We start from the raw sequence: 115,343 nt of genomic DNA, 5'->3' as shown, positions 1-115,343 counted from the left end.
TTAATGTCATTTTCAGGTAAAGTTGCGGATAATATTGCCGAAAATGAATTTAGAAAAAGGGTGATAACCAAATGGATATTCAAAATATGCCGCGTGAACAGTTGGGTGTGTGTGCCGAGGGGAACTTACACAGTGTCTATTTGATGTTTAATGCCAATGACAATGTCGAGTCGCAATTACGTCCCTGTCTTGCCAACGTTGCGCAGTATATTTATGAGCTGACAGATCAATACTCTGACAGTGCATTCAATGGTTTTGTGGGGATTGGCGCTAATTATTGGGATAGCCTCTACCCCAATGCTCGCCCTGAAATGCTCAAGCCTTTTCCTGCTATGCAAGTCGGCAGCCGCGAAGCGCCGGCAATTGAATATGATTTGTTCGTGCATATCCGCTGCGACCGTTACGATATTCTGCATTTAGTCGCTAATGAAATCAGCCAAATGTTTGAAGACTTAGTGGAATTAGTCGATGAAGAACGTGGGTTTCGATTTATGGATAGCCGCGATTTAACCGGCTTTGTCGATGGCACCGAAAACCCTAAGGGGCGTCACCGTCAGGAAGTCGCTCTGGTTGGCGATGAAGATCCAGAGTTTAAGGGCGGCAGTTATATTCACGTGCAAAAGTATGCCCACAATTTGAGTAAATGGCATCGATTACCGGTTAAAAAACAAGAAGATATTATCGGTCGCACTAAGCAAGATAATATCGAGTATGAATCAGAAGACAAGCCACTGACCAGCCATATCAAGCGGGTGAATCTTAAAGATGCGAATGGTCAGTCGATGGAAATCCTGCGCCAGAGCATGCCCTATGGTTCACTAAAAGAGCAGGGATTGATGTTTATTTCTAACTGCCGCACGCCTGAGCATTTTGAAAAGATGCTGCATAGCATGATGTTTGGTGATGGCGAAGGTAACCATGATCACTTGATGCATTTTACCAAGGCGATGACAGGCTCATCCTTCTTTGCCCCCGCATTGGATTTTATGCTGCAATTCGACGAATAAGCTTTCAATATTTGAGCAGATTCAGCATCAATGAAACGCACTTACGCTAACGCCTGAGTGCGTTTTTTTATGCTAATGCGCGGGAATCCATTTTTTGATATCGAGTTGCCATTGCTGGGCGGTGTAATCGATAAAGGCGCGCACCAGATTTTGCTGATAACTGCGGGACAAGTACACAGCCCACAGGGTTTGGCCTGGCGTCGTAAAGTCGGGCAACACTTCTTTAAGCTGGCCGCTGGCAAGGTATTGATTTGCTAAGTCGCAGGGCAAACGCACTATGCCATGTCCCCGCAGCGCCGCACTGACCAACACTCCCATATCGTTAGCCCTAAGATTCCCTGTAACTTTTACGTGCTCGGCTTGCAGCTCTTTCAGGAAAGGCCAATTTTGTTGCGCCGAGTGTATCAGGCAGTTGTGAGCCAGCAGATCTATCGGCTCGACAAGTGGTGTGTTGCTATCAAGGTAGCTTGGCGCAGCACAGATCACGGCATCTATAGTCATTAAACGCCGCGCAATCAAATTATCATCCGGCTGCTCGGTATAGCGCAATGCCACGTCGACTCGCTCATCTACCAATTGCGCAAAACTGTCCGACATCACCAGTTGAATGTTGACCTTAGGATGAATTTTAATAAAGCGATCGACAACATCGAACAGGCTGTGCTGTCCAAGGCCAATCGGTGTGGCGATACGAATACTGCCCACCAGTTCACTGTTATGGCTGTGGGCGCGGCTTTCCATGGCGGCAACTTCACTTAAGATCCGCTGGCAAAATTGCAGCGCTTCTTCGCCTTGTAAGGTCAGGCTGACGCTACGAGTGGTACGGTGGAGTAAGCGTAAACTAAGCCATTGCTCAATTTCTTGAATATGGCGGGATACCTGCAGGCGGCTGAGGTCTAAATGTTCGGCAGCTTTGGTAAAGCTGCCGCAGTTTGCGACTTCGACGAAACTGCGTATTGCGGCAATTTTATCCATATTAGTACCTCAAACTGAAACAATCATGCTCATTTATTGATGTTTATCACGTGAAACACTGCAAGTAAACTGGCTTCAATGTAAATCATCAGAGAGAGTTAACGAAATGAAAATCGCAATTTTAGGTGCAACAGGTTGGATTGGTGGTGCAATTTTAAAAGAAGCATTGAGCCGTGGGCACCAAGTAACAGCGTTAGTGCGTGATCCGAGCAAGTTATCTGTTACTGACGTGGCTGTGCATGCTGTGGATTTAGAGCAGCCATTAGTGGCAGAACCCTTCACTGGAGTAGATGTTGTCATTGCCTCTGTTGGTGGCCGCGCACAACAAAATCATGGCCTAGTGGCGAGTACGGTTCAGTATTTACTGGATGTGCTGCCCAACGCTAAGGTGCCACGTTTATTGTGGGTTGGTGGTGCAGGCAGCTTAGAAGTGGCACCGGGTGTGACTTTGGTTTCTAGCCCAGATTTTCCCGCTGCATATAAAGATGAGGCGTTAGCTCAGGGTGAAGCTTTGCAGGTATTCCGTGCGGCGCAAACTGCAATTAATTGGACCTTTGTGAGCCCAGCCGCTGAGATTTATCCTGGCGAGAGTGAAGGTCCATATCGCCTTGGTGGCGATAGCTTCTTTACCGATGCCAATGGTCGCAGCCGCATTTCTGTTACCGATTACGCTAAAGCCATGTTAGACGAAGCCGAACAGGGCACTCACGCAAATCAGCGCATCAGTGTGGCTTACTGATATCGCTACAGTTGAGTTAGATATAGTGAGTTAGATATTGTGCTGTAATCTGTAACGTAATCGGGACAACGACCAAATAATCAGCGCAAAATTGGACTGAAATGGGTACAGATGAAATAGAACAGGTCAGCAAGCTGACCTGTTTTTTTATTCTGCGTAATTGAATAAAGATTTGATGGTTTCTAAGGTATCGGCGATATCTTGGATGCTCGATGGACAAATAAAGATAGTGTCATCACCGGCAATTGTGCCCAAAATGCCTTCTGGTTTACCGATAGAATCCAATAAACGGGCAATCAGCTGCGCTGCACCTGGACTAGTTCGCACGACGATCATCGCTTGGTTATGATCGACGTCGAGTACCAAATTCTTCAGTGGGCTACCCGCAGTGGGTACGCCTAATTCGGCTGGTAAGCAATACACCATCTCTTGCTTAGCGTTGCGAGTCCGCACTGCGCCGAACTTGCTGAGCATGCGTGACACTTTTGATTGGTTAATATTACCAAAGCCTTCAGCTTGCAAGGCGGTGACGATTTCACTCTGAGAGCCAAAGCGCTCTTCTTTTAAAATCGACTTAAAAATTCTAACAAGGTCATCCTGATTCTTGGTCGTTTGCATAATATTATTATTCGTTATTCAAAAAAACAGGCCCATTTTGAATATTTTTAGAAAAATTGTCAACAAATAACCAGATTGGTTGAATAAAAATTCACTAACCCTCTGTGGTTAAGCATTTGCTGGGGGCGTAAAAATATCAATTTGAGTAATTGTTCTACATTGCTTCTATGTTATTCCGGAATTCTTTTGCCCCACGACTAAGGGATAATTGAAATTGTTGTGACATTCCAGTAATGTGACGCCAACGCAAATTAGATCCATGTCACACATATCCGAGAAATAACGGAGATAACTATGAAAGTTGCTGTACTTGGTGCTGCTGGTGGTATCGGCCAGGCTCTTGCCCTACTGTTAAAAACTCAATTGCCTGCGGGTTCTAAACTGTCTCTATATGATATCGCACCGGTGACTCCGGGTGTTGCGGTTGACTTGAGCCACATCCCAACTGCTGTTGAAATCAAAGGTTTTGCTGGTGAAGATCCAACGCCTGCCCTTGTGGGTGCTGACGTTGTGCTAATTTCTGCTGGTGTTGCGCGTAAGCCTGGTATGGACCGTTCAGATCTGTTCAATATCAATGCGGGTATCGTTCGCAACCTGATCGAAAAAGTAGCGGCAACTTGCCCTACGGCTTTGGTTGGCATTATCACTAACCCTGTCAACACCACTGTTGCTATCGCTGCAGAAGTGATGAAAAAAGCGGGTGTTTACGATAAGAACCGTCTGTTCGGTATCACGACATTAGACGTGATCCGCTCTGAAACTTTCATCGCCGAATTAAAAGGCCTGAACGTTGCTGACGTTAAAGTGAATGTGATCGGCGGCCACAGCGGCGTGACCATTCTGCCATTACTGTCTCAAGTTGAAGGCGTGACTTTCACTGACGAAGAAGTGGCAAGTCTGACAACTCGCATCCAAAACGCGGGTACAGAAGTGGTTGAAGCTAAAGCCGGTGGCGGAAGTGCGACTCTGTCTATGGGTCAAGCGGCTTGCCGTTTCGGTATGTCTCTGGTTCGTGGTCTGCAAGGCGAAGCTAACATCGTTGAATGCGCCTATGTTGACGGCGGCAGTGAGCACGCTGAATTCTTCGCACAACCTGTGCTGTTAGGCAAAAACGGTATTGAAAAAGTACTGCCTTACGGTGAAGTGAGTGCATTCGAAGCTAACGCTCGTGATTCTATGTTAGATACGCTGAAAGGCGATATCAAACTAGGCGTTGATTTCGTTAAATAATCTTTCGGATAATCTATTTAGATTATGACGAATTAAAAAACGGAGCCATTGAGCTCCGTTTTTTTATGCCTCAGTTTTACACTTGCTCAATTTAACTTAATCGATCAGCGACGCCTGGTGGGAATTTGGCAGTTATCGTCGCAGCGGGCTTTGCCCGTTAGTAGATAGGAGATGCGATATCTGTGTTTTGCGAATCTGAGATAGCACCAATCGGCCACAGTTTTAATCACGGGCAGGCGTAACAGTTGGATCCAAGTACGGGTACCTGTCAGTGCCCACGCTTTACAAGTGACATCTAACCCGAGTAACACTTCGCCTGTTGCGGTTTCGCCATGGAGAATCGTATTGGCGTAGTCTCTATCGATATGGCGGAAATGCTCGCTAAAATCGGGTGCATTTAAATCTTCAAGCCCAATCAAGTTTTTCGGATCGCGCGCTTTCAGTTGACGCATCTCGGCGCTACATAATGGACAATTTCCATCGTAAAAAATCCGCAGTTCCATCGGGTTCACCTCTGATGACTTGACCATAATACTTGATCAAAGCTCTTGGCTTGCGCACTTAAGCTTGGTTTTCTTTTACCCTAATACGCAGAATAAAGGGTTTTAGATCGCAGCTGATTTAAATCTAATGTGTGTCTCATTTGGCTTTTTATTAGGTTAAATTCAAACGAGTACAGTAACATCTTGGTTATTCATAAGGTTAACTTGATTGCTGATTTTTAAGCAAACAAGTTAAAGCCTGAGCAATGACGACTCAAAAGGATAGGTATGACATCTCCCATCATAATCACTGGCGTGGGTAAACGCATAGGTTACGCCTTAGCCAAACATTTTCTCGCCCAAGGTCAGCAGGTGATTGGTACTTATCGCAGCCATTACGCTAGCATCGATGAGCTTAACGTCTTAGGTGCGACTCTGTATCCCTGCGATTTTTATGACGATGCCCAAGTGCAATCCTTAATTGATGCGTTAACTCAACTGCCTCAAGTTCGCGCCATTATTCACAATGCCTCGGACTGGCTGCCGGATAACTGTCAGCGTGCGCCGAGCGAAGTGCTGCAGCGGATGATGCAAGTGCATGTGAGCGTGCCCTATCAGTTGAACTTGGCCTTAGAGGCGCAGCTACGTGCCGCTGCTGGCGATAAAATCGGCGGCAGTGATGTGATTCATATTACCGATTATGTGGCAGAAAAGGGCAGTCAGAAGCATATCGCCTATGCCGCCAGTAAAGCCGCGCTGCACAATATGACGCTATCCTTTGCCGCCAAATTCGCCCCCGAGGTGAAAGTCAATTCGATTGCACCGGCGATGATCCTCTTTAATGCGGGTGATGACGCTGCCTATCAGCAAAAAACCTTAGCCAAAGCGCTGTTGCCGAAAGAGGCGGGAAATGAGGAAATTATTGACTTAGTGGAATATCTGCTGAATAGCCGCTACGTCACTGGTCGTTGCCATAATGTCGATGGCGGTCGGCATTTGAGGTAAAGAAGAATCTAGATTTTAGGTTCTAGGTCCTAGGCCCTAGAATCTAGTTACCTAGCACCTTCTTTTAAAACGTCAGTAGGCGACTTGGGGTGATGATAAAGGGCAAAGGCACATCCCAATGTTCGCAGGGTAAACTCACAACTTGCTGACAGTCGTGGGCGTAACCCATAGGCAAAGGTTTCCCCTTAAGTTGCCAGTTCGCCAGCGTCCTATCGTAATAACCTCCGCCCATGCCCATACGATTTCCCATTAAATCAAACGCCACTAAGGGCGTGATAACCACATCGAGATCTGTTACTGGGATAATGGCGCGCACATCTAACTTAGGTTCTAAGATGCCGAATTGATTCGCCTGCATAGGTGTGTCAGCGCTGTAATGCAGGAATAACAATTGCCCTGCATTGAAGGGATGCAACCTTGGCAGATAGGTGTGAATCCCCAATTGCCACAGTGCTTCGATCAGCGGCGGCGTGGCAAGTTCGCCATCGTGGGTGAGATACAGAGCTACATGTTGCGCATTTTGAGCCTGCAATGCATCGAGCATACGTTGGCTAGCGCTCAAGCTTGCTTGAGTTTGCTCGGTTTCTGAAAGGGATTTGCGCGCGGTGCGAATGTTTTTACGTATCTGATTGCGGCTTTCTTTTGTATGGAGCGCGATATTTGCCGCATAGTTTGTGACATCTTCGGCATCAGCGACTTCTACGGCAAGGTGCGCCATGTCGCTTTGAGTCTTCAAATGAGAAAGTTTGGAAGATGTAGGCATAAAATTAAGATGCTCCCCAGAATGCCGCTACCGGTGTAGCCCTTGAACCGTAGGTTCAAGGCGGGTAAATGATTACCTCCTAAGGCTTCTCGGTACAAGCCGAGCATGCTCAATGTCAGTAAAACATTCACCCTGAGATCAAAATTATCGGCACAGGGACATTACCAGTTGGCATGCATCCCAGGGAGCAAAAACGGTATTGAATCGCTAAAACATTGGCCTATGAGTATAAGCCAGCTTAGCCATTCACTGTGCGCTAATTGACCTAATTGACCTAATTGACCTAATTGCCAAGGCGCACAGTTTAAATCTATTTAGTTGAACGCTCAACTAAGGCATTCTCGAGGGTCGACTGCAGCAAGCTGATCCTGTCGTCCATCTGTTGCATATAATGCTTATTTTTTTGCTTTTCTTGGAACAACTCGTGTCCAATATTCAGCGCCGCCATAATGGCAATTTCTTCGCGGCTTAGGCTATTGGTGCGGGTTTTTAACGCTGTGAGTTGTTGTTCAACTCCCAATGCCACCGTACGTAAAGCATCCTCTTGACCTTTCGGGCAAGCGATAGAGTAGGTGCGCCCAAGTAGGGTAATTTCAACAGCACTGTTACTCATGTCGCGGGTGATCCTTTCGTTAGCCTCTTAGGGCGGACTATATAGGGCTGATATTAAAAGTGCAAGGTAAGCCGCAATTGGATTGGTCTTTGACGGCTTTGTTTGCTGTTTGTGTGAGCAATTGGATAATTTTTTATCAGGGTGTGGCCGATTTCGCCATTATTGGGATTCAGTATTGGTTCAAGTCTTTATCTCTGCTAGCATTGCTGCTGGAAAAATCTTATTGGGATCTGATATGGCAACCCCTCCTTCGTTACGTATCGACAGCTTAAAACTCGCCTTAGATGCGGCTGAAATCGGCCAACATCCGGTAGAAGTTCACGGTGCTTTAGTCGGTTTAATCTGCGGTGGTGTAGAACAAACTGGCGACACTTGGATCAAGCCTCTATTCGACCTGATGAACGATGGTCAACCTTTACCTGCGCAGTTGCACCAATTAGTATCTGATTTGTTTAATGATTCAGTCGCGCGTTTAGTGGATTTTGAATTTGGTTTCATGCCGCTATTGCCTGAAGAAGAAGAGCCGCTCAGCCAACGTGTTGAAGCCTTGTCCCTTTGGACCCAAAGCTTTTTGACTGGCATGGCGATTATTCAGCCGAAACTGAATCAAGCCTCGGCAGAAGTGCGTGAAGTGATCAAAGACTTGGCGGAAATTGCCCAAGTGGAATTTGATGTCGCCGACGATGAAGAATCTGAAGCTGCTTACACTGAACTACTCGAGTTTGTACGTATTGCTGCCATTATGTGTTACTCGGAGTTTGGCCCTGAAATCCCGCTTGGCGAGACCGACGATACCGCTGTGGTGCATTAATTTACCTCAGTTGTGTAATGTTCAATACATTAACGCAGTAGTGGCTTCATTTGATATTAAAGGCGGGTAAGCCTGCCTTTGAATCCATAGCACTGGTGCTTTTGAGTGCATAGCACTGATGTTCACATCTTTTATGTTTACATGCCTCAGTGCAATGCCAAAGCTTGAATGAGATCCCCATGACGGCCACAAATCACATGGATACTTCAGTTCAACACGTCGACATCGCGATTGTAGGCGGTGCGATGGCGGGGGCGACGCTCGCGTTGGCTCTCGCGCGTCTTTCTTTATCCGCAGCTAGACCACTTTCTATCGCCTTAATCGAGGCGCACCTTCCCGATAAACAACACCCCGGATTCGATGCTCGCTCCATCGCTATCGCCCACGGCTCTATTTTCGAATTATCCCGTTTAGGCCTCTGGCCAAAGCTAGCCCATTTGGGCACGGCGATTGAAAATATCCATGTATCGGATCGCGGCCACTTTGGCATGACAGAACTCAATGCCGCGCAGTTTCATTTAGATGCCTTAGGCCAAGTGGTCGAGCTTGAGCGTGTCGGCCAAGTGTTGTTTAACGAGCTTAACAAGAGCGAGGTAAAACTCTATTGCCCCGCCAAGCTTGCCCAAGTGGAACCCGCCGTAGAAGGCCACACCTTAGTGCTCGACACGGGCGAGCGCCTTCAAGCAAAACTCGTGGTCGCCGCCGATGGTCTGCAATCCAAAGTGCGCAGCAGTTTTGCTTTGCCCGTGACCCAAGTGGCCTTCGAGCAAACTGCGATTATTGCCAATATTCAAACCGACAAGCTCCACCAAAATTGGGCCTATGAGCGTTTTACCCAAACCGGTCCCTTAGCGTTGTTGCCTATGGCCGATAGCCAAGGTCAACCTCGATTATCTCTCGTTTGGGCGCTCGATGATGCGCGGGCTAAACAGATGCAAGACGCACCTAAGGCCGAGTTTTTAGCGGCGCTGCAACAGGCCTTTGGTTATCGTGCTGGCACGTTTATCGATGTCAGCGCGCGCCATGCGTATCCGCTTAATTTGTCGTATATGCCAAGGCCAATCCATCACAGATGTGTGTTTATCGGTAATGCGGCGCAGACACTGCATCCTATTGCGGGGCAAGGCTTTAATTTAGGGCTGCGGGATGTAGTAAGCTTGCTTGAGGTGCTCAAAACGGCGCTAGCGCAGGGGGATGATATCGGCTCCGCCGCAGTGACCCATGCGTACCTTAATGCCCGCGAACACGACAGAAACAGCACTATCCGCAATATCGAATTTTTAGTCCGTGGCTTTTCAAACCAATACTGGCCGATGACGCTGGGGCGTAATCTCGGATTACGTTTACTATCTTGGTTTCCGCCATTGAAAACCCCTGTCGCTCAAAAGGCGATGGGCTGGAAATAACTCAGCAATTTACTGGTATCGCAACGCGAAAAGGATGTACCCATGTTAAGTTCACAAGCCTATGACATCGCCATTGTGGGTGGCGGCATGGTGGGACTCGCCACCGCGATTGGATTGGCGCAGGCCGATCTGAATGTCGTCGTTATCGATGCGGGCCACACGGATGCCGTTGTCGGCGAGCCGCGCCTGCGGGTGAGCGCCATCAATAAGGCGAGTCAGCGCTTGTTAGAAAACTTAGGGGCATGTGCTTATTTAGATACTTCCCGCGCTACGCCTTATCAAAAAATGGCTGTGTGGAATAAAGACGGTTTCGGCAAAATTGCCTTTGATGCCAACAGCATCAGCGAAACCAGTCTCGGCGCGATTATCGAAAACGATGCCATTAGCTTTGCCCTCGCCAAACGCGCCAGTGAGTTTGACAACATTACCCATATCCAAAACCAACGCTTAGAACGCATTGCCTTTGGTGAGCGCGAAGCTTGGCTGACCCTCGCAAATGGCGCCGAGTCTGGTATCGAAAGTGTCAGTGCTGCACTCGTTATCGCCGCCGATGGCGCTAACTCTTGGGTGCGCGAGCAGTGCAAGATCCCGCTGACCTTTTGGGATTACGGCCACCACGCAATCGTCGCGACGATCCGCACCGAAATGCCGCACCTTGCCACCGCCCGCCAAGTGTTTTTACAGGACGGTCCGCTAGCATTTTTACCCCTGTATGAAGACAATCTCTGCTCTATCGTCTGGTCGGTGCCGCCCGAGCGCGCCACTGAGTTATTGGCAATGGATAAAGTGCAATTTGAGCGCAACTTAACCGCTGCTTTCGACGGTCGTTTAGGGATTTGCAAGCTGGAAAGCGAGCGCCAAGCCTTTCCATTACGGATGCGCTACGCCCGCCATTTTGCCCGCCACCGTTTAGTATTAGCAGGCGATGCTGCCCACACTATTCATCCGCTGGCTGGCCAAGGGGTGAACCTCGGTTTTTTAGATGCGGCCAGCATTATCGAAGTGATCAGCGAATTACAGCAAGCGGGTAAAGATATCGGCGATTATGCCCAGCTGCGTGCACTGGAACGTTGGCGTAAAGCCGATGCGATGGAGATGATCGCGGCGATGGAAGGCTTTAAACGCTTATTCGAAGGGACGAATCCGCTTAAAAAAGCGATCCGCGATCTGGGCTTAAATCTGGTTGATAATGTCGCTGGGCTGAAAACAGTGTTCATACAACAGGCCATGGGCAATAAGTCGGCACTGCCTAAGTTATGTCGTTAGCCTCGGTTGCGCTAATGTGATCAGAATTGCCGCTATTATCAGCATTTTGATTGCAAGCTGCGCAAATCTGGTCTTCGCATGTAAAAAAATTACAGGTTAAAGATGAGAAAATCTAATGGCACTGACTTCGGATTAGAAAAATCTCCTGTATACAAATTTGTGACGCAAGGTATAATTTCGCCGCATTTTAGACCCTAGTATCTACACCCTACACTAGGCAGAGACCTGAAAAAGGCCGCAAAAAAGGGATAACAATGGCTAATAAAACTATTCTGTTTAACAAGCACTTAGAATCAAACGCTAAGATGGTCGACTTCCACGGTTGGGATATGCCCCTCAACTATGGTTCACAAATCGAAGAACACAATGCCGTGCGTCAAGACGCGGGTATGTTCGACGTTTCCCACATGACTGTGGTTGATGTGATTGGTAACGACGCTTGTGCATTTCTGCGTAAGTTGCTGGCAAACGATGTGGCTAAGCTTAAAGTGCCAGGTAAAGCCTTATACGGCGGCATGTTAGACGAAAATGCTGGCGTCATCGACGACCTCATCACTTATTATCTCACTGACACTAACTACCGCGTGGTAGTGAACTCAGCGACCCGCGAAAAAGACTTAGCTTGGATCGCCAAGCAATCCCAAGGTTTTGATGTCACTGTGACTGAGCGTCCTGAGCTGGCGATGATTGCCGTTCAAGGTCCAAACGCAAAAGCGAAAGCCGCTGCCGTGCTCAGTAGCGATCAAAACGCCGCCATCGAAGGCATGAAACCTTTCTTCGGTAAGCAAGCTGGTTCTCTGTTTATTGCGACTACAGGTTACACAGGCGAAGCGGGTTACGAAATTATCGTCCCAGAAAATGAAGCTCAAGCCTTGTGGCAAGCATTGTTAGATCAAGGTGTTAAACCTTGTGGCCTCGGTGCCCGTGACACTCTGCGTCTCGAAGCTGGTATGAATCTCTACGGCTTAGATATGGACGAAACCATCAACCCGCTGGCCGCCAACATGGGCTGGACCATAGCATGGGAACCGAGCGATCGTGACTTCATCGGTCGTAAAGCCCTAGAAGCCCTGCGCGATGCCGGAACCGACAAACTTGTTGGTCTAGTGATGGAAGAAAAGGGCGTGTTACGCCATGATATGCCAGTATTTTTCACCGATGCAGCGGGTGTTGAGCACCAAGGCGTGATCACCAGCGGGACTTTTTCGCCAACATTGGGCTATTCTATTGCGATGGCGCGTGTTCCTAACTCAATTGGGGATACGGCACAAGTCGAAATGCGTAAAAAACGTGTGGCTGTTAGAGTAGTGGCGCCAAACTTTGTGCGCAACGGTAAACAAGCATTTTAAAAAAACGGAACAAGGAACAAGAACAATGAGCAATATTCCGACAGAACTGAAATACGCCTCTTCACACGAATGGATCCGCAAGGAAGAAGACGGCAGCTACACAGTAGGTATCACTGAACACGCCCAAGAGCTGTTGGGTGACATGGTTTTCGTTGAACTCCCTGAAGTGGGCGACACTGTGACTGCGGGTGAAGACTGTGCTGTAGCTGAATCAGTAAAAGCGGCGTCTGACATTTATGCCCCTATTTCTGGCGAAGTGATTGCCGTGAACGAAGCGCTGGAAGATTCTCCAGAACTCGTTAACAGCGACGCTTACGGCGAAGGCTGGTTCTTCCGCGTGATGCCTTCTGACGAATCAGAAGTTGACGCTCTGCTCGATGCAGAAGGTTACCAAGCTGTTATCGACGAAGAATAATCGTCGACGCTAACGAAGCCCTCAGGGGCTTCGTTTGTTTTAGCGCAAGTTTGACATAACAATAGCCCGTTAATCAGTACCCTACAGTTCTGAGTTACGGCAAATCTGGAACAAGGTTTATCATGACCAAGCAAACCCTCACTCAGTTAGAACAGCACGATTTATTCTTACGTCGTCATATCGGCCCTGATAGCAGCCAACAGCAAGCGATGCTGAATTTTGTTGGTGCTGAGTCACTGGACGATCTGACCGCGCAAATTGTGCCTGAGTCGATCCGTTTAAGCCAAGATCTGAGCATTGGTGATTCCTGCGGCGAAGCCGAAGGCATTGCTTACATTCGTGGTTTAGCGAAACAAAACCAAGTATTTAAGAGCTATATCGGCATGGGTTACTACGGCACTCAAGTGCCAAACGTGATCCTGCGTAACGTATTTGAAAACCCAGGTTGGTACACGGCTTATACGCCATATCAGCCAGAAATCGCCCAAGGCCGTTTAGAAGCCATTCTAAACTTCCAACAAGTGTCGATGGACTTAACGGGTTTAGATTTGGCTTCTGCTTCTTTGTTAGATGAAGCGACCGCCGCAGCCGAAGCGATGGCGCTTGCCAAGCGCGTTTCTAAAGCGAAAAAAGCCAATATCTTCTTCGTTGCCGATGATGTGTTCCCACAAACCTTAGACGTAGTGAAAACCCGCGCTGAGTGTTTCGGTTTTGAAGTGGTAGTTGGCCCTGCATCTGAAGCCGTAAACCACGAACTGTTTGGTGCTTTGTTCCAATATACTAACCGTTTCGGTCAAATCACTGACTTCACTGAATTATTCGCCACTCTGCGTGCGAAGAATGTGGTTGTGACTGTCGCCGCCGACATTATGTCTTTGGTATTACTGAAATCACCGGGCGCTATGGGCGCCGATGTGGTATTCGGTAGTGCGCAGCGTTTTGGCGTGCCAATGGGCTTTGGTGGCCCACACGCGGCCTTCTTCGTTGCCCGTGACGAACACAAACGTTCTATGCCTGGCCGTATCATTGGTGTGTCAAAAGACGCCCGTGGTAACCGCGCACTGCGTATGGCGATGCAAACTCGCGAGCAACATATCCGCCGCGAAAAAGCCAACTCAAACATTTGTACTGCACAAATTTTATTAGCGAATATGGCGTCTTTCTACGCTGTATTCCACGGCCCAGATGGCCTGAAAACTATCGCATCACGCATTAATCGTTTTGCCGATATTTTAGCGGCTGGTTTACAAGCGAAGGGCGTGAGCTTAGTCAACAGCACTTGGTTTGATACCATCAGCATCAAAGGCTTAGATGTTGCTGCTGTTAATGCACGCGCACTGGCTGCTGAAATGAACCTACGTTTTGATGCCGACGGCATTGTGGGCGTAAGCTTAGACGAAACCACATTGCGCACAGATATCGAAGCCCTGTTTGATGTGATTTTAGGTGCTGGCCATGGTTTAGATGTTGCCGCATTAGATGCGCAAATCGTGAGCCAAGGTAGCCAATCGATTCCGGCTGCACTCGTGCGCCAAGATGCGATTTTAAGCCACCCAACCTTCAATCGCTATCAAAGCGAAACCGAGATGATGCGTTATATCAAGCGTCTCGAAAGCAAAGACTTAGCACTTAACTACTCAATGATTTCATTGGGTTCATGCACCATGAAGTTAAACGCAGCGGTTGAAATGCTTCCTGTGAGCTGGCCAGAATTTGCCAACATGCACCCATTCAGCCCACTAGATCAAGCCAAGGGTTACACTCAGTTGATTGAAGAGTTGTCGACTTGGTTAGTGAACATCACAGGCTACGACGCTGTGTGTATCCAACCAAACTCAGGCGCTCAAGGTGAATACGCTGGCCTGTTAGCCATCAAGAAATACCATGAGTCACGCGGCGATGCGCACAGAAACATCTGTTTGATCCCGCAATCTGCCCACGGTACTAACCCTGCATCGGCGCAATTAGCCGGTATGCAAGTGATAGTTACTGCCTGTGATAAGCAAGGTAACGTCGATTTAGATGATCTGAAGACAAAGGCCGCCGAAGTGGCTGAAAACTTGTCTTGCATCATGATCACTTACCCATCGACCCACGGTGTGTATGAAGAATCTATCCGCGAAATCTGCGACATAGTGCATCAGCACGGCGGTCAAGTGTACTTAGACGGCGCTAACATGAACGCGCAGGTTGGCTTAACGTCTCCTGGCTTTATCGGTGCCGACGTATCGCACCTTAACCTGCACAAAACCTTCGCAATTCCACACGGCGGTGGTGGTCCAGGTATGGGCCCAATCGGTGTGAAAGCCCACTTAGCGCCGTTCGTTGCCGGCCACGTTGTAGTGAAACCTGGCCGCGAAAGCGACAACAATGGCGCCGTATCAGCCGCACCTTACGGTAGCGCTGGCATTCTGCCAATCAGCTGGATGTACATTAAGCTGCTTGGTTCAAAAGGCCTGAAAAAGTCGACCCAAACTGCGCTGTTAAACGCAAACTACGTGATGAAGAAGCTGTCTGAACACTACCCAGTATTGTTCCGTGGCCGTAACGATCGCGTCGCGCACGAATGTATTATCGACCTACGCCCACTGAAAGAAGCCTCAGGCGTGACCGAAATGGATATCGCTAAGCGTTTGAATGACTACGGTTTCCACGCACCAACCATGAGCTTCCCGGTTGCGGGAACCCTGATGATTGAGCCGACGGAATCTGAGTCTAAGGTGGAACTCGATCGTTTCATCGACGCTATGGTGTCAATCCGCGCTGAAATCGCCAAAGTAGAATCAGGTGAATGGCCAGCGGACAACAACCCGCTGCACAACGCACCGCACACTATGGCAGATATTATGGACCCAGAGTTCGATACGCGTCCATACAGTCGCGAAGTGGCCGTGTTCCCAAGTGCCGCAGTACGCACCAACAAGTTCTGGCCAACTGTGAATCGTATCGATGACGTATACGGCGACCGCAACCTAATGTGTTCGTGTGCACCATTATCAGACTACGAGTAATAATTGCTGCTTAGGCTAGCTACTGCGGCGTTGAATGAGGCTTTCGCATAGCTCGAAATAGAGAGTTTGACACCAGTCAACTCCGCGCGAAAGCTTTCAATCCGCCTTGCATTAGCTTCGCCAGCAACGCAATTATGGACATAAAAAAGCGAACCCTTAGCGGTTCGCTTTTTTATTGGTTCGTTTTCATTCTGCTGAGATTGAGCTGCTAATTAGCTTTATAAGTCGCTGATAATAGAGTGCTGCTAATTGCCTGCCGCAGGCTTTAGCACTGTTACACCAGTGACTCGCTGTAAATACGTCCCTGTAAGCTCTACTAAAACATCCATGTTTTAGAAGGTCACTGGTGCAACAATGCCAGTTCTGGTGTAACCATTGAGTGGAGAGTTATGTCTATGCCATTAGAGTGGCGTTATTATAAAACTTATGAAATTACTTGATGTTTAAAAATGTTCTATATGCTGGGTGGATTGACCAAGTTATATTGCCATTCTTGTTTTGCAAAGACTTATATAAATCAGGATCATCTGTATAATGTGTAAATGTTTTTCCGTCTTCATGAATTCTTGATATGAGCCCTAACTTATATAGAAAATCACCAAGATCCTCGAGGCAGGCATACTTTTTCCCATCAATATATGGAATATCATTGGCACTTCTACCTCTGATAAAATTATCATCTAGAATTTGATGTAACTCTATGTAGTTAAACTCTTTTTTTGTTGCTCTAAGAGAGTCAATTAAATTTGATAATTCCTCAAATTGATGATTATGCTCTTTTATTAAATCATCTCTACGTAATGAACCAAAGTCAGATAAAATAAAATTTATATGTTCAAGATTTATTTTTCTTGTTTGTGGAGTCTCTGAGGCTTTTCTTCCAGCCATTTTACATAATTGCCCCATCCATCTTGGACGTCTATTTGAGAATGCGCTAATAGCATCAAATAGTTTTGCGCTTGAATCACCATGCCAATCAATTGGAGATTTGAAAATTATATCTAGAATTTTATTATAGTCGCTTTTTAGTTTGTATTTACTCTCGGGTGAATTTGGATGATTATTTTCAATATAAACTAAAATCTTTTGAGCAAGCATATCTCTCATATATTTCTTGCTCCAGAAAATTTTAATTATATATTGTTGTAATTTATCAAGATCTTCTAAATGGCGTAAGCAAGACCACACATCGCTTCTAACAGTTGCCCTAATATTTAAATTCTTAGTCTCAAAGGATAATGCTCTGATTGCACTGAAAAAAGAACCAACTCTAGCCTGGTTTTCTTTGGTGTTTTGAAATTTGGCATCAATATCATCTATTAATACCCAAATATTAGGAACTTCTGAAGAGTTCTGATATCTTTGCAATAAATTTTCTAAGCTTTTGGGCACATCACTTTTAACTTCTACATCTAAAATAGGAAGTTTACCTTTTATTCTTGCTATTAAACTTCCAATGAGATTTTTACTTTTGAAACCTTCTAACTCAGAGAGTTCTACTATAGATATATCATCACTGTTAAATGCGAAATCTATTTTATTTCCTATTTCTAATATTATTCTTTTGCAAATTATTTGTTTCCAATAATTTTCTAAATATGAGTGATCATCACCTTTGAAATCACCTAGTCCTAATAGTTCATTCCCTTTGACTCTAATAATTAGTGGGTTTTTATATAAATCTTCATTTATTAATTTAAACTCAAGTCTTGATAATAGTGCTGATTTACCCATTCCTTTTCTTGCTGAAACAATTGATAGTCTTTCTTCGATATCAAAAAAAGGGTCAAAATCACTGTGATCTATATAATATGAGTTTAAAACGGAGAGATTCTCGTCCTCGCCGGCTTCATTAGCGAATATTTTTTTATCCTTAAGATCAATTCTAAGCACTTTATTCTCTCTTATTATTAATTTTAGATGGAAGTTTATTGGTTTTGCATATGTTTTTATAGGTGGTATACCAATTTTTATAAAATTGATATACCAAAACTTTTGCAAATTGAAGTAAATTCCAGATTGAACTTTTCCGTTAGTATTTTACTGTTTTCATTACAGCTATAGTCCAAAGCTGTTATTGCTCCATATGTTTCATACTTATCACTGTTGTACTCTTCTTTCTTCAACGTCGCGCTAATAATTACCTGTTTATCAAGCGCCTCAAATATTTCAAGCATTTTAATTTCTTTTGAGGTAGATAATTCTCGGTCTCTGAATGAATCAATGATTATTGGAAATTTATGATTTAAAATGACATGAAGTGCATATGTTCTTGCAAAGTAAAACTCTTGTTCTTCACTGCCAGAGTAAGTTACAGACTTTTTTGTAAATAAATCTGAAAATATTTGAATACCTGTATTGTCTATAATCTTATAGATATCATTCATTGCCTTCACTATACTTTTAATTAATACCTCTTGACGATGTGAAAGCCCTTCTTGCTTAGTTGTGGCCTCTTTGAGCTTTTTACTTATTGATTCAATTTCTTTTTGTTTTAAAGCTAGCTCTCTATCGAGACTTCCAGCATTTTCTAATTCATCTTTGAATAAGATTATATCTTTTAGTTTAGGGTGTGACTGGGATATTTCCTTATCAAGTTCTGATTGTAATGAAGTAATGTCAAAATCAATACGTGAGATTAATTCTTGTTTTAAACTTATCTTTTCATTAATAGAACTTAGTATGGAGTCTCTGACCTCTTTATTACTTACATCAAAGTTTAAATCCTTAGATTTATATGTTATTTTATCACTACCGCAGTCATTACATGACACTGCTCCAATACTAATCGTGCGATTTAGAGAGTTAAGTTCAGACTTAAGATTTAAGTGGTTGTTTAATCTAGTTCTCTCTGCGTAACGTTTCTTGCGTAAATCGACTAATTTATCATTAATTTTATTAAGTTTGATTTCTTGTTCTTTATAATATTTATAGCTTGCTGATGACTTTACAGTTTCTAGTACAGCTCTATTTATGTTGAACTTGTCAATACTAGCAGAGAGCTTTTTCTCTAAATTTCTGAGTTGCTTTAAATCGTCTTTTAATTTTTGAATTTCTTCGCTAGATAGTTCTGTTCCAGATATATCACATAGAGCATAAAGCATTTCAATAAAATCAAACTTATTATAGTATCCGTTATTAAAAATGTTAGACGTATCCCGCTTATCTTGACCAACAAAAAATATTTGAAAAAATAGACTTAGATCAACTATCTTTGGTAGTCCGCGATGTATTATCTCTGGTAATTTAAATATTTTTCTGTCAAAAAAATATTTAAATTCAGAAACAGAATCTAATATATGTAGTTCATTATTTATTTTAACTGAAAAAGTATTGTTTTTCCTTAGAATAAAATATTTAATATCATTTAGGTCAAATTGAATGAAGAAATAATGATTTTGATAGTTAAATCCAGCAGGGAATATTGGCTCATTTCCCATTGCATACATGATTCCTTGTAAAACTAATGTTTTACCTTTATTGTTATTATTGCTAAATATGATATTTAGTTTTTCTTGGAAACGATCCTCGATGAACGCTGATTTTTTATCGCCAAAAGCAAATTTTCTAATTTTCATTGATTAAGCCATCCCTTATTGTGGCAACTAGAAATCTAGCAGAGTTAATATCTAAGTGTTCTGTTCTATCAATTAGTTTTTGATCTAAATCATCGATTATTTGGCTTACTTTTTTTCTTGGTTCTTTAGATAAAGATTTAAAGATAGCAGCAAAAAGGCGCCAAAAAGCTTTCTGGTTGCTTTTATCAAAGAACGCTTTGCTTAATGCCGAGTTTTGTTCGAATATATGATCTTCAATATCGTCTGTATTAATATTTCTTATGAAATCTACATAGCTACTAGGGAGTCTGTTTTTGTTAGAAAAAATATCCCCGCCGACTAGCCTATTTAAAACAAATAATTGTAAGTCTGTATTTTTTAAGTGTCTATTAAAGTTTAATACATCATTTGGTCTATATATTTTTGAGTTTTCAATTTCTGAATTTTTTAGAGAAGTTTGTCTATCCCGAATCTCCCTAAATATTGCACTGTAAAAATTATCGTCATTTAATTTTGATGACTTAAATTTCATGATTCCTTTGATGTAGAACTGTTCTGTTGTTCGATCTTCTACAAATATTACCTTGTTGAAGAAATCTTCTAGATTAATATCTTCATTTAATTTTGCAGATGTTTTTAGTCCTTCTAATATTTTTTCTTTTTCAATATCTTTAAAATTTTCAATGTTATAGCTTGTTAATGAAGCGTCATTAACATAACGTTCATTAAGTTGTGGCATAAAAAATATAAATTCCTGAAAAAATTACTAAATTCAGACGTGAAATTTTTATATAAAGTGAACAGGTATTGCCCAATTTTTCTTGGAGTTAAATTTTTTTCACCTTTTGCTTGAATGTCCCAAATATTTTCATTATCACACATGCCAGATACATCATTGAAACAGTCAATGCTTAAGAACGTTATATCTTTGTACCTATTTCCTTGTGCGGCTAAATATAAAAGTGACTTTGTTTCAAAGGTTGAGGCTTTAAGATTATTGCGCTCTGTATTTTTGAATATATATGCCATTATTAACCCATTAATAATATGTTACATGATAAATTGTTGTATATCATTTCCCCACCTCGTTTTTACTTAGGCATCTTTGGGCGACTTGGTAGATGATGGTGTCGACTTGTTGCTGGGTAAGATCTTGGGATTTCAGTTTTGGGATCGTTCCGACTAATTGTTTGTGGTTGAGGATCGGCAGCGGTGGTTTTGATTGGCTTGTGACATACCAGCCGGGGAATACTAGGGCTGGGGTGGCGGCGACGGGGGAGCCTGTGGCTTTGGTTAACCATTGGCTGACCCATTGGGCTTGGCGCTGCGCTTGTTCGATTGGTTTGGTTTCTGTCCACGAGGGGAAGTTTAAGCGCCCGTCTTTGTAAAATACTTCATAGCCTTTTTTGCCAGAGTTTGAGCCATTCCCATTGGTTTGGCGTAGGTCTTTGTTCCGTTTATGGCGGCCTTTGGTTTCAATCGCGAATACGCCATTTTTGCCTACGACAAGATGGTCGATGTTAAAGCCGTCGGCTTGCACATCGTGAAACACTTGATAACCCAAGGCTTGTAAGCCTATGAGTTCATTGGCTGTGGCGATTTCTGCTGTATGGCCCAAGCGTAACTTGGTGAGCTTTGAAAAGAGTTTCCAGGTTTTAATACCGAAGTAAATTACTCCTATTAAACCTGTTAAGGCGAACAACCAAGGGAATTTTCCGACTGTGATATGCGCTTGGATGCTGCTGGCGGCAAATGGAAGGCAAACAATCAATAGTCCCATCATCATGCAGCCGATTAAATCTAATTGCAGATCATGGATTTGCTCTTGTAAGCCATAGGCGGGGATACGGGTCAGTTGCTCACGATCAACGGGCAGCTTGACGGTTGCATCGCGATGTTTGAGCAACACATACATCACACCCACTGTGACAAGAAGGCCAGACAGAAGTATCCCGTAGGATAAAAGAATGCTGCTGAAATCGGTCATTTACGTCCCTGAAGTAATGCGAGTCAATAGTTAACCCGATGACATAACCCGCTACTAAAATGTACTTATTATTTTGGAAAGTGGTGACAGACATGTCTGCTTAGAGTTTGGGCGCACATTGCTGATTTGCTTCTTCTTCCCTAAATGGCGTGCTCGATGATTGAGTTCGAGTTTGCCCTGCATTTTCCTTAAGTGGTCACACTTTTTACTTAGTGGTCACACTTTAACCCGCTCTGTGCAGTTTAATCAATGATATTTATCACAATTACAGGCAGGTCCTATGTTTTATGCACTTTAGTTTTCGATTTTTTGAGTTATGCTAAATGCAACATATAAATTTGCGGGTATCTCTATGTATTTTAAAAGTATCCTTGTTTCGTTGCCTTCTGTTTACGCAATTTTGTGTGTGCTTGGTTGTGGTTTTTTCGCGGGCATCATTGTCGCCGCTGAGCTGCAATCTGCTACTTTTTCTAACGTGTTGCGTGCCGATTTTCGGCATCGTCCTCCTGAGATGGTGCTTGATGAGCGAACTAATACTATGACGAGTCCGTTAAAGGATATTCTTGAGGAAGCGGCGGCTAAGGTCGGTTATCGCGTCGAATGGAGCGCGCGTCCTTTTGCTCGCAGCATTCATGAGTTGCGGGTAGGCACGGTCGACATTGTGCCGCGCACGATACGAGACGAAGAGCGAGAGGCATTTGTACGGTTTCTTGGTCCTATCGGCACTCAGACTCGCGATATTTTGTTTCTCGTAAAAGCTGGCGAGGAAGGACGGATTAAGTCCTATGAGGATTTGTATCAACTTACTGTAGGGGTTAAACGGGGCACAGTTTATTTTGAGCGTTTTAATACGGATCCCGCGCTACGTAAAATTGAGTCTACCGATGATGAAAACATGGCTCGCATGTTTATCATGGGGCGTTTCGACACTATGGTGGTGCTCGATCGTGCCGCCATTGAGAATGCCTTCAAGCAGCTCGGTTACGATCGTTTTAGCTATGCCGATTACCGTCAGTCGAATCGGATCGAACATTATTTTGGTATGTCCCGTAACTCTCCCCATGCCGCCATTTTCGATGAACTTAATCGGGCGCTGCTTGATATGGCTGCATCGGGCCGTGTAAAACAGATTTACCAGGCCTATGGTTTAGCCGCAGAAGTAGAATAGGCAAACAAAAACGGCCAATATTAATTGGCCGTTGTTTTGATCCTGCTCTTTGCGCTAAAGCTTAACGATAAAAGGCTTCAACTGTGCCTTTTACTGTGAGCAAAAGAGGTTGGCCGCGACGGTCTAAGGATTTGCTTGGTACTTTTACCCAACCTTCACTGATGCAATATTCTTCGACATCAAAACGCTCTTTGCCGTTGAGCTTAATACCGATATCGTGCTCGAAAATTTCTGCCACATGGTGTGGGCTGCGTGGGTTAACGGAAAGGCGATCCGGTAAAGCAGGTAATGATGTTGTGTCGGTCATGGTCGTGATCTGTCATTGTCTATAGTGAAAAAGCGTGCGCTATTGTAGGCAATCCCAGCGCAACGCTCAAGACTTTAACTGTGACTGATTACGCGCCTTGCGTTACAAGGTTCGGTTGTCCTGTTAGGGCAAGACTGCGCCACAGCTGGAAAAGGCTTTCAGCACTCGGCCGTTTTCTCTACCCATGACTGAGCGCAAATAAACCTTGGCTAATGTGTCGGCATTGATTGCACTAAAACCGGGGAAATAGTCCTGATAGCTCGCTAACGACTCGCTTAATACCGTTGGGCTGACAATGTTTATTCGCTGCTGTGCAGGTAATTCTCCCGCGACGGCGGTAACAAAATGCTCAAGTGCGCCATTGATTGTGGCGGCACTGATGCCATCTTTTACTGGGACATCGGCAATAATGCCACTGGTCAGTGTAAAACTGCCCCCAGCGTTGAGGTATTGGCTACCTATTTGCACTAACTGTATTTGCCCCAATAACTTACTTTGGAGCCCTGTATACCAGTCTGCTTGAGTCATAGCGTTAAAGGGTTTAAACACGACATCACCCATGGCCGAAATCATTGCATCGACTTTACCGATTTTTTCTAGCCCTTGATGGAGTGAATGTTCATCCCGAATGTCTATAAGGACATCCCCCGTTGTTCGCCCTACCTGAATCACTTCATGCTGAGTTGAATGAAATAAGCGGACTATGGCTTGTCCGATTGTGCCTGATGCACCCACTACGACTATTTTCATGACATGCTCCTAAATTGAATACGAATTGAGGATAGTCTGGTTAATTAAATAGAAAAAGCACATATAATCACCACATTGTTTCGTTAATAGGCTTAATTGATGAATCTCACTCATCTGCAGTCATTTATGCTGGTTGCCAAAATGCACAGTTTTAGCGCTGCGTCTGAACAACTCGGCGCATCTAAAGGCTTAGTGTCGCGCCATGTTAAATCCCTTGAAGATGAAATGGGTTGTCAATTACTCCACCGAACCACTCGGCGAGTATCAATGACCGAAGCAGGGCAAGCGTTATATGGTAAAGCCTGCGAAATCGAGAGGCTGGCCAATGAAGCTGGGCGTTTAGTGCAGGATTTAACGCAGGACTCCTGCGGCACTTTAAAATTCACGGCCCCAACGGAACTGGGCAAAAAATTGCTGAGTCCTATGCTGCTCCAGTTTATTGCTGCGTATCCTCAAGTGAAACTCGAACTGTGTTTTGAGCAGAATATTCAAGATGTTGAGTTCGGCAAGTTTGATCTCGCCTTAAGAACAAGCATTGCGCACAGCGATAATCTTATCGCCAGATATCTTGGCAGAATTCGCCATGTCTTAGTGGTTGCGCCCACACATCCCGCCGCCGCAGAGGTGCGTCACCCTGATGATTTACGCCATTATCGTCTATTGTCTTCGGGTGAAACTCAGTGGGTGTTTGAACCGCTCGCTGGGGACAGTCTCATGCTCACTTTTGAGCCTGCACTGTGTAGTTCAAACTATGCCACTACACATTTGCTTACTTTGAGTGGTACAGGTATCGCTAGCCTGCCTTATTATTTGGTAGAGGAGGATATCGCTCAGCATAAACTCACTTTGCTCGTTCCCCAATGGCAATGCTATCCACATGAGTTGTATATGGTTTATGCCAAGCAGAGCCATTACCCAAAGAAGCTGCGTGATTTACAACATAAGCTACAAACTTGGTGCGAAACTCACTCAAAATATGTGGGTTAATGAGTAAAAGCATCAAATCTTATCCGGCAGAGGGCGGAGCTTTTAGAATAAAGTGAGGCAGAGTACACTGCCGCGCATTGAATTTTGTATTTGAATCTAAAGTCGAGCAGGCTTTTCCCTTTATCTATGCAGGTATAATAGAGCGGCGATGAACCAAGCGTAATGAACGACGACATTAGTATCTCGCTGCCCTCGCTGATTCATCGAATTGGGCGGGAGGCGGTTAAACAAGCTCAAGCGATTGCAACCCAATATGATTGCGAGCTTAAGCGTGTGCGGCGTTCAAGGAATTGGTGCATTGTTGGCGCGGCGATCAAGATCCAATCCTGCACCGCTCGTTTACAAGCCGAGCAGCTACTGATGTCCGATGGATCATTTCGTTATCTTATTCAAAAGCTTGAGTCAGCTTTACTGCAGCATGCAGACAAACTTGAACCATTAGACGCTAAGCTGATTCGGCTTATCACAGACAACCCTGCGATTACCTTAGGTGAGTTGATGCAATTGACTCAATGCACAGTCACAGAGGCCAGATTGGCACGTTTTCAAGCTGACTCTTGGTAGTTTGTCTGCTGAGTGTTTTTGCTTTGAAGGTTTATTTATGGCTTGTTGTTTCTAACACTTTTATTTGATTTTCGATTTGCTCGGCTTCAGCGGTCAGCATTGAGTAGGATCTAATATCGCCTTTTCTCTGGGCATGCATAGCTTGTTCAAGCTTGGCGTTATATTGCTGAGTTAATTTTTTTAAGGGATTTTTCTTAAATATTGAGAACATGGCCATTTCTATTGAATTGGGTATTTGGGACTTATATACGTAGGCAATGGGATTTAAGTTTTACTTTTTGAAATTAAAAATCCCACAATCTCACAATCCTTCAATTCCACTGCCATCGGCCTCAGCAAGGCTGAGACCTTATCTTACATTTGCAGCAAATCAATGGGTTGCTATGTCTTATTTAGCTTGCAACCTATTGAAAATATTTTAAATTTTAAACTGACCGACGAGCTTACCTAAGTTAATTCCTTCCTGCGACACGGTTTGGCTGACCCTGGCAGCATCTTCGCTGGAATGGAGTAACTCATTCACAATCTCTTGGATGGCGAACACATTACGGTTGATTTCTTCGGTCACAGAGCTTTGCTCGGTCGCCGCTGTCGCAATTTGGGTGCTCATGTCGTTAATGGCCGTGACCGCCGATGTCACTGAGCCTAGGCTTTCTGAGATTGCGCGAGAAGAGTCTACCGAGCGTACGCAGCTTTGCTGACTTTCTTCCATCGTTTTCACCGCTAGCGCCACAAGCTTGTGCAGTTCAGACAGCATCTCATTGATTTCTAGCGTGCTTGATTGCGTTCGGCTCGCTAAGTTACGCACTTCATCGGCCACCACGGCAAAGCCTCGGCCTTGTTCTCCGGCGCGGGCCGCTTCGATGGCGGCATTTAATGCCAATAGGTTAGTTTGCTCAGCAATACCGCCAATCACTGACAGCACATTGTTGATTTTTTTAGATTGTTCGCTCAAGGATTGAATGCTGCCCGCCGCATTATTGATTTGCGCCATGAGTGCCGAAATTTCTTCTAAAGACGCATCGACGCAGCGCTGAGCATTGGCTACATCGCCAGTGGCAGCGTGAGTCGCTTCTGCCACTTGCGTGGTATTTTGCGCCACTTCGCTGGCGGTAGCTGACATTTCAGTAATAGCAGTAACTACTTGATCGGTTTCATTGTTATGGCTGATTAGTTGGCTCGACATCACTTTGGTTTGATCGTGAATCGCGTTGGCTGCGGTTTTGACTTTAGCGGTCGCGTTTGCCACATCGCCTATGATGGTTTGCAGTTTATCGACAAACAGGTTGAAAGAGCGGCCTAATTGCGCGATTTCATCCTCACCCGTCACTGTAAGGCGTTTAGTTAAATCGCCTTCGCCTTTGGCGATATCGTTTAAGTTATCGGCCATATTCTTAATCGGCGTCACCATGCGATGAGCTGTCAAAAGGATTACTGCGGCAGTAATTGCCGCCAGTATCAGGGCAATTAATAACACCCCAAGGGATTTACTCATCATTTGTTCATAGGCGGTTGCACGATAATCCTCAACGACAGCGTCGATATCATCGATATAAGCGCCCGTGCCTAGCATCCAGTCAGTGCCAGGGATCATCATTGAGTAACCGATTTTTTCAATTTGCTCATTGGTATTCGGTTTTTGGAAATAGAAGGAGAAGTTACCGTCGCCCCTTTTAGCAGCATCGAGTAAACCAACAATGATTTTTGTGCCGCGGGGATCTGTCATATCAATTTTATTTTGCCCTTCGAGGTTGGGCATGACGGCATGGAACAGGTTTTTGCCTTGGGAGTCGTAAATAAAGAAGTAACCAGAACTGCCAAAACGGATATCACGGAGCGCTTGGTTCACATTGCCATTTTCTTTTAAAGACAACTGATATTGCACTATGCCGGCCGCAATTTCGGTGGCTTCTTTTATTTGGGTTTTACGTTCACCGATAAGCTTAGTTCTAAAGGTCGTGACTTCATCTGCAAGGGCGCTTTGTTCGACATAGTAAGAAACTGTCATGAGAATGCACAGGGTCAGGATTAACGGGAATAGTGATAACAGCAGTAATTTATTACGTAAACTGAAATTAGACATGCTTGACGACTCCATGATGAACATCCTTTTTATTGCAGGGCAGTATAGCTAATTTCCCATATTCTTAAGTGCTTAAGTTAACAAAAATATAATGTAAATGACAAAAAGCACGCTTTTTTCTTATGCCTCATGGGTTGGGTGCACCTTAAATTGGGCTACTTTCGTTGATCTTAATCAAGGCTCTCTGGGGGAAATGCGTCCACTATATTAGTTAAACTTGATGCAAATGGTGGCTAGAATTTTGCAAACCTTGAGCGGATATCTGATTTGCAGCGGACCAGTAGCATAGCGACATAGCGGCAAAGGGTAAGGGCGGAACAGTGACGAATGAAAAGCTGATTTTAACGCTGAAAATTTGCATTAGTGTGGGTATTTGTCTTATTGCGCTGGGTATTTATCTGCATAACTTTAATGAAACCGTTGAGGCGATGGGCGTGCAAGGGATTATTATCAGCGCTATGTGTGTCGCCTTTGGCATGGTCTTGTCATTACCCACTAAGATGTATTTAACCTTTCTGTTAGTTAAGCGAGAGACTGAAAAACATCCATAATTTTTCTCGCACAGAGTGTCACTCTGCGACCGATTGGCTTACTTGGCCTTCCTGTTATTTAGTTTAAGCCCCAACTCAAACCCGCTACTCAACCCACTAAGCTCAGTCGCAAATGCCCTGATTGTGGTTTTTAACATAATTAACCCAAGACTAATGGGCCAAAAACACCGATAATTCACCCTTAATGACTCATTACCAATGACGCGACTTGGACGATGGGCTGCTACAGACTCGCATATTTAGTGGAAATCATATTCAATGGAAATCAAAGTTAATTTTCTCGACAATCTTAGACTTGAAGCCAAGTTTGATGATTTTACCGTGACCGCCGATCAACCGATCCGCTACAAAGGTGATGGTTCTGCTCCTAGTCCGTTTGATTATTTCTTAGCGTCGTCAGCCCTGTGTGCGGCCTATTTCGTGAAGGTATATTGCAAAGCCCGTGATATTCCAACGGATAACATTAGACTGTCGCAGAACAATATTGTCGATCCAGAAGATCGCTACAACCAGATTTTCCAAATTCAAGTTGAGTTACCAGAAGATATTTCCGATAAAGATCGCGAAGGTATTTTGCGCTCAATTGACCGTTGTACCGTTAAAAAAGTGGTGCAAACGGGTCCAGAATTTAAGATTGAAACCGTTGAGAACTTAGACGCAGACGCCAATGCTATGCTGATGGGCCAGCCTAATGGCGCATCGAGCACCTTTATTCTGGGCAAAGATCTGCCGCTGGAGCAGACCATTGCCAATATGACGGGCATGCTCGCCGAGCTTGGGATGAAGATTGAGATCTCATCATGGCGTAACATAGTGCCGAACGTGTGGTCGCTGCATATTCGTGACGCGGCATCGCCCATGTGTTTTACCAATGGTAAAGGCGCGACCAAAGAAAGCGCACTGTGCTCGGCACTCGGCGAGTTTATTGAGAGGTTAAATAACAACTTTTTCTATAATGATCAATTCTTTGGTACCGAAATTGCTAATAGCGAATTTGTGCATTATCCCAATGAAAAGTGGTTTGCATTAGAAGAAGACGATACGCTGCCAGCGGGAATTCTGGATGACTATTGTTTAGAGATTTATAACCCAGACGATGAGCTGTGCGGTTCGCACTTGATTGATACCAACTCAGGTAATGTTAAGCGCGGTATCTGTGCGATTCCTTACACCCGTAAATCTGACGGTGAAACGGTTTATTTCCCATCGAACCTGATTGAAAACTTGTTCTTAAGCAATGGCATGAGTGCGGGTAATAATCTGCAAGAAGCCCATGTGCAGTGCTTGTCAGAGATTTTCGAGCGTGCGGTGAAACGTCAAATCATTGAGCTAGAAATTGTATTGCCAGATGTGCCTATGTCTGTACTCGAAAAGTACCCAAGCATCCTCGCGGGCATTAAGGGTTTAGAAGAGCAGGGCTTCCCGGTTGTGGTCAAAGATGCCTCACTCGGCGGCCAGTTCCCTGTGATGTGCGTGACCCTGATGAACCCGAAAACCGGCGGCGTGTTTGCCTCATTTGGTGCGCACCCAAGCTTTGAAGTGGCACTAGAGCGCAGCTTAACTGAGCTGTTGCAAGGCCGTAGCTTCGAAGGCTTAAACGACGTGCCAAAACCAACCTTTAACAGCATGGCGGTCAGCGAGCCTGAAAACTTTGTTGAGCATTTTATTGATTCAACAGGAGTGATTTCATGGCGCTTCTTTAGCAGTAAATTTGATTATGAATTCTGCGAATGGGATTTTTCTGGCACCAGCGAAGAAGAAGCCGATGGCCTGTTTGGCATCTTAGAAGCGTTAGGTAAAGAGGTGTATATCGCCGAGTTTACCGATTTAGGCGCATCGGCGTGTCGTATTTTAGTTCCTGATTATTCGGAGATTTATCCAGTTGATGACTTGATTTGGGATAATACCAACAAGGCGCTGGCGTACCGTGAAGATATTCTAAATCTGCATTCGTTAAGCACTAAGCAATTGGCTAATTTGGTCAATCGTTTAGAAGAAAGCCAACTCGATAACTACACGGATATTCGCACCTTAATCGGCATTGTATTTGATGAAAATACCGTTTGGGGTCAGCTCACGATTATCGAGCTTAAGATCCTGATTTATTTGGCACTCGGTGCGCACGAAGACGCGATTGAGCTAGTCGGTGAGTTCCTGCAGTTTAACGACAATACCGTTAAACGCGGCCTGTTTTATCAAGCCATGAATGCTGTGCTGGAAGTGACCTTAGATGAAGAGTTAGAACTTGATGATTTTATCCATAACTTCACCCGTATGTTTGGTGAGGAAGTGATGGAGCAAGTGGTTGGCAGTGTTACAGGAAAAATACGTTTTAGCGGTTTAACTAAGACCAGCATGCAGCTCGAAGGTATTGAGCCGCATTTAAGATTGATTGAAAGCTATAAAAAACTGCATCAAGCCCGTAAAGCTGCGAAAGACGCGAATTAATTCTGTTATTTAGCATTAGCTTAATGTGTTTAAAAGCGAACCTTAGGGTTCGCTTTTTTGTTGGCTGCCTTTTGATGCGTGCTGCTTATGAGCACTTGTGGCTATCACTTATTAAGGGCGCTTGTTATTGCTATGTGTGGTTTGAAATGTTCAACCCAGCTCAGGCGGTATTTGAGATAACTCGATTTTTACCGTTACGTTTAGCTTGATACAAGGCGGCATCGGCCCGCTTAAGCGTGTCTTCATAGGAAGTATCCAATGCTTCTATACTGGCAACCCCGATACTTACTGTGGCAAATAAGTCTTTAACCGCATATTTTTGCAGTTCAGTGTAAAAGCAATCGCAGAGGTATTCTGCAAATTCAACCGCTTGCGAATGCTCGACACCGGGCAGGGCAATCACAAATTCATCACCACCAAAACGATACGCACTGTCAGTTTTTCTAAATTGAGTGCGACAGGTTTCGGCAACTGCGATGATAATTTGATCGCCAGCATAGTGACCTAGCTGATCATTGATGGACTTTAAGTGGTCTAAATCGAGGATCAAGATTGAGGTGGGCGTACGGTGGCGCTGAAAAGTGTCGAATTGAACGATTAAGTCACGTTCTAAGCGGCGGCGATTATATAACCCTGTGAGCTGATCGGTATCGCTGAGCTGACGCAGTTGTAGTTCAAGCTCATGCCGCTTTGAAATATTACTGGCGACCCAGAGCACCACAGGTTCATCATTGACGAGAAAATCTAACGCCTGAATTCGCCCCTCAAACCAAATGGGTTTATCTGGGCCCGCATCGGGCAAGCCTTTGACATCTTTATTGCTAAGTTCATATTCCTCAATCAGTAATGTTCGGCTAGCCAAGGCTTGCTCAATAATGCCTAAGAAGTAATTTGTTTTATTGGGGTTTAATACATCGGTAAGGTACAAGCCGACTAAGCCACTGCCATCGTGGTAATAACGCCCATCTTTACCACCAAATACTGCCACGTACCGACCACTTTTTGACAATATTAAGGCAGGGTCTGGCAGTGCATCTAGGACTAACGCCATCTGTTCAATATTGATCATCAATTAACATCCCTGTGGAAAGTCATTCAACCCGAGTTTAGGTCTGCAAGTCTTCATTATGAGCCGCTCTCTGGAACTTTAGCTAATGGATACTGCTAACTCTTTATAATCTAGCCGCTTTGGGTTTGAACAACAAATCATTACGGCACGGCGTACAATTTATTTGTCGTCATGATTTTGCCAAGTCACTCACGCGATTGATACCACAAAGCCATTACTCGTACTTTGCCTATCATAATGACTCTTAAGTGACGTTTTGCTTTGGCGTGTGTGCTCATGTTCAAAAAGCTCAATTATGGCGCTTAGTGGGCAGATGATTTTCGAGTAGACTTAGAAGCTCAATTGCGGTTTTAATTTTATCCAGGGATTTATCATGCACACTGCCGATGATTTTATTGAACATTTAGCGCTAGAACAGCATGTTGAGGGTGGCTATTACCGCTCATCCTATCGTTCTGAAACGCCGTTTGATCAGACTCGGGCATTATGGAGCAGTATCTATTTTTTACTGCGCACGGGGGAGGTTTCCCACTTTCACCGACTAACCGCCGATGAAATGTGGTACTTCCATGCAGGACAATCGCTCACCATTTATATGATTGACCCTGATGGCGTGTTAACCACGGCGCAATTAGGGCTTAATTTAGCGGCGGGTGAGCGACCACAGTTTTTAGTCCCTAAGGGCTGTATCTTTGGTTCAGCCATGAATCAACCCGGTTTTTCGCTCGTGGGCTGCATGGTGTCCCCCGGTTTTACCTTCGATGATTTCGAGCTATTTAGCCAAAAAACGTTACTAGCCCACTATCCACAGCACAGCGAAATCATCAAACGTCTGAGCCGCTAGTGGTGAAAAAAAGCGCGTCCATTAGTGCGTGAATTAACCCATTAATGAGTGAGAGTTCGATTCGGTCGAAATTGCATCATTCTGCTAATTCGGCGCTACTCAGTGTCGTTAAATTTGGTTCAATAGTAAGATATCCCCGCGACAAGGCTTGTCTATTGGCGTTTAACCACGTAAAACAGGCTTTTTGGCGTACCTCTATGTACCAAGTGTTAGGAGTAATTGAATTTGGAACACTTAGTGTGGGAGCTCGATCCTGTATTAATCTCGTTTATGGGACTAAAAATACATTGGTATGGAGTTTTGTTTGCTGTTGCCATCACTGCCGGTTTTCAGGTGATGAAGCGGATTTATATCAAGGAAAATCTCGATGTCGAGTCCCTTGATAATCTGCTGATTTATTGTGTGGTTGGCATCATAGTGGGCGCGCGTTTGGCCCATTGTATTTTTTATGATCCGGCTTATTACTTTGCCCATCCGCTGAAGATTTTGGCGATTTGGGAAGGTGGGCTCGCCAGCCACGGTGGAGGTTTAGGGGCGATTCTGGCGCTGTATTATTACCAACGCAAAGTGAAGCTGCCCTTCCTGTTTTTGTTGGATAGACTCGCGATCGCCACCGCCATTTTTGGCTTTTTTGTGCGTATGGCGAACTTTGCCAACTCAGAGATTTTAGGCGATCCAACGACTCAACCTTGGGGCATTATATTTGCCCGTGTTGATATGTTGCCAAGGCATCCGGCGCAGCTTTATGAGGCTTTTGCCTATTTGGCTATCTTTGTCGTGCTTTATGCTCTGTATCAATTTACGCAGATTAAACAACGGCATGGCGCGATTTTTGGCCTGTTTCTGGTGTCGGTGTTTAGTGCGCGAATTGCGATTGAATCGATTAAAGTCAGCCAAGCGGCTTACTCTGAATCTGTGCTAAGTGCGGGGCAACTGCTCAGCTTACCGTTTTTAGCCGTAGGTATAGTCTTGTTGTTTTTGGCGTATCGAAAAAAAGCCGTTTAAGTCAGAATATCAAATGGTTAAAAAGGCTTTCTATCTAGATAGAAAGCCTTTTTTATGTAGGAATTCACTATCAAAGATGGCGTTAAGCACTCTTCACTATATTGCTCACTTGCACCATAGCATCCCGAGCGGAACGGCTCACTCCCGAGAGTTGAAAGAAGCCATGGATCACCCCAAGATAGCGGCGGCAGTGGGCATTGACGCCAGCCTCTAATAGATGCCTAAATAGCTGTTCTCCTTCATCGACGAGCGGATCAAATTCAGCTGTGATGATATGGGTTTCGGGCAGTCCTGCTAGGTCAGTGCTTCGCAGCGGGCTGGCTTCGGCATCGGTTCTGGGGTGCCAATCTAGATACAGATCAAATCCAGTGAGCAAGGTGTCGCGGGTAATAATATATTTCTCGCCATTGTCGCTATAGCTTTGGCTTTTAGCGGTGGCATCGAGCATTGGATAGATAAGTACTTGTTTTTGTGGCAACCATTGCCCTTTGGCTTTTAAACGTAGGCAAGTGACTAGGGCTAAATGGCCGCCGGCGCTGTCGCCCATCAGGGTGATATTGGTGTTATCGCCACCCCATTGTTGGCAATGCTCATAAATGACCTCGGCGGCATGGCAGGCATCGTCGTGGGCGGCGGGATAAACATGTTCTGGGGCGAGGCGATAGCGAACGGCAATCACCAGTGCGCCAGCATCATTGGCGAGTTTACGCAGTTGTTGATTGTGGGTTTCAACGCCGCCACTGACAAAACAGCCGCCATGGTAGTAAATGACAACGGGTAAATCGTTTACTGCCGAAGGTTTGAACAGGGTCAATTCTGCGCCATCGATAGAAACTGCGCGCATCTCGAACACCTCTTCCGCTTCGCCTGCGAGTACCGTGCTTGCGATATAACCTTGCCTACGTTGCTCAATGGTCTGCTCTCGCACCGATGGACAACCCGCCGCGATAAACTCACTAACCAATTGTTTAATTCCCTCTTCTAAATAGAGTTGGCTCATTTAATACTCCCTCAATGTTCAGTGCGCTCGGCTGTTCTGCAATGGGCAGAGTTTATCGGCAGCTTAACGGAATTGGTAGCCAAGATTAATGCTCAGCTATGAGCTTTGTTATGGGCTTATCATGATGGCGGAAATTAACTTTGGCATTAACTCAGTAATGAATACGGTTGCAGCCTGCATCTTTTTCACGATCACAGATTGAGTTGTAGTGTGCCATGTAAGAAAATTACCAACTAAATTGACTGACAGGCTTTATGCGCTTAGATTTCCGCCTGATTGTGTGTTAGTTAGCACTAGGTTGTCTATTTATGAAAGTTGCTTTCAGTATCTTGGCTAAAATATAGGTTGCCAAGATACCGTTTGAGCGACACATTGAGCCAGCGCTCACATCGTTATCCGTACTCTATTTGCAGGAATTCTTCGTGGCTAAAGCACCCAAAACATTGCAACAACGCATGAGCATAGTCGCCCTCACTTGGCCGATTTTTGTCGAGACCTTGCTGCAATCACTGCTTGGGATTAGCGACATTTTTATGCTCAGCCATTATTCCGATAACGCGGTAGCGGCAGTGGGACTCACGACTCAGCTGATGTTCTTCATGATGGTCATGTCCATGATGGTGAGCACAGGTGCGAGCATCTTGATTAGCCAGAACAATGGCGCAGGCCAATCGCAACAGGCGGTCGATATCGGGGTGGCAAGTGTCGCATTGAGCTTAGGACTCGCCTTGATCTTGGGCGCATCTATGTTCTTTGGTGCTAAGGGGATTATCGGCCTGTTTGCGCTTGAACACGATGTGGCAGGCTTTGGATATGACTACTTAGTGATTTGCGGCAGCTTAAGCATTGGCTTGGTCATGAACATCGCTTTTGCCGCGATTTTAAGAAGTTACGGCTTTACCCGCTCGGCCATGTTAGTTACCTCAAGCACAGGCTTGATGAACGTCATCGGTAATTATATTGCCCTGTATTCTCCCTTTGGCTTGCCTGTTTATGGGGTAACAGGGGTGGCAATTTCCACCGTCACCAGCCAGATCATCGGCGCTGTGATCATGCTGATGGTGATCCGCTATAAAAAGATCCCGTTGCCACTGCAACGACTTAAGCTTTTACCGCGCAGCACTTATTGGAGCGTGATGCGTATCGGCTTGCTCAATGCTGGCGAGATGCTGTCTTACAATGTAGCTCAGATGACCATTATCTATTTTATCAGTCAGATGGGCACTTTATCGCTCACGGCCTACACCTATGGCTTGAATATTAGCCGTTTTATCTATTGTTTTGCGGTAGCACTCGGGCAAGCGACGCAAATTCAGACCGGATACTATGTAGGTAAACAATGGTTCGATGAAATCACCACTCGGGTGCAGCGTTACTGTTTGGTGGGCTTTGTGGCTTCACTGACCATAGTATTAGTCTTCTACTGGCAGCGATTCGTTATTGTCGGCTGGTTGAGTGAAAACGAAGAAGTCATCCAACTAACAGCGTTATTGCTTGCGGGTTCCATAGCCCTTGAAACAGGGCGAGTGTTTAATCTGGTGATTATCTCGGCGCTCAAGGGCGCGGGTGATGTGGCGTTCCCTGTGCGGGTTGGCCTCTTTAGCATGTGGGGCATTGGCGTGCTATTGGCATGGTTCTTTGGCTTGCATTTAGGTTACGGCGTGCTTGCAGCATGGCTTGCCGTTGCGGCAGATGAATGGATCCGCGGCCTGATTATGGTGTATCGCTGGCGCTCGTGCCGCTGGCAGCGTTTTACTCGAATACCGCCTGCGACTGCAGTGTAGTTTTGGTGAGATGAATGGGAAGCGCAGCAAATATTGGCCGCGCTTTTTGCTCGATAAGCTTAACTTTGCTGTTGCAGCAGGGTACGACACAGCTTGATAAAGTCGGATGAAGTGACGATACCGAGTACCTTTTTATCAACATCGACAACGGGCAAGCAGCCGAGTTTGTTTTCGATAAAATATTCCACCACCACAGTTAAGGGCTCGTCGGCGGTAAGATGCTGAAAGTCTTGGTCCATCACGGTTGTGATCGGCGTGTATCGCTCCTTACGATCGAGCGCGCCTTGGCCGTATTTATTCAACATAGTCATCACGCTGGCGATCATCTTTTTATGGGTGAGTACGCCAACGAGGGTGCCATCCATTTCAGATATCACAGGTAAGTGGCGTACGCCACGGGTTTGCATCAAATGGTGGGCATCTTTCAAGCTGGCGCCATCGCTGATGCAGATGACTTGATCACTCATAATATCGCTGACTTTCATTGTTAAATTCCTTTTCTTGCCATTCTTAGGCGTGCATTTAACACGCTGCGTTAGCCTGCACCGATGTTAGCAGCTTCCTTGTTCGCTGCGCTAGCCCTGCTTAAATAAAGTACGTCATTCAGTATAAGTATTTGAATTGATAGAAATCATAAAAGGCTGACAAAGATGTCACAAATGTGTAACAGTGATGTCTCACAATCGGGGTCTCATTAGACCTCATACCAGTGAAGCCTTTTCTAACAAGGAATAATAATAATGAATCGTACCGTAACTCGTCGTGACTTTTTGGCTATGTCGGCCAAAGGTGTTGGCGTTGCTGTGATCTCTTACGGCTTGATGGGCTGTAGTGATAGTAATAATGATAATTCTGTACCTGCACAATTTTTACATGGAATTGCCAGTGGCGATCCGGCGATTGACGCTGTGATCCTTTGGACCCGTGTCACGCCTGAGTCTGAGGGCGATGTAAAAGTGAGCTGGCAAGTGGCAAGCGATGCGGCCTTTAGTCAATTAGTGACCACAGGTGAGACTGTCACTAATGCGAGCCGTGACTACACGGTTAAGATTGATGCCCGCGGCTTACGTGCAGGTCAAACCTACTTTTACCGCTTTATGACGGGTGATAAAACCTCTGTCGTGGGTAAAACCCGCACTCTGCCTGAGGGTGACGTAAGCTCAGTCAAATTAGCCGTGATGTCCTGTGCGAACTTTCCTGCCGGATACTTTAACGTCTATGAGTTAGCGGCGGCGCAGGATGATTTAGATGCTGTGGTGCATTTAGGCGATTACATCTATGAATATGCCCGTGGCGGTTATGCCAGTGAGCATGCTGCAGAGCTTGGCCGTGAAGTCTTACCGGCCACCGAGCTGCTGACATTGGGTGATTACCGCACCCGTTATGGTCAGTACCATACCGATGCGAGCCTGCAAAAGTTACACGCGAAAGTGCCTTTTATCACAGTGTGGGATGACCACGAAGTGGCCAACGATACTTGGCGTGATGGCGCTGAGAATCATAATGAAGGCGAAGGCGATTTTGCCGTCCGCAAAGAGGCGGCACTGCAAGCTTATTTCGAATGGTTGCCTATTCGCCCATGGCGCGAAGGGAACCATGAAGAGATTTACCGCAGCTTCAGTTACGGTAATCTTGTCGACCTGCACATGCTCGATACCCGCGTATTGGCCCGTGATAAGCAGCTCGATTATGCCGATTATATGGATCCCACAACGGGTTCGTTTGCGGGCGAGCGTTTCCTTGCCGATGTGACTTCGACTACTCGCACTATGCTGGGTCTGACGCAATTATTATGGCTGCAGGGCACTTTGCTGCAAGCAACGGGCAAGTGGCAGGTGTTAGGGCAACAGATTTTGATGGGCAAGATGTCATTGCCGGCGGCGATTGCGACGCAGCAGATGAGCATTCCTCAGTATGCTATGTTAGGCGCGTTAGCTAAGTTAGCGGCGCGTGCGGCGGCAAATGACCCGACGCTGACCGCCCAAGAGCTGCAATATCTTCAAGCCAATCAAGCCTTACTCACGCCAGAAGTCATCGCACTGCTGCAATTACCTGCCATTCCATACAACTTAGATGCTTGGGACGGTTACGCCTACGAGCGTGAAGTGATTTTAGGTACGGCTAAATCGAAAAACCTCAATCTAGTCGTGATCGCGGGTGATACCCATAATGCCTGGGCAAACGAGCTTAAAGACGTGAATGGCGATACCGTTGGGGTGGAGTTTGCGACCAGCTCAGTGTCTTCACCAGGTCTTGAGTACTATTTGAATCTGCCCGCTGAGCAGATCCCTGCAACTGAGGCGGCGATCGTCGAGTTAGTGCCAGATCTTAAGTACGCTAACTTAAGAGATCGCGGCTTTATGACGCTTACTTTCACCGCTGATGAGGTGCGCAGCGACTGGCATTATGTGGATACTATTCTGTCGAAGGATTTCCAAGCGGCAACGGCACGTGGTTATAGTGCCAAGGCAAAAGTGGGCGAGCATGTGATTATCCCTATCGTTTAACGCAGGTATTTATTTGCTGTTTTTAGGCCACCTTAGGGTGGCCTTTTTGTTGCTTTTTACCTAAAAAGGCAAAATAAATGTCTGTTGTCACGCAAGTTCTTACTATTACTGCAGCACAGCGCATTTTTTTGGTATAAAATTCGCTCCCAAAATTCGGCGGCTGCCTACACTTGCTAAGGCCAAGCTGTTTTAGTGTTTTGGGAACCTTTACCCGCCGAACAGACCTTACAGGGGTCATAAGCTTTAACGACCTAAGAATAAAATCAATGTGATGGGGACTGTGTCATGTCAGAAAAGTATTTTGTTACCGCGCAGCAATTGCTGGAAGATTCATTTTTATTAGCTTCGCAAGTGTATGAGAGTGGCTTTCGTCCGCAGTTTATCGTGGGTATTTGGCGTGGCGGCGCTCCAATCGGGATCGCGGTACAGGAATTTTTCGACTTTAAACAAGTTGAAACCGATCACATTGCCGTGCGTACTTCTTCCTATTATGGGATTGGCACCGACAAACAAAGCAAAGAAATCAAAGTTCATGGCCTGCATTACATCGTTGAAAATGCGAACGCGAGCGATGGTTTATTGATTGTGGATGACGTGTTTGACTCTGGCCGTAGTATCCATGCATTAAAAGAAAAACTCAGCCAACTGATGCGCCTGAATATGCCAACCGATATCCGTATCGCTTGCCCTTACTACAAGCCAAAAAATACCGCAGTGCCTTTAAAGCCTGACTATTACATCCATGCCTCTGAAGACTGGTTAGTGTTCCCGCATGAAGTCACAGGTTTAACGCCGGAAGAAATTGCCGAAGGTAAGGGCGATTTAAAGAATATCCAGCACCTGTTTAAATAGCTCGCGGCGAGATTTAGACTATTTTCGCAATAAAAAAATGCGTTAACGAGCAATCGTTAACGCATTTTTTGTTTTCTATATCTATGACTTATAAATCCATACAGTTAGCATAGTAAGTCACAGTGGCGGGCCAGTCGGAGAACACCCCAATCACACCGACATCTTTAGCTAATACATTGAGTAATTCAAAGGTATCGCCTTCGTTATCTATGGCTTGGGTAATGCTTTGATAATAAAAGCCGCCACCATTCTTTAATAAACCAGAACGTTCCAGCGACCAAGTGATGATTTTAAGCCCCGCGTCTTTGGCGGCCTTAGCGTATTCCGAAGGGATGATTTTCTTATCCGCATCTAAGGCGACTAAAACCCAGAGTGGCGGCGCAATAATTTCGACGCCTTGGGTCTTCAAATCTGCCATTGATGGTGACCAAGTGGCTGAATTTTGTGGATCGAAGGCGCTGTTGTAATCGTATCTGTCATCGAGAAAAACGGCTTGTTTCGCAAACTCAGGTGCGTTGGCGACCCAATATTTGATGTCATCTAAGATAAATGATTGCGGGAATACTTGCGAAGCATCGACGCCGGCTGCCGTGTATTCATCCAACATTTTTTGCGCGTAATCCTGCTGGGTAAAACCATCGAAAGGCATAGATACGCTGGCGGCTTTGAGCTCTGGCGTCATTTTCACGCCGGCTTTTTTAAACATTTCAATACTTTCAGCGTGGGTCATCAAGGTGCCATTGCCAGCGTAGAGATCGGTGCGCCAGCTTGGGGGGCCATTGATGAATTCGGCCGCAGTGGTCGCTTTGGGATTGCTGCCTTCCATCTTACCTTTGAGGGTCTTAAATTCGGCGAGGGTGATATCGCTAGTGCAACAGGTCGCCGATGCGCTGACGCCATTGGCGGCATCAGCAGGAGTGAATGGGGTCGAACATTTATTAGCCAGTTCAGGCACGGCTAAAATGTTGGTCGTGCTGGCAAGATCGCACTGTGAGTGGCGGCAAACTAAGGCTTTATCAGCGGTAAAAGTGACATCACACTCGACGATCCCCGCGCCCGAATCGATAGCCGCTTGGTAGGATTCCTTTGTATGCTCAGGAAATTGCATCGCAGCGCCACGGTGACCGATGGAAAACTCGCTGCGATAAAAATTGTCAGTGGTGCATTGCTCTAAGCGGGTTTTAAGTGCGCTGTCTTGCATTTGACGCACGAGGAATAAAGGTCTTTCTCCCACTTGAGCTGGAACAGGTTTGCTAGCGGGTGGCGTGACTTCTGTGTTGTTATCGTCACTATTGCAACCAGCTAATAAAGCGCTGGTGGCAATTAACAGGCCGAGTGAGAGCGACGAAATAGGGCGTAGTTTCATCAGATTTACCTATGAGTAATGATGTAAATTATTAATATTAATAAGAAACTCTAAAGTGTTAATGTGACTGAAAAAGCCTATTTTTATGACATAAACAAGAATATATACCGTTTGCAAGACGATTAGCTTAGGCTCGCTCGCTTGCGATAAACGGCCATAGACAGGGGATGGGCGGGATTTATGCCCTGTGTTGTTTTAGACTTGAGAATTGACTCCACTGGACGAGTCGATGAAACTGGCATGAATATTTTCATCTGGGCGATCTTTCTGGGCCGAAATCAAGTACACTGCGCTCCTTTTGTTTTATGATGAGCGTTTGGTTCGCTTGATAAGACAAACGTGACAAGCATCATTTAGGAAATAGAGCAGAATGAGCAAGGGCAAAAAATACGATTTTCGCGTGACACAGGGCGACAAAGGTTGGAAAACTGAAATCACTCGTCGCATGACATCAACTAAAACAGTTGTGTCTAAGAGCCATGATGGTTTTGCGACCGAAGCCGAAGCGCAAGCTTGGGGCTTAACAGAATTACAAGTGTTTTTAGGCACGTTAACTGAGCGCAACAAACGTCGTTCAGAGAAACAAGCTAAAGCAAAATTAGCGGCAGCATTAGCGGCTGAAGCGGCAACCGATGCCGAAGATCTTGATGAAGATGATTTCGACGAAGAGTAACACTCATTCGTTTAAACTTGTCTTATCAAGCTAGTGTGACTGTTAGGGCGCGCATGACGCGTTCTGAAACGTCACTCTGGCTATGAATAACAAAAGGCGGATCTTAGGATCCGCCTTTTGTGTTTTTGTCGCTCAACCTCGATGAGCTTATCAACTCATTTCTTCCTGTTCCTTCATGTTCTCTCTGCACATTTTGGCCGATTTAAGGGCGTTATCATTATTATTCTGTTTTTAGATAACTCTCTTGTTTTTGGCGAGTTTCAGCGTTATTGCGTATTCTATACCATTAATGAATAACGATAATTATTATCATTTGGTTTACTTGGATTCGGGTCTGTGGTCATATGTAGAGAATTCGAACACGCGTTTAATTTTATTAAGGTAAGGGAACTCCTATGAAACTACTTCAATCCAGTTTATTGCTGTGTTTGTCGGCTTCGGCAACCCTGAGTTATGGCCAAGCCTTAGATGGAGAGGCGTTACGCTTGCTACAAGCGTCGCTAAAGGATTCTACTTTGGATGCACAAGCTCAGTTAACTAATACTAAGCGGGCATTAGCGTTAGATTTAAGTCATCAATATGCGCAGCTTGCGCCTATCTTACAGACTGAAATAAACCAGTATCAGTTGGCAGTGAATGCCGATGAGATTCTGTCTCAACATAGGCTCAATGATAATGTGATTACCCAAGCCGATGCGTCGATTCGCCGAGTGAAGGGCTTAAGTGCTAAAGCGGATTCTCTGGTGCAAGTGCGTCTAGCAGATGAAACCATGTTAACCCCATGGCAGCAAGGTGAGTCGCCTTTATTTGCCTATGAGCCCGATGGTGACGAGCGTCAGTGGGATTATATTGAAGCCTTTGATATTCATGGACAAGTGCATCAATTAGACGTGTATAACCTACCGCAGCAGCCGGTGTTTGTGGTCGGTATTGATAGTAAAAAAGCTTTTGTGGCTGGCTTAGAGGTAATGCGGGCGACGTTTGCCGAAGCACAATCGGCGAAAAAGGAGGGCGTGCTACTGAGCCGTGCGCAAACACAGGCGGTGGCAGACAAGCCGATTTCAACCACAGTGATCAAACAAATATCCTTGAAGGATGATCATGAGCCGTGGATTTCTGGTCGTGCCGAGATTTACGGCATAGTGACTGGGGTTGACCCGAGCCGTGAAGAACCTGTGCTCGATATCGTCGAAATGCCCTATTTAGATTATGCGGATACGACCTATTATCCGAATCAAATCATCATCCATTGGGAGCGTTATCGTTGGGCGGCTGCGGACATGATCCTAATGGAGCATGACGATGGCACTAACTATAAAGTGTTGGCCACTAAGTTGTTGGAAGCGGCGGAGCAGATCTTAAAGTCGATCCCCGATCCTGAAGCTCAGGGTTATGCGCTGATCCCGCAAATCACCAATGGTATTTTAAGTGTGATGCCGGATGCTTGGTTCACCAATGACGATGACTTTGTCGACGTGTATTACACTTTACAGGAAGGGGTTGAATATCCTAACTTGAATGGCGCTAACGGTAATGCGATGACGAGCTTTGCGCCATTAGTTATCCAACCAAGGCCCTGATGAATTATTACGGCTAAATGCAATGGCTGGAATGTAAAAGCGGATCCTAAGATCCGCTTTTGTGTTTTTATCACTTAACGTTAGGCTAAGCCATTCACCTTAAGCTTTTAGCTTGAAACTACCTTGCATAATCGCCCAGTGGCCTGGGAAGCTGCAGAAGAATTGGTAAGCTTCGGTAGCGCTCATGCCAGCAGTGCTAAAGGTGATAGATGTTGATTCGCCGCCGCCCACTAATGGCGTGTGAGCGATAACGCGAGTATCACCCGCTTTAACATAGGCTGCATCAGGACCGGCACTCATACCTTCGGTCGCTACGGCTGACATATCGGCTGCCTTAGTTAATACCCAGTTATGGCCCATCGCTGCTTTTGGCAAAGTGCCTGTGTGGGTTAAGGTTAAGGTCACTTCTTTACAGCTTGCAGGTACTGACAGCTCTTTAGTGTCAAATTGCATTGCATCAGTGGCGGCAATTTTCAGTTCACATTCGTTGGCACTCGCTTGGCTAGCGAATAATAATCCTAGGCCAATTAGGCTAGTGCTGGTCACGTTACGTAAAGCTGTGCTTTTTGCTTTCATCTGGTACTTCCTTAGTTGAACAAGGGTAGCCGAGTCCTTTTGACTCGGACATGCGCCTACCAGAATAAGCAATCTTCATTAAATGGGAATGAAATCAGCGTGTAAATTATGTATATGCAACTTTAGGTTGAAAGCTTGCATCGTTATTGGCGGCAAAATTGTTAGCGGTAAACATAGGTGAGTACTTATTTGGAGTGAACTAAGTACTCAGGAACTATTATTTATGTGTTTGATTTATAAATTATAATTTTTTGTTCTAACGCAGGGCGTCTACTTCAGAACGTCTTACGTTTTTAGTACGAAAGCTCCTGTCGATAGGGAATCGCACGTTGTGCGCCTGGGCGAGTGACAGTAATGGCACTGGCTGCATTGGCAAATCCCACGGCTGCAGCAATCGACATGCCCTCGCTTAAGCCCACAACTAAGGCGCCATTGAAGGTATCCCCTGCGGCGACTGTGTCTATGGCCTGCACTTCAAACGCAGGTATTAGCCCATTAAAACCTGGGCTGCTGATAAATGCGCCACGGCTACCTAAGGTAATGACCACAATCTTTACTCCCTGCTGGTGGAGAAGTTGCGCTGCCATGTGTGCATCATCAATATGGTTGATCTCAACTCCCGTTAATGCTTCTGCTTCGGTTTCATTGGGGGTAATAATATCTACCCACTTGAGTACATCTTGGCCAAGTGCCGTCGCTGGAGCAGGATTTAGTACAGTCGTCACGCCAAGATTCTTGGCTATTTGCAGCGCCTTTGCCACTGTGGCAGCGGGCGTTTCCAATTGTGTTAACAAGTACTCCGCATTAGCAAACAGGGCGTAATGAGCTTCTAAGTCATCGGGTGAAAGGCTGGCGTTGGCACCTGCGGCAACGCCAATCGTATTCTCACCGTTATCACCGATAAAAATCATGGCAGTGCCAGTGCTCAGTCCGGTTATTTGGCGGATCCCTTCCGCACTGATGCCATCTTTCATCCAGCTTTGACGCATATCATCGCCGATACTGTCTTGGCCGAGATGGCAGATAAAATCAGTGCGTGAACCTGATTTGGCTAAGCGCGCGCAGGCGACGGCTTGATTGGCCCCTTTGCCGCCCTGTTCGAGGCGGTAATCTCGGCTCATTAAGGTTTGCCCTGCAGCGGGCAGGTACTCAAATTTCATCACATGGTCGGCATTTGCACTGCCGATAACGAGTATCTGGCTCATAGAAGACTCACTGTCATTTTTATCTGCGATTGAGATAAGTTGCATCATAGACGCGTAAACTGTCTACCAGTAAATCGACAAAGCCTTGCCTATCGATCCCAAACAGCACAGTCGCATTGGCGGCTTTACCTGTGAGCTGATAGCGATCGACCACTGTCATGCCTAAGGTTAACTCACTTTGGCTTTCAATCCCGACCCAACAATCTTGTGCTTCAAACAGTTCAGGTTTAAGCAACCAAGCGATAGTGCAGGGGTCGTGCAATGGCGCACCAATAAAGCCCCATTTAGGATCTCTGTGGTAAATCATAAAGAAATCCAATAATTCGGCGACGCACTGAGCAATTGGATTTTGAATTGCGCGAATGCGTTCTATGTCTTCATCCATGATTTGCGCCTGATGAGTCACATCGAGCCCACACATAGTGATGGGAATACCTGACTTAAAGACAATATCGGCGGCTTCGGGATCGACAAAAATATTAAACTCGGCGGCAGGCGTCCAATTGCCGACACCGGCTGCGCCGCCCATTAGCACAATACGCTCGATTTTAGGGTGTAGCTCGCTGTGACTCGCCAGTAAAAGGGCGATGTTAGTCAGCGGCCCAGTAGGCACTAAAGTCACTGGCTGAGAGCTTTGGCGGATTTGCTGCGCCATCAGTTCAACGGCTGTTATGGCTTGTGGACTGAAGCTCGGTTCGGGTAATGCTGGGCCATCGAGGCCAGTCTCACCGTGAACATTGTCGGCGATAATCAGTTCACGTGTTAGCGGCTTAGTGGCACCGCCTGCGACTGGGATATCACCACGGTTTAACAGGGTTAAGATCCGCAGGGCGTTGTTGAGGGTTTTATCTGGGGTTTGATTGCCAGCGCTAGTCGTGACGGCAAGGGGAACGAGGTCTGGGTGAGCTAAGGCTAAGATCAGCGCGATAGCATCGTCATGGCCGGGATCGCAATCAAGAATGATGTGACGAGTCATACTGTTACTCCTTTAAACAGCGGTACCGGATGCTTAGAATAGCATGCCATAGGTTAGGCGCTAGCCTGTGGAGGGCACTTGCAGAGTAAACTGTGAGCATTTTCGTCTTTTTATCAACAAGCTGCTAGAATTCTGCCCATTTTTGACATTAGGCGATGTTAGGTTATTCCATCTTCGCTCTGTCTGCTGCACAACATTGAATGACATCTCCAAGCAAATACAAGGAAATAAGTAATGCTCACTCATCGAATCACTTGGCCTAAGGCTTTACTCGCGGGCATGGTTGCCATGCAAATCTCTGGCTGTAGCGATCCTCAACCTATGGCCGTAGTGGAAAGTAATAACGAGTCATTGCTGCAGTTTGATAACGGTAAACTCATCCAATTTAAGGAAAAACCGAGTCCGCAGTATCGTCATATTCCCTGTGATTTACCCGCAGTAAATACCGTTGTAACAAATGATATGGCAGTGGCTGCTATCACCCCCAATGGTGATGTGGTCACTTGGGGTAATAGCTTTAGTGGCGGCGATAGTCGCGAAGTGACTGCGGAGCTTAAACAGGTTAAACAAGTCGTGCCTGTAAAGGAGGGGTTTGCCGCCCTGCGTGAAGATGGCACTGTGGTGTATTGGGGGCGAGCGGGGAAATTGAGCCTCGACAAAGTCCTGCAAAGTCGAATGACAAACATCACTAAACTCTATGCTAATCGTGAGGCGGTAGCCGCACTCGATGCCAATGGGAAAGTGCACACTTGGGGTTATGGTCCCGAAGGCGGCAATAGCCAACATGTGCAGGATAAACTGTTTGATGTCGTGGATATTTTTGCTGAAGGACGAAGTTTTACTGCTCTTAAAAAAGACGGAAGCACTGTGATTTGGGGGCAAGTTGAACGGTCAACCAATATGAAAAAGCTGCTGCCACAGTTAATGGATGTTGTGAGTGTTGAATATACCCAAGGAACTTACGCAGCTCTAAAAAAGGATGGCAGCGTCGTGACTTGGGGGCAGAGTAGTGATGTTTATTCTATTCGCAGTGCGCTACTGGATGTCGCGAGTATTACGTCAAATAGCTGTGCTTTTGCAATCTTAAGTCCAACGGGTGAGGCGCACTTTTGGGGCAATGAAACGAACTGTGGTATCGATTGGCTCAAACAAACGGATATTAAAGGCGTGAACAGTATTGTCAGTGTTGGCACGGGATTTTTGTTGCTGCGTGACAATGCCGTACCGCAAATCCTGGTCGATGATAGTGACTACGCCTATCTATATGGTTTTCACTATGCTCAAGATATTCTCAATCGGTATTGGCAGGAGGGAAGCAAGATCATCCCAGGTTCGGCATCATTTGTATTTACCCGTCCTGATGGCAAAGTCGTGCCAGTAGGTTATAGGGCTAACCTAGAAAATGTTGAGAAGCTCATAGCGCGTATTCCACGATTAACTTGGTTAGCGAAGGCGGGTGAGGGGTATGTCGGGATCAGTGAACAGGGAGAGTGGGTCTCTTGGTCGATGAATAACGAGATGTTTGCCAAATCTCCGCTACCGCCTGCCGATTCGTTGGTAATAAAGCCGCTGGATTTTACCCCTGTTGCCCAATGCGAAACGCCAGAGCAAAGACTGGTGATTCTGAGTCAGGAAAGGCCTAAACCTGAAGTAAAAATGTGGTTATTTAGCGAATAGCACTAACCTTTTTACCGTTACTGTGCAGATAAACGGAATATTTCCCTGTTATTCAAGCCGTGATAGTGATTATTTCTTTTAAAGTGGCAGTTAATATAACTTTTTGACTGTTTTCAGCGAAGGTTCTTCGTTAGAATGCTGGGTGTTTTCTGTTCAATTTCATGATGTCGTATTAATTATAAGTGCGATACAAGGATGATAAGTATGAAATTAGCATTGTGTTCACCTATTGGATTGTTTCAAGGTGCCAGTGTGTTATTACTCTGCAGCTTAATTGGCTCAGAGCCAGTTCAAGCCACATTAGATATAGCTCGGAGCGAAAGCGGCGCTGCTCATACCCATGTATTGCCGGTATTTGGTCAGCAATTAGGGTTCAATCTGCCTGCGGGCTGGAAGCAGGCTTATCATGAGGAGCAAGCAGGCATGTTTATGGCAGAATATGTGCCTGAGCAGGAAGCATTAACCCAGTGGAGTGCACTATTTTGCGTGCAGGGCTTTAAGGATATGGCCGAGAGTATTAGCCCAGAGCGTTTTTTAGATGCGATGGCCCAGACCTATAAATCGACCTGTGACGGCGAAGTGGTGTACCAGAAGCTCGGCGACACTGAAGTTGATGGACACGAGGGATTTAGGGCTATTTTAGGCTGTACAGCCATGCCCAATATCCACAATGCCACGCAAGTGAATCCCAAAGCCTATGCTTCGATTCCTCAAGGGGAAATTGGCTACTATACGGTTGTCAGTGGCAATAAAGATTTGTATCTACTGCATAAGTCGATGCGAGGTGCCGTTTTTTCTGTCGATAAACCACCACTGCAGGCAGATAATAGCCAAGATTTTATCTCCGCTTTAGTCCCATTCTCCTTGAAGTAGACTGTAGACGTTCGCTTGAGTTTGATGGACTTTCATCCGTATAGACGTCTATAATGCGCGCGCTCAGGCTCTATAATGTGCTGAGCCTTAAGGGAGTATCGCTGTTTTATTGATGGCTGTGCCCTATGAATCAAATTTTTAGTCAACCTTCTGAGGTGCTTGCGTGCGAAAGCCGCGAGATAATCGGGAAGCCAGTGAAATTCTGGCACTGCCCCCGCAACGGTAAAAGGTGAGAGAAGACCGCGTTTGATTGGTGTGTTCAAGACAGAGCCCGATAGTCAGAATGTTAAAGGTCAGTCTCGCGTTAATTCTATTTTTACGGATTAACATAGCCTAAGTCCGGAGACCGGCCCTAAAGGTGTTTTTGAGATTTCGGTGGGCAGATCTCAAAATGCGATAGTCACTGTCAGTATCTTTTACTGAATGAACAGTATCGTGGCGCTAATGCCCCGTTTTCCTTGCAGGAGTTAAAGGTAAAATGGGAACAAATCCAACCAAAATCGCGCTGCTGATCGGTAGCCTTTGCAGTTTTTCCGTTATCGCGCCCGCTATGGCGGCTGACGCTACCAGCACAGCGAAAGTCGACGAGCATCTTGTCGTGATTGGCCGCTCTGACAATACCCCGTTAAATATTGCCGCGAATGTGAATGTGATTGACGCTGCGGCGATTGAAATGAGCGGTGCCACTAGTGTGACTGAGGTTTTACGCGGTCAAAGTGGTATTCAAATTTCAGATAATAACATCGGTACTAGTTTTGCGATGCGTGGCTTTAGCGCCAGCACTGCTGTGAATAACACGCTGATTTTACTTGATGGTCGTCGCCTCAATAATATCGATATCGCAGCTCCTAGTCTTAATGCCATTCCGCTTAACCAAGTCGAACGCATCGAAATTTTATCGGGTAGTGCGGGTGTGCTTTATGGTGACCAAGCGGTAGGCGGCGTGATCAATATTGTCACTAAATCCCCTGAAAATACCGGCGGTAGCGTACAGTTATCCGGCGGCAGCTTTGATACCTATGAAGGTCGCGGTGATGTGTCTGGCGCGATCAACAAAGATTGGCGTTACTTTTTCACCGGTAGTTACAACCAAGGTGACAACTATCGCAAACATAATGCTAACGAAACCGGCTCTATTCTTGGCCGCATTCAATATAAAACGGCCACAGACTCGTTCTTCGTTGAAACCAGCTATTACGACGATGACCGTGAAAATCCTGGCTCGCTTACTAAAGATCAATTTAAAGACAACCCACGTGACTCTGGGAACCAGAAGCAATATTCTCACGAAATGACCACTGCGGCGCGTACGGGTTACCAGCATCAGCTCAATCAAAACTGGGCGCTGGCGGCGGATTTAGATTACAGCGATACCTTAGTGTCTTCTTTTAATTGGGGGGCGAACAGCCATAATACACGCTCACTGTTGATGTTTAGCCCTAAAGCGTTAGCGAGCTACAGTACGCGTCAAGGTGAGCTAAACCTAGTCACAGGTTTAGACATTAGCCGTGGTAAGGCTGATTTTGACACTATGGCGCGCAGTAATGTGCAGCAAACACAAAGTGCTTACTTACAAGCCACTGTGCCATTAAGTCATACCCTAAGTTATGTTGTGGGTGGGCGATATGCGCGGGTGACCGACGAGTTAGTCGATCGCAAAGTTTATCCTAGTGGTATCGATTTAGATGAAGATGCTACTGCATTCGAGTTCGGCCTAAACTACCGTCCTAATACAGATCACAGATTCTATCTACGTGGCGATGAAAACTTCCGTTTTGCCAAAGTGGATGAGCAAGCTTATACCCCTAAAGATGTGTTTGGCTTAAAGCCGCAGACGGGCCGCTCCTACGAAGCGGGTTGGGATTGGACTCTCGCGAGCCAAACTCTACGAGTGAGCCTATATCGTCTCGATTTGGAAGATGAAATCGTGTTCGATCCTAGCGCGGAGACACCTCCAAATGGAGATTTTCAAGGCGCTAACGTCAATGCCGACGCTTCTCGTCGTTATGGCGCGAGTGCCGATTGGGATTGGCAGGTGACTAAAGCGCTGCAGCTCGGGCTAGAGTATAACTATATCGATGCTGAATTTACTGACGGTATCAATGATGGCAAAGAGCTGTCTTGGGTGGCAAAACACACAGGGCGCGGTTATGTCAGCATGGATTTTGCTGAGCATTTCCAGGTGTTTGCCGAAGCTATCTACACGGGTGATCGTTTTATTGAAGGCGATAACGGCAACGAAGGCGATAAGCTGGCAAGTTACGTGCTTGGTAATTTAGCCTTGAACTACAATCGTGATGCTTGGCTTGCCAGCCTGCGTATCGATAATGTATTCGATAAAGATTATGTCAGTGCAGGTTATTACGGTGGCGATTGGGGGGATAGTTATTACTCTGGTCGAGGCCGTGATATTCGTTTAACCCTTGGTTATCGTTTTTAATATCTGACTACATAAGCTATTTTGCAGCCTTTAAATGAATATAAAGGCTGCTTTTGCTATTATCTATTCTTAAATTGTTTATCTTGTTCTTCTTTATTTAGCGGTTTAATACCAAGATAATATTCATAGCTATTTTTATCATTATTATCGGCAGATATCTCATTTTTATTATTAACTTCTTTCGATGTGTTGTCTTCTTTGTTTGCATACATAGTTAATTTAGGCTTAGTCTGTTTAGACTTGGTCTCCTCTGCAGCTGACTTATTCGCTATACTTTTAATCTCTTCATTGTCAGTAGCGGGTTTGTCTTCTATCTTGCCAAATTTATAGTTAAAAATAGCATTGGTTTCTACTGTTTCAATGGTTGATTTTTTCATGGTTTTGTATGATGCGACAATACCATGCTTACCTAAGGTAACTTCGGGATAAATTTTCTTACCTGTACCAACCTTTGCACCATCGACATACCAGTCTGCATCAACGTTGCTCGTTAGGGTAATCACTGTGGACTTAAGGCCCAGTTTTTCATTGAGTAATGATTCTATTTTGTTGTTATATGACGGCTTAAACGTCATGTTAACTCTATAATGCAGTTCTCCATTCATATTCATACTAGCATCAATAACCTTGTATGATAGTAGTACACTTTTATCGCTAAGGAATGGATCTGAATTAATCGTATTTTTAACTGTATACTTTTCGGTATCTTTTAAACAATCATTTATAGATTGAAATTTAGAACAAGTCATAGAGCTTTCTAGGTCAATTGACTTAACACTATCAGCACTGGATAACTCAGCAACAATACGATTAACTATTTCTTTTTTTAATGCAAAAAGTTGTGCGCTTCTTTGAGTTCGTTGACTATTAACAATTTCGTACTGTTTTAATATATCTTGATAGTTTTCTTTGTTTTTAACTTCGTCTTCGACCGATTTCTTTTCAAGTGAATCAATGTTCTTTACTAAGGTTTCGATTTCTTTGAAGTAATTACTCGGGTCACTTTCTGTTAAAATGGCATTGGGTAATGCCAATATTGCCTTGTTATAATGCTCTTTCTCGTTTTTGATGTTTGTTAATAGTGATTCATAATCATATTCACTTTTCTTATGATTAGATAAGCGGTCATTAATAGATATTAACAAGTTATCAATATCAAACTTTTGTTCGATTTGGTTTACTGATTGGTTTTCAGTTGCAGTTATCAACTCTAAGGCGTACGAGTTACTTGCACACAAGCACAACAAAGCAATGGTAAATTTACTGTATCTCACGTTTCTCTCCGATATTTTATCTGAAACAGTCAAAACAGCTTACTATTTCAGTGCTTTGAGCAAAAAACTCTACGTTTGGGCCATGATACTTAAGTTGATTTTTCTTTTCAAATGGATTGTTTGTTTGCCAATTCCAAATAAAGATATTTCCACTTTGATATCAGTTTGAGGCTCAATTGTATCCTTTGATTGAGTCATCTTATATTGGCAAGATTCTCATGACCATGATACTAAATGATGCTCATTACAGAACAATTGTTGCTGAAAATTGTGGTACTAGATTGATGAGTAGTAATGAGCTAAAAGTCGACTATGTAGCGGGAATGCTATGCTTCAACACTGATGTTGAATTGGTCATTGTAAGTGAGAGGCATATTGCAATGAAATGCGAATGGGTGTCGCTTACCCTCGTTGTAGAAATAGAGATAAATCATTAGACGGACAGGCTCGTGACGACTTGAAGAATGGAAATGTTAAAATTGTTTTAAAACATGGGATTATATCTCCACCTCCAGCACCTTATTTGCTTCACCATTTGATGTTACATACAAGGTAGTCATTTTTTATTCTTTTCGTTAGGCTATTGTGCGACTTAGTACTGAAATTCTTTAAATTTTGGGTATGATGTGAAGAGTAACCGAATCATCTTATTGTTAATAAACAGGTGCAAAGTGTCTTATGACTGATCTTGAGCAACAGGTTTTTACTCAAGTTAGAGCTATCATAGCGAATGAAGAGCAAGTGATTGGCCGCCGAGGGATTTTAATACCACTCAAAAAAGCGATCCTTGCTGAAGGCGACATTCGTAACGTGATCGACATCATCTCGAGTGACCCCGCATTGGCGGCGCACATGCTAATGCGCAGCAATTCCGCACAGGCATCAGGGGTGATTAACCCTAAGACTCGCTCCTTGAAAGAAGCTTTAGTTCGCTTAGGTCAAGTGAATATCTATCGCTATGCTTTTACGTTTTATCTGCAAGAGCGTCTCGATGAGCTGCCGCAGCCCTATAAAAAGTTGGTCCAAGGTTATTGGAAGTTGACTGAAGATATTGCTACGGATGCGGTGGACAGTTTAGCGGAGATGGAAGGCGTCGAGGTTGATGCTGATGAAGTGCAAACCTTGGCCCTGTTCAGTGTGTTCGGCCAAATTATCGCGCTCACGGCCTTTGCGTATTTAAATGCTAATGCCGAACAATCATTCCCTTTAAGCGTAATTAAGTCATTGATTGATAATCAACAGCAGACATTGACGATAGAATCATTCGAAGCGTTAGATCTCGATCAGGACTTGCGTCAAGAGTTTATGATTGCCCATAATTTGCGTCAGACCCGTAATTCGAATTCCCCTGGTTTAATCCTGCGCCGCGTATTGTCTATGCGTGGTCTATTGATGAATCCACTGTAATATTTAGATGCGATAAATAACGGTTTGAACGAATAAAATAACCATTTAATTCAATAAAAAAAGCCTGCATTCGTAGGCTTCTTCATTTGATTTAACCGGCATTAATTTGTCTTCTGCTGGCGAGATAAACCTTCACTCGCCACCAGTTGTAACCAATTTTGGATCAATGTTGAGTTACCACTATGGCGGCGATAGGCGCCAAATAGAGGCCGTTTTAAGCCTTCTTGTCCTAGCTTTACCGTAGTAAGGCTTAAGCCGTGACCTTCATTTATCGACCAGTTCGGCAGGGCAGCGATACCATCTTTGCAGGCGATACGTTGCAATAACATCATGGTTAAATCACAGGTTTTTTGCTCACCCGCTTCTATACCCGCAGGTTCTAAAAAGTGGCGATAAATGTCTAAACGCGTCAGCGGTACGGGATAGCTAATTATCGGTAAACGCGCTAATTGCTTAGGGGTGACATAGGGCTCTTTCGCTAGCGGATGATCTTTAGCAACCACTAACTTTACTTCAAAATCAAACAAATGCTGATAAGCAAGTGAATGCCCAGGCACAGGATCTGAGGTCAGCACTATATCCAGTTCGCCCATTTCTAGGGCATTGAGCGAGTCAAACAAGTGACGGCTCGACAAGTCTAACTCGGCTTGGGGATGTTCTTGTCTAAATTGCTCCATCACAGGCATTAACCAGCGAAAACAGCTGTGACACTCAATGCCGACACGTAACTGATTGGTTTCGGTTTCAAGGCCATTCTTAAGATCTGTCTCGGTTTCTAGCACCTTAGGCAAAATCTCTTCCGCGAGATGAAGCAGACGCGCACCTTCTTGGGTGAATGACAGCGGCTTACTTTTACGCACAAAAATAGGCGAGTTAATCCTTTGCTCCAACTCCTTTATTTGGTGGGAGAGGGCGGATTGAGTGACAAAACGTTTTTTGGCTGCGCCCGCCAAACTGCCACTTTCCTTCAGGGCCATTAAGGTTCGCAGATGTCTTAGTTCGATCATGTTCACTCCAGGTGAATTTCGCTCATGTTGTGCTTGAAATCAATTCGGTTGCTGGAATAGAGACTAACACAATAAACTTCTAGACGTCCAGACGCCCATTGTTATTTATCAAGGCGGAAATACTGAAAAGTGCCAAGAGAACACAATCTGGTGGGTGCAAGTGCCGAATTTGGCTTATCTCAAATAAAGGAAGATAGGGTATGCAATTAAATAGTCTTGGGTTTCCCCGTATCGGGCGTCGACGTGAATTGAAATTTGCCTTAGAAAAATACTGGCGTGGTGAGAGTACTCAAGCCGAATTATGTGAAGTAGCGAGTGAACTGCGCCGTACCCATTGGCAGTGGCAAACCGCAGCGGGCGTCGAGCAAGTGCCCGTGGGGGATTTTGCCTTTTACGATCAAGTATTAACCCTGAGTGCGACCTTGAATGCCATCCCTGAGCGTCATCGTGGTGAAGGCGCTATCGATCTCGATACCTTATTCCGCGTTGCCCGCGGCAGAGCGCCGACAGGCCAAGATGCGCCAGCCTCTGAAATGACCAAATATTTCAATACTAATTATCATTATTTGGTGCCAGAGCTGACGCAAAACCAAGAGTTTTCGATTGCTTACGAGCAGTTTTTTGATGAAGTCAGCGAAGCGCAAGCGCTAGGCTATAAAGCAAAACCTGTGCTACTCGGCCCTGTTAGTTACTTGCACCTTGCTAAAACTGTGGGTCAAGAGTTCAATAAGTTAAGTTTATTGCCTAATTTAATAACAGCTTATGCTGACATCTTGGCGCGTTTCGCCGCCCAAGGTGTGGAATGGGTGCAGTTAGATGAGCCTGTGTTGGCATTAGAGTTAGACGCGCAGTGGCAAGCGGCGATGACTAAGACTTATCAAGCGCTAAGCACTGTAAACGTCAAGGTTCTTTTGGCGAGTTATTATGGCGGTATTGCGCATCATCAAGCCCTAGTATCTGCCTTGCCAGTGGCTGGTTTGCACTTGGATTTAGTCACAGCGCCAGAACAACTGGCTGTATTTGCAAATGCGTTGCGCAGTGAGCAAATTTTGTCGGTGGGCGTGGTTAATGGCCGTAACGTGTGGGCGGCAGAAATCGATTTGATTGCCGAGCGTATTGGCGCAGTGGCGCGTGATTTAGGCGATCGTCTGTGGATTGGCACATCATGTTCATTGCTGCACAGTCCAGTCGATTTAGATGTTGAAGTCAAACTATTACCTGTGCTGCGTAAGCAGTTAGCCTTTGCTAAGCAGAAACTGTTGGAATTGAGCAAAATTCGCCAATTATTGTTGGCGCCTAATTCGGATGAAGCACAAAAAATCAGTGCTTTTTGTATCGCTCGTCGTCAAGCCAAAGCACAGGCTGCGGATAAGCAAGTGATTGAGCGTGTTGCGGCATTAACCACTGCGGATTACGAGCGTGTCAGTGATTTCAGCGTACGCCAAAGGGTGCAGCAGCAAAAATACCGTTTACCCCTGTTACCCACTACGACCATAGGTTCGTTCCCGCAAACACCTGCTATTCGAGGATTACGCAGCCGCTGGCGTAAGGGCGAGATAAGTGATGCTCAGTATACTGAGCAGTTACAGCAAGTGACCCGCGATACTATTGAACGCCAACTAAAACTGGGTATCGACGTACTCGTGCACGGTGAAGCCGAACGTAACGACATGGTGGAATACTTTGGCGAGCAGTTAGCTGGCGTTGGTTTTAGTAAAAATGGCTGGGTACAAAGTTATGGCTCACGTTGTGTTAAGCCACCCTTGATTTACGGCGATGTGAGTCGTCCAAAAGCTATGACAGTCGAGTGGGCTGAGTTTGCCCAGAGTCTTACCGACAAGCCCGTAAAAGGCATGTTGACGGGGCCTGTGACAATTCTGCATTGGTCATTCGCCCGTGAAGATATCAGCCGCGATGCGATTGCGACACAACTGGCGCTGGCGATTAGTGATGAAGTGGTCGATTTACAAAATGCGGGGATTGGCATTATTCAAATTGATGAACCTGCCTTCCGTGAAGGTTTGCCATTGAAACAAAGTGAGTGGCAAACCTATTTAGATTGGGCGGTGAATGCCTTTAAACTCAGCGCTGCTGGCGTGACTGATGAGACTCAAATCCACACCCACATGTGTTACAGCGAGTTTAACGACACGATTGCCGCGATTGCTGCCATGGATGCTGATGTGATCACAATCGAGACGTCGCGTTCGCGGATGGAGTTACTCAACGCCTTTGAAGATTTTGAATATCCAAATGAAATCGGCCCCGGTGTGTATGACATCCACTCACCAAACATCCCAAGTGTGGAGGCCATGGTGCAGTTAATCGAGAAAGCCGCGCAGAAAGTCCCCGTGCGTCAATTATGGGTCAACCCAGATTGTGGCCTAAAAACCCGAACTTGGGATGAAGTTGAACCTGCATTGAAAAATATGGTTGATGCAACCCGCGTACTGCGTCGTCGCCTTGGCTAATATCACTGCTTGAGTGAGAGTATTTAACTGAACTTATTGAGCTTACTCAGTAAAAAGACACCGGATGTTTATGCCTCCGGTGTCTTTTGTTCGCTGCGAATAAGGGAAACGCCACTGTCTATTGGCAATGTTTAATATCAAGGTTCAATAGACGTACGGAGCGAATAACGATTCTTAGTTTAGGCTAATTAATCAGTAGTAAGCTATTGATAACCTTGTTAGATGTTAAGCATCTCGTGGTAAGCCTTTTTTGATAATACGCACCATGCGTTCAGTCTTGCGGCGTGCTTTTTGTTGTTCAATTGCTGCGATATCGGCAAGGCGCGATTGCTGCGCATTGAGCGCCCACTCGATATGTTCACGCACTATCTCATCGATATCGTCACTGTTATTGCGGGCGTTAAGTGCGGCAATAATACTTGGGCTTGCGGGGGCGTTACCCAGTGCGACTGCGATATTACGTAACCAGCGTTTATGGCCAATGCGGCGAATGGCGCTGCCTTCAGTTTGTTTAAGAAACTCTGCCTCGCTCCAAGCAAAAAGGCTGAGAAGATCGGGCTGTTTTAACTGCGGGCGAATATGGAAGTCGGTTTCGGCGGTGAGCGGCGCTTGGCGATTGATGGGGCACACGAGCTGACAATCATCGCAGCCATAGATGCGGTTGCCCATAAGTGGCCTAAATTCTTCAGGAATGGCGCCTTGCAGCTCTATGGTGAGATAGGAAATACAGCGTCTGCCATCAACCACATAGGGTTCTACGATTGCCCCTGTTGGGCAGGAGGTGATGCAGGCGACACAAGTATTGCAGCCTTCTTGAATGGGAATATCCACAGGCAGAGGCAAATTGATCAGCAGCTCACCTAAAAAGAACCAACTACCCGCCTCATGGTTGAGTATGAGTGAGTGTTTACCTGTCCAGCCGATACCGGCTTTTTCGGCTAATGGGCGCTCAAGCACGGGTGCTGAGTCGACGAAGGGGCGAAAGTCAGCGGCATCGAAACCGAGAGACACTAGCTCTGCACTGATTTGATCCCCCAGTTTTTTAAGCCGAGCGCGGATCAACTTGTGGTAGTCGCGACCTCCCGCATAACGGGAAATATAACCTAAGTTGGGATCGGTGAGATTCGTAGCAAAGCCAGCTTCGGGTGGTAAATAATCCATCCGTACGGATATCACCCGCACTGTGCCTGGATGCAATTCTTGCGGGCGAGCGCGCATCATGCCATGGGTGGCCATATACGTCATTTCGCCATGAAACCCTTTGTCTAGCCATGCTTGGAGTTTGGCTTCTTCGGCCGTTAAATCTGTATCGCAAATGCCAACTTGTGCAAATCCGAGTGCTTTTCCCCACGTTTTTATTTGCAGCGCTAGCCGCGACAGTGTGCTGGCATAGGATTGATTAGGGATTGGATTGGCTAAAGTCGACATGGATTCATTGCAGCGAGGCTCTTGGCTAGGTGGCAATATGATAGCAAGTTTTCACTTGTTGCGGACGAGTTTACTCAGTGAGCATGAATGAGGCGCGATTTTCTTTAGGCAATATGTTTATTTGCAGCTGAGATTGAGTCTATGATTAGGTTTAATGTTTCGCTTTTGGTATCAGTATGCTGAGTGCGTTTTCTCCTAGGGCATTTTTTCTTGCGATGAGTCTGTTAGGCCTAATGCCTAATCTTGTTTTTGCTGCGCCTGATAAGTTGAAATTGGTGACCGAAGCTTGGCCTCCCATGAGTTACGAGCAAGATGGCGTTCCCCATGGTTTTGCAGTGGACTTAGTGAATACCCTGCAATCGAGACTGGGACAGAGCGAGAAAATCGAGGTGTTACCTTGGGCACGGGCGTATTCGATTGCCAATACTTCGGCGAATGTCTTACTTTTTGCGACGTCTATTAATGACGAGCGTGAAGAGCATTTCGATTTCATTGGTCCGATTGCAACCAGCAAAATTGCTTTGTATGCGAGGGCGGCAGATCCCATAGTGCTCGAGCAACTTGCTGAACTGCAATCTAAAGATATTGTCGGGGTTTATCGAGAATCCGCTGGAGCACAGCTGTTACAACAAGCGGGTGTCGATAACTTACTGGTGGCGAGTTTTCCACAGCAATCGGCAAAGCAGTTACTGTTTTCTCGAATTCGTTTCTGGTGCCAAGCGGATCTTGCGGTTAAGCAGATATTAGAAGAGGTTGGCGCAAGTGAGGCCGATATACGCCAAGTGTATGTCGTATCTGAGATTAATCTGTACTTAGCTTTTTCTAAAGGGACCTCGGCGGTCACGGTCACGAGTTGGCAAACAGAGCTTGAGAAAATGAAAGACTCAGGGGAATTTAGTCGTTTATATCAGACATGGTTTGGTGCTCTGCCACCGCCCTTACAGCATCAAGTGTTTTGGCATAAAAGTGTTTAACTCTCTCTCGCAGCCTCATTTTTGGCGGCTTTAACACAATTTCTTCCCGCATTTTTAGCCTCATAAAGGGCGTCGTCTGCCCGTTTCAGTAGACTGGCAAAGTCTTTGTCTTGATAGGTGTTGTCACTATTGGGCTGCGGCGCTAAGGTTGCGACACCTGCACTAACGGTCAATTTGAGTTCAGCCGGTAAATCCTCAGCGCCTAGACGACTAATTTGAGTTTGCAACTGATGGGCAAGTTCACAAGCACGTTCAGCATCTGTGTTGGGTAAGAGAATTAAAAACTCTTCACCACCGATACGGCCAATAAGATCTTTATTACCCGTTAGGGCTTGACTTGCGCTTGCGATCGTCAGTAAGGCGCGATCGCCCAGTTCATGGCCGAAGTTATCGTTAATTTTCTTGAAGTGGTCCGCATCAAAGATAATCACCGAAAAAGGGCTTTGTTGTTTTAAGGCTTGCTGAAAATACTGCGCGGCTTGGGCATAAATATGCCGACGATTAGGGAGCTTGGTGAGGTAATCGGTGAGGGCTATGACCTGTAGTTGGCGATTTCTCTGCACTTGTTTATACGCAAATATCGACACTATTGTTAGGATAAAGCCCGTCAATAATAAAATGATGTGTTGCAATGACTTATTCTTCTCAAGCAGCGCGAGTTCTTGTTCTTTAAGGTTTTGGTTTTCAATCAAGCGCTGATTTTCAGATTCAATCCTAGTGGTATCAAACTTCATTTTTAATTCTGTGGTTTGATGTGAGAAGGAGTTGTCATCGACTTTTTTGGTGAGGGCGACAAATTCCTGCAGTGCGCCATAGGCCGCAGGTAAATTATTCATCGCCGCATAGACATCACTTTTCAGCTGTAATAGTTGGGTGAGTCCCCGATCATTTTGCAGAGTTCGAAAGGCTTTTTCCCCTTGTTCGAGTTCGGTAAGCGCTTCTTTATAACGTGCTTGTTGAAACTTGATATTGGCCGTAAAGAGTTTCATAAAGCTATAAGCGGCATAATCTTTTTCGCTAATCACAGCTGCGGCTTCAGTTAAATATTTTTCCGCTTCATTAAGACGATGGAGTTTGATTAAGCTAAAGGCAATGTCCGTCGCCATAGTGGCGGCCACTTTTTCTAGCTGATGTTCCTTAAAGTATTGATAGCTGAGCAAGAAGTGATCAATAGCTTGTTGATGTTCACCCAGTTCATCTAAAGCCAGACCTATTTCTGAGGTGACATACATTGCCTGCTCTTGGTTATTGTTTTTTAAATAGAGTGCTTTGAGTTTATTGTAGTAACGGATTGCACTTTGGGGATCGCCATAACGTCTAAAGCTGGTGGCCATATCGGCAAGATTGATGTTAGCCCAGCCGGTTAAATTCAGTGACTCGTAGAGATCTTGTGCAGTTATCAGATCGTCTAATGCCGCAGAAAAATCGCCAATATAGGAATACAGAGCGCCGCGAAGGCTGCGTGAGTCGGCAATGAGTTTAAGATCCTCATGCTCATAGGCACGCTTAACGCTGAGGTTATAGCCTTCCATTGCGCTATCTACATCACCATTTAACTGCAAAAACCAAGAATGACAAAGCATGAGGTCGGTGATGAAATGCGCGGAAGCCGTTGGTGGAATAAGGGTGAGTGTTTGACTCGTATTCTTAACTGCCTGTGCTATGTCTGTATCCGTTTCGGCGCTTTGATCCCAGCATTTCAGTAGCTGTAGCTTTTCATTGCGGAGTATATCGTCGGTTGCAATCAGTTTGCTCAATAACGCAAGATCGTTGCTAATTGCTTCGCGGGTCATGGGTTCACCGCTTTCAAATCTCTCAAATATTTTATCAACCTGAGTCTGTTCTTCTGCCATAGCGAGACTGAGCGGCAGTAAGAGCAGCAACAAGGTACATGATAAGTATCGGAATGGACGTAGCAAAAAAGGTTTCCTGTTCGCATTAAAATCAATAGCTAATAATGAGCTTAGCATAACTTGTTTGTTCATTTTGAATATAGATGTATCGCAATTTTGCATTCGGCTAGTGATCAAGGTATAAACTTCGCCTTGAAAATTATTCTAAAAAGGAATCACCCTTGAAAAAATTACTTTGTGCTGCCCTACTTATGATAAGCAGCAATAGTTGGGCGGGTTCAGATTTAGAAACCTCGGGCGATGTATTGCATTTATTGCTCCCCGCAACGGCAATGGGCGCGACGTTATTTTATGAAGACGGTTACGACGGTAGTTGGCAGTTAATTCAGGCGGCAGTATCGAGTCGATTAATTGTTGAAGGCCTAAAATATGGCGTGAGTAAAGACAGACCCGACGGTAGTGGCGATGATTCGTTCCCATCGGGTCATACCTCTGACAGCTTTATGGCGGCGACGTTTATTCAGCAACGTTATGGCTGGCAGTATGGTTTACCCGCCTATGTCGCGGCATCGTATGTTGGCTATACCCGAGTGGCGAGCGATCAACATTACCTAGAAGACGTGTTAGCGGGTGCTGCAATTGGCGCACTAGCGGGTTGGTATTTTACTCAGCCCTATGAAGGAATTACTGTCACACCGATAGCAGGTAACGGCGTTTATGGTTTATATGTGAGTGGTCAGTTTTAAGTCTATTTTTTGAATGAATGTTAATCGAGATTTTTTATGAGTGAATTATCAGCTGTTTATCGTGAAACTGCCGAGCAGATTTCTTACAATGTTGCGAATAAAGTGCTGCCAATGGCAAAACTTCCGGATGGATTATTGGCTGCATATCAAAGCCTGTGCGCTGAACTGTTGGAAGACAGAGAGGGCAAATTTAGCCAAGCTTGGGCATCTTTGCCTGCTAGCGCGCGTAATCTTATGGAGCAAGCCGCATTCCACGGTTTTTATATTGCGAATGCTTGGTTGCAGTTGAGCCGTGTTGCCCAAGAGATTTCTGAGCAGGCTGATACCGATGGTGAAATCCAAGAGCAAGAATATAACGGTATCTTCACCCGTTTAGCCGATGAGTCGCTCAAAGAAAGTCTACGCAAATTGAAAAAAGCACGTACCGATCGCTCTATGCTCAATAGCTTTAAACAGGTGATGGCGCCTTAGTTTTTATTGAAATAAGTGCTGAGTCTGAAAATCAAAAAGCCCGTCACTTTGCAGTGACGGGCTTTTTGCTGGCACAAACCCTTAGCTAAAGCTGCGTTGCCACGACTTAAGTCGCGGCAACGTTATGCTTAGAACGAAGTGCGTTTGTAGCGGCGATATTCTGGACTCCAGAAATTGCCTTCAATTGATTGTTGTAAGATTTCATCGCTCATTGGCAGCGTTAACCCTTGTTCAACTGCGACTTTACCTACGGCGAAAGCGATGTGTTTACTGACTGCGTGGATATCTTCAAGTTTCGGCAATAATGGGCCGCTACCGTCGATTGCCAGTGGCGAGCATTCTGCAAGTGCGCGGCTTGAGGCCATTAACATGGCATCGGAAACGTGGCGGGCACCAGAGGCTAAAACACCTAAGCCAATACCTGGGAAGATAAAGCTGTTGTTACACTGGGCAATCTCATAGGTTTCACCATCGACCACAACGGGCTCGAACGGACTACCTGTGGCGACGAGTGCTTGACCTGAGGTCCAATGCAAAATATCCTTTGGCGTCGCTTCAACACGGCTGGTTGGGTTCGACAGTGGGAAAATAATCGGGCGGGAACAATGGCTGTGCATAGCGCGAATAATTTCTTCGGTGAACAGACCCGGTACGCCGGACACGCCAATCAGCACGGTTGGCTTAGCGTTGTTAACCACATCCAATAACGAAATATTGTCGCTGAAATTACTCCAGTTTTGGATATTGGTGCATTTCTGCGCCAATTTTTGCTGGAATGGCAACAGGTTAGGCATGTTGTCTAGCAATAAGCCCCAACGGTCAACCATACATACTTGCGTGCGAGCTTGCTCGTCGCTGATCCCTTCGGACACCATTTGCGCCACGATAGCTTCGGCGATACCGCAACCCGCGCTACCCGCACCAAGGAAGGCAATACGTTGTTGATTTAATTCAGTGCCTGCAGCTTTACAAGCGGCCAGCAATGAACCGACGGCAACGGCGGCGGTACCTTGAATATCATCGTTAAAGCAGCAATAGCGATCTTTATAACGCTCTAAGATCGGCATGGCGTTCTTTTGGGCAAAGTCTTCGAACTGGATCAAAGTGTCTGGCCAACGCACATGTACGGCTTGCATAAAGGCTTCGATAAACTCGGCGTATTCTTCGCCACCGATGCGCGGATGGCGCCAGCCCATATACATAGGATCTTCTAACAACTGCGGATTATCTGTGCCTACGTCTAAAGTGATAGGCAGAGTATAAGCCGGACTGATGCCACCACAGCTAGTGTAGAGTGACAGCTTACCAATAGGGATCCCCATGCCGCCAATGCCTTGATCACCAAGGCCTAAAATACGTTCGCCGTCGGTAACAACGATGATTTTAACTTTTTGGCGAGTCGAGTTATTGAGAATGTCATCGATCCTATCTTTGTTCGGATAGGAGATAAACAAACCACGGTTGCGGCGGTAGTTTTTCGAGAAACGTTCACAAGCCAAACCTACCGTCGGCGTATAGATGATGGGCATCATCTCGCTGATATTATTTTGCACTAAACGATAAAATAAGGTCTCGTTAGTGTCTTGGATATTACGTAGGTAAATATGCTTGTCTAAGTCGTTATTGAAACTTCTAAATTGATCGTAGGCGCGGGAAGCCTGCTCCTCAATCGTTTCAATGGCATAGGGAACTAAGCCTTCGAGGTTAAAGAAAATACGCTCTTCTTCAGAAAATGCACTGCCCTTGTTAATCAGTGGGGCTTCAAGAATGGCAGGTCCTGCAAACGGAAGATAGAGGGGGCGTTTATTATCGTCCATGGGTAACCTTTTGAGTTATTGTTTAAGTGGTCAATACGTGCTGTAAGTCACGTAAGGTTATCATGAAATGTGATCTTTGTTGTCCGTGGAACGAGGTATTTGTGGTTTTTTTTGCAGCAGTAAAAAAGTCCGCTGTTTTAAACAGGATTTATGAGGTACTTCAGATGGAATTGTTATGCTGTTGTTTATGCCTAAGCAACTTTAGGTATAGCTAAATCGGATATAAAAAACGCAGCCTAAGCTGCGTTTGATATGAAAAACTGATGTGTTGCGTTATTCACCGCGATACTTAAGTGATAAGCCGCGAATAAAGTTACGCAGGATTTGATCGCCGCACTCTTTAAAATTCTTATGATCCGGATTGCGGAACAGCGCGCTCAGTTCTGATTTTGACATTTGCACTTCGGCTAGAGCCAAGGCTGCAACTATGTCTTCTTCACGCATTTCGAGTGCCACTCTGAGCTTTTTGAAGATTAAGTTATTGTTTAAACGCGATACTGGCGCTGGGATTTCTGCACCTTCACGTAGGCCACGCTTTTCGATGATAAGGCCGTCTAGGAACTGACATAAAGTGGTGTCATTACAGGCTTTGTAACCTTCTTCCTCTTCTTTGTGCAGCAGAGCAATGATCTCTTCTGTTGGCACTTCTCTTCCAGCTTTGGCAAAAATTTTAATCATTTTGGCATTGTTGAAATCAAACACGAAGCGCAAACGGCGCAAAATATCATTATTAATCATGGTCATCTCTTGGCGCGGCTGCGCTGTCTGGTTTAAGAGGCGGTATTATATACCCAAACCGCCTCAAAAGCAGAATTTCGCAGGAATTTAACGCAGCGTAGCAAATGCAATTTATGACTCTGACATAAATTGCTGTCATGCCATCTTAGTCATCAACTTTTAATTACGTTGTACCAATAAATAAACAGCGCCGCGAAAATCAGTAGATAACTTAGGCCAAACCAAGAGAGTAGCTTCATCTTAGTGTCGTATCTATCGGCTTCGGGGAGCTGTTTGCTGGTCATTAAGCGGTAGTTTAACCAAGCAAAAATGACTGTGGTCATAAAGGCCAAGATCATCACAAACTCAAGCAGCGGTAACAGTGCGCCTTTAAAGAAGAGGATTAGCAATAAACCAAAGGCACTGATGGCGAGCATGATCCCAGTGAGGCGTTTGTCTGAACTGGCCTTTGATGTGAGTAACTGCCAGCCCATATCTAAAGTGCGGCTGTAGCCATCGATAACAGTTACTGTTGTGCTGAAAATACACAGAAATGCCACAACACCAATAAGATAACGACTCTCGCCGCCCATCACTTGGCTGTAAAGGTTGATCAATTGATTAGCAAATTGCGCGCCGGAATCGGAAAAGTGCTCACCACTGCCGTGCATCACTAAGGCGCCCAAGGACAGAAACACGATCGCGAGGATCGCGGTGATGATGTAGCCTAAATTAAAGTCGAGCAGCGCCTGTGCTTTTGTGACCGTCTGGCTTTTTTGTTTTTCGAGCAACCAGAGGGAATTCCAAGCGCTGACTTCAATCGGTGCCGGCATCCAGCCCATCATGGCGACTAGGAATCCCACATGGGCCCATTGCCAAGGTGAGGGAGAAACAAAATTGCTCGCTAATGGTTGAGCATGATCCCAAGCTAAGGCCACGGCAATCAAGGTCGTTAGGGTTAGGGCGAACATGATGATCTTAGTGAGTCTATCAAGTAGTTGATAATGGCCTAAAATCAGCAAAGCCAAAGAACTTAGCAATACCAATAGGGCTAACCAATCGATGGGAAGCGGAATAAATTGGGTCAACATAGCGGCGGTGAGCATGCAAACACCCGCAGTGCTGGCAACGGCGGCGATCACATTCAGTCCCGTAAATAGCAGTAAATAACCTCGGCCCTGTTTGAGGTAACCGTGCAGTAAACTCTCACCTGTGGCGGCGGTGTAGCGTGCGCCAGCGGCAAAGAAAGGATACTTAAGTAAATTCACCCCTAAAATCACCCATGCCAATTGCCAGCCAAATTCTGCGCCGGCCCGAGTCGAGGCAACTAAATGCGATGCGCCAATCGCCGCTGCGGCCATAAGCACACCAGGACCCATAGCTTTAATGCCAAGCGTCAGGTGCGTCATCCAAGAGGATGAAGAAGAGGTTACCGAGGATTCTGTCATGTCGTTATCAAAAATACCTATTGAAAATTAATCTTGGGAATCGAACACGCCCTTATGTTAAGGCTGTACTCAAGTTAAAGCTGAGCTAACGCTAAGATAGTTGTTCAACATTAAAGGTAAAGTGATTGAACTGAAAGTCGTTTTATTTAATTTATCTATTTAATTGTTGGCTGAGCAAGGCTTCAATTCGTTTTAGGCTTGCTGCGATTTCGACTACGTTTTGTAATAACGCATCATCAGGTTGTACCGATGGGCTCGTTGAATGTAAGGGCATAGCAAGACGCTCTTTTTGTTCTAATACGCGGGTTCTAAATTGAGGCGCATCAACTATGCCGACTAAGCTTATCAAGGCACCCGCGCCCGATTGCCCTGCGGTTTCTACCGTGAGTTTATGCAGACCAAATAGGCGCATAATTGGGCCTTGGATCAATGCCATATCGGTAATTTTGTCCAAAGGTACTGTATTTTCGGTACGAGTTAATATTCCGCGGCGCACGATCAACTTATTACTGGTGAGCTCAGCACTCATATTACGAATATAGCGGCGGGTTCCCCACAGCCCGATTGGGAACCAAAGTAATAACAAGGGAATACCGACTATGCTGAGGCTGAAATAGGCGGCCCCTGAAAGCAACCAATACAAACCTAGATTAGCGGCAAACTCTGCTCGATGAATGATCTTGTCTTCCATGTTTTTTCCTTAAATTCTGATATTCAAGCATCACGATTTGTCACGTGAGTGGAATGTTCTAGTGCCTAGACCTTTTTGATTCTCGCAGAAGGAAAGCATATTGTCTCAACATGTAACAAAAGTTTAACTTTCATTGTGATCCCATTGACTTTGGTTTGTAACTCATTACCTTGTGTATTGTTAATTTATGGTTTTCTAATGGTTAATATAATTTTAATAAAATAGATGAAACAAGGGATATGTATGAACAGACCTCAGATTCTACCCAGTGCTTGTGCCATCGCGATTGCTTTAGCATTTGCGCCAACAGTAGCCCATGCAGCCGATAAAGGAGCAGAAAAAGTTGAACGTATTGAAGTAACGGGTTCTCGTATTAAACGTACAGATATCGAAGGCCCTTCCCCGATCCAATCGATCAGCAAAGACGATATTGCTAATATGGGGTTCGATAACCTACAGCAATTGCTCGAACGTATGCCTGCGAACGGTGCTGGTGCGTTTTCTACCCGTGGTAATAGCCAAGATTCAACTGCCAACGGCGGTGCATCTATCAGTCTACGTGGTTTAGGTCCTGATGCTACCTTAGTCTTGATTAATGGCCGTCGTGTTGCTGCGAGTGCTTTTGCTGAAGGTATCACTAATTCTTTCGTGGATATCAATAATATCCCTGTTTCAGCTATCGAACGTATTGATATTCTTAAGGATGGTGCCTCGGCTATTTATGGTTCTGATGCGATTGCGGGTGTGGTCAACATTGTCCTGAAGAAAGACATTGAGGGCATTGAAGTCAACCTAGGCTACGGTGATGCTTCAGGTACGGGTTACAATGAAACTACGGCGAATATGGTTTGGGGGATGAAATCCGATAAGGGCAGTGCCTCTATCATTCTCGACTATTTTAAAAATGATACTTTAGCAGCAACGGATTTAGGCCGTTTTGGAACTGCAGATCAGAGTCCTTACGGCGGTGAAGATTCGCGTTCTTCCCGTGGTTTTCCTGGATATTTTTATGTGGATGGGGTGCCGACAGTTGACCCCGCTTGCCCTGCCGATCGCAATATAGACGGTGAAGTTTGTGTCTTTGATTATGGTCCGTATAACCTTGTTGTGCCTGCTGCTGAACGTGTGGGTGCTATTGGTCAATTCGAATATCACTTTAATGATGATTTAACCGCTTTTCTCGAGTTAGCTGCCCAGCACAATACATCGGAAGCGGGCGGTGCGCCGACGCCACTTGATGAGAAAGCTGGCTTAACCGTACCTGGAACTCATCCAAATAACCCTTGGGGTAAAGATATTGAAATCGGTCGTTTCCGTACTGTTGATGCGGGTGCGCGTCGTTGGGATATTGAATCTGATACTCTACGTTTAGTCGCAGGTTTACGCGGTGTAGTTAAAGATTGGGACTGGGAAGCTTCGGTGCAAAAGGGGCGCAGTGAGTCAACTCAAACGGGTGACCGCAGCCAAGGTTGGGTCAGAACCGATTACTTGCAACGTGAAATCGATGCGGGTCGCTACAATCCTTTCGGTGGCACCATGAACTCCCAAGATGTCATTGATGATATTACCACTAGTCTAGTGCGCCAAGGTCTGTCAACCATGACTTCTTATGCGGCGAATATCTCAGGTCAAGCATTTACCCTTGCCGATCGCGATATCATGATGGCGGCCGGAGTTGAATATCGTGAAGAAGCCATCAGCGACGAGCCGGATGATCAATTTCAACGTGGATTGATTTTTGGTACCGAAGCTGTTTCAGCTAAGGGCGATCGCGATCAATGGGCGGCGTATACTGAATTTTCTATCCCTGTAACGGATAACTTCGAGCTGCAACTTGCGGGTCGATATGATCACTACAGTGATTTTGGTTCAACCACTAATCCTAAGATTGCTTTCCAATGGGGTATTAGTGATGAGATAACGGCGCGTGCCTCTTGGTCTACTGGGTTCCGTGCGCCTTCATTAGCGCAAATTGGTTTGGGTCCATCTGAAGAAAGTAGCTTCCTAATTGATAAATATCGCTGCGCAGCCGACGGTCAAGGTTGTACCTTGTCTGATGAAACGACTGAGTTTGCAGGTAACCCAAAGTTAAAGGCTGAGGAGTCAGAGACTTGGAATATCGGCATGATATGGGCGCCAAGCCAGAAGTTCGATATTGGTTTCGATATCTACAGCATCACTCAAGATAATAAGATTGATAAGTTGTTACTGCAGGATATTTATGACGCTAATTGTAACGATCAGAACAGCACTGTGTGTGTGCGCCTAGCACCTCAAGCTGGTCAAACATTTGGCGCACTAGATGTGATCCGCTCAAGCTTTGTTAACTTAGGTTCGCAAGAAGTTCAGGGTATGGATGTGTCGACCCATTATGGATTCGAACTCGATAGTTATGGCGACCTTAAGTTCGGTCTTGAATGGAGTTATCTGCATAACTTTGAAAAAGATGATACTCATCAAGTGGTCGATTATACCGGAGAGTATAAGTATCCGAAGAATCGTTGGTTAGCGACAACCAACTGGACTATGGATAACTTTGCCGCCAATTTAAATTTGAGTTATATCGGTGAGTTTGAAGATTTCAACAAAACTCGTACAATTGATGCTCAAATTTTAGTCGACATGTCAGGTACTTATCGCTTCAATGAGATGTTCAAGCTGACACTAGGCGTGAACAACGTATTTGACGAAGAGCCACCATTCGCTATAGGTGATGGTGATACCGACCTCTACGGTTACGTGACATCAGTACATAATCCAATGGGTCGCTACATTTACACTAAACTCTCAATGAACTTCTAATATCAAGCCTACGAGTTCTATAGCTCAGTGTTTTATATCAAAGTATAGTGAAATCGAAACGGCGCATTAAGCGCCGTTTTTTATGGGCAGATTTGCACTAACGCAAACTCAGTGTATCTTCGTTAGGACACGAATTAACCGGACTAAAAGGACGTTGCAATGATCACTTTATATGGCACACCGCGCAGTCGCGCATTACGAGTTGCTTGGGTGTTGGAAGAGTTGCGGGTTGATTGGGATTTTTCCTTTGTGGATATGACTAAAGGTGAGCATCGCAGCGCGGCATTTTTAGCGATAAATCCCTGTGGTAAAGTGCCTGTGCTAACGGATGCTGAGCTAGTGTTATCTGAATCTGCAGCGATTTGCCTTTATCTCGCAGAAAAGTATGGCGAGGGTAAGTTGCTGCCACCAGTGGGGAGTAACGCTTCGGGTTTGCACCATCAATGGGTAAGCTTCATCATTACTGAGCTTGAGCAGCCGCTTTGGACTTTGGGTAAACATAAGTTTGCCTTGCCTGAGGCGCAGCGTCATCCGCAGATCATGCCTTGTGCGGTATGGGAGTTTGATAAGGCGGCGGCATTGGCCGAAGCCATGTTGCCTGAGAGTGATTTCTTGCTCGGTGATGACGTTTCGGTGGCGGATATTTTACTGGCCCATACCTTAATGTGGGGCACATTGTTTGAACAAGCCATTCCACCTAAACTTGCCGCTTATCGCGATAGGTTGTCTGCGCTGCCGTCGCGTCAATCGGCTTTGCAGAAGATGGATGCTGTGGTGGCCGCTAAGGGTTAATCAGGCAGAGTAGCTGAATATTTAGCTTTGAATGATTCAGGTGCATTCCCACCATTATCTGAAAATCATTATGAGAATATAAAAAGGGCAGATAGTGATATCTGCCCTTACTGTTAATGCGAGTACTAAGCTTCTGGATTTGCACGCTTATAGCTGAGTCGCGGCCCATTTAGCACGGCTTTCGCGGCTTTCGCTCATTTTGGTCGGTTCACGGAAGGCTTTATAGGCTTCCACGTCCAGTGCGATTAAGCTGACGTCGACTTCTAGGACCAGTTTGCACTCTTTCTTGATGCGCCAAGCTGCCGTGTTGTACAGCTCAGTAAAAGGCAATGAACTTAAAAATTCGGGGTTGTATTGAGTGTAAATGGCTTGAGTGGGGTACACCACAAAAGCTAAATGACGCTTAGGTTCTTTTTTAAATAGTTCTTCGATACCATCGCAGGTGTTGAGCACTTGCATCTCAATGATGTCATCAATATCAAGCAGTTTCTTTTGCGCCAGCTCAGGTGCTGCTTGTTCGCCACTTTCCCAGGCTAATACATCGGCTTCGCTATGGTTAGTTAGCGTGCCAACTTGAGCCGCACTTAAGCTCAGTGATTGGCGTAAGTAGCTCATTTCGATGGCATTCAAGCCAATGTTTTTAGACATAATCGTGTTCTCAATGCAATAAAAGTAAAATTAGTATTTAATCTTTAGCCAGATTTCTTCAACCCATTCCCAGAACGACTCCCAATAGATATCGGTAAAGCCGCCGTTTTTCCAGAAATGCACTTGGCCATCTTGGTCGATACAGTAAAAGGCATCGCCCTGCTGACAAATGGCGATCATGTCCCTTGGCATGCCGATAGACCAAGCATAACAAGTGACTTCAGGCAGATAGGTGTGTGAGTAAGGATCCGATGCAGTTACTGGCTCTATCGTGCCGTAAATTACATCACTGGCATACAGCAGGTATTCTTTTAGCTCCCGCGGCAATGAAATCAGGATTTGCTCTTCGACTTCGACGAGCTGCTCAAATGTGGGTAATTCGAGTGGTACAGGAACAGTTTCGCTGCGTTCTTGGAGTTGCTCAATGATGTCGTGCATGGCGTTTCCTGCTGATAGGGCTATGGCGCGGGATTATATACTTAAAAAGACGTTCGATGCGAGAGAGTGCTTTTTTTCAGCTGATTTTTATTATGGTTTTTCAGGCGCTGTAAAATATAAAAAAAAGCGCTGGCACCTTTGCAGGAGACCAGCGCAATAGTGGAAGCGGTTGTGGGTTAAGCGACAGAGACTTTTAATAAACTGGCTTCATCGACTCGCTTATAGTTAAGCCATGCTTTGTGGTACAGCTTGTGTGATTCTTGGCGTAATTGGGCAATCTGTGCCAGCTCAAACTCACTGAGTGATCTTTGCTGTTTACGGGCATTGGCCTCAATCCTTTGCACTTTTTCATATACCTTGTGCTCTGGGCCACTTTTGATATCTGCGATATCCTGCAAGTGTAATTGCACCTCGGCAATCATCCCTGATTGGGGTAAACGTACCAGCAAGTTGAGATCGCGATAGCCTGAGGCTTTAGGTTCAGCAAAGCGGTTCTTTTGTTTTACCACTTGGGTCTGTTCGTTCAAAGTTTGATAAGCCTTCATCAGATCTTGAATGCTGTCGGTCACGATACTTGCCCTTGCAAGGTCGGTGATTTGACTGGCATCACCGTTAAATTTTGTCGCCACTTTGTCGGCAGCTCTTTGATAACTTTTCACCGGAGGAATAATCACTTGCGTCTGTGAATGATGGCCAATTCGGGTAAGCAACTGAGCCAGCTCAGTCTGAGCATCATAGGCTTGGTGATGGAGAACAGATAAGTCATTCGAGGCTTGACGAGGCGCATCAAAGGTCTGACTGCTGAGTGCGTATAGACCTTGTAGATCGTGGCTTTGTGCCTGCCGTGCACTGTAATTACCACGTTCTGTTTTAGTGTCACTGACGTCGAGAGAATTTGCTACACCAGCGCGGCTCGATAATAAAAGTAGAAAAATAAAAAAGGTGCGAAATAACTTAGTCATGCGGCCTACTTCCTTATGGGTGAGTGGTACAGGTCACACATCCACCATAGGCTTCTTTTGCTTAATTAAAGCTGAATCAATCATGAAGACTTGTTCATCTTGCGCATGGGGTCACTTCATAACTCAGTGGTTTAAGGAAATAAAAATGGCGCCACCTGTGACAGTGAGCGCCATTGTTGTGGCTCAGCTTATGCAGCCGAGCGGCGATTTAAATTAGGCTTACCAAATTTTTACGCGTTTTTCAGGGGCTATATACATAGCATCACCGGGTTTCACATCATAGGTGGTGTAGAACTCAGGCATGTTAGATAGGGCACCCAGAGCGCGGAATTCCGCAGGTGAGTGTGGATCGGTCGCTACGCGATTACGCATGGCTTCTTCTTTGGCCTTTGCACGCCAAATTTGCGTGAAACCGATGAAGAAACGTTGATCGCCCGTTAAGCCATCGATGACTGGCGCTTCTTGACCATTGAGTGATTTTTTATAGGCGCGGTATGCGATAGTCACGCCTGATAAATCACCAATGTTCTCACCTAGCGTTAAACCACCGTTGACGTGCAAGTCGTCAAACACATAGTAACCATCGTACTGTGCGATCAGCGCTTGGCCGCGAGCAGAGAACTCTTTTAAATCTTGCTCTGTCCACCAATCACGCATGTTGCCTTCGCCATCGAACTTAGCACCTTGGTCGTCAAAACCATGGCCCATTTCGTGACCGATTACCGCACCAATACCACCGTAGTTGACTGCATCGTCAGCCGCCAAATTGAAGAATGGTGGTTGCAGAATGGCCGCAGGGAAGACGATTTCGTTCATGGTTGGGTTGTAGTAAGCGTTAACCGTTTGTGGGGTCATGTGCCATTCGTCTTTGTCGATTGGCGCGCCCAGTTTGGCTAATGACTTAGCATGTTCAACTTCGCTGGCACGAGTAGCGTTACCGATTAAGTCGTCAGCTTTAATGCTCAGCTTACTGTAATCTTCCCACTTGTTCGGGTAACCGATTTTCGGGTTGAATTTTGCTAACTTATCCGCCGCAGCCACTTTAGTGCTGTCGCTCATCCAGGTTAAATCTTTGATGCTGTCGCCGTAAGCGCCACGAAGATTTTCCACCAGTGCTTGCATGCGGTCTTTGGCTTCAGGGGTAAAGTGACGTTTAACGTACACTTTGCCGACAACTTCACCCAGCATACCGTTAACAGAGGCTACGCCGCGTTTCCAACGTGGTTCTTGCTCTTCTTGACCGTTTAAGGTTTTAGAGAAGAAATCGAAGTTTTCGTTGTCCAGCGCTTCACTCAAATAGTTCGCCGCATGCGTCAGCACTTGCCATTGCATGTAGGTTTTCCAAGTAGCTAAATCGGTCGTTTTTAACACCTCGTTCAGACCTTGGATATAGCTAGGCTGGTTAACAATGATGTCGGTTTGCTTATCCGCACCCAGCGCTGTTAAGTAAACAGTCCAATCGATATCCGGTGCCAATGTTGGCAGATCTTTCACTTGATATAGATTGTAGGTTTTCGTGCTATCGCGGTTTTCAACCACATCCCAATGCTTAGAGGCAATGGCCGTTTCTAGGGCAAGAATAGACTCAGCGCTGGCTTTAGGATTAGCAAGACCCGCAAGAGTAAACATCTTTTCTATGTGGGCTAGGTAAGCCTTACGGATATTAACGAAGCGTTCTGACTCGTTAAAGTAATAGTCTTTTTCTGGCAGGCTTAGGCCATATTGATAGAGATGAGTCGCGTAACGGCTAGAGTTTTTCGCATCGATATCGATATAAAATGCCATAGGCGTACCCGCACCAGCTATTTGGCTGTGGGCGAAGTACTTCACCAATTCATTCTTATCTTTTAAGGCGTTAATGGCATCGAACTCACCTTGGATTGGTGTCACGCCCAGTTTGTTGAGTGTGTCAGTATCCATAAATGAGCGATATAAGTCGGCTACTTTTTGCTCGTCTGTACCAGTGGCCAGATTTGGTGTTGCTGCCACTTCTTCGATAATGGCTTTTACATCGTCACGTGATTTTTCACGTAAATCGTAGAAAGCGCCAATGCTAGTACGATCGGCTGGGATTTCAGTGTTTTTCAGCCAAGTGCCGTTAACATATTTGTAGAAATCGTCCTGTGGGCGAACCGCTTTATCAAAATTAGCGAATTCAATACCAGAACCTAGTACCTGAGTCACAGCAACTGCGGTGGCTGTTTTAGCGGTTTCAGGTGCTTTAACTTCGGCTGGCTTGTCATTACAGGCAGTCAGGCCTGCGATAAGTGAGGCACACAGTCCCCCAATGAGTACTTTTCTCATGTCGTTTCCTTCGAGTTTATTATTGTGCCCATTATTGGGGCTGTTATTTTTTTGCAAAATGGGATTGCTTCAGGCGCAATGAACTATGTTAATGCCTTACTAGGAATCTAAACAAGGTCATTACAGTTTTTATCGCGGATTTATCTTGAGTCATATGTAACTAAAGGTTACCAGTTACAGTCTTAAGCCCATTAGCGGCGAAGTTACCGTATGCAAGCCTTTTCAGGTAAGCGAGTACTTAGCTTTCGCATTTTTTACACACAATCAAATTAGCTGCCTGATCGGCTTCGCGGGGTTACCAGCGACCACAGTTTTGGCGGCTACATTTTTTGTAACTACGGCGCCAGCGCCTACGATGGCGTCATCACCAATAGTGACGCCTGGCATTATGATAGCGCCGCCACCAATCCATACCCGTTTACCGACCTTAATTGCTTTAGCGGTTTCTAAACCTGAGCAACGTAGCTCGGCATCGAGTGGGTGGCTAGAGGTGTAAAATTGTGCATTGGGGCCGACCATAGTCTGCTCGCCAATAGAAATAGGTGCATTATCCTGCAAGGTGACATTCACATTGATAAACACTTTATCGGCAATGGATAGATTGACGCCATAACTGATAAAAATCGGCGTAGATATTGTTGCGGCTGGAGATTTATGGGGGATGAGCTGCTGACAGAGTTGGCTATATTCTGTATTTTCTTGGTCAATTATTTGATTTAATTGTCGATTTAGCCGTTGCTGCTGAGCGCGTAAACTTAATAGTTCGCTGGCAAGGCAGTCATATTCTTGGCCTGAGATCATCTTTTGGAATTCAGTCATGTTATCTTTCCCTAGGGTGACTGTTGTCAATACGTAAGGGCTTAGATAGAAACACATCGCGTGCTGAGCAGCAATTCTTTGCCCTTTGAAGTGGTCGGCCTCATAATATGGCAGTTTTCTTTATTGAAGTTGAGTATTAACGTGCGTTTAGACAAATTTATCTGTGAGAGTACCCCACTGACTCGCTCATTAGCGAAAAAAGCCCTGCATCGCGGTGATATCACTTGCGATGGCATAGTCGTTAAAGACTCGGGCTTTAAAGTGACTGAAGATATGCGTGTTTGTCTCGAGGGCGAGCCTATTGCCTTAGTGGGCGTACGTTATTTAATGCTCAACAAACCAGTCGATACGATATGTTCAACGATTGATGAAATCTATCCATCGGTATTGAGCTTAGTGGATGTGCCCAAGCCTGAAACTTTGCACATTGCTGGTCGTTTAGATGCCGATACCACAGGGCTAGTGCTGATCACGACCGACGGCCAGTGGTCGCATAAAATCACCTCACCGAAGAAAGAATGCGGTAAACGCTATTTAGTGCAACTCGCCGAACCTGTGGATGCTGGCTTGATTGCAGTGTTTGCCGCTGGTGTTGAATTGCGCGGTGAAGATGGCTTAACTAAGCCTGCATTGCTGGAGATTATTGAGCCGCAATTAGTGCGACTCACCATCACTGAAGGTAAGTACCATCAAGTGAAACGTATGTTTGCTGCGGTGGGCAACCACGTGCAAGGGTTACACCGTGAAAGTGTAGGCCAAATTGAATTAGATCCCGCCTTAGCGCTGGGTGAATGGCGATATTTGACGGCTGAAGAGATAGCTTCAGTCTAACGAGTTTAATATAAAAAATGCCGCCCGAGTTTGATTTGTGGCGGCATTTTTTATTTGTGCTAACTAGCTTTTATTATTACTGTTTCTTTAAAATCAGATTACCGCTGATGGTATTCATCTTCACGTTTGCTGCGCCAGAGCCTGTTTGAAATGACAACTCGGCGCGTGGCACGTATTTCTGCTTTTTAGGCTCATCTTGGGTTAAGGTGTTTTTGATCTTGCCACCTGGACCACCGTCTAAGTCAAAGCTGGCATCTGGCATATCGGCAAACGTCACTATGATATCGCCGCTCACACTTTCTAAATTGGCTCTGTTGAAGTTTTTCGCCAGTGATACTTTTGAGTCACCGCTGACGGTTCTGAGTACGATTTCCTTTGCGAGGCTAAAGTTAGCATTCACTTCGCCAGAAACTTGTTCCACCGTGACTTTTTCTGCCTGAGTTTGGCTATTTAAGTCGCCGCTAACGAGACGATAGTTCATTTCCCCTTTGCTGTCAGTGTCTTGAATCGTGCCGGATACGGTTTCTAATTTGATTTTCCCATCAAGTGCTTTGGTTGTGATATCGCCAGAGACGGTATTTAACTCAGGTTTACCACTGAGGTTGTTAGCTTTGATATCGCCACTGACGGTATTTAAATCGAGTTCACCTTGGGCTTCGGCAACTTGCAGATTGGCTGAAATAGTGTCTGCATTGAGTTTTACTGTTTTTGGTACTTTAATGGTGAGCTGCGAGCCCTTGTCATTATTGCCATTATAGTGGCGAGGCATCTTGTCTTCGATATTCAGACTGTTTCCCTGTTGCTCGAACACAAAACCTTCACTCAATTCATCGAGTGTGCCTGTGACACTGACTTCACTCTTATCCCAGGTTTGAATCGTCACATCGCCGCGCTGGACTTTGATCTGCAGTTGGGTGTCGCTGCCAATACTAAGCTGTTTATCAATGCTTTGCGCTGCAAACACATTGCCCATTAAACCTAAATAGAGTGTCGAAACTAATAGACTGGTTTTAGTGAGATTGAGGTTACTCATAGGGTATTTCCTTGTGTCGAGTTTTTAATGGGTAATTTTTGGCCCTGTTGTAATAGGTCGAGCTCACGCTGCTGCACCCAAAGCCAGAGTTGCCAAAGTTGTTTATCGGTTGGATTTGCTTGTAAAGCTTGGTAAATCTGAGTTGCCGCCCGTCTTAATTCAGCCAAACCTTGCTCAACGGGCGCGCTAAAGCTGCTGGTCTGCCAAGCTAGTGCGTTCGTTGTTTGCTCTAGGTTATCCACTTGCACTTGGTGCGATGCTGCAATTTGAGTGAGTAATAATTGTAAGGCCGCATCCCCTGGTTGCGCTGGCATAGCTGAGTGCTGAGCAAGCTCTGTCTGCTGCGTGGTTAATGGATTGAAATAGGGTAATTGGGTATACCCCAATACCACCATAAGGATAAAGGAGGCGGCTATTGCCCACAGTCTGCCGTGCTGGGATTGGCGCGTTGGCGACATAAGCGGTTTGTCCATGCGCTTTTCAATGCCTTGCCACAGATCATGGCTGGGCGACATTTCTTTGGGGGCGCTATTGATCAGTTGCTCAAGCTGTTGTTCACGGGAAAGCGGCGTTAACGTCATTACAGCATCTCCTGTAGTAGTTGCTTAGCTCTATGGTATTGGGTCTTGCTAGTACCGACCGCAATGCCAAGTAAGTCAGCGATTTCATCGTGTTGATAACCTTCGATGGCGCAGAGTACGAAGACTATGCGAGCCCGCTGCGGCAGTTTGAAAATCAACTTGTTTAATCCGCTATAACTTTCATCTGAACTCATAGGTTCAGTTTCATTTTCAAGTGGGATAAATCGTGCCCAGAATGATTGTTGTTTACGAATACTGCTCAAGGCTTGATTGACACAAATACTGTGTAACCAAGTGGAAAACTGACTCTCACCTCGAAATTGCGGCAACTTCTGCCACACTAAAATAAAGCATTCTTGGGTAATGTCTTCCGCCATGGTTTTATGACCACAAAGGCGCAGTGATAGGGCATAGATACGTTGGTGATGGCTTTGATACAGCAGTTTAAAGGCGGTTCTGTTTCCTTGGCTGGCTAAGGTGGCCAGTTCAAAGTCAGACATCGCGCTATTGAGTGGGAGTATCCCTGCTGTCACTGTCATTCCCTGCCATAATTATTAAGTGTTGTAGTTTTGACGCACTGAATGCAGCAAAAGGTTTGGAGTCGTAAAAAATATATTTTATTAAGATTCATTATTCAGCGTAACATTTTTGTAATCTGTAGTAGAATCCGCGCGAAATTTACAGTTAAGCTTATGAAGTTATTCATTTTATACCAAGTGGTATTGTAATGTTTTTATCGGCGTTTAAACGGTATCGTTACCAAGGTTAACTCGCATTACTTTGTAAAATATGCCGACAGTATCTTGATGAACTAAGCTAGAAATAATGAGGTGCTTTCGATATGTGAGCTTTTAATCAACAAGCTATCAGAGTATTTGATATGAACTTTTCATGTATTGCTACACTGGCGCTGTTAAAGGCTTAATTTGCAGCTATCTTTTTAAGATAGGTTATTTATTCGGGGACTTTCTATGCTAATCCGCTCAAAGTTGTTACTCAGCGCAGCTGTGTCTATTTCGGCATTAGTTGCCATGTTTGGATTACAACTCCATTCAAATTCGGTTAAGTCGGAGCTCTCGCATGCCGCTCAAAGTGTGCTTGAGTTAGAGCGCGATGTATTGATGCTGCGTAAAAACGAAAAGGATTTCTTCGCTCGCAAGGATTTAAAATATGTCGAATTGCATAAACAAAGCCGCATGGCCATCGACGGTATTGTCCCCGATTTAGAGAAAGTGTTTAAAGATTACGGTGTGTCGACGGCATCACTTGAAGGTTTCGACAGGAATTTAAATCAGTATCAAGTTGCTTTCTCTGAAGTGGTGCAGCTACAGCAGGAGATTGGCTTAACACCTAAAACAGGCTTATATGGTGCATTACGAGCTGCGGTGCATAACGTTGAAACTCTACTGAAGCAATATAATCAGCCCGAACTCGAAGTGGTTATGCTGCAACTGAGACGTAACGAAAAAGATTTTATGCTGCGTCGTGAGCTAAGTTATGTTGAAACCTTCGATACCAATATTGGCAAGTTTAATGACAAACTGCGTTCTTCGAGCTTAGATGTCGATACCCAAGGGAAAATTGCAGAGCTAATTACTCAGTATCAAAAGGATTTCAAAAGCTTAATTAGTAAGGAACAGCAGCTTGGTTTGACTGAGAATGACGGCACTATGGCGCGTGTCTTAGCTGCAAATCAACAAACTGAGAGCAGTACGAGTGACTTGAAAAATTTGGCTCTTAAGGCGATTGATGATGCTGAGAGCAGCAGCGTTAATGTCGGTATTGCGGTGTTTATCTTTATCGCGTTGCTGTTATCTATCATTACCTATTTGATTATCCGCAGTATTATTGCGCCGGTTGAGCGTATCACGCAGATCATTTCTCGTATCGAAGTGAGTAAAGATCTGACCTTGAGATGCGATGCATCAACGCAAGACGAACTTGGCGAAATTGCGCAGCATTTCAATAGTATGGTGAGTAGCTTCCAGCAATTGATTGAGCAAGTGATAGAGTCGGTCGCGACGATTAACACTTCCTGTAAGCGCGTATCTGAAAATGCCATGCTTGCCTCTGAAGGCGTGGGCCAACAGCTCAATGAGACCGATATGGTTGCAACGGCGATAACAGAAATGGGCGCAACCATTGACGAAATTGCTAAAACTACTGAGTTAGCGGCGTTGAAAGCGGGTAAGACGCATGATAATGCGCAAAGCGGTCAATTAGAAGTTGAGCAAACTATCCATAAAATTCAGTCGCTTGCTGAGCAGCTCAATAGCTCTGCTGCGGTCATCGGTGAATTGGAGCGTGACAGTGAGACTATTGGTAGTGTGTTAGATGTGATCCGCGGCATTGCAGAGCAAACTAACCTTTTAGCCTTGAATGCAGCGATTGAAGCTGCACGTGCAGGTGAACAGGGCCGTGGTTTTGCTGTGGTTGCCGATGAAGTGCGTAACTTAGCGATGCGGACACAATCGTCAACCCAAGAGATTGCGAACATTATTCAGACCTTACAGACGCGGACTCGCTCGATTGTACAATTGATGGAATCGAGCCAAAAACAAGGTGTTGAGAGCGCGGAGCAAGCGGCAAGTGCTGGTGCCTTACTTAAGCTTATCAATACCGATGTGCGTAATATCATGGATATGAGTACTCAAATTGCTGCGGCGATTGAAGAGCAAAGCATGGTGGCGGCCGAAGTGAATAAGAACGTGGTAGTGATCCGCGATATCGCCGAGGAATCCTCCCATGCGGCAGATGCGAATGCGTCGGCATCGGATGAGCTGAAAGCGCAGGCTGAATTCTTATTCCGTGCGGTCAGTAATTTTAAAATCTAATATTTAAAAGCCAATGCTAATCTGATGAGCAAAAGCTAGCTTAGAAAATACACTAACAAAAACGCACTCCGAGGAGTGCGTTTTTATGTCTGAGTGATTAGCTCTGCAAGCTTAGTTATTCGTTAAAACAGCACACTGTACATTGGAACCACTCAGATTAGTCAGAACGTTCTGTGACTATGATGAGTGACAGAACTACTAGTGACGGAACTATTAGTGACGGAACATGGCAGAAATAGACTAGTGACGGAACATGGCAGAAATAGACTCTTCGTTGCTTACGCGACGAATTGCCTCAGCCAGTACCGCAGACATAGTTAACTGAGTCACTTTAGCCACTTTCAACATTTCTGGGCTTAAAGGAACAGTGTCAGTCACAATCACTTCATCAATCACTGAGTTAGCGATATTTTCAGCCGCTTTGCCAGAGAATACTGGGTGAGTTGCGTAAGCAAATACGCGGTTCGCACCATGTTCTTTTAAGGCTTCAGCCGCTTTACACAGAGTGCCGCCTGTGTCGATCATATCGTCAACGATAATGCAGTCACGACCTTGAACATCACCAATGATGTGCATAACCTGCGCAACGTTCGCTTGTGGGCGACGTTTATCAATGATCGCTAAATCAGAATCATCGAGCAGTTTTGCTACTGCGCGAGCGCGAACAACACCACCGATGTCTGGAGAAACAACCACTGGATTATCTAAGTTCTTCGCTAACATATCTTCTAGCAGCACTGGGCTACCAAATACGTTATCAACAGGAACATCGAAGAAACCTTGGATTTGCTCAGCGTGCAGGTCACAGGTCAGAACGCGGTCAACACCCACGCTAGACAGGAAATCGGCAACCACTTTTGCAGTAATAGGTACACGGGCGCTACGAACGCGACGGTCTTGACGAGCATAACCAAAGTAAGGAATAACGGCTGTGATACGGCCAGCTGATGCACGGCGCAGCGCGTCAACCATCACGATGAGTTCCATCAGGTTGTCGTTTGTCGGCGCGCAAGTGGATTGGATGATGAACACATCGGCTCCACGTACATTTTCGTTAATTTGGACACTGATTTCACCATCGCTGAAACGACCAACCACTGCGTCTCCGAGTTTGCAAAATAGACGATCGGCTATCTTTTTAGCGAGACTGGGGGTGGCGTTCCCAGCAAAGAGCTTGATGTCGGGCACTGTATGAACCTCAGGCGTTTGCTTTATATTTTAGTGGCTAGAGTAACGACGATGTAGGGACGGGAGGAACCCGAGGCGTTATCGTTAAGTGGTTACTCTAGAAGAAAGTAGTTTAAGGGTGATTGAGTCGCGTGATGAGCGGCGAAATATTCATCCCTTGTGCAACAAATCCTTGCATTTCAGACGGTAATTTCGCCAAGGCTGCGAGAGCTTGTTGCTGTTGTGTGAATTCCCCGAACACGCATGCGCCTGTTCCTGTCATTCTCGACGGCGCATATTCTAGCAGCCAGCCTAATGCCTTGGCAACTTGAGGGTATTTAGAAACGACGAGTTTTTGGCAATCATTTGCCCAAGGTTGGCTCATTAAGGTATCTATGGCCAGTTTCGGGGTATCACGCGGTAAAAGTGGATCTTGGAATACTTCAGCGGTGGAAACATGCGCATCGGGAGCTATGACTAAGTACCAAGGCTCACTCGGATTTACCGCTTGTAAGCGTTCACCTACACCTTCGGCAAAAGCGGCGAAACCATGAATAAAAACAGGAATATCGGCACCCAATTTAAGGCCGATTCTTGCCAATTCTTCGGTTGATAATTGGGTATGCCATAACGTGTTCAATGCCACTAATGTGGTGGCTGCATCGGACGAGCCGCCACCTAAACCGCCGCCCATGGGCAGTCGTTTATCTAGCCAGATCTCAGCGCCGCCTTTAAAGCCTGTGGTTTGCTGTAATGATTTTGCGGCTCGCAGAATTAAGTTATCGCTGTCAGCGACAACGCCCGACATATTGGAGTGCAAAATCAGTTCAGGGGTTTCAGTGACCTTAAAATCGAGCATGTCGCAGCAATCGATAAACTGAAACAAGGTTTGCAGTTCGTGGTAACCGTCGGCGCGGCGGCCATTAATGTGTAAAAACAAGTTGAGCTTGGCTGGCGCAGGCCAATTGCGGGAAATTGCAGCGGGCATCTTAAGGTTGTTCTCCGACTAAGATCGCGGGCTTGCCAAGAGCTTGCCATTGATTCAGCTGTAGTTTGAGTTGTAAATCGCCACGTTCAAGCTTTAATTGATGAGGCACACTGGCGCCGCTTTGGGATTGCCAACTTAAAAATGCGACCTGCCAAGGTGGCGGAGTTTGAGTATTGGTGAGCTGTTTAGGTTTGCCTTGGCTATCGCGTTCGACGATCTCATCGTTGGGGCCAATTTGGCCAGTGATCCACAAAGGTAAATCGGCTAAGGGAATGGACCAGCCGCTGACGCGCTCGAGTAAACGCTGGGCGTTATCGTCGCGAAAGTCTTTGCCATCGATATGCAAATGGGCCGAGTTCGGGGTTGAGTTAAGCGTCAACACAGTTGTACCCAGCATAGTGGTGAGTGTCAGCTCATCGCGATCTTCACTGTGGCGCCAGTAGATATTCGCGCTGAGCTTATCGTCAGGAGTTTTTATCGCCAGTTTTCCCTGTAATTCCCAAGCGCTTGCTTGGCGCGCATCGGTGACTGTGATTGGGCTTAGGTCAGTCATCGGCGGCAAGGTTTCACACCCCGCCAGCAAAAGTAGGGCGCTTAAGGTAAAACAAGAGAAAATGGTTTTTGTGAGGCGCTTCAAATTATTCATCTATGACTGATATACCAAAGTCCTTATGATACGAGGGCTTGGAAAGAATACCAATGCCAAACGTAAAATTTCCATCGGCGGTCACTTAGATTTGCTCCCTTGGGACAAATTTTGCCTTACCTATTCTTGATAGAAAATTTAGGTAAGAAGTTAGACCTTTATTCGGTTTTGTTAAGCGTATTCTGTTTTTAGTTGGGCCAATTCAGTAGAATGCCCTTATTAAGAGAGTCGCCAAGAATCTAGAAAGAGTCAGATGAGCCTTGTAGCAATCGGTATTAACCATAAAACAGCCACGGTAGACCTGCGTGAGAAAGTTGCCTTCTCTCCGGACAAAATTCATGACGCTATGAAGAGTCTGGCCAGTCGTACACGCTCAGGTGAAGCCGTTATTGTCTCGACCTGTAATCGCACTGAGTTGTATTGCAACAACGGCGATGAGGCCGACATTATTGCGTGGCTTGAAGAATATCACGGCCTTGATCATAAGGACGTCGCCCCTTGTCTCTATAATTATCATGGTCAAGATGCCGTCAGGCATTTGATGCGTGTGGCTTCTGGGCTCGATTCGTTGATCTTGGGTGAGCCGCAAATTCTCGGTCAAGTTAAGCAAGCGTTTGTTAAGGCCAAAGAGGCTGGAACGGTTGCGCTAACCATAGATAGACTCTTTCAGAATACTTTTTCAGTTGCCAAGAAAGTTCGCACCGACACTGAAATTGGCGCCGCCGCAGTGTCAGTGGCATTTGCGGCTGTTAGCATGGCGAAACATATTTTCTCATCCATATCGACCACAAAAGTGCTATTGATTGGCGCGGGTGAAACCATAGAGCTGGTTGCTAAGCATCTTAAAGACAACGGCGTGGCTTCTATGGTGGTGGCAAACCGGACGTTAGAACGTGCTCAAGGCATGTGTGAGGAGTTTGGCGCAACAGCAATTACACTGGCACAGATACCAGATTATCTCCCAAAAGCCGATATCGTGATATCCTCTACCGCCAGCCCTTTGCCTATCTTAGGTAAAGGCATGGTCGAAAAAGCGCTAAAGCAGCGTCGCCATCAACCTATGTTATTGGTTGATATAGCAGTTCCCCGGGATATTGAGCCGGAAGTCGCCGATTTGGATGACGCGTTTCTGTATACAGTGGACGACCTGCATAGCATTATTGAACAGAATATGGCTTCTCGAAAAGAAGCCGCCGAGCAAGCTGAAGTAATTACTGAAGAACAATCATTCCTATTTATGGATTGGATCCGTTCTTTAGAGTCGGTCGATAGTATTCGCGAGTATCGCAGCCAGAGCATGGCGGTAAAAGATGAGTTAGTAGAACGTGCCCTGAATAAACTAGCCCAGGGCTCAGACACTGAGCAGGTATTGATTGAACTAGCCAATCGCCTGACCAATAAACTTATCCACGCACCGACACAGGCCCTCACGGCAGCGAGTCGTCAGGGCGATTTGAATACTCTCGGTCAGTTAAGATCAGCGCTTGGATTAGATAAACACTAAGGTTAGCGAGTTAAATGAAGGAATCCGTTATCCGCAAGCTGGAAGGCTTGCTCGAGCGCAATGAAGAAGTCATGGCTTTGCTGGGTGATGCTAGCGTCATTTCTGATCAAGACAGGTTTCGTGCGTTATCGAAAGAATATGCCCAGTTAGAAGACGTTGTTGCTGGCTTTAAAGCCTATCAGCAAGCGCAGGCCGATCTCGATTCTGCCAAAGAAATGCTGGAAGAAGACGATGCAGAAATGCGCGAAATGGCGCAGGAAGAGATGAAAGCCGCTAAGGCCAAACTCGAGCATCTTGAAGATGAACTGCAAATTCTTTTACTGCCAAAAGATCCCGACGACGATAAAAACGCCTTCGTTGAGATCCGCGCAGGTGCAGGCGGTGATGAAGCCGCTATTTTTGCGGGCGATTTGTTCCGTATGTACAGCCGTTATGCTGAAGCGAATCGCTGGCAGATCGAAATCATGAGCTGTAACGAAGGCGAACATGGTGGCTTTAAAGAAGTGATCATGAAGGTGAGTGGTGACGGCGTATACGGCAAACTTAAGTTTGAATCCGGCGGTCACCGCGTACAACGTGTGCCAGAAACCGAATCCCAAGGTCGTGTGCATACTTCTGCGGTGACTGTGGTTGTACTGCATGAAGTGCCTGAAGCGGAAGCGATTTCAATCAATCCAGCCGATCTGAAAGTTGATACTTTCCGTTCATCGGGTGCGGGTGGTCAGCACGTTAACAAAACTGATTCTGCCATTCGTATTACCCACATTCCAACAGGGATAGTGGTGGAATGCCAAGATCAACGCTCGCAACATAAGAACCGTGCCCAAGCCATGAGTGTTCTGGCCGCACGTATTCAAGCTGTTGAAGACGAAAAACGCCGTAGCGCCGAAGAATCGACCCGTCGTAGTCTGGTTGCCAGTGGCGATCGCTCCGAACGTGTACGTACTTACAACTTCCCGCAAGGCCGCGTGAGCGAACACCGCATCAACTTGACCTTATATCGCTTGAACGAAGTGATGGAAGGCGATCTCGATGCTATTTTATTGCCTCTGATGCAAGAGCATCAAGCCGATCAGTTAGCCGCACTGGCTGACGAGCAGGGGTAATTTTGTCAGATCAATCTAGCATAGCCGAAGCCCTGCAATGGGCTTATGTGCAGTTAGCATCAACCTCTGAATCCGCTCATCTGGATGCAGAGGTTTTGTTGTTATATTGCCTCAATAAAAGCCGCAGCTATTTGTATACTTGGCCTGAAAAATCCCTAACGGTTGAACAGTGGAAACGCTTTCAGCAAATGGTACAGAAACGCCAAAAAGGCGTACCTGTGGCACATATTGTCGGTGAGCGCGAATTTTGGTCGTTGCCTTTTATCGTCAACGACACCACTTTGATCCCGCGTCCTGATACGGAAATTCTGGTTGAAACCGCCTTGAACATGCCGCTTTCAACCTATGCCAAAGTGCTCGACTTAGGTACTGGCACTGGGGCTATTGCGTTGGCGTTAGCGTCTGAGCGTGAGTCATGGCAAATCACCGCGGTCGATAAAGTCGATGATGCCGTGGCTTTGGCTATCGCGAACCGTGAGAATTTAAAGCTGCCGCAGGTCGACATTCTTCAAAGCGATTGGTTTAGCGCGGTAAAGTCGCGTGACTTTGATTTAATCGTCTCAAACCCACCTTATATTGATGAAGCAGACGAACATTTGCACCAAGGTGATGTGCGTTTCGAGCCCCAAAGCGCGTTAACCGCCGCCGAGGAAGGCTTTGCCGATCTTTACTATATTGCCAACACTGCCCGAGATTACTTAAAGCCTAACGGCTATATTCTGCTGGAACATGGTTTTGAACAGGCGGTAAAACTCAGGGCTAAACTTATCGAACTGGGCTATGAGAATGTCGCCACAGTGCGAGACTTTGGCAGTAATGACAGATGCACTATGGGTAAATGGGCGGAGTAACGGGTTGCTTTAAGTGAAGGTATTTACCCTGTTATACCGATTTATCGAACGCCATTGGTTATTGCCAATGGCGTTTTTGTTTTCTAAAGAGTCAGTTTAAGCAGATGTAAGGTTAAAATCGCCAACCTCAAACATCACAACACTTTTACCATAAAGAATTTACTGCCGGTTTCTGGGTAGGCTTGTTGTATCCATTGTACGCGATAGCCGTGGCGCTCATAGAAGGGCTTAGCTTGAAAATCTAAGGTATCGAGCAGGGCAAATTGGCAGCCGCGCGCTTTTGCTTGGCTTTCTGCTTCTAATAGCAAGCGCGTGCCGATTTTTTGGTGTCTTAGGGTACCATCGACCCACAGATACTCAATCAACAACCAATTGCCGAAGGTTTTGCCGCTTATTCCCGCTAACAGTTTACCTTCGGTATCTTGTAATTTGAGGCCGAGATTTTTACGGCTAAGCCCTTGCCATTGGACTTGGTTGAACTCGATGATTTTTTGTTTTATGGCATCGGCGAACTCGGTTGATTCATCATTAATTAAGCTTAAATTCATCGTCTATTCTCGTTTGATTTTTTATGATGTTAGCTCTGACTATCAGGCTGATAGGCATTGGTATGCCGTCACGGATTAGGGTAAACTAGCGCCTTTGTCACTGACCATAAGTATCGTAATGGAAACTTTTTACAGTCTATATCCTGCGGTTAAACATCTGCATTTTACCTTTATCGCGTTGAGCGTGTTGCTGCTTACCGTGCGCTTTGTTCTGCATCTGCGCCAATCGGCTTTGATGGAGAAGAAACTGCTCAAGATAGCGCCCCATGTTATCGACACTTTCTTATTGCTGTCGGGTTTAACCCTGTGTTTTATGATCCAACAATTTCCTTTTGTGGATCCTTGGATGACCGAAAAAATCGGTGCTGTAGTTGCTTACATTGTCCTAGGTGCGATTGCCATAAAGGCAAACAGAAACAAGTTGTTCAAAGTATTTGCTTACTTAGGCGCGATAGGCTGGTTGGTTTATGCTGCTAAATTGGCTCATTTTAAACAAGCGGTATTATTGGGTTAATGGGTAACTACACTCTGCAAGATGGCATTTCATTGCCCGAGTCGGCATTGGATGTAGGTGCGCACCTTGGATTTTCTAAGCTTGAAGCCGCTAAATGGGCTTGGTTTGAAATGGCGGGAGCCGTCTTAAGTCATTACTTGGTTGACCAACAACAGCGTTTTAATGCGCTGTTGCATTGGTTTTACGAGGATTTAGGCTTTTGTGTCCGCGATAACTACTTTAGTACTGAGGCGGCGGATTTAGGCACTTGCTTGATTAGCCGCCAAGGGAATAGCACTACGCTGGCAACTGTCTTGATGTTACTGGCGAAGCAGTTAGATCTTGAGCTTGAACCAATATTACTACCTGGTAATACTGTGCTGCGTTGCAAGATTGCCGGTGAAGTGAGTTATCTGGATCCTTTGACAGGCAAGGAGCTCAGCCGTCACCAGTTGCATGTGTTAGTGCGCGGCGAGTTAGGCAATGCGGCCGAGCTTAAGGCGAGTTACTTAAAACCAGCAACGGTGAAAAAACTGCTGACGCGCATGCTGCATGAGCTAAAAGCGGGTTGCATAGTGTCGCATCAATTTGAGGCGGCGATGGAATGTTGCAGCCTGCTATTGCAATGGCATAGCGATGATGTGCACCTCAATCGTGAGCGAGCCTTTATCGCCCAGCAGCTAGGTTGTATTAATGTGGCGGCTGCTGATTTGCAGCACTTTGTCGATAACAGCCCCCACGATCCCGTGATAGAAATCGTGAAGATGCAGCTCAAAGAATTAAATGAGCACGCCGAGATTTACCATTAAAGCAGAGCCTTTCGGGGCTCTTCTTATTTATCAACTGTTCAATCCAATCAGCAAAATAATAATACTGGGCAGATGGAAGTTTGACCCAGGGACTTAAAGGTTAAGTCTCTAATAAAAATAAAATAATAACTGTATTAACAGGGAGAAATTAGCATGACAAGCACGGCCTTAGTGACGAACGATGCCACGGCGTTAGGGATACTCACGACAATTCTAGGTTTTGTATTTTATACCAGCAGCAGTAGTCATCCTTTTTGGCAGAAGTTTTATCGTTTTATTCCCGCCCTTTTGTTGTGCTATTTCTTGCCATCATTATTGAATACCTTTGGGGTGATCGACGGTAATACCTCACAACTGTATTTTGTGGCGTCACGTTATTTACTGCCAGCTTGTTTAGTCTTGTTGATTTTAAGTGTTGATTTAAAAGCGATTTTAAGTTTAGGGCCAAAAGCCTTAATCATGTTCTTAACCGGCACTGTCGGCATTGTCATCGGTGGCCCGATTGCTTTGCTGTTAGTGTCTGTTATCGAGCCTTCTTTAATCGGGGTAGATGGTCCCGATGCAGTATGGCGCGGCATGACGACTTTAGCTGGAAGCTGGATTGGTGGCGGCGCAAACCAAGCGGCGATGAAAGAAATCTATGTAGTCGGTGGCAATATTTTCTCTGTGATGGTGACAGTCGATGTGATTGTCGCCAATATCTGGATGGCCGTGTTGCTATTTATGGCCTCAAAGGCGAAAGAAATCGATGCCAGAACGGGTGCCGATACCTCAGCAATTGAAGCGTTAAAAGAAAAAGTTGAAAAGTATCACGCTGAAAATGCACGCATTCCTAATCTGCGCGATCTTATGCTGATTGTCGCCGTTGGCTTTGGGATCACTGGTATCGCCCACATAGCCGCCGATTTCCTTGGGCCATTTTTTGAAGCGAACTACCCTTGGACCGAAGATTACAGCTTAACCTCTAAGTTTTTCTGGTTAGTGGTGATAGTCACAACCATTGGTTTGGCGATGTCCTTCAGCCCAGTACGCCATTTAGAGGCGGCGGGGGCATCGAAAGTGGCGTCGGCCTTCCTTTACATTCTAGTGGCGACGATTGGTCTGCATATGGATGTGAGTAAAGTGCTCGACACACCTTTGTACTTTTTAATCGGTATTGTGTGGATGATAGTGCATGCTGGCTTTATGTTATTGGTGGCTAAGTTGATAAAAGCGCCGCTGTTTTACATGGCCGTGGGTAGTCAAGCAAATGTCGGCGGTGCGGCATCTGCCCCTGTTGTTGCTGCGGCATTTCACCCCGCTTTAGCGCCTGTTGGTGTGTTGTTAGCCGTATTTGGTTATGCGTTAGGGACTTACATGGCGTGGCTCTGTGGTCAACTTTTACAGCTAGTTGCAGCATAGCGGCCTTAGCCCTATATTCAGTTCATCGCTGGGAAAGGTTCCAGCATTTTAGAGAGAAGTTGCGATGAGTAATAAAATCATAAACCTAGGTTCAATCGAGATTGCTAACGATAAACCTTTCGTGTTGTTTGGTGGCATGAACGTGCTTGAGTCTCGCGATCTCGCTATGTCGATTGCTGAAACCTACGCCGAAGTGACCCAAAAACTGGGTATTCCTTATGTGTTTAAGGCGTCCTTTGATAAGGCGAATCGCTCTTCAATCAACTCCTACCGTGGCCCAGGTATGGAAGAAGGTTTGAAGATTTTTGAAGAAATCAAAAAGACCTTTAACTTACCTTTGATCACTGACGTGCATGAAGTACACCAGTGTGCACCTGTTGCTGAAGTGGTTGATATCATTCAGTTGCCAGCATTCTTGGCCCGTCAGACAGATCTGGTTGTCGCTATGGCAAAAACCGGCGCTATCATTAACGTGAAAAAGCCACAGTTTTTAGCGCCGCACGAAATGCGCCACATCATCACTAAGTTTAACGAAGCGGGTAATGACGAGATCATCCTGTGTGAACGTGGTTCAAGCTTCGGCTATAACAACTTAGTCGTTGATATGTTGGGCATGGATGAGATGAAACAATCTGGTTACCCTGTCATTTTCGATGCGACCCATGCGCTGCAACGCCCTGGTGGCCGTGCCGATTCTGCGGGCGGGCGTCGTGCACAGGCGACCGAGTTAGCGCGCAGTGGTATGGCGCTAGGTTTAGCGGGTCTATTCATAGAAGCCCATCCCGATCCTGATAACGCTAAGTGCGACGGCCCTTGTGCGCTGCCTTTGCATCAGTTAGAAAATTATCTGAAGCAGATGAAAGCAATCGATGATTTGGTTAAGTCTTTCGATCCCATAGATACCAGCAAGTAATCGCAAGCTAAGACTTAATGAATTAGTAACTAAATCTCAAAGCCCCGACTCGTTCGGGGCTTTGTTTTTCAGCAGAAAAAATTAGACTGCCATCACCCCATGGCTATCTGAAACATGAATGTTTTATGATGAGGCTTGCCTAACTCTCGTCTCTATTGCCGACCTCATTCTTTACGGAATACCTACATGTGGATCTTATTAACTTTGCTGGCGGCATTTATGCAGGCTTGGCGTAATGCGTTTCAAAGCCAGCTCAGTAAAGAGGTGAGTGTTGCGGGTGTGACCTTAGCGCGTTTTATTTGGGCAGGGCCTATTGCTGCCGTGTACCTAGCAGGTTTATATCTTTGGCAGGATGTCGGTATCCCCGATTTTAGCGGCCGTTTTATCGGTTTTATTTTAGGTGCATCGGCGATGCAAATCCTAGCAACAGGTTTGATGGTAAAACTGTTCAAGCAACAGAACTTTGCCATTGGGGCAGGGCTAGCAAAGAGCGAAGCTGTCGTTGCGGCGATATTAGGGACAGTGTTTTTTGGGACGCATTTATCGCCATTAGGTTGGTCAGGTGTATTGCTAGGTGGTGTGGCAATTTTTTTGATGAGTGCCAAACAAGGCCTTCGAAGTCTGTCGCTCAATACGGTATTGATTGGTTTAGCCTGTGGTACTTCGTTTGCGCTAACATCGCTTTGGGTGCGGGAGGCGAGTTTGCGTTTGAATATCGGCTTTCCCCATAGCGCCGCTTGGGTACTGTTATTCGTGATCAGCTTACAGACGCTGTTGTTAGTCAGTTATCTGTTAATTAAGGATAAATCCACACTGACAGCGTTATGGCAGCGTCCCAAGCTAACTTTACTCACCAGTACCGCCAGTTGTTTAGGTTCTATCGGCTGGTTTAGTGCTATGTCGCTACAGGCTGTGCCTTATGTGAAGACTTTAGGTCAAGTTGAAGTCTTCTTTATGATCTTGATTGCCACTTTTTGGTTGAAGGAAAAAGTACAGATAAAAGATATGCTAGGGTTAGTCTTGATCGCTATGGCCGCCATTTTAGTGATGTGGGAATAGTTTAAAACTCCTTGATGTCATTCTGATTTTTTATACTAGAATAAAATGCGATTTAGCCTGTTTATATCAAGCTGACATGAACTGAGATACAAACATATACATACCTTACAACTTAGATTTTGATACCATTTTTAACCGTGTGCTGTGCGAGTTAAGGAACTAAACAGAGAACTATGCGAAGAAAAATAGCAAAATTAAATCTGCCATTATGGCAATGGCTGGCAGTGATATTGTTTCCCATTGGGGTTGCTGTGGTAGCAAGTTATCTCTCTGCACAGTATTTTGTGGAAGATAAAGTCAAAGGTGTGGGGGCGATTTATGTTGGTCACATTGATACTTTAATCTCTCATGCCGATGAAATCAGCCATTATGCATTGGCATTGAAGGATTCTGAGTGCCAAGAGTTATACAACTATATGTTGTTCCAACCTTACTTCCGCTCTGCTTTAATATTTGATTCACAACGTGTTTATTGCTCATCTAAAACAGGTGATATTGACGTACCTTTAGGCATAGTCAGTGCCACTGAAAATCTTGAAATACCTAACCAGTTTATTATTGGCGGCACGCCTTTTATGCCTGAGGTGCCAGCGATAGTGGCATCAAACTGGGAACCGGTATCTCAGCATGGCGCCGCTGTGATTATTGAAGGGAAATATTTAGTAGATTCCTTTGTACAGCCCGATGTGTTCCCTAGCGCTGTTGTGAATGTTGCTTTAGCAATCAATGGTAAAACGATTCCAGAGTCACTCGGATTTGTGAAAAATGAGGTGATGACGCTCGATTCTGATAAGCATAATTTTTCAGTGTTACTAGAAATGTCACCTGCTTTTTTCTGGCATTTCTTTTGGATATTTTTGGCCATCTCTTTGCCCGTTAGTATCGGCTTGATTACGGGGACTATCCTATTTGTGCTCTATTCAAGGGTCACTCGCCATTCCCTCGCCGATGACATTCGCAGTGGGATAGAAAACGAAGAGTTTTTCTTAGTTTATCAGCCAGTGATTTGTGCCGAGGATGGTAAGGCCAAAGGCGTTGAAGCATTAGTGCGTTGGCAGCATCCGCAAATGGGCTTAGTGCGGCCTGATTTGTTTATACCCATTGCCGAAGAGGGTAAGTTAATCGTCCCATTGACTAACTATATCTTTGAGCGGGCATTAAAAGATTTTGCCGATATGAAGGTCGAACCGGGTTTTAGAATTGCGTTTAACGTGGCGCCAGAACACTTTACGCAGGATGATATTGAGTCGAAATTTATTCATTTGCGGGATTCACTGGAACGCATTGGCGTTAAGCCTTTGATTGAAATCACCGAACGGCAATTATTAACGCCGGATATTTGCCAGCGCATTGAAAGCTTACGCCAGTTGGGGATTCTAGTGGCCATCGATGACTTTGGTACTGGGCAAACCACTTTATCCCTGCTGCAAACGATGCCGTTAGACTATCTGAAAATTGATAAATGTTTTATCGATACCATAGGACAAGATTCTGTCACTTCCCATGTGCTTGATACTATTATTGAACTTTCCCATAAGATGAATTATGTCGTGGTGGCAGAAGGGGTTGAGACGCAGGAGCAGGCGGATTATTTAACCAGTCGCCAAGTGCATTTTTTACAAGGATATCTTTTTGCTAAGCCGATGAAGCTGGCTGATTTAAAGTTATGGTTAGTCGAGCATTTTAAACGTTAGCATCATCAAACTAGTCAGCAATAAGGGCACTTAGGTGCCCTTATTGCTGCTCAGGCGTTATAGCTCAAGTTGTAGCCGAAAGCGTTTAAAGACTATAGCGCTTAAAGACTATAACCAGTTTCTTCGTGTTCCGATAAATCTAAGCCGTTTACTTCTTGCTCAGTGCTGACACGCAGGCCGCCGAGTAGCTTGCGGATTATCACAAATAGTAACCAAGTGACGACTGCTGTATAAGTGAATGTTGCCGCGACCCCGATAATCTGTACCCCAAGTTGGTCTATCATGGTTTCGTTCACGGCCGCAAAACCGTAGCCGCTGAAGACGCCTAATTGGGTCGAGCTAAACACGCCGGCTAAAAGGGTTCCGAGAATGCCGCCGACCCCGTGCACGGGGAAAACGTCTAAGGAGTCATCGATCTTTAGTTTCTGTTTGATATAGACCGTTGAGTAAAAACACACGATCCCGCCGAGTAAACCAATCACTAAGGCACCCGCAGGGCCAACATAACCAGACGCCGGAGTGATAGTGCCTAAGCCTGCTACCATGCCAGTGACTATGCCAAGGGCGCTGGGTTTGCCAAATTTAATCCACTCAATTGCTGCCCAAGTCATCGCGCCCATAGAAGCGGCTAGATGAGTTGCTAGAATCGCCATGGCTGCAGTGCCATTGGCGCCAAGCGCGCTACCACCATTAAAACCGAACCAACCGACCCACAGCATGCCCGCACCTGTGACTGTCATGGTGAGGTTGTGTGGCATAATCGCTGAGTTTAAAAATCCCTTGCGCGGACCTAGCACTTTAGCGGCCACGAGCGCTGCAACCCCGGCGGTAATATGCACTACGGTTCCGCCCGCGAAATCATACAGTCCTAGCTGGGCTAACCAGCCACCGCCCCACACCCAGTGGGTGATCGGCGCATAAACCAATAATAACCATGCTCCAGAAAAGATGAGCACGGCCGAAAATTTCATTCGCTCGGCAAAGCCACCGATGATCAATGCTGGCGTTATAATGGCAAAGGTCATTTGAAATAGCATAAACAGGGGCTCAGGAATATCCCCACTGAGACTATCTCGGCCAATGCCCGACAGTAATGCTTTACCTAAGCCACCGATAAAACTATTGCCCGCATCGAAGGCGAGCGAATAACCTATGGCAAACCATAAAACGGAGGCAAGGGCGGCGATCGAGAAGCATTGCATCAAGATCGAGAGCACGTTCTTGCTGCGCACTAAGCCGCCATAAAACAAGGCTAATCCGGGTAAGGTCATCAACAACACCAGCGCGGATGAGCTTAAGACCCACGCAGTATTTGCGGCGCTGAACTGACCCTCATCGGCGACAGCATTGGTCGCCAACATACTGAATAATATCAATAGATATTTAAAACTGAGTCTGAAGTTCGCTAGCATCATAGGGCGTCCACTCCTTCTTCCGAAGTGCGAATGCGCACGACTTGTTGGAGTTCGGTCACAAAAATTTTGCCATCGCCGACTTTGCCCGTATGGGCAGCGGCAATAATGGCTTCGATGACGGCTTCTTCTTGATCTGAGTGAATGGCGACTTCGAGCTTCATCTTAGGTAAAAAGTCCACTGCGTATTCGGCGCCACGATATAACTCAGTATGGCCCTTTTGACGGCCAAAGCCGCGCACTTCAGTAACAGTCATGCCATGGACGTTCAGCTGCGTTAAGGCTTCACGTACATCGTCTAATTTGAACGGTTTAATGATTGCAGTGACCAGTTTCAATTTTCTCTCCAACAAACTTCAGGCTCAATTTATTGGAATAAAGCAGGAATCAGGCCATATAAACAAAGCATTTATTATCATTGTGTTAACATTCAGTCGCACCGAAATTGCATGAAAGATTGATGCAAAACGGTGCAAGACAGAATTTAATCGCCCTGAATTGGTGCGTTTTATTGGTGCAAGTTAAGTGTCGCTGACAAGTATCAGTGCAGATAGTGTCGAGTGGATATAAAGCGAGGGGAGTCAGCGTTTTAATGTGCTGTATGAATGTGAGAAATTAACGCGTGATTTACAGATTACTTTTATTAAACAGCAGATTAAGTTTAGGTTGACTAGGCAAGTTTTCATCGCTTAAACGGCTAACTGTTTGACTCGCACCCTGAGCTCGGCATTGACTGGCGCACTTAAACCGTGCGCTTGTGCGCGATCACAGATATAGCCGTTAATTTGGTCAATCTCGGTTCGCCTTTTATGCGCAATATCTTGGTGCATCGAAGAGAAGTTCCCCGCAGTGAGACGGATCACTTGGTAGACCCTATCGTGCAAAAATGATTTATCAAGCGACACACCATCATGTGCGGCAACCATGATCAACTCATCGAGAATACTATTTATCATGCCACTAAAATCTGGCTCAGCCAGTATGCCATTTGGGCATTGATATAGCGCAGTGAGCGGATTAATGGCGGCATTGACTGCAAGTTTTTGCCACAGGCAAGGCACAATCGCATCGACCCATTCACTGTTCGGAATGGCCGCCAGCAAAGCGTTGCGATAATGCTCTGTCAGCTCTTCGCCTGTGAAATGCCCCAGCTGAGTTAGCCCTTGTCCGGTTTGCTTAATCTGCCAAGCGGCTTGGCGTAACACCCCTTGGGACGTTGTCCCTAAGCTTAGCCCTCTGCCATTAGTTTGTGTATCAATGAGCGGTGCCAGTGCTAAATGAGGTCCCATGCCATTGTGTAATAACAAAATATGACATTGATTAGGCAGTTGCTTGAGTAAGGGAGAAAGCGCATCAAGCACTTGATAGGCTTTAACGCAGACAATCACCAGACGGATATTGTCGAGCGCATCGGCAGTTAAGATAGGTACCGAATACGGGATAGCGTGTATCTGCTGTTGCTTGTCATCGGCAGACGCTAATGGGGTGAAACTCAGTACTTGCTGGCTAGCTTCGAGGGCATTACGGCCGATAAAACCGACATTCATGCCCGCTACGGTCAATTGGCGACAGATCAGTTGTCCTACGGCACCTGCACCTAAAATGGCAATATCCACAGCATGAGTCATATTCGCAGCCTTAAGGTTTCTGTATCAGCGCCCATGTATTGCGTTCGAACTAATCTTCCCGCAACTGAGCCGCACGGAAGTATTTGCCATAGGCCCAATTACAAAAGTAGAACAGCGCTATGCCCGCAAAGTCGGCGATAACATCCGCCACAGAGGCGCTTCGATAGGGTAAACGCGATTGCACTAGCTCAATTAAAATGGCATAGCTTGCCAATGTGAGCGATAGCCAATACCACTTAGGTTTGAAAGCGAGGTAGGAGAGATAGGAGAGGCAAAAAAAGCTCCCAAGATGGCCTACCTTGTCGATATTCGGAATACTTTGCGAATAGGTTGGTCTGGAAAATACCAGATAACTGATCACGACAAAGGCTACGGCTAAAGCCAGCTTAAATAGGGTGTTTTTAGTTATCACAAATATGTTTGCATTAGCTTAGAGTGGGGCAATGATAGGAAAATCCACCACTAAAGTCATCCATGATTACGCTTTTATTCTAGGCTTTACCTTCAACTTAGGCCTGTGTGTGGGTAAACTAGCTGCATATTAATTTGATATGGGACATAAAAACTATGCCTTCAATGGATATTGTGTCAGAAGTGAATGAAGTTGAACTGCGTAATGCGGTTGATAATACTAAGCGTGAGCTGGCGACCCGTTTCGATTTTCGCGGTAAAACGGCTGACGTGGAATATAAGGATCATGTGGTCACGTTAACCGCTGAAGATGACTTCCAATGCCAACAATTAGTGGACATTTTACGTATGCAACTGAGCAAACGTAATGTGGATCCGTCTTCGATGGAAGTCGATGAGAAAGCCATCCACAGCGGTAAAACCTTCTCCCTCAAAGTGAAGTTTAAAGAAGGTATCGAAACCTTAATCGCTAAAAAACTGGTCAAGCTAATTAAAGACAGCAAACTTAAAGTGCAAGCGTCTATTCAAGGCGAGAAAGTACGAGTTACAGGTAAAAAACGTGACGATTTACAAGCTGTCATGGCGTTGGCACGTGAGTCTGAGTTAGGCCAGCCCTTCCAATTTGATAACTTTAAAGATTAATCGAGCAAATTTGGTTTAACGTGATTCAGTATCGCGTTTGCCATTTCGTCTTTAAATGTAAAAGCCCTCACACTAAGGTGTGAGGGCTTTTTTTATTGATATCGTAAGTGTTTTAAGATTTTAATCCGAGTTTGCTGCTGTATCTTTTGACGTACCATCAGTTAACGATGTGCTGGGGTGCGGCGCATACTTGTTAACTAAGATAACCAAAAACAACACAGGAAACCCAATCACACTGGCGGCGACAAAGAAGTTCACATAGCCAAATGCGTCGACATAAGCCCCCGAAAAGCCCGCGATAAACTTAGGGAACAGCAACATAATCGACGACAGTAAAGCATATTGCGTCGCACTGTAGCCGCTGCTGGTGAGACTCGATAGGTAGGCGATAAAGGCCGCCGTGGCGATTCCTGCGCTAAAGTTGTCCACGGAAATGGCAAAGGTTAAAAAGGGCACGTTGTAGCCAAGCACCGCCTGCCACGCGAACAACAGATTGGTTACCGCCACCAGTAACGCGCCGAGGAAAAGGATCTTCATCGTGCCATAACGCGCTAACAAAATACCGCCAAAGGCTGCGCCGACTAAGGTCATGATTAGGCCATAGATTTTACTCAAATAGGCAATTTCTTCTTTAGTGAAGCCCATATCGACATAAAAGACGTTCGCCATAATGCCCATCACAATATCTGAGATCCGGTAGCAAGAAATCAGCAATAGGATGAGGATAGCGCTGCGGCCATAGCGTTTGAAAAAGTCGATAAAAGGCAAAATACTGGCCGTGTAAACCCAAGACATGCCAGCGGCGATAACGCTTGGATAAGTGGCGCTTAAACGTTGCTTTAATGCTAGTTCGGTTGCATCGGCGGCGCGGGTATCGACTTTGGGCTCACGGCTAAAAAGCGTGGTCAAAATCCCCACGGACATCAAGCCCGCCATAATCAGGTAAGAGGTTTGCCAGGCCACTAAGTTGTATGCTGTGTTACCGGGTTCGACCCAAGCCGCTATCGTGAGTGCACCTGCGGTGGCGACTATCATGGCGCTGCGGTAACCCACTTGATAGGCGGCGGCTAATGCGGCTTGCATCTTTTCAGGTGCGGATTCAATTCGAAAGGCATCAATCACAATATCTTGGGTGGCGGAAGCAAAGGCGACCATTAATGCGAATAGCGCTAAGCGTTCGAGATCCTTGAGCGGATCGCTGAATGACATACCTAAGATAGCGCCAACTAATAACAGCTGAGCGAATAGCATCCAGCTGCGGCGTCGGCCAAGAAATCGAGTTAGCAGCGGCAATGAAAGCCGATCGACTAAGGGTGACCAAGCCCATTTAAACGCATAGGCTAAGGCTATCCAGCTGAAATAACCGATTGAAGTGCGATCAACACCGGCTTCACGCAACCAAAAGGATAATGTTGAAAATACCAACATTAATGGTAGGCCGGCGGAAAAACCCAGTAATAACAGGATCAAAACCCGCTTATGATAATAGACGCTGAGTGCATCGAGTGTACGTTGAATAAAACCTGTTGCGGACATAGGTATGAGTCTAAGTGTTTAATCCGCCTAGCTTACGGGTAAGGTGCCATAGGGTTCAAGGGCTAATGGCATTCCTTTTGTACAAGGCTCTCGTTTGGCGCATTTTGGTGATTGAATATGGCTTAAGCGTTAATCTTCTGTTGCTAAGCGTTTACAGCGGTTTTTATCGTCAGCATTAATTGTCGGCATTGATTGCCTGTATTAATACCTTAAGTAAAAGAGATCACAAAAATGAAGGGGGAGGAATGAATTGCGCGATAAAAAAAGGCCCTGATAACAGGGCCATTTTCTATCGATAGGAATGCTGAACTTAGGGTCTTATCCCGACGCATCCCTGCGGCACTCGGCCGCCTAAACTCAGATAGTCACAGCAATCATTAACTTGCTTACGCAGATATTGATTACCGCGGATCACACAGTCAGGCCACCTGTTAAAGCTGTGAAGCAAGTGCCAAAACACTTTTTCAGTTTCCGTTTGCGCTTCGCCAGTCGAATTCAATTGCTGCCATTCTTCTAACGTGTCCCATAAGTAAAGTTGCACTTCATGGAAGTCGAGTTCTTCACTCAAAAACGCTTTTCCATAAAAGGCGAGTTGGGGCGCTTTATTATCGATGAACTCAGTTGCTGTCATCGTTTGCCTCCTTTCTGTTTGCTATAACAGTATAGATGCAAAATTAGCGCTTTTGCTCGAAATTATTTTTGGATTACTGTTTAGGTAATAACTTAGCGGTTTTCAATACGATAGGTGTCACAGGGACGTCAGGCCAATTGAGCTTAGTGTTCGTGCCTGTCTCAACGACAGCCATAGCTTCGAGGACAGTTTTACCTTCAATCACTTCACCAAATACGGCATAACCCCAACGGCGTTTGGATGGGTCGAGCTTAGTATTGTCGGCCACGTTGAAGTAGAACTGGCGTGTGGCTGAGTGCGGCTCGTTTTCCCGCGCCATGGCGATAGTGCCTATGCTGTTGGTGAGACCATTTCCTGATTCGTTGACTATCGGCTTGCCGTCAGGCAACTCTTCATACTTAGGGGTGAGTCCACCGCCTTGCACCACAAAGTCACTGATCACACGGTGAAATATCGTGTTGTCGTATTCGCCTTTGACGACATAGGTTAAAAAGTTATCGACAGTGATCGGTGCGCGTGTCCTATCTAGCTCGACCACTATTTTGCCTAAACTAGTGTCAAATTCGACTCTGGGATACAAGGTATCGGCTTGAATGTCGAGTGCGAGGCTATTGTGACTCATAAAGAGAAATAAGAGGGCTGATATCCAACGGAGCATATTGATTTCCTTATAATAAACTGACGCTGTTATTGTTGTAGAAACTGATTAAGCTCAGGATCATTGAGAATTTCACCTGTGAGTTGGCCGAGTAATTTATTCATATCCAGCTCTAAGGTCGCAAAATCGGGCGTTAAAGGGCCTTTCAAGGTGCCTTTTGCCTTGTAACGTTTAACCAGTTCTTGGGTTGAGTTTTTGGCTTGCACTGCGATTAACACACTGTGTTTTGCCTCATAGCCAAAAGTCTTTTTAGTGACATCCATTTGCAATTCTTCTAATTGAATTTGCACTGAATTAGTCGCGCTAGGATCGATTTGATAACCCGCTTGGCTAAAGCCTGCGCGGAATACTTCATCGAGCAGTAATTTAGGCGGTTCACTCGGGCCGACCAAACGTGTTTTTGTCCCTTCTTCAATAAAACGAGCAACATAATCGACGGTGCGCGTATCGACGGTTTCAAGAGAGATAGGTACAGATTGCGCCGTTTGTTGACTGATATTGGGCACTTGGGGACTGAAAGCCATATGAGTCGGGTTTTGGCTGGCACAGCCCGCAAACAGCAGGGGAAAAGTCAAAGTCAGTAATAGCCGTTTCATGGGATCTCTCGTACAAGTAAAAGTGGCTACAGCATACCAGAAATCACTTTTGATGCCACAGAACACCTCGATTCAGTTGGAGTACAGCTTACAGTGATAACATCCAGTGTTCACTATGGGTTAGTTCATTTCATCTGGAGCAAAACATGTCAAAACTGTCGTTAATTTCGATTGTTGTGGGCCTGACAATGGCGTCAAGCATCATTAGCACCAATGCATTCGCGGGGGATTCTGCCCATATACTCGGCGGCAGTTTAGGCTACGGTACTCAAGAATTTGAAACCAACAGCGGTAAATATGATGCAGGTGATACCTTCACCAGTGACTTGTATTATCGCTTTATGCTTAATGAGCATTTTGGTTTTGAAGCGGGGTATTTAACGGGGACGGGTGGAGTGGCGAGTGCACTTATTAGTGGTATCAGTGAAATCAAAGATTTACATTACCAAGGTATCAGAACCACTGCTTATAGCGAATATGCGTTGTCTCGTGGTAATAGTCTGTACGCCAAGCTCGGCGCCGCTTATACCAAAGTGAGTTATGAGATGGATAAGCAAGAGATGGATTCGGATGATGTAGGATTTTACGGCGCCGTGGGTTGGCAATATCGTTTTCGCTCTGGCTTTGGACTCAATCTTGAGTACCAATATGTGCCAATGAAAGAGTTAGAGCTGCAAGGGGTCAACTTTGGCGTGAGTTATCGATTCTAACTCGCAAATATTATCTATTAGCCTCAATTAAGCGCCCTTGGCGCTTTTTTCGTTTTAGAACCTTGGATATTAAAGCTGTAAACAGAATACTCGACCGCAACAAAGTGACAACATTTTAGCCTTGCACTCTTTTAATGCAAAGGGGGACAGGTTAGAGTAAAAATTCGATGTTTAGAATGAGAGAGCACAAATGCTCCCGCGTCCTTTCTGTAAGGCTTAGTCATGTTAACGATAGCAACGCAAATCGCCCCAGATAGCCTGATCAATCCCAAGGGCTTACCCCATTTCGGCCATTTTGATGGCATAGTTAAAACCTTAGGTTTAGTGGACTTTGCCTACTTCGATACTATGGATAAACCCGCTTCAGCGTGGGCCAAGCATTTCGATTATAAACAATTTCAGTTTGTCTCTTTGGTCACGCCGCGTTATGTCCTAGGCATCGCGCTCGCCGATATTGCCTACGTCGGCAGTGCATTTTGCTACTTATACGATATTAAAACCAACACACTCACTCAGCTTGATTGGCTAAAACCTTTGAGGTTTGGCTATCAGATGACACCATCACCCGCTGAGGGTGAAAGTCGTATTGGCCGTAAAGGAGCGCAGTTAAGTTTTGAGATCGTAGAGGGCGGTTGGCGGTTAATGATTGATACTAAAAATATTCAAGCCGATGTGACTTTGCACTCAGCTCCCTTAAGTTTGCCTATGGCCATGTGTAGTCCTACTGGATACAACGGCTGGACTTACACACAAAAGCATAATGGTTTGACGGTTAAAGGTAGTTTGACTGTAGCCCATGAACCGCAACCGCTGAATCACGCTTTAGCTGGCTATGATTTTTCGGCGGGTTACATGCGCCGCGATACGAGTTGGCGCTGGGCGTCGATCAACGCGCGGATCCATGAGGGCATAATGGGGCTTAATTTAGCAGCGGGTGTCAATGAAACAGGCGCTACTGAAAATGTCTTTTGGATTAATGGCGAGCGTCATTTGCTCGGACCAGTGCAGTTTGAGTTTGATCGACACGCCACGCTCGGCGCCGAGGTTTGGCGAGTTTACAGTCAAAATGGTCAAGTGGATTTGCAGTTTGCGGCGCGCAATTGCCGCAGTGAAAAGCGTAATTTGCTCTTGCTTAAGAGTAATTTTCGTCAATTCATCGGTCATTTCAGCGGCACGATTACCGATAATCAAGGGCGCAGTTACCAGTTGAATAATGTGCTGGGACTCGCCGAAGATCATTATGCCCGCTGGTAACCAAATGCGGGTCGTCAAACGCGACTAACCGACCACTGTTGCCTGTGTTGTGGCGTTTAATGCGGTTTATAACACTCGCTCAGAATTGATATAAAAACACTAAAAATAATCATAAAACAACAAGAAAACAGGACGACCTTATATGGATATCGCCTCGCTGATCCAGCACCCTGAAGTGTTACTGCTGGTGCTCGCACCTTTGTTTTTCGTGTGTATTTTGCTGGAATGGTACTTTGGCGATAAAAGACAAAAGCTACCGTTAAGTGCACGTTATCGCGGCCAAGAAGTGCTGTGTAATTTCAGCCTCGCGGCCATGCATCAAGGTGCTGATTTACTCACTGGTTTGCTGATCGCTAAGCTATATTTGGCGATTTTTGGTTGGAAGTTATTCGATATTGAAATGGGCCCATTGAGCTTTATTGCCTTGATGGTTGCGCAGGACTTTTGTTATTACTGGTTCCACAGGGCGAGCCACAGAGTCCGCTGGATGTGGGCGGCTCACGTGGTGCACCATAGCTCTGAGAATATGAATTTTAGCACTGCGTTTCGTCAGAGTTTAATGTATCCCTTTGCAGGCATGTGGGTATTTTGGTTACCGCTAGTGGTCATAGGTTTCGACCCAAACTGGGTGGTGTTTGTGGTATTACTCAATCTGGGATTACAATTTTTTGTGCATACCCAAGCGGTTAAATCACTTGGACCGCTGGAATGGGTCTTTAATACTCCATCGCATCACAGGGTGCACCACGGTCGCAATCCCCAATATATCGATAAAAACTATGCGGGTGTGTTGATTATTTGGGACAAGCTGTTTGGTACTTTTGAGCCCGAAGTGGAGACAGTGATCTACGGTATCACTAAGCCTGTGAATAGTTTTAATCCCCTTAAAGTGACGTTTAGCGAATGGCGAGACATGTTTGCTGAGGTTACAGCGGCAGGCTTGAGTGTTAAACAACGCTTACGTATCTTGTTTGCTCCGCCTAACAGCAGTTTAAAAAGTGAGGAATAACAATCCACTGTATTTTCCAAGTTAAATAGCGCAAATGGCTAATAGAGTCTTGAATTTAGCCTTGCTAGCCTATATTCCCTTTTTTGCCAGTATTTTGGTGTAAAAATGTACAACATCATGCTTTGGTGGTACTTTTTGGGGGAAGGCATTTAACTTGGGAGGACTTATCATGATGGATGAACCTCGATTATCCGCGGAGGAGCTTGCTTGTTTTAGTGAACTTTTTTCGCCGACTCGTGTGGGCACTGCCTTCACCAACGATCCCCTAGTCAATCATGTACTCACAGTCACAACTGAAGTGCCGCAAGTTATCGCTTCGATTTTGGGTAAGGCAAAACTCACGTTATTGGCCGAAGTCGGGCCCTATAAACTCTGGTTTCCGCTACTGATGAAAGTGGATGACTTTGGACAGTTTCAACCTACTTTAGGTGTGCCTGAAGTGCTCGATGCCTCGGGAGTAGAACGCAGTTGGCGGTTAACCCAAGCCGATGACGTGTGGATATTCGACCACGACCAAGGTGAGCAATGGTCTGTTGTCTCGTTATCCAGTTCTGGTATGGCTATTCGCGCTAAATCACAGCAGCAATTTAAGCAATTGCTAGGCAGTAAAGATCTGCAATTACAATTGCCTAATGGCGAGACTTTACGTATCGATATTGAGCCTATCCGTAGTGAGAAAGGTTTGGCCTTTGTTAAGTTTCAGGCCGAAACCGAAGAACGTGAAGCGTTACGTCAATTCTTATTTACTCGTCACCGCTCTCAGCATGCTCAACTCTATCGAGACTTACGCTATACCCAAGCAACCTGAAGATACGAGTTTCCTGCATCTTCAGGTTGTTTGGGTATAGTACCCTGCATTGCGACAGTTTTCGGCCTTGTGTTAGTTGACCTGTTATCTAAAAATCTCAGTTCTGCAACTCGAATGTGAAATCCATGGATTAAAAAACTGTCATTGATGATTGCAGGGCTTTTCGCCGATTGTTACCTGCCAATCTGTCGCTCGATGCATTAGAATGACGTTGAATTCAACACATCAGAGCGAGCGGTATGCACGTACATATTTTAGGAATTTGTGGAACCTTCATGGGTGGTCTAGCGTTATTAGCTAGGGCAAAAGGGCACAGAGTGACGGGCTCGGATGCCAATGTCTATCCTCCAATGAGCACGCAATTAGAGGACCAAGGCATTGAGCTTATTCAAGGTTTTGATCCTAGCCAGCTGGGTGAAGCGGGGCATTATCCTGACTTAGTTGTGATTGGTAATGCTATGAGTCGGGGTAATCCTTGCGTGGAAGCCGTGTTAAACATTGGCATCCCTTATACCTCTGGCCCGCAGTTTTTAGCCGATCATATTTTGCCTGACCGTTGGGTGCTGGCTGTGTCTGGCACTCACGGTAAAACCTCGACATCTAGCATGTTAGCCTGGATTTTAGAGGATTGCGGTTATGAGCCTGGATTTTTAATCGGTGGCGTACCGCAAAACTTTGGTGTGTCGGCGCGTTTAGGCAAGACTGCTTTCTTTGTGGTTGAGGCCGACGAATACGACAGTGCCTTCTTCGATAAACGTTCGAAATTCGTGCATTACCATCCGCGTACCTTAGTGATCAACAATCTTGAGTTTGATCATGCTGATATTTTTGCCGATCTGGCTGCGATTCAAAAACAGTTTAATCATTTAGTTCGCACTGTACCTGGCGAAGGCAAGATCATTTGGCCCGCCGATTCCCATGCTGTTAAGCAAACGATTGAGATGGGGTGCTGGAGCGAGCAAGAAAACTATCATTTAGCCGAATCGAGCAGTGGTTGGTATGGCAAAGCCTTAAGTGATGATTGCCATCGCTTTGAAGTGTTTTTTGATGGTGAGTCTCAAGGGATTCTCGAATGGGATTTGATTGGTCAACACAATATTGAAAACGCCATAATGGCGATTGCTGCCGCGCGTCACGTGGGGGTTAAGCCGAATGCTGCAATTGAAGCCTTAGCTAAGTTTATGCCACCTAAACGTCGACTCGAATTACTCGGAACCGTTAATGGCGTGAGCGTATATGATGATTTCGCTCACCACCCAACGGCGATTGCGACCACCTTAAAAGGCATGCGGGCTAAGGTCGGTCAGAGCAAGATTACTGTAGTACTCGAGCCGCGCTCAAACACTATGAAGAGCGGTGTCCATAAGGACACTTTAGCTTTTTCTATGATGCAAGCCGACGAAGCCTTTTTATATCAAGCCGATACCATCGACTGGAATATGAAAGAAGCCATGGAAGCGGCGGTGATCCCTGTTACTGTGTTACATCAAATTGATGATGTGGTCGCCAAAGTGGCGGCAACGTCCAAGGCGGGCGACACCATAGTGGTGATGAGTAACGGTGGCTTTGGCGGGTTACATAAGAAGTTACTGGCCGCATTAGAGCTACGTTCAACTGCAGAGCAGGTTTAAGATGAGCTACACAAAGTCGACAAAAGCGATTAGCTTAGCTTGGACAGGTGCCTCGGGTGCACCCTATGGGCTTAAGTTACTCGAGTGTCTATTGGTATCGGGTTATCAAGTATTTTTGATGATCTCCAGTGCCGCTCGGGTAGTATTAGCGACTGAACACGGCTTGCAGTTAAGCGCTAACAGCGACAAAGCCCATGCTCAACTGTTGGCTTTATTGCACGAAAAAGGCGTAATTATTACTGGCGAGTTAGTGGTATTAGGCAAAGATGAGTGGTTTTCACCGCCCGCATCGGGCAGCGCCGCACCTAAGCAAATGGTGATTTGCCCTTGCTCGACGGGGACGTTAGCGGCAGTGGCCACAGGAATGAGTAATAATTTACTTGAACGCGCCGCCGATGTGGTGATTAAAGAGCGCGGTCAACTTATTCTAGTGCCGAGGGAAACTCCTTTTAGTGCCATACACTTAGAGCATATGTTGAGCCTTTCTCGCCTCGGCGCGACCATTATGCCCGCCGCGCCCGGCTTTTATCACAATCCCAAATCGGTTGAAGATCTGGTAGACTTCATGGTCGCTCGAATTCTCGATCATTTGGGCGTTGACCATGCATTAACGAGTCGCTGGGGTTATGACAAACAGTCTAACCGCGACCTCGACAATTGAGACTGATATGAAACACACCACCGAAGTGATGATCTCTGCAGAAGAGATAAGCCAGAAATTGGATCAAATGGCCGAGCTAATCAATGCCCATTATGCCCACAGCGAACGTCTGCTGATGGTAGGCTTGTTAAAAGGCTCAGTGGTCTTTATGGCTGACCTGTGTCGCCGAATTAAAGGCCATGTTGAAATCGATTTTATGTCGGTTTCCAGTTATGGCAATGCTATGACCAGCTCACGGGATGTGAAAGTGCTGAAAGATGTGCAATCAGATATCGCCGGTCGCGATGTATTGATTGTGGAAGACTTGATTGACTCAGGTAACACCTTAAGCAAAGTGCGCGAGATGCTGTTACTGCGCGAGCCTAAGAGTCTTGCACTGTGCACCCTGCTGGATAAACCTGAACGTCGTGAAGTGGATGTGAAGGTCGATTTTATCGGTTTCACTATCCCTGATGAGTTTATCGTGGGTTATGGTATTGATTATGCAGAGCAATATCGCAATCTACCTTACATCGCGAAAGTCGTGCCACTCGATTAAGTGTCTGATATCGTTTAAAACTCCCGCAACAGGCGGGAGTTTTGCTTTTGACGGCTATATAAAAAATAGTATAAATAATTGAATCATTAAAGATTGGTTTTTCAATCAATTAGCTAAATTTTTGCGTTAGTTCTGCAACCCATCATTGTAATTGTGTTTTTTAGCACCATCTTATTACTTTCTAATGTGTAAGGATCGGTACAAATATGGCGAATATTACCCATGCTCTGGTACTCGAAGGGCTTAAAAAAACCTATAAAGGCGGCGTCGAAGCGGTCAAAGGCATCAGCCTCACCGTCAATCAAGGGGACTTCTTTGCCTTGCTCGGCCCCAATGGTGCGGGTAAATCCACCACGATTGGTATTATCAGCTCCTTAGTGCAGAAGAGTTCAGGTACGGTCAAAGTCTTTGATTATGATATTGATAAGCAGCTAGAACACGCCAAGCTCTGCATTGGTTTAGTACCACAAGAGTTTAACTTCAACCAGTTCGAAACCGTGCTGCAAATTGTGGTGAATCAAGCGGGTTACTATGGTGTGCCAAAACCTATCGCCCTTGAGCGTGCCAAAAAATACTTAAGCCAACTGGATCTGTGGGAAAAGCGCAATAGCCCTTCGCGGGAATTATCCGGCGGCATGAAGCGACGGTTAATGATTGCACGCGCCCTGATGCACGAACCTAAATTATTGATTTTAGATGAACCTACCGCAGGTGTGGATATTGAACTGCGTCGCTCTATGTGGGAGTTTCTCAAACAAATTAACCAGCAGGGCGTGACGATCATCCTGACCACTCATTACCTTGAAGAAGCGGAAATGCTTTGCCGTAATATCGGCATTATCGATAAAGGTATTTTAGTGGAATGCACTAGCATGAAGGCGTTGCTGAGTAAGCTGAATATGGAGACGTTTATTCTCGATTTGCGTCGCGATACTGAAACGGCTCCCGTGCTCGATGGCATGGCTTGTCGCTTAACCGACTCTCATACCTTAGAGGTGGATGTGGTGAAAGAGCATAATCTTAACGATGTCTTTAGCCAATTGAGCGCAGCCAATATTGAAGTGCTATCGATGCGCAACAAGTCTAATCGTTTAGAAGAACTCTTCGTCGAATTGGTGAAGAAAACTCAGGGGGCCTCAGCATGAATAAGCTCTACTTTATTGCCTTTAAAAGCATCTTAAGCAAAGAAATCAATCGTTTTACGCGAATTTGGGTCCAGACCTTAGTCCCGCCAGCGATTACCATGACCTTGTATTTTTTGATTTTTGGTAACTTAGTCGGCAGCCGAATTGGAGAGATGGGCGGCGTATCTTATATGGAGTTTATCGCCCCAGGTTTGATCATGATGTCGGTGATCACTAACTCTTACTCGAATGTTGCTAGCTCATTTTACAGCGCCAAGTTTCAACGCAATTTGGAAGAGTTGATGGTGGCACCTGTGCCCCATTATGTGTTGATTGCAGGCTACGTTGGCGGCGGTGTGGCGCGCGGTTTATGTGTCGGCCTAATAGTAACGCTTGTGGCCATGTTCTTCGTCGACATTAGCTTGCATCATGCCGGTTTAGTGGTAATGACGGTATTTTTAACCTCAGTGCTATTCTCCTTAGGCGGCTTGATTAACGCTGTTTTTGCTAAAAGTTTCGACGATATCAGTATTATCCCGACCTTTGTGCTTACTCCATTAACCTATCTTGGCGGCGTATTTTACTCCCTGTCACTCTTGCCCCCATTTTGGCAAGGCGTGTCGGCACTCAACCCTGTGGTCTATATGATAAACGTGTTCCGCTATGGTTTTTTAGGTTTCGCCGACATCAGCGTGCCACTATCCATTGCCATTATGATCGGTTTCTGTGTCGCCCTATGGACCTTAGCGTATTATCTAGTTTCACGGGGAATTGGGTTACGTTCGTAGTATGCAATGTGTTTATAGAGCAACTGTATAAGATAAGAATGGAGCCCAAAGGCTCCTTTTTATGTCCGAGGACTTAATAGTGCATATGCTGAGGTCGCAATAGGATATTTTTAGTGGTTGCCGATGAAAATGAATCAATTCAGCATTGGAATATATTTCTGTTGTTGGCTTTAAGGATGATTTTATTTAAGGCTTAACCGCTCTGACTATTGGGTTTTGTAGGCTGATTAAGGTTTCTGTTGACTGGATTTCATCGATAGATTGAATGCGATTGATGAGTACATGCTGTAAACCATCGATGGATTGGCACATTACCTTTACGAAAATACTGTAGTTGCCTGTGGTGTAATAGGCTTCGACGACTTCTTCGAGGGCGTTGAGTTTGGCTATGGCGGCAGGATAATCGCCAGCACTTTTAAGGTTGATACCGATAAAACAGCAGACGTCATAACCTAAGGCTTTAGGATTTACTGTGATCTGCGCGCCTGTGATTATCCCCGCTTGCTTCATTTTTTCTACCCGAACATGGATAGTGCCCGCGCTCACGCTAAAGCGTTTAGCTAGTTCAGCAAAGGGCGTGCGGGCATCCTGCATTAAGGCTTCGAGGATATGATTATCGAGTTGATCGCGCTGAAATGCGGTATCCATAAATAAATTCTCTATAACGTAATGAATTGTCATAAAGTTACGTTTTTTTATGGGGAATTGCTACCGATTTTGCCCGTCTTAGTTGATTTTAGTGATCATTGTTTGCCCAAAGGCTCACAAAAAGGCACTTCTGCGCTAAAAGTCATACTGACACCCGTGTATGGATGTTTGATGGTGAGCTCTGCCGCATGCAGTAATAGGCGAGGGGCTAAGGATTTGGCTAATGGGTCGGCATAAAAACCATCGCCTAAGATCGGATGACCGAGCGCCATCATATGCACCCGTAATTGATGTGAGCGGCCAGTGATTGGCGTGAGTTTCACCAGCGTTGAGCGTTTGGCGCGACTTATTACTTGGTAGTGAGTCAACGACGGTTTGCCCAAAAGGTGATCGACTTTCTGTTTGGGGCGATTCGGCCAGTCGCAGATCAGCGGATAATCAACGCTACCCGTATCATTTTTGACATGGCCTGCGACCCTTGCAAAGTAGGTCTTGCTGGTTTCCCTATCGTGGAACTGACGTTTTAATTCACGTTCGGCGCTACGAATAAGGGCGAGAACGATCACGCCTGAGGTAGCCATATCGAGGCGGTGGACAATTTGGCAATGGGGGTGTTCAGCTTTTACTCGGGCATAGACACTGTCGTAATGAGCTGGGTCGCGACCGGGCACAGACAACAATCCTGAAGGTTTGTTAATGACGATAATGTCTTTATCTTGATAAAGAATATCGAGCCAAGGGGTTGTCGGTGGTTGGTATATAAAATCAGTCATAATGGGGCCTATTCGTCAATGCGCCGCAAAGATACTCTGCTAGGCTTGAGGGTGCAAGTGTGACGCCCAAAGATTGCTTGTGAGACTAAGCTTCCTGAGAAAACTCAAGCGCCGCAGCAAAGCGCATTAGTTGATGATTTGCTGATAGAGCTGGATTTGAGTTCTTGCTATAATTACGCTCTTTTTTGTTAATGACCCTGTTGAGCCTTTGAAGCCATGAGCCAGCCAGAGATATACACTCCCGAGAATCTTTCTCACGTCCATAACCGCCTTGAGTTATTGGCGCCTGCAAAAAATGCTGACTATGGTATCGAAGCCATACGCCATGGCGCCGATGCGGTATACATTGGGGGGCCCGCATTCGGTGCGCGGGCGACGGCAGGTAACAGTGTTGAAGATATCGCGCGCCTGTGTACTTATGCTCATCAATATCATGCTCAGGTATTTGTCGCCCTCAATACTATTTTGATGGACAACGAACTGGCCGACGCCGAAAAACTCATTTGGCAACTGTACGAAGCCGGTGCCGATGCGCTGATTGTGCAGGATATGGGCGTCTTGCAACTTAATTTGCCGCCGATTGCCCTGCATGCCAGTACCCAAATGGATAACCGCAGCCCTGAAAAAGTGGCGTTCTTAGAGCAAGTTGGTTTTTCTCAGGTAGTGCTCGCCCGTGAATTAGGCTTGAGCCAAATCCGTGATGTGGCCGCACATACGAATATGCAGCTCGAATTCTTTATCCACGGCGCTCTGTGTGTGGCTTACAGTGGTTTGTGTAACTTGAGTCATTCCTTTAGTAATCGCAGTGCTAACCGCGGCGAATGCTCGCAAATGTGCCGCTTGCCGGGCAATCTTAAAACCCGTCAAGGCGATGTGTTAGCGCAGAATGAACACTTATTGTCTTTAAAAGACAATAACCAAACCGAAAACCTCGAAGCGCTCATCGACGCGGGCATTCGCTCGTTTAAGATTGAAGGTCGCTTAAAGGATTTAAGTTACGTTAAAAACGTCACCGCGCATTATCGCCAAAAGTTGGATGCGATTATGGCGCGTCGCCCTGAGTTTAAGGCTTCGTCCCACGGCCGTTGTGAACATTCTTTTATTCCCGATCCTGAAAAGACTTTTAACCGTGGCAGCACAGATTACTTTGTTAACGAACGTAGCCAAGGCATTAAAGATTTCCGCTCGCCAAAATATATCGGTGAAGAAGTCGGTAAAGTGGTCAGCATAGGCAAAGACTTTATCCAAGTGAGCTCAACCCATGAGTTTAATAACGGCGATGGCTTAGCGTTTTTCCCTGCGAATTTTGCCATGGCAAAACAATCCGATGACAAGCTGCAAGGCCTGCGAGTTAACCGCGCCGAAGGCTTAAAGCTGCATATTTTGCAGGTGCCAAAGGATTTAAAAGTCGGCATGACTTTGTACCGTAACCATAACCAAGCCTTCGAAGCCCTGTTATCGAAAGAATCGTCTAAGCGGATTATCGGCGTCGATTTACGGTTGAGCGACACCGAAGACGGACTGGCGCTGACCTTGACGGATATCTATGGCCTAAGCGCTACAGTCAATTTAACGGTCGAGAAGACACCTGCGACAGATGTCGACAAGACCCTACAAAATACTCGCACTCAGCTGGGTAAACTCGGCAGTACTGACTTTGTTGCCCGTAGCATTAGTATCGATACGGCCCAAGCTTGGTTCTTGCCAGCGTCAGTTCTCAATGGTCTGCGCCGTGATGGTGTGGCCGCTCTAGAGGCTGCCCGTGTGCAAGGTTATGTACGTCCACTGCCGTGGAAGCATAACCAAGATGCAGTGTATCCCGTTAAGCATTTGAGCTACTTAGGTAACGTAGCCAATGAGAAGGCCAAGGATTTTTATCAACGCCACGGCGTGATTGAAATTCAAGATACCTATGAGAAAAATGGTGTTACCGAAGACGTGCCATTAATGATCACTAAGCATTGCCTGCGCTTTAACTTCAATCTGTGTCCGAAGGAAGTACCAGGTATCAAGGCCGATCCTATGGTGCTTGAAATCGGTAACGATGTGCTCAAGCTGGTCTTTGACTGTCCTAAATGCGAAATGATGGTGGTCGGTGAAAACCGTCAAGTGCGAGGCCAGAAACACCTTTAACATCTGTCATTTGGAGCATTGCAGAGTGTAATGCTCCTCACACCCATTCAGCCTGCATCCGCGCGCTTAATTTGCCTACCTATATCTATGTTACCCTCACCATAGCTACTCCCATATTTTCATCAAAGCCCAATATTGCACATTCGGTTATCAGCAGATATCTTATTGAAAATAATATCAATAATAAGGGATGTTAAAATGGGACTGTTAGACGGTTTACTCGGTAATGCTGCTGAGGTTGATTTACAGGAATTAGCCGAAGAATTAAGGCCTATTATGGGCATTCAAGAAGAATTAAAACTCGCCTACAAAGTGATCCGCGATTTGTTTATTTTCACCAATAAACGTTTGATCTTAATTGATAAGCAGGGGCTTACTGGCAAGAAGGTCACCTACCATTCCATACCCTATAAATCCATTACCCATTTTGAAGTGGAAACCACTGGCCATTTTGATTTAGATGCTGAGCTTAAAATCTGGATCTCAGGCCAGAGCGAACCTTTAGTTAAAGAACTCAAGCGTGGCACGGATGTCGTCGGTATTCAAAAGACCATCGCCACTTTTGCACTTTAGTTTTTAGTGTTGCAACTAGATTTTTATTACTTCGATGGTGTTGGTGATTAAGACAAATAAGGTAAGCCAATTTAAATCAGGGCTTACCACATTATCTAAACTCATCATTCATATCTATTGATACTGACATTATCCATATCAAATTGATTAATTTAACAATATCGCATTCGTGCTGGTGGTGTGCTCTATCGGCTCTCCTGCCATAGTGTAGGTTTCGGAGAGCTTGAGCTTACCTTGCTCATCGTATTGATTATGGATACCGACCCAGAATTGTTCTTCTCCTTGGATCTGTAAATTACCTTCTTCGGCAATGTGGCTATTGGGATGATAGCGCTTCATTGCATAAAGCTTACTTTCGTCGTCAAATTTTAAGTGGTAAGACAATATCGGCTCTTTGGCGTCGACATCCGCTGTGGCATCGCCATTGGGTCTGTGATACTTGTGACGGGACAAATATGCGCTATTGCTGCTATGGTTAGCTGTGTGTAAGTGGTTAGTTGAATGTTCATTTAATCCGTCATGTTCCCAATCTGCATCATCGTCTTCATCATAGTCACTGATATCACAGTCATCATAGCCATAATGACGGGGCTCTGCGTCTTCCCATTCTGCTTCGTCATCTTCTTGAGTCGATAGATACTGATTAAAATCAAAGTAGTGACGGCTTTCTATAAGCTGGCCTTCTTCATCTAGCCAGACTTCGCGATACACTTGTCCTTGGGGCGTAAACCGTTGCCAATGGCCGACATCGAGGTAACGGCCATCGATAATTTGAATTGTGCCAGTTTCTAGAATTAAACCTTGAGGGGACAAGGATTTAGAGCTAAATAAATCCCCTTGAGTTCGTGTGAGCAACCAGCGAATGGCGCCATCTTCATAGTATTCGATGCGAGTATCGGCAATACCTTCTTGATAGTATTCCCTTTGATTATTCTCAAGATGATAGCCACAGCGGGTATTTGAGTGACTTTGATAGGATTCGAGGACCCCTTTTTTGTTATAAAAACTGGATTCTCTGAGGTAGCCTTGGCCGTCGCGCACTTCATACTCAGAGATAGTGCGTATCGTGCCATCTTGGTAAAACCAGCGGGCAGTGCCATCACGGTTGCCTTGGGTGTGCGGTAAATACATTT

At 45.7% G+C, this 115,343-nt stretch carries 106 protein-coding genes, 1 other RNA gene and 1 riboswitch (1 of these 108 running past the window's edge); of the genes, 55 read left to right on the top strand and 52 right to left on the bottom strand.

Going from position 1 to position 115,343, the window contains the following annotated elements; all coding sequences use genetic code 11:
- Positions 1 to 71 precede the first annotated feature (71 nt).
- Entirely contained in the window at positions 72 to 1,007 is a 936-nt protein-coding gene (locus AYJ58_RS21260) for a Dyp-type peroxidase (protein WP_106651633.1), read from the top strand.
- A 72-nt stretch (positions 1,008 to 1,079) separates the two neighbouring features.
- On the opposite strand, the gene AYJ58_RS21255 is transcribed toward AYJ58_RS21260, so the two are convergent.
- A complete protein-coding gene (locus tag AYJ58_RS21255; RefSeq protein ID WP_106651632.1) occupies positions 1,080 to 1,982 on the bottom strand; it encodes a LysR family transcriptional regulator in 903 nt (300 codons plus the stop codon).
- A gap of 106 nt (positions 1,983 to 2,088) precedes the next feature.
- On the opposite strand from AYJ58_RS21255, the gene AYJ58_RS21250 reads away from it, so the two are divergent.
- Positions 2,089 to 2,721, top strand: coding sequence for an NAD(P)-dependent oxidoreductase (locus tag AYJ58_RS21250; protein ID WP_106651631.1), 633 nt, complete (start codon positions 2,089 to 2,091; stop codon positions 2,719 to 2,721).
- A gap of 147 nt (positions 2,722 to 2,868) precedes the next feature.
- On the opposite strand, the gene argR is transcribed toward AYJ58_RS21250, so the two are convergent.
- Positions 2,869 to 3,339: a transcriptional regulator ArgR gene (gene argR, locus AYJ58_RS21245; RefSeq protein ID WP_006080175.1), complete on the bottom strand. Its 471-nt coding sequence runs from the start codon at positions 3,337 to 3,339 to the stop codon at positions 2,869 to 2,871.
- A gap of 294 nt (positions 3,340 to 3,633) precedes the next feature.
- Between argR and mdh the strand changes: the two genes are divergently transcribed.
- Entirely contained in the window at positions 3,634 to 4,569 is a 936-nt protein-coding gene (mdh, locus tag AYJ58_RS21240; RefSeq protein WP_106651630.1) for a malate dehydrogenase, read from the top strand.
- A gap of 104 nt (positions 4,570 to 4,673) precedes the next feature.
- Here the strand turns inward: mdh and AYJ58_RS21235 are convergent, their stop codons facing one another.
- The gene (locus AYJ58_RS21235) at positions 4,674 to 5,072 is read right to left on the bottom strand and encodes a thiol-disulfide oxidoreductase DCC family protein (protein WP_106651629.1); all 399 of its coding nucleotides are present in this window, start codon (positions 5,070 to 5,072) and stop codon (positions 4,674 to 4,676) included.
- Positions 5,073 to 5,339: 267 nt separating this feature from the next.
- Between AYJ58_RS21235 and folM the strand changes: the two genes are divergently transcribed.
- Positions 5,340 to 6,056, top strand: coding sequence for a dihydromonapterin reductase (gene folM / locus AYJ58_RS21230; protein WP_106651628.1), 717 nt, complete (start codon positions 5,340 to 5,342; stop codon positions 6,054 to 6,056).
- A gap of 64 nt (positions 6,057 to 6,120) precedes the next feature.
- On the opposite strand, the gene AYJ58_RS21225 is transcribed toward folM, so the two are convergent.
- The 3 genes from AYJ58_RS21225 to AYJ58_RS21215 form a co-directional block, all read right to left on the bottom strand.
- Positions 6,121 to 6,819 (bottom strand): 5-formyltetrahydrofolate cyclo-ligase, encoded by a 699-nt coding sequence (locus tag AYJ58_RS21225; protein WP_106651627.1) that lies wholly within the window; start codon positions 6,817 to 6,819, stop codon positions 6,121 to 6,123.
- Between the two features lie 9 nt (positions 6,820 to 6,828).
- Positions 6,829 to 7,009: non-coding RNA, 6S RNA (gene ssrS / locus AYJ58_RS21220), on the bottom strand.
- A gap of 120 nt (positions 7,010 to 7,129) precedes the next feature.
- Positions 7,130 to 7,432 (bottom strand): cell division protein ZapA, encoded by a 303-nt coding sequence (locus AYJ58_RS21215; RefSeq protein WP_006080182.1) that lies wholly within the window; start codon positions 7,430 to 7,432, stop codon positions 7,130 to 7,132.
- Positions 7,433 to 7,667: 235 nt separating this feature from the next.
- On the opposite strand from AYJ58_RS21215, the gene AYJ58_RS21210 reads away from it, so the two are divergent.
- The 6 genes from AYJ58_RS21210 (at position 7,668) to gcvP (ending at position 15,690) form a co-directional block, all read left to right on the top strand.
- Positions 7,668 to 8,243: a UPF0149 family protein gene (locus tag AYJ58_RS21210; RefSeq protein WP_106651626.1), complete on the top strand. Its 576-nt coding sequence runs from the start codon at positions 7,668 to 7,670 to the stop codon at positions 8,241 to 8,243.
- Positions 8,244 to 8,422: 179 nt separating this feature from the next.
- A complete protein-coding gene (gene ubiH, locus AYJ58_RS21205) occupies positions 8,423 to 9,649 on the top strand; it encodes a 2-octaprenyl-6-methoxyphenyl hydroxylase (protein ID WP_106651625.1) in 1,227 nt (408 codons plus the stop codon).
- A gap of 42 nt (positions 9,650 to 9,691) precedes the next feature.
- Positions 9,692 to 10,915, top strand: coding sequence for an FAD-dependent monooxygenase (locus tag AYJ58_RS21200; RefSeq protein WP_106651624.1), 1,224 nt, complete (start codon positions 9,692 to 9,694; stop codon positions 10,913 to 10,915).
- Between the two features lie 254 nt (positions 10,916 to 11,169).
- Positions 11,170 to 12,264, top strand: coding sequence for a glycine cleavage system aminomethyltransferase GcvT (gcvT, locus tag AYJ58_RS21195; protein WP_106651623.1), 1,095 nt, complete (start codon positions 11,170 to 11,172; stop codon positions 12,262 to 12,264).
- 25 nt (positions 12,265 to 12,289) lie between these two features.
- A complete protein-coding gene (gene gcvH / locus AYJ58_RS21190; RefSeq protein ID WP_106651622.1) occupies positions 12,290 to 12,679 on the top strand; it encodes a glycine cleavage system protein GcvH in 390 nt (129 codons plus the stop codon).
- 122 nt (positions 12,680 to 12,801) lie between these two features.
- On the top strand, positions 12,802 to 15,690 hold the full coding sequence (gene gcvP / locus AYJ58_RS21185; protein WP_106651621.1) for an aminomethyl-transferring glycine dehydrogenase: 2,889 nt from the start codon (positions 12,802 to 12,804) through the stop codon (positions 15,688 to 15,690).
- 432 nt (positions 15,691 to 16,122) lie between these two features.
- Here gcvP and AYJ58_RS21180 read toward each other — a convergent pair whose 3' ends face one another.
- From AYJ58_RS21180 to AYJ58_RS21990, 4 genes are all read right to left on the bottom strand, one after another.
- Complete coding sequence (locus AYJ58_RS21180; protein WP_232790839.1) at positions 16,123 to 17,691, bottom strand: P-loop ATPase, Sll1717 family; 1,569 nt, start codon at positions 17,689 to 17,691, stop codon at positions 16,123 to 16,125.
- A complete protein-coding gene (locus tag AYJ58_RS21175; RefSeq protein WP_106651620.1) occupies positions 17,661 to 19,268 on the bottom strand; it encodes a hypothetical protein in 1,608 nt (535 codons plus the stop codon). Before AYJ58_RS21175 ends, AYJ58_RS21180 begins: the two co-directional genes overlap by 31 nt.
- Positions 19,258 to 19,986: a hypothetical protein gene (locus AYJ58_RS21170; RefSeq protein WP_106651619.1), complete on the bottom strand. Its 729-nt coding sequence runs from the start codon at positions 19,984 to 19,986 to the stop codon at positions 19,258 to 19,260. The genes AYJ58_RS21175 and AYJ58_RS21170 overlap by 11 nt, the downstream gene beginning before the upstream one ends.
- A 333-nt stretch (positions 19,987 to 20,319) precedes the next feature.
- Entirely contained in the window at positions 20,320 to 21,234 is a 915-nt protein-coding gene (locus AYJ58_RS21990) for a nuclease-related domain-containing protein (RefSeq protein ID WP_198555548.1), read from the bottom strand.
- Between the two features lie 352 nt (positions 21,235 to 21,586).
- Here AYJ58_RS21990 and AYJ58_RS21160 point away from each other — a divergent pair, with 352 nt between their 5' ends.
- Positions 21,587 to 22,402, top strand: coding sequence for a substrate-binding periplasmic protein (locus AYJ58_RS21160; RefSeq protein WP_232790838.1), 816 nt, complete (start codon positions 21,587 to 21,589; stop codon positions 22,400 to 22,402).
- A 61-nt stretch (positions 22,403 to 22,463) separates the two neighbouring features.
- Here the strand turns inward: AYJ58_RS21160 and AYJ58_RS21155 are convergent, their stop codons facing one another.
- Positions 22,464 to 22,709 (bottom strand): DUF3297 family protein, encoded by a 246-nt coding sequence (locus tag AYJ58_RS21155; RefSeq protein ID WP_006080205.1) that lies wholly within the window; start codon positions 22,707 to 22,709, stop codon positions 22,464 to 22,466.
- Positions 22,710 to 22,832: 123 nt separating this feature from the next.
- A complete protein-coding gene (locus tag AYJ58_RS21150; protein WP_106651617.1) occupies positions 22,833 to 23,459 on the bottom strand; it encodes a short chain dehydrogenase in 627 nt (208 codons plus the stop codon).
- A gap of 99 nt (positions 23,460 to 23,558) precedes the next feature.
- On the opposite strand from AYJ58_RS21150, the gene AYJ58_RS21145 reads away from it, so the two are divergent.
- The gene (locus tag AYJ58_RS21145) at positions 23,559 to 24,446 is read left to right on the top strand and encodes a LysR family transcriptional regulator (RefSeq protein WP_106651616.1); all 888 of its coding nucleotides are present in this window, start codon (positions 23,559 to 23,561) and stop codon (positions 24,444 to 24,446) included.
- A gap of 162 nt (positions 24,447 to 24,608) precedes the next feature.
- Complete coding sequence (locus AYJ58_RS21140) at positions 24,609 to 25,010, top strand: ribosome recycling factor family protein (RefSeq protein ID WP_106651615.1); 402 nt, start codon at positions 24,609 to 24,611, stop codon at positions 25,008 to 25,010.
- Positions 25,011 to 25,041: 31 nt separating this feature from the next.
- Here the strand turns inward: AYJ58_RS21140 and AYJ58_RS21135 are convergent, their stop codons facing one another.
- Complete coding sequence (locus AYJ58_RS21135) at positions 25,042 to 25,221, bottom strand: DUF6435 family protein (RefSeq protein ID WP_028759324.1); 180 nt, start codon at positions 25,219 to 25,221, stop codon at positions 25,042 to 25,044.
- 207 nt (positions 25,222 to 25,428) lie between these two features.
- A complete protein-coding gene (locus AYJ58_RS21130) occupies positions 25,429 to 27,093 on the bottom strand; it encodes a methyl-accepting chemotaxis protein (protein ID WP_106651896.1) in 1,665 nt (554 codons plus the stop codon).
- A 320-nt stretch (positions 27,094 to 27,413) separates the two neighbouring features.
- Here AYJ58_RS21130 and AYJ58_RS21125 point away from each other — a divergent pair, with 320 nt between their 5' ends.
- Positions 27,414 to 27,644, top strand: a complete 231-nt coding sequence (locus AYJ58_RS21125) for a hypothetical protein (RefSeq protein WP_106651614.1) — start codon at positions 27,414 to 27,416, stop codon at positions 27,642 to 27,644.
- A gap of 258 nt (positions 27,645 to 27,902) precedes the next feature.
- Positions 27,903 to 30,092, top strand: a complete 2,190-nt coding sequence (locus tag AYJ58_RS21120; protein WP_106651613.1) for an OsmC domain/YcaO domain-containing protein — start codon at positions 27,903 to 27,905, stop codon at positions 30,090 to 30,092.
- Between the two features lie 160 nt (positions 30,093 to 30,252).
- Here the strand turns inward: AYJ58_RS21120 and AYJ58_RS21115 are convergent, their stop codons facing one another.
- Positions 30,253 to 31,161 (bottom strand): GGDEF domain-containing protein, encoded by a 909-nt coding sequence (locus AYJ58_RS21115; RefSeq protein WP_106651612.1) that lies wholly within the window; start codon positions 31,159 to 31,161, stop codon positions 30,253 to 30,255.
- A gap of 373 nt (positions 31,162 to 31,534) precedes the next feature.
- Here AYJ58_RS21115 and AYJ58_RS21110 point away from each other — a divergent pair, with 373 nt between their 5' ends.
- Both AYJ58_RS21110 and lgt read left to right on the top strand, forming a co-directional pair.
- Entirely contained in the window at positions 31,535 to 32,005 is a 471-nt protein-coding gene (locus AYJ58_RS21110) for a cupin domain-containing protein (protein ID WP_106651611.1), read from the top strand.
- A 225-nt stretch (positions 32,006 to 32,230) separates the two neighbouring features.
- A complete protein-coding gene (lgt, locus tag AYJ58_RS21105; RefSeq protein WP_106651610.1) occupies positions 32,231 to 33,010 on the top strand; it encodes a prolipoprotein diacylglyceryl transferase in 780 nt (259 codons plus the stop codon).
- A gap of 82 nt (positions 33,011 to 33,092) precedes the next feature.
- On the opposite strand, the gene AYJ58_RS21100 is transcribed toward lgt, so the two are convergent.
- Positions 33,093 to 34,010, bottom strand: a complete 918-nt coding sequence (locus AYJ58_RS21100) for an alpha/beta hydrolase (protein ID WP_106651609.1) — start codon at positions 34,008 to 34,010, stop codon at positions 33,093 to 33,095.
- A 422-nt stretch (positions 34,011 to 34,432) separates the two neighbouring features.
- Here AYJ58_RS21100 and AYJ58_RS21095 point away from each other — a divergent pair, with 422 nt between their 5' ends.
- Entirely contained in the window at positions 34,433 to 35,794 is a 1,362-nt protein-coding gene (locus AYJ58_RS21095; protein WP_106651608.1) for an MATE family efflux transporter, read from the top strand.
- 59 nt (positions 35,795 to 35,853) lie between these two features.
- On the opposite strand, the gene AYJ58_RS21090 is transcribed toward AYJ58_RS21095, so the two are convergent.
- The gene (locus tag AYJ58_RS21090; RefSeq protein WP_106651607.1) at positions 35,854 to 36,279 is read right to left on the bottom strand and encodes a CBS domain-containing protein; all 426 of its coding nucleotides are present in this window, start codon (positions 36,277 to 36,279) and stop codon (positions 35,854 to 35,856) included.
- Positions 36,280 to 36,534: 255 nt separating this feature from the next.
- Between AYJ58_RS21090 and AYJ58_RS21085 the strand changes: the two genes are divergently transcribed.
- Complete coding sequence (locus tag AYJ58_RS21085; RefSeq protein ID WP_106651606.1) at positions 36,535 to 38,301, top strand: alkaline phosphatase D family protein; 1,767 nt, start codon at positions 36,535 to 36,537, stop codon at positions 38,299 to 38,301.
- 285 nt (positions 38,302 to 38,586) lie between these two features.
- Complete coding sequence (locus tag AYJ58_RS21080; protein WP_028759331.1) at positions 38,587 to 39,153, top strand: phosphoribosyltransferase; 567 nt, start codon at positions 38,587 to 38,589, stop codon at positions 39,151 to 39,153.
- Positions 39,154 to 39,241: 88 nt separating this feature from the next.
- On the opposite strand, the gene AYJ58_RS21075 is transcribed toward AYJ58_RS21080, so the two are convergent.
- Positions 39,242 to 40,519 (bottom strand): glycerophosphodiester phosphodiesterase family protein, encoded by a 1,278-nt coding sequence (locus tag AYJ58_RS21075; RefSeq protein ID WP_106651605.1) that lies wholly within the window; start codon positions 40,517 to 40,519, stop codon positions 39,242 to 39,244.
- Positions 40,520 to 40,889: 370 nt separating this feature from the next.
- Here AYJ58_RS21075 and AYJ58_RS21070 point away from each other — a divergent pair, with 370 nt between their 5' ends.
- Entirely contained in the window at positions 40,890 to 41,192 is a 303-nt protein-coding gene (locus tag AYJ58_RS21070; RefSeq protein ID WP_006080221.1) for a DUF3622 domain-containing protein, read from the top strand.
- A 395-nt stretch (positions 41,193 to 41,587) separates the two neighbouring features.
- Complete coding sequence (locus tag AYJ58_RS21060) at positions 41,588 to 42,772, top strand: DUF3103 domain-containing protein (protein ID WP_106651604.1); 1,185 nt, start codon at positions 41,588 to 41,590, stop codon at positions 42,770 to 42,772.
- Positions 42,773 to 42,871: 99 nt separating this feature from the next.
- Here AYJ58_RS21060 and azu read toward each other — a convergent pair whose 3' ends face one another.
- The 3 genes from azu to rihA form a co-directional block, all read right to left on the bottom strand.
- The gene (gene azu / locus AYJ58_RS21055) at positions 42,872 to 43,348 is read right to left on the bottom strand and encodes an azurin (RefSeq protein WP_106651603.1); all 477 of its coding nucleotides are present in this window, start codon (positions 43,346 to 43,348) and stop codon (positions 42,872 to 42,874) included.
- A 293-nt stretch (positions 43,349 to 43,641) separates the two neighbouring features.
- Complete coding sequence (gene rbsK / locus AYJ58_RS21050) at positions 43,642 to 44,553, bottom strand: ribokinase (protein ID WP_106651895.1); 912 nt, start codon at positions 44,551 to 44,553, stop codon at positions 43,642 to 43,644.
- 19 nt (positions 44,554 to 44,572) lie between these two features.
- Positions 44,573 to 45,529: a pyrimidine-specific ribonucleoside hydrolase RihA gene (rihA, locus tag AYJ58_RS21045; protein WP_106651602.1), complete on the bottom strand. Its 957-nt coding sequence runs from the start codon at positions 45,527 to 45,529 to the stop codon at positions 44,573 to 44,575.
- Positions 45,530 to 45,763: 234 nt separating this feature from the next.
- On the opposite strand from rihA, the gene AYJ58_RS21040 reads away from it, so the two are divergent.
- The 3 genes from AYJ58_RS21040 to AYJ58_RS21030 all read left to right on the top strand — a co-directional run bounded on the left by AYJ58_RS21040 (position 45,764) and on the right by AYJ58_RS21030 (position 50,519).
- Complete coding sequence (locus tag AYJ58_RS21040; protein WP_106651601.1) at positions 45,764 to 47,206, top strand: hypothetical protein; 1,443 nt, start codon at positions 45,764 to 45,766, stop codon at positions 47,204 to 47,206.
- A gap of 204 nt (positions 47,207 to 47,410) precedes the next feature.
- Positions 47,411 to 48,079 (top strand): hypothetical protein, encoded by a 669-nt coding sequence (locus tag AYJ58_RS21035; RefSeq protein WP_106651600.1) that lies wholly within the window; start codon positions 47,411 to 47,413, stop codon positions 48,077 to 48,079.
- Positions 48,080 to 48,215: 136 nt separating this feature from the next.
- Positions 48,216 to 48,448: riboswitch (cobalamin riboswitch) on the top strand.
- Between the two features lie 109 nt (positions 48,449 to 48,557).
- Positions 48,558 to 50,519 carry a TonB-dependent receptor gene (locus AYJ58_RS21030; protein ID WP_106651599.1) on the top strand — a complete coding sequence of 654 codons (1,962 nt, stop codon included), beginning with the start codon at positions 48,558 to 48,560 and terminating at the stop codon, positions 50,517 to 50,519.
- A 59-nt stretch (positions 50,520 to 50,578) separates the two neighbouring features.
- On the opposite strand, the gene AYJ58_RS21025 is transcribed toward AYJ58_RS21030, so the two are convergent.
- Positions 50,579 to 51,793, bottom strand: coding sequence for a hypothetical protein (locus AYJ58_RS21025; protein WP_106651598.1), 1,215 nt, complete (start codon positions 51,791 to 51,793; stop codon positions 50,579 to 50,581).
- 678 nt (positions 51,794 to 52,471) lie between these two features.
- Between AYJ58_RS21025 and AYJ58_RS21015 the strand changes: the two genes are divergently transcribed.
- Positions 52,472 to 53,200: an HDOD domain-containing protein gene (locus AYJ58_RS21015; RefSeq protein WP_006080230.1), complete on the top strand. Its 729-nt coding sequence runs from the start codon at positions 52,472 to 52,474 to the stop codon at positions 53,198 to 53,200.
- A gap of 101 nt (positions 53,201 to 53,301) precedes the next feature.
- On the opposite strand, the gene AYJ58_RS21010 is transcribed toward AYJ58_RS21015, so the two are convergent.
- On the bottom strand, positions 53,302 to 54,207 hold the full coding sequence (locus AYJ58_RS21010; protein ID WP_106651596.1) for a LysR family transcriptional regulator: 906 nt from the start codon (positions 54,205 to 54,207) through the stop codon (positions 53,302 to 53,304).
- Between the two features lie 200 nt (positions 54,208 to 54,407).
- Here AYJ58_RS21010 and metE point away from each other — a divergent pair, with 200 nt between their 5' ends.
- Positions 54,408 to 56,678: a 5-methyltetrahydropteroyltriglutamate--homocysteine S-methyltransferase gene (gene metE, locus AYJ58_RS21005; RefSeq protein ID WP_106651595.1), complete on the top strand. Its 2,271-nt coding sequence runs from the start codon at positions 54,408 to 54,410 to the stop codon at positions 56,676 to 56,678.
- Between the two features lie 225 nt (positions 56,679 to 56,903).
- Here metE and queG read toward each other — a convergent pair whose 3' ends face one another.
- Positions 56,904 to 58,106: a tRNA epoxyqueuosine(34) reductase QueG gene (gene queG, locus AYJ58_RS21000; RefSeq protein WP_106651594.1), complete on the bottom strand. Its 1,203-nt coding sequence runs from the start codon at positions 58,104 to 58,106 to the stop codon at positions 56,904 to 56,906.
- A gap of 176 nt (positions 58,107 to 58,282) precedes the next feature.
- Between queG and AYJ58_RS20995 the strand changes: the two genes are divergently transcribed.
- Entirely contained in the window at positions 58,283 to 59,080 is a 798-nt protein-coding gene (locus tag AYJ58_RS20995; protein ID WP_106651593.1) for a substrate-binding periplasmic protein, read from the top strand.
- Here the strand turns inward: AYJ58_RS20995 and AYJ58_RS20990 are convergent.
- A complete protein-coding gene (locus AYJ58_RS20990; RefSeq protein WP_106651894.1) occupies positions 59,077 to 60,999 on the bottom strand; it encodes a GGDEF domain-containing protein in 1,923 nt (640 codons plus the stop codon). The two genes, AYJ58_RS20995 and AYJ58_RS20990, sit on opposite strands and share 4 nt — an antisense overlap.
- Before the next feature lie 155 nt (positions 61,000 to 61,154).
- Between AYJ58_RS20990 and AYJ58_RS20985 the strand changes: the two genes are divergently transcribed.
- Together AYJ58_RS20985 and AYJ58_RS20980 are read left to right on the top strand one after the other, a co-directional pair.
- Complete coding sequence (locus tag AYJ58_RS20985) at positions 61,155 to 61,679, top strand: phosphatase PAP2 family protein (RefSeq protein ID WP_106651592.1); 525 nt, start codon at positions 61,155 to 61,157, stop codon at positions 61,677 to 61,679.
- A 36-nt stretch (positions 61,680 to 61,715) separates the two neighbouring features.
- Positions 61,716 to 62,150: a DUF3069 domain-containing protein gene (locus AYJ58_RS20980; protein WP_006084096.1), complete on the top strand. Its 435-nt coding sequence runs from the start codon at positions 61,716 to 61,718 to the stop codon at positions 62,148 to 62,150.
- 128 nt (positions 62,151 to 62,278) lie between these two features.
- Here the strand turns inward: AYJ58_RS20980 and AYJ58_RS20975 are convergent, their stop codons facing one another.
- The 4 genes from AYJ58_RS20975 to AYJ58_RS20960 all read right to left on the bottom strand — a co-directional run bounded on the left by AYJ58_RS20975 (position 62,279) and on the right by AYJ58_RS20960 (position 66,823).
- The gene (locus AYJ58_RS20975; protein ID WP_106651591.1) at positions 62,279 to 63,967 is read right to left on the bottom strand and encodes an NAD-dependent malic enzyme; all 1,689 of its coding nucleotides are present in this window, start codon (positions 63,965 to 63,967) and stop codon (positions 62,279 to 62,281) included.
- 273 nt (positions 63,968 to 64,240) lie between these two features.
- A complete protein-coding gene (locus AYJ58_RS20970; RefSeq protein ID WP_006080239.1) occupies positions 64,241 to 64,705 on the bottom strand; it encodes a DUF1456 family protein in 465 nt (154 codons plus the stop codon).
- Positions 64,706 to 64,857: 152 nt separating this feature from the next.
- The gene (locus AYJ58_RS20965; protein ID WP_106651590.1) at positions 64,858 to 66,132 is read right to left on the bottom strand and encodes an Nramp family divalent metal transporter; all 1,275 of its coding nucleotides are present in this window, start codon (positions 66,130 to 66,132) and stop codon (positions 64,858 to 64,860) included.
- Positions 66,133 to 66,283: 151 nt separating this feature from the next.
- On the bottom strand, positions 66,284 to 66,823 hold the full coding sequence (locus tag AYJ58_RS20960) for a PH domain-containing protein (protein WP_106651589.1): 540 nt from the start codon (positions 66,821 to 66,823) through the stop codon (positions 66,284 to 66,286).
- A 243-nt stretch (positions 66,824 to 67,066) separates the two neighbouring features.
- On the opposite strand from AYJ58_RS20960, the gene AYJ58_RS20955 reads away from it, so the two are divergent.
- Together AYJ58_RS20955 and AYJ58_RS20950 are read left to right on the top strand one after the other, a co-directional pair.
- Positions 67,067 to 69,625: a TonB-dependent receptor gene (locus AYJ58_RS20955; RefSeq protein WP_106651588.1), complete on the top strand. Its 2,559-nt coding sequence runs from the start codon at positions 67,067 to 67,069 to the stop codon at positions 69,623 to 69,625.
- A gap of 159 nt (positions 69,626 to 69,784) precedes the next feature.
- On the top strand, positions 69,785 to 70,417 hold the full coding sequence (locus tag AYJ58_RS20950) for a glutathione S-transferase family protein (protein ID WP_106651587.1): 633 nt from the start codon (positions 69,785 to 69,787) through the stop codon (positions 70,415 to 70,417).
- Positions 70,418 to 70,564: 147 nt separating this feature from the next.
- Here the strand turns inward: AYJ58_RS20950 and AYJ58_RS20945 are convergent, their stop codons facing one another.
- From AYJ58_RS20945 to AYJ58_RS20920, 5 genes are all read right to left on the bottom strand, one after another.
- The gene (locus AYJ58_RS20945; RefSeq protein ID WP_106651586.1) at positions 70,565 to 71,065 is read right to left on the bottom strand and encodes a DUF4447 family protein; all 501 of its coding nucleotides are present in this window, start codon (positions 71,063 to 71,065) and stop codon (positions 70,565 to 70,567) included.
- 30 nt (positions 71,066 to 71,095) lie between these two features.
- On the bottom strand, positions 71,096 to 71,503 hold the full coding sequence (locus AYJ58_RS20940; RefSeq protein ID WP_011845817.1) for an SMI1/KNR4 family protein: 408 nt from the start codon (positions 71,501 to 71,503) through the stop codon (positions 71,096 to 71,098).
- 176 nt (positions 71,504 to 71,679) lie between these two features.
- The gene (locus tag AYJ58_RS20935; protein ID WP_106651585.1) at positions 71,680 to 72,465 is read right to left on the bottom strand and encodes a RelA/SpoT domain-containing protein; all 786 of its coding nucleotides are present in this window, start codon (positions 72,463 to 72,465) and stop codon (positions 71,680 to 71,682) included.
- Between the two features lie 219 nt (positions 72,466 to 72,684).
- Positions 72,685 to 74,769, bottom strand: coding sequence for a M13 family metallopeptidase (locus tag AYJ58_RS20925; RefSeq protein ID WP_106651583.1), 2,085 nt, complete (start codon positions 74,767 to 74,769; stop codon positions 72,685 to 72,687).
- 264 nt (positions 74,770 to 75,033) lie between these two features.
- Positions 75,034 to 75,588 (bottom strand): sugar O-acetyltransferase, encoded by a 555-nt coding sequence (locus AYJ58_RS20920; protein ID WP_106651582.1) that lies wholly within the window; start codon positions 75,586 to 75,588, stop codon positions 75,034 to 75,036.
- A gap of 78 nt (positions 75,589 to 75,666) precedes the next feature.
- Between AYJ58_RS20920 and rsuA the strand changes: the two genes are divergently transcribed.
- On the top strand, positions 75,667 to 76,419 hold the full coding sequence (gene rsuA / locus AYJ58_RS20915; RefSeq protein WP_198555710.1) for a 16S rRNA pseudouridine(516) synthase RsuA: 753 nt from the start codon (positions 75,667 to 75,669) through the stop codon (positions 76,417 to 76,419).
- Positions 76,420 to 76,495: 76 nt separating this feature from the next.
- On the opposite strand, the gene AYJ58_RS20910 is transcribed toward rsuA, so the two are convergent.
- The 3 genes from AYJ58_RS20910 to AYJ58_RS20900 are packed head-to-tail and all read right to left on the bottom strand — an operon-like array spanning position 76,496 to position 78,566.
- Positions 76,496 to 77,452, bottom strand: a complete 957-nt coding sequence (locus tag AYJ58_RS20910) for a DUF4097 family beta strand repeat-containing protein (RefSeq protein ID WP_106651581.1) — start codon at positions 77,450 to 77,452, stop codon at positions 76,496 to 76,498.
- A complete protein-coding gene (locus AYJ58_RS20905) occupies positions 77,449 to 78,033 on the bottom strand; it encodes an anti-sigma factor (protein ID WP_106651580.1) in 585 nt (194 codons plus the stop codon). Before AYJ58_RS20905 ends, AYJ58_RS20910 begins: the two co-directional genes overlap by 4 nt.
- Positions 78,033 to 78,566: an RNA polymerase sigma factor gene (locus AYJ58_RS20900; protein WP_106651892.1), complete on the bottom strand. Its 534-nt coding sequence runs from the start codon at positions 78,564 to 78,566 to the stop codon at positions 78,033 to 78,035. The genes AYJ58_RS20905 and AYJ58_RS20900 overlap by 1 nt, the downstream gene beginning before the upstream one ends.
- Positions 78,567 to 79,004: 438 nt before the next feature.
- Between AYJ58_RS20900 and AYJ58_RS20895 the strand changes: the two genes are divergently transcribed.
- Positions 79,005 to 80,867, top strand: coding sequence for a methyl-accepting chemotaxis protein (locus AYJ58_RS20895; protein ID WP_106651579.1), 1,863 nt, complete (start codon positions 79,005 to 79,007; stop codon positions 80,865 to 80,867).
- Between the two features lie 240 nt (positions 80,868 to 81,107).
- Here the strand turns inward: AYJ58_RS20895 and AYJ58_RS20890 are convergent, their stop codons facing one another.
- The 3 genes from AYJ58_RS20890 to lolB all read right to left on the bottom strand — a co-directional run bounded on the left by AYJ58_RS20890 (position 81,108) and on the right by lolB (position 83,668).
- Complete coding sequence (locus AYJ58_RS20890) at positions 81,108 to 82,055, bottom strand: ribose-phosphate pyrophosphokinase (protein WP_006080255.1); 948 nt, start codon at positions 82,053 to 82,055, stop codon at positions 81,108 to 81,110.
- A gap of 112 nt (positions 82,056 to 82,167) precedes the next feature.
- Entirely contained in the window at positions 82,168 to 83,022 is an 855-nt protein-coding gene (gene ispE, locus AYJ58_RS20885; protein WP_106651578.1) for a 4-(cytidine 5'-diphospho)-2-C-methyl-D-erythritol kinase, read from the bottom strand.
- A gap of 1 nt (position 83,023) precedes the next feature.
- Entirely contained in the window at positions 83,024 to 83,668 is a 645-nt protein-coding gene (gene lolB / locus AYJ58_RS20880) for a lipoprotein insertase outer membrane protein LolB (protein WP_106651577.1), read from the bottom strand.
- 253 nt (positions 83,669 to 83,921) lie between these two features.
- On the opposite strand from lolB, the gene hemA reads away from it, so the two are divergent.
- The 3 genes from hemA to prmC are packed head-to-tail and all read left to right on the top strand — an operon-like array spanning position 83,922 to position 87,129.
- Entirely contained in the window at positions 83,922 to 85,172 is a 1,251-nt protein-coding gene (gene hemA / locus AYJ58_RS20875) for a glutamyl-tRNA reductase (RefSeq protein ID WP_012090153.1), read from the top strand.
- Positions 85,173 to 85,186: 14 nt separating this feature from the next.
- Positions 85,187 to 86,278 (top strand): peptide chain release factor 1, encoded by a 1,092-nt coding sequence (gene prfA / locus AYJ58_RS20870; protein WP_106651576.1) that lies wholly within the window; start codon positions 85,187 to 85,189, stop codon positions 86,276 to 86,278.
- Positions 86,279 to 86,280: 2 nt separating this feature from the next.
- Positions 86,281 to 87,129, top strand: a complete 849-nt coding sequence (gene prmC / locus AYJ58_RS20865; protein ID WP_106651575.1) for a peptide chain release factor N(5)-glutamine methyltransferase — start codon at positions 86,281 to 86,283, stop codon at positions 87,127 to 87,129.
- Between the two features lie 134 nt (positions 87,130 to 87,263).
- Here the strand turns inward: prmC and AYJ58_RS20860 are convergent, their stop codons facing one another.
- Complete coding sequence (locus tag AYJ58_RS20860) at positions 87,264 to 87,677, bottom strand: GNAT family N-acetyltransferase (RefSeq protein WP_106651574.1); 414 nt, start codon at positions 87,675 to 87,677, stop codon at positions 87,264 to 87,266.
- A gap of 118 nt (positions 87,678 to 87,795) precedes the next feature.
- Between AYJ58_RS20860 and AYJ58_RS20855 the strand changes: the two genes are divergently transcribed.
- The 6 genes from AYJ58_RS20855 (at position 87,796) to AYJ58_RS20830 (ending at position 94,046) form a co-directional block, all read left to right on the top strand.
- A complete protein-coding gene (locus AYJ58_RS20855) occupies positions 87,796 to 88,191 on the top strand; it encodes a SirB2 family protein (protein WP_006080263.1) in 396 nt (131 codons plus the stop codon).
- Positions 88,191 to 88,979 (top strand): SirB1 family protein, encoded by a 789-nt coding sequence (locus tag AYJ58_RS20850; protein ID WP_006080264.1) that lies wholly within the window; start codon positions 88,191 to 88,193, stop codon positions 88,977 to 88,979. Before AYJ58_RS20855 ends, AYJ58_RS20850 begins: the two co-directional genes overlap by 1 nt.
- Before the next feature lie 153 nt (positions 88,980 to 89,132).
- Positions 89,133 to 90,380, top strand: coding sequence for a DUF819 family protein (locus AYJ58_RS20845; protein ID WP_106651573.1), 1,248 nt, complete (start codon positions 89,133 to 89,135; stop codon positions 90,378 to 90,380).
- Between the two features lie 64 nt (positions 90,381 to 90,444).
- Positions 90,445 to 91,293 (top strand): 3-deoxy-8-phosphooctulonate synthase, encoded by an 849-nt coding sequence (kdsA, locus tag AYJ58_RS20840; RefSeq protein ID WP_071938555.1) that lies wholly within the window; start codon positions 90,445 to 90,447, stop codon positions 91,291 to 91,293.
- Positions 91,294 to 91,479: 186 nt separating this feature from the next.
- On the top strand, positions 91,480 to 92,352 hold the full coding sequence (locus AYJ58_RS20835; RefSeq protein ID WP_106651572.1) for a DMT family transporter: 873 nt from the start codon (positions 91,480 to 91,482) through the stop codon (positions 92,350 to 92,352).
- A 173-nt stretch (positions 92,353 to 92,525) separates the two neighbouring features.
- Positions 92,526 to 94,046 (top strand): EAL domain-containing protein, encoded by a 1,521-nt coding sequence (locus AYJ58_RS20830; protein ID WP_106651571.1) that lies wholly within the window; start codon positions 92,526 to 92,528, stop codon positions 94,044 to 94,046.
- Between the two features lie 101 nt (positions 94,047 to 94,147).
- Here the strand turns inward: AYJ58_RS20830 and AYJ58_RS20825 are convergent, their stop codons facing one another.
- From AYJ58_RS20825 to AYJ58_RS20810, 4 genes are all read right to left on the bottom strand, one after another.
- A complete protein-coding gene (locus AYJ58_RS20825; RefSeq protein ID WP_106651570.1) occupies positions 94,148 to 95,461 on the bottom strand; it encodes an ammonium transporter in 1,314 nt (437 codons plus the stop codon).
- Complete coding sequence (locus AYJ58_RS20820) at positions 95,458 to 95,796, bottom strand: P-II family nitrogen regulator (RefSeq protein ID WP_006080270.1); 339 nt, start codon at positions 95,794 to 95,796, stop codon at positions 95,458 to 95,460. Before AYJ58_RS20820 ends, AYJ58_RS20825 begins: the two co-directional genes overlap by 4 nt.
- Positions 95,797 to 96,147: 351 nt before the next feature.
- Positions 96,148 to 97,086: a ketopantoate reductase family protein gene (locus AYJ58_RS20815; protein ID WP_106651569.1), complete on the bottom strand. Its 939-nt coding sequence runs from the start codon at positions 97,084 to 97,086 to the stop codon at positions 96,148 to 96,150.
- 49 nt (positions 97,087 to 97,135) lie between these two features.
- Positions 97,136 to 97,498: a VanZ family protein gene (locus AYJ58_RS20810; RefSeq protein WP_006080272.1), complete on the bottom strand. Its 363-nt coding sequence runs from the start codon at positions 97,496 to 97,498 to the stop codon at positions 97,136 to 97,138.
- Between the two features lie 155 nt (positions 97,499 to 97,653).
- On the opposite strand from AYJ58_RS20810, the gene AYJ58_RS20805 reads away from it, so the two are divergent.
- A complete protein-coding gene (locus AYJ58_RS20805) occupies positions 97,654 to 98,139 on the top strand; it encodes a YajQ family cyclic di-GMP-binding protein (protein WP_006080274.1) in 486 nt (161 codons plus the stop codon).
- 120 nt (positions 98,140 to 98,259) lie between these two features.
- Here the strand turns inward: AYJ58_RS20805 and AYJ58_RS20800 are convergent, their stop codons facing one another.
- From AYJ58_RS20800 to AYJ58_RS20785, 4 genes are all read right to left on the bottom strand, one after another.
- Positions 98,260 to 99,675 (bottom strand): AmpG family muropeptide MFS transporter, encoded by a 1,416-nt coding sequence (locus tag AYJ58_RS20800; RefSeq protein ID WP_106651568.1) that lies wholly within the window; start codon positions 99,673 to 99,675, stop codon positions 98,260 to 98,262.
- Positions 99,676 to 99,985: 310 nt separating this feature from the next.
- Positions 99,986 to 100,306 carry a hypothetical protein gene (locus tag AYJ58_RS20795; RefSeq protein WP_006080276.1) on the bottom strand — a complete coding sequence of 107 codons (321 nt, stop codon included), beginning with the start codon at positions 100,304 to 100,306 and terminating at the stop codon, positions 99,986 to 99,988.
- Between the two features lie 73 nt (positions 100,307 to 100,379).
- Positions 100,380 to 100,964 (bottom strand): peptidylprolyl isomerase, encoded by a 585-nt coding sequence (locus AYJ58_RS20790; protein WP_106651567.1) that lies wholly within the window; start codon positions 100,962 to 100,964, stop codon positions 100,380 to 100,382.
- Positions 100,965 to 100,993: 29 nt separating this feature from the next.
- Entirely contained in the window at positions 100,994 to 101,560 is a 567-nt protein-coding gene (locus tag AYJ58_RS20785; protein ID WP_106651566.1) for a YajG family lipoprotein, read from the bottom strand.
- A gap of 146 nt (positions 101,561 to 101,706) precedes the next feature.
- On the opposite strand from AYJ58_RS20785, the gene AYJ58_RS20780 reads away from it, so the two are divergent.
- From AYJ58_RS20780 to AYJ58_RS20740, 9 genes are all read left to right on the top strand, one after another.
- Complete coding sequence (locus AYJ58_RS20780) at positions 101,707 to 102,270, top strand: porin family protein (protein WP_106651565.1); 564 nt, start codon at positions 101,707 to 101,709, stop codon at positions 102,268 to 102,270.
- 222 nt (positions 102,271 to 102,492) lie between these two features.
- Entirely contained in the window at positions 102,493 to 103,524 is a 1,032-nt protein-coding gene (locus tag AYJ58_RS20775; RefSeq protein WP_106651564.1) for a DUF2804 domain-containing protein, read from the top strand.
- A gap of 142 nt (positions 103,525 to 103,666) precedes the next feature.
- Positions 103,667 to 104,533 carry a sterol desaturase family protein gene (locus tag AYJ58_RS20770; RefSeq protein ID WP_106651563.1) on the top strand — a complete coding sequence of 289 codons (867 nt, stop codon included), beginning with the start codon at positions 103,667 to 103,669 and terminating at the stop codon, positions 104,531 to 104,533.
- A gap of 169 nt (positions 104,534 to 104,702) precedes the next feature.
- The gene (locus AYJ58_RS20765) at positions 104,703 to 105,341 is read left to right on the top strand and encodes a hypothetical protein (protein ID WP_106651562.1); all 639 of its coding nucleotides are present in this window, start codon (positions 104,703 to 104,705) and stop codon (positions 105,339 to 105,341) included.
- A gap of 239 nt (positions 105,342 to 105,580) precedes the next feature.
- Complete coding sequence (gene mpl, locus AYJ58_RS20760) at positions 105,581 to 106,972, top strand: UDP-N-acetylmuramate:L-alanyl-gamma-D-glutamyl-meso-diaminopimelate ligase (RefSeq protein WP_106651561.1); 1,392 nt, start codon at positions 105,581 to 105,583, stop codon at positions 106,970 to 106,972.
- 1 nt (position 106,973) lies between these two features.
- Positions 106,974 to 107,633 (top strand): flavin prenyltransferase UbiX, encoded by a 660-nt coding sequence (locus AYJ58_RS20755; RefSeq protein WP_006080284.1) that lies wholly within the window; start codon positions 106,974 to 106,976, stop codon positions 107,631 to 107,633.
- 7 nt (positions 107,634 to 107,640) lie between these two features.
- Complete coding sequence (gene hpt / locus AYJ58_RS20750; RefSeq protein WP_011845844.1) at positions 107,641 to 108,171, top strand: hypoxanthine phosphoribosyltransferase; 531 nt, start codon at positions 107,641 to 107,643, stop codon at positions 108,169 to 108,171.
- Between the two features lie 206 nt (positions 108,172 to 108,377).
- The gene (locus AYJ58_RS20745; RefSeq protein ID WP_106651560.1) at positions 108,378 to 109,316 is read left to right on the top strand and encodes an ABC transporter ATP-binding protein; all 939 of its coding nucleotides are present in this window, start codon (positions 108,378 to 108,380) and stop codon (positions 109,314 to 109,316) included.
- The gene (locus AYJ58_RS20740; RefSeq protein WP_106651559.1) at positions 109,313 to 110,083 is read left to right on the top strand and encodes an ABC transporter permease; all 771 of its coding nucleotides are present in this window, start codon (positions 109,313 to 109,315) and stop codon (positions 110,081 to 110,083) included. Before AYJ58_RS20745 ends, AYJ58_RS20740 begins: the two co-directional genes overlap by 4 nt.
- A 186-nt stretch (positions 110,084 to 110,269) precedes the next feature.
- Here the strand turns inward: AYJ58_RS20740 and asnC are convergent, their stop codons facing one another.
- Both asnC and rluA read right to left on the bottom strand, forming a co-directional pair.
- The gene (asnC, locus tag AYJ58_RS20735; protein WP_006080290.1) at positions 110,270 to 110,731 is read right to left on the bottom strand and encodes a transcriptional regulator AsnC; all 462 of its coding nucleotides are present in this window, start codon (positions 110,729 to 110,731) and stop codon (positions 110,270 to 110,272) included.
- A gap of 95 nt (positions 110,732 to 110,826) precedes the next feature.
- Positions 110,827 to 111,504 (bottom strand): bifunctional tRNA pseudouridine(32) synthase/23S rRNA pseudouridine(746) synthase RluA, encoded by a 678-nt coding sequence (rluA, locus tag AYJ58_RS20730; protein ID WP_106651558.1) that lies wholly within the window; start codon positions 111,502 to 111,504, stop codon positions 110,827 to 110,829.
- Between the two features lie 216 nt (positions 111,505 to 111,720).
- Here rluA and AYJ58_RS20725 point away from each other — a divergent pair, with 216 nt between their 5' ends.
- Both AYJ58_RS20725 and AYJ58_RS20720 read left to right on the top strand, forming a co-directional pair.
- A complete protein-coding gene (locus AYJ58_RS20725; protein WP_106651557.1) occupies positions 111,721 to 113,637 on the top strand; it encodes a peptidase U32 family protein in 1,917 nt (638 codons plus the stop codon).
- A 198-nt stretch (positions 113,638 to 113,835) separates the two neighbouring features.
- Positions 113,836 to 114,210 carry a PH domain-containing protein gene (locus AYJ58_RS20720; RefSeq protein ID WP_106651556.1) on the top strand — a complete coding sequence of 125 codons (375 nt, stop codon included), beginning with the start codon at positions 113,836 to 113,838 and terminating at the stop codon, positions 114,208 to 114,210.
- A gap of 147 nt (positions 114,211 to 114,357) precedes the next feature.
- Here AYJ58_RS20720 and AYJ58_RS20715 read toward each other — a convergent pair whose 3' ends face one another.
- On the bottom strand, positions 114,358 to 115,343 hold the final stretch of the coding sequence (locus AYJ58_RS20715) for a toxin-antitoxin system YwqK family antitoxin (protein ID WP_106651555.1). The gene runs 1,477 nt beyond the window's last position; the window shows 986 of its 2,463 coding nt (coding positions 1,478–2,463); the start codon falls outside the window, past its right edge; it ends in the stop codon at positions 114,358 to 114,360.

Origin of the sequence: Shewanella sp. Pdp11, assembly GCF_002838165.1 — a bacterium.
GTDB classification, from domain to species: Bacteria; Pseudomonadota; Gammaproteobacteria; order Enterobacterales; family Shewanellaceae; genus Shewanella; species Shewanella hafniensis.
This window is presented reverse-complemented; position numbering and strand designations above follow the sequence as displayed.

What these genes read in the sequence shown, in the direction of transcription:
- AYJ58_RS20905 (WP_106651580.1), bottom strand. Translation starts at nt 78,033, where the DNA reads ATGACGTTAACGCCGCTTTCCCGTGAACAACAGCTTGAGCAACTGATC.
- AYJ58_RS21215 (WP_006080182.1), bottom strand. Translation starts at nt 7,432, where the DNA reads ATGAGTAACAGTGCTGTTGAAATTACCCTACTTGGGCGCACCTACTCT.
- metE (WP_106651595.1), top strand. Translation starts at nt 54,408, where the DNA reads ATGCAATTAAATAGTCTTGGGTTTCCCCGTATCGGGCGTCGACGTGAA.
- AYJ58_RS21010 (WP_106651596.1), bottom strand. Translation starts at nt 54,207, where the DNA reads ATGATCGAACTAAGACATCTGCGAACCTTAATGGCCCTGAAGGAAAGT.
- AYJ58_RS21200 (WP_106651624.1), top strand. Translation starts at nt 9,692, where the DNA reads ATGTTAAGTTCACAAGCCTATGACATCGCCATTGTGGGTGGCGGCATG.
- AYJ58_RS21120 (WP_106651613.1), top strand. Translation starts at nt 27,903, where the DNA reads ATGGAAATCAAAGTTAATTTTCTCGACAATCTTAGACTTGAAGCCAAG.
- AYJ58_RS21160 (WP_232790838.1), top strand. Translation starts at nt 21,587, where the DNA reads ATGTATTTTAAAAGTATCCTTGTTTCGTTGCCTTCTGTTTACGCAATT.
- AYJ58_RS20815 (WP_106651569.1), bottom strand. Translation starts at nt 97,086, where the DNA reads ATGACTCATGCTGTGGATATTGCCATTTTAGGTGCAGGTGCCGTAGGA.
- lolB (WP_106651577.1), bottom strand. Translation starts at nt 83,668, where the DNA reads ATGAATAATTTGAAGCGCCTCACAAAAACCATTTTCTCTTGTTTTACC.
- AYJ58_RS20965 (WP_106651590.1), bottom strand. Translation starts at nt 66,132, where the DNA reads ATGACAGAATCCTCGGTAACCTCTTCTTCATCCTCTTGGATGACGCAC.
- rihA (WP_106651602.1), bottom strand. Translation starts at nt 45,529, where the DNA reads ATGACTCGTCACATCATTCTTGATTGCGATCCCGGCCATGACGATGCT.
- AYJ58_RS20725 (WP_106651557.1), top strand. Translation starts at nt 111,721, where the DNA reads ATGAGCCAGCCAGAGATATACACTCCCGAGAATCTTTCTCACGTCCAT.
- gcvT (WP_106651623.1), top strand. Translation starts at nt 11,170, where the DNA reads ATGGCTAATAAAACTATTCTGTTTAACAAGCACTTAGAATCAAACGCT.
- ispE (WP_106651578.1), bottom strand. Translation starts at nt 83,022, where the DNA reads ATGCCCGCTGCAATTTCCCGCAATTGGCCTGCGCCAGCCAAGCTCAAC.
- AYJ58_RS21175 (WP_106651620.1), bottom strand. Translation starts at nt 19,268, where the DNA reads ATGAAAATTAGAAAATTTGCTTTTGGCGATAAAAAATCAGCGTTCATC.
- argR (WP_006080175.1), bottom strand. Translation starts at nt 3,339, where the DNA reads ATGCAAACGACCAAGAATCAGGATGACCTTGTTAGAATTTTTAAGTCG.
- AYJ58_RS20775 (WP_106651564.1), top strand. Translation starts at nt 102,493, where the DNA reads ATGTTAACGATAGCAACGCAAATCGCCCCAGATAGCCTGATCAATCCC.
- AYJ58_RS20855 (WP_006080263.1), top strand. Translation starts at nt 87,796, where the DNA reads ATGGAAACTTTTTACAGTCTATATCCTGCGGTTAAACATCTGCATTTT.
- AYJ58_RS20755 (WP_006080284.1), top strand. Translation starts at nt 106,974, where the DNA reads ATGAGCTACACAAAGTCGACAAAAGCGATTAGCTTAGCTTGGACAGGT.
- AYJ58_RS21085 (WP_106651606.1), top strand. Translation starts at nt 36,535, where the DNA reads ATGAATCGTACCGTAACTCGTCGTGACTTTTTGGCTATGTCGGCCAAA.
- AYJ58_RS20825 (WP_106651570.1), bottom strand. Translation starts at nt 95,461, where the DNA reads ATGATGCTAGCGAACTTCAGACTCAGTTTTAAATATCTATTGATATTA.
- AYJ58_RS20720 (WP_106651556.1), top strand. Translation starts at nt 113,836, where the DNA reads ATGGGACTGTTAGACGGTTTACTCGGTAATGCTGCTGAGGTTGATTTA.
- AYJ58_RS20895 (WP_106651579.1), top strand. Translation starts at nt 79,005, where the DNA reads ATGCTAATCCGCTCAAAGTTGTTACTCAGCGCAGCTGTGTCTATTTCG.
- AYJ58_RS21990 (WP_198555548.1), bottom strand. Translation starts at nt 21,234, where the DNA reads ATGACCGATTTCAGCAGCATTCTTTTATCCTACGGGATACTTCTGTCT.
- ubiH (WP_106651625.1), top strand. Translation starts at nt 8,423, where the DNA reads ATGACGGCCACAAATCACATGGATACTTCAGTTCAACACGTCGACATC.
- AYJ58_RS20835 (WP_106651572.1), top strand. Translation starts at nt 91,480, where the DNA reads ATGTGGATCTTATTAACTTTGCTGGCGGCATTTATGCAGGCTTGGCGT.
- queG (WP_106651594.1), bottom strand. Translation starts at nt 58,106, where the DNA reads ATGTCGACTTTAGCCAATCCAATCCCTAATCAATCCTATGCCAGCACA.
- AYJ58_RS21115 (WP_106651612.1), bottom strand. Translation starts at nt 31,161, where the DNA reads ATGATCAATATTGAACAGATGGCGTTAGTCCTAGATGCACTGCCAGAC.
- AYJ58_RS20955 (WP_106651588.1), top strand. Translation starts at nt 67,067, where the DNA reads ATGAACAGACCTCAGATTCTACCCAGTGCTTGTGCCATCGCGATTGCT.
- AYJ58_RS20800 (WP_106651568.1), bottom strand. Translation starts at nt 99,675, where the DNA reads ATGTCCGCAACAGGTTTTATTCAACGTACACTCGATGCACTCAGCGTC.
- AYJ58_RS21150 (WP_106651617.1), bottom strand. Translation starts at nt 23,459, where the DNA reads ATGAAAATAGTCGTAGTGGGTGCATCAGGCACAATCGGACAAGCCATA.
- AYJ58_RS21070 (WP_006080221.1), top strand. Translation starts at nt 40,890, where the DNA reads ATGAGCAAGGGCAAAAAATACGATTTTCGCGTGACACAGGGCGACAAA.
- AYJ58_RS21110 (WP_106651611.1), top strand. Translation starts at nt 31,535, where the DNA reads ATGCACACTGCCGATGATTTTATTGAACATTTAGCGCTAGAACAGCAT.
- AYJ58_RS20910 (WP_106651581.1), bottom strand. Translation starts at nt 77,452, where the DNA reads ATGAGTAACCTCAATCTCACTAAAACCAGTCTATTAGTTTCGACACTC.
- prfA (WP_106651576.1), top strand. Translation starts at nt 85,187, where the DNA reads ATGAAGGAATCCGTTATCCGCAAGCTGGAAGGCTTGCTCGAGCGCAAT.
- AYJ58_RS21080 (WP_028759331.1), top strand. Translation starts at nt 38,587, where the DNA reads ATGTCAGAAAAGTATTTTGTTACCGCGCAGCAATTGCTGGAAGATTCA.
- AYJ58_RS21060 (WP_106651604.1), top strand. Translation starts at nt 41,588, where the DNA reads ATGAAACTACTTCAATCCAGTTTATTGCTGTGTTTGTCGGCTTCGGCA.
- AYJ58_RS21015 (WP_006080230.1), top strand. Translation starts at nt 52,472, where the DNA reads ATGACTGATCTTGAGCAACAGGTTTTTACTCAAGTTAGAGCTATCATA.
- AYJ58_RS20765 (WP_106651562.1), top strand. Translation starts at nt 104,703, where the DNA reads ATGATGGATGAACCTCGATTATCCGCGGAGGAGCTTGCTTGTTTTAGT.
- AYJ58_RS20945 (WP_106651586.1), bottom strand. Translation starts at nt 71,065, where the DNA reads ATGTCTAAAAACATTGGCTTGAATGCCATCGAAATGAGCTACTTACGC.
- rluA (WP_106651558.1), bottom strand. Translation starts at nt 111,504, where the DNA reads ATGACTGATTTTATATACCAACCACCGACAACCCCTTGGCTCGATATT.
- AYJ58_RS20940 (WP_011845817.1), bottom strand. Translation starts at nt 71,503, where the DNA reads ATGCACGACATCATTGAGCAACTCCAAGAACGCAGCGAAACTGTTCCT.
- AYJ58_RS20805 (WP_006080274.1), top strand. Translation starts at nt 97,654, where the DNA reads ATGCCTTCAATGGATATTGTGTCAGAAGTGAATGAAGTTGAACTGCGT.
- AYJ58_RS21260 (WP_106651633.1), top strand. Translation starts at nt 72, where the DNA reads ATGGATATTCAAAATATGCCGCGTGAACAGTTGGGTGTGTGTGCCGAG.
- AYJ58_RS21235 (WP_106651629.1), bottom strand. Translation starts at nt 5,072, where the DNA reads ATGGAACTGCGGATTTTTTACGATGGAAATTGTCCATTATGTAGCGCC.
- AYJ58_RS20845 (WP_106651573.1), top strand. Translation starts at nt 89,133, where the DNA reads ATGACAAGCACGGCCTTAGTGACGAACGATGCCACGGCGTTAGGGATA.
- AYJ58_RS20925 (WP_106651583.1), bottom strand. Translation starts at nt 74,769, where the DNA reads ATGAGAAAAGTACTCATTGGGGGACTGTGTGCCTCACTTATCGCAGGC.
- AYJ58_RS21250 (WP_106651631.1), top strand. Translation starts at nt 2,089, where the DNA reads ATGAAAATCGCAATTTTAGGTGCAACAGGTTGGATTGGTGGTGCAATT.
- AYJ58_RS20975 (WP_106651591.1), bottom strand. Translation starts at nt 63,967, where the DNA reads ATGGACGATAATAAACGCCCCCTCTATCTTCCGTTTGCAGGACCTGCC.
- kdsA (WP_071938555.1), top strand. Translation starts at nt 90,445, where the DNA reads ATGAGTAATAAAATCATAAACCTAGGTTCAATCGAGATTGCTAACGAT.
- AYJ58_RS21225 (WP_106651627.1), bottom strand. Translation starts at nt 6,819, where the DNA reads ATGCCTACATCTTCCAAACTTTCTCATTTGAAGACTCAAAGCGACATG.
- AYJ58_RS21255 (WP_106651632.1), bottom strand. Translation starts at nt 1,982, where the DNA reads ATGGATAAAATTGCCGCAATACGCAGTTTCGTCGAAGTCGCAAACTGC.
- hemA (WP_012090153.1), top strand. Translation starts at nt 83,922, where the DNA reads ATGAGCCTTGTAGCAATCGGTATTAACCATAAAACAGCCACGGTAGAC.
- AYJ58_RS21035 (WP_106651600.1), top strand. Translation starts at nt 47,411, where the DNA reads ATGAAATTAGCATTGTGTTCACCTATTGGATTGTTTCAAGGTGCCAGT.
- AYJ58_RS20950 (WP_106651587.1), top strand. Translation starts at nt 69,785, where the DNA reads ATGATCACTTTATATGGCACACCGCGCAGTCGCGCATTACGAGTTGCT.
- AYJ58_RS21155 (WP_006080205.1), bottom strand. Translation starts at nt 22,709, where the DNA reads ATGACCGACACAACATCATTACCTGCTTTACCGGATCGCCTTTCCGTT.
- AYJ58_RS20970 (WP_006080239.1), bottom strand. Translation starts at nt 64,705, where the DNA reads ATGATTAATAATGATATTTTGCGCCGTTTGCGCTTCGTGTTTGATTTC.
- AYJ58_RS21040 (WP_106651601.1), top strand. Translation starts at nt 45,764, where the DNA reads ATGCTCACTCATCGAATCACTTGGCCTAAGGCTTTACTCGCGGGCATG.
- AYJ58_RS20980 (WP_006084096.1), top strand. Translation starts at nt 61,716, where the DNA reads ATGAGTGAATTATCAGCTGTTTATCGTGAAACTGCCGAGCAGATTTCT.
- AYJ58_RS21170 (WP_106651619.1), bottom strand. Translation starts at nt 19,986, where the DNA reads ATGCCACAACTTAATGAACGTTATGTTAATGACGCTTCATTAACAAGC.
- AYJ58_RS20745 (WP_106651560.1), top strand. Translation starts at nt 108,378, where the DNA reads ATGGCGAATATTACCCATGCTCTGGTACTCGAAGGGCTTAAAAAAACC.
- AYJ58_RS20740 (WP_106651559.1), top strand. Translation starts at nt 109,313, where the DNA reads ATGAATAAGCTCTACTTTATTGCCTTTAAAAGCATCTTAAGCAAAGAA.
- AYJ58_RS21145 (WP_106651616.1), top strand. Translation starts at nt 23,559, where the DNA reads ATGAATCTCACTCATCTGCAGTCATTTATGCTGGTTGCCAAAATGCAC.
- AYJ58_RS20920 (WP_106651582.1), bottom strand. Translation starts at nt 75,588, where the DNA reads ATGACTGAATTCCAAAAGATGATCTCAGGCCAAGAATATGACTGCCTT.
- AYJ58_RS21090 (WP_106651607.1), bottom strand. Translation starts at nt 36,279, where the DNA reads ATGAAAGTCAGCGATATTATGAGTGATCAAGTCATCTGCATCAGCGAT.
- gcvP (WP_106651621.1), top strand. Translation starts at nt 12,802, where the DNA reads ATGACCAAGCAAACCCTCACTCAGTTAGAACAGCACGATTTATTCTTA.
- AYJ58_RS20860 (WP_106651574.1), bottom strand. Translation starts at nt 87,677, where the DNA reads ATGAATTTAAGCTTAATTAATGATGAATCAACCGAGTTCGCCGATGCC.
- AYJ58_RS20785 (WP_106651566.1), bottom strand. Translation starts at nt 101,560, where the DNA reads ATGAAACGGCTATTACTGACTTTGACTTTTCCCCTGCTGTTTGCGGGC.
- AYJ58_RS20960 (WP_106651589.1), bottom strand. Translation starts at nt 66,823, where the DNA reads ATGGAAGACAAGATCATTCATCGAGCAGAGTTTGCCGCTAATCTAGGT.
- gcvH (WP_106651622.1), top strand. Translation starts at nt 12,290, where the DNA reads ATGAGCAATATTCCGACAGAACTGAAATACGCCTCTTCACACGAATGG.
- AYJ58_RS20770 (WP_106651563.1), top strand. Translation starts at nt 103,667, where the DNA reads ATGGATATCGCCTCGCTGATCCAGCACCCTGAAGTGTTACTGCTGGTG.
- AYJ58_RS21075 (WP_106651605.1), bottom strand. Translation starts at nt 40,519, where the DNA reads ATGAAACTACGCCCTATTTCGTCGCTCTCACTCGGCCTGTTAATTGCC.
- hpt (WP_011845844.1), top strand. Translation starts at nt 107,641, where the DNA reads ATGAAACACACCACCGAAGTGATGATCTCTGCAGAAGAGATAAGCCAG.
- AYJ58_RS21100 (WP_106651609.1), bottom strand. Translation starts at nt 34,010, where the DNA reads ATGAGCCAACTCTATTTAGAAGAGGGAATTAAACAATTGGTTAGTGAG.
- AYJ58_RS20830 (WP_106651571.1), top strand. Translation starts at nt 92,526, where the DNA reads ATGCGAAGAAAAATAGCAAAATTAAATCTGCCATTATGGCAATGGCTG.
- AYJ58_RS21135 (WP_028759324.1), bottom strand. Translation starts at nt 25,221, where the DNA reads ATGTTCTCAATATTTAAGAAAAATCCCTTAAAAAAATTAACTCAGCAA.
- mdh (WP_106651630.1), top strand. Translation starts at nt 3,634, where the DNA reads ATGAAAGTTGCTGTACTTGGTGCTGCTGGTGGTATCGGCCAGGCTCTT.
- AYJ58_RS20850 (WP_006080264.1), top strand. Translation starts at nt 88,191, where the DNA reads ATGGGTAACTACACTCTGCAAGATGGCATTTCATTGCCCGAGTCGGCA.
- AYJ58_RS20795 (WP_006080276.1), bottom strand. Translation starts at nt 100,306, where the DNA reads ATGACAGCAACTGAGTTCATCGATAATAAAGCGCCCCAACTCGCCTTT.
- AYJ58_RS20780 (WP_106651565.1), top strand. Translation starts at nt 101,707, where the DNA reads ATGTCAAAACTGTCGTTAATTTCGATTGTTGTGGGCCTGACAATGGCG.
- AYJ58_RS20935 (WP_106651585.1), bottom strand. Translation starts at nt 72,465, where the DNA reads ATGACTAAGTTATTTCGCACCTTTTTTATTTTTCTACTTTTATTATCG.
- folM (WP_106651628.1), top strand. Translation starts at nt 5,340, where the DNA reads ATGACATCTCCCATCATAATCACTGGCGTGGGTAAACGCATAGGTTAC.
- AYJ58_RS21030 (WP_106651599.1), top strand. Translation starts at nt 48,558, where the DNA reads ATGGGAACAAATCCAACCAAAATCGCGCTGCTGATCGGTAGCCTTTGC.
- rbsK (WP_106651895.1), bottom strand. Translation starts at nt 44,553, where the DNA reads ATGAGCCAGATACTCGTTATCGGCAGTGCAAATGCCGACCATGTGATG.
- azu (WP_106651603.1), bottom strand. Translation starts at nt 43,348, where the DNA reads ATGAAAGCAAAAAGCACAGCTTTACGTAACGTGACCAGCACTAGCCTA.
- AYJ58_RS20995 (WP_106651593.1), top strand. Translation starts at nt 58,283, where the DNA reads ATGCTGAGTGCGTTTTCTCCTAGGGCATTTTTTCTTGCGATGAGTCTG.
- AYJ58_RS21210 (WP_106651626.1), top strand. Translation starts at nt 7,668, where the DNA reads ATGGCAACCCCTCCTTCGTTACGTATCGACAGCTTAAAACTCGCCTTA.
- asnC (WP_006080290.1), bottom strand. Translation starts at nt 110,731, where the DNA reads ATGGATACCGCATTTCAGCGCGATCAACTCGATAATCATATCCTCGAA.
- AYJ58_RS21140 (WP_106651615.1), top strand. Translation starts at nt 24,609, where the DNA reads ATGAACGACGACATTAGTATCTCGCTGCCCTCGCTGATTCATCGAATT.
- mpl (WP_106651561.1), top strand. Translation starts at nt 105,581, where the DNA reads ATGCACGTACATATTTTAGGAATTTGTGGAACCTTCATGGGTGGTCTA.
- AYJ58_RS20790 (WP_106651567.1), bottom strand. Translation starts at nt 100,964, where the DNA reads ATGCTCCGTTGGATATCAGCCCTCTTATTTCTCTTTATGAGTCACAAT.
- AYJ58_RS21130 (WP_106651896.1), bottom strand. Translation starts at nt 27,093, where the DNA reads ATGTCTAATTTCAGTTTACGTAATAAATTACTGCTGTTATCACTATTC.